Here is a 113,872-nt window from a genome sequence, read left to right as displayed (position 1 = left end):
AGGCGCATAGAACAATGGCTAATTTCTTCATAATTCCTCCTTAAGAATTGTAACTAAATCTATAGGTATTTATGTAAAAGCATCTAAAATGCTACTAACTAAATGAGACACCAGGATAAAACCCGTAATCTCTAAATCATAAAACTCAGGAAATGATGCGACTTAAAGCATTACAAATGTATCGTGCTATCGAATTGAATATATATTATCATTTTTTTCTTCTTATGACAAAAGAGGGTTTAATAATTATGATTTTCAAACAACTAAAAGATTGCACATTGAACTGTATATTATATAATCGAATCAAGTAATGAATAAGGAGGAATAGTATGAAAAAGATATTGGCAGTTATCTCTTTATGCATTTTATTATGCGCTCCCACGCCGGTTATGGCGGCGAAACCGACGACGCAGACGTTTGTCGTGAATAATCGTGTAGTAGATTGTGTGGCTTATAATATCGACGGCTACAATTATTTTAAACTTCGCGATGTAGTCAAAGGTCTGAGCGATACGGGAGACAAGATCAACGTCCGCTATGATCGCGAGGGGCGGGTGGTCGAAGTTGTGCCGGGCGAGGCTTATGTTTCCTCTCCCAAAGAGGAAGGAAAAACTGCGGCGATCGAAGTTCCCGATTCCCAAGTAGTAATGGGTCATGCCAAGGTAAAAATTAATGGAGCGGTTCGAGAAGTGGAAAGCTGTAATATTTCAGGCTATAACTTTTTGAAGATCCGAAGTTTAGGTGAGGTGCTTTCTAAAGAGGTGGGCTATGACAGTGCAAAACGCGCGGTCCATATCGGAATATATGATGGTTCCAAGGTGAAGATTCCGTCGAAACCCGCGGCATCTCAATCAAAACCGGCGCCGGCAGTAGCGCCTGTACAGGGCAATGTTTCCGTATCGAAACAGACGGTAGCAGGCGTTCGCCTTAATATCGTCACGGTGCCCAATGATCCGAATTTAAAATTCAGCGTCGAAAAGGGACATAATCGACTGGTGGGCGCAGAGCCTTTCAGTTCCATCATTAAGCGGACGTCGCCATTGGTGGCGGTGAACGGAAACTTTTTCGATGCCTATCGCACCCTCGTGCCCTACGGCAATATTATGAGCAAAGGCCGGGTGATTCAGGGGATCGGAAACGACGGCGCGTTTGTGCGCACATCTTCCGGGAAGAATATTATCGGTCAGCCTACGGTGATCCACTCCTTCGATACGGGCCACGGTAAATTCAGCGCCTGGTATACTAATGCCGGTCTCAACGATAATACGGCCATCGCCGTATTTAATCCCTATTACGGAAATAGTGTTAAGCTCCCCCAAGGGACACATTTTGTCGTAACAAACGGTAAGGTCAGTTCAACGGGAGGCGGAGGAAATGTGGGAATTCCTCAAAACGGATATATCATTTTCTTCGCGGCCAATGCCGTTAATAAGGCGGGCATTCCTCGAATGATCAAAGTAGGAGACGCTATTCAAGATAAGATTGTTTTAGATAAAGAACCTCGTCTCGCCGGGGAAACTGTAGATGCTCTCGTAGCGGCCGGACCCATGCTCGTAAAAGACGGAAAAAATATTGCGGCTACTGCAGCGTCAAATTATGAAGGAAAGATTCGCAATCAAAATGCGGGCCGCTCCGCTATCGGTGTAAAGGCCGACGGCACGGTGGTCATCGTAACAGGGAAGGCCACGGTAGTGAACATGGCAAATGCCATGATTCAACTGGGTTGCGTAGAAGCGACGAATTTAGACGGCGGTGCATCTTCCGCTCTCTATGCCAATGGCAGAGTGATTACTTCGCCGGGTCGCAATCTTAATACGGTGCTCACTATTAAAAAATAATATCGGAATGAATGAAAGCAGAGAGTTTAACGCTCTCTGCTTTTTGCTGTTTACATAAGTGATTATTCTCCTATTACGTCAAATAAAATTTCTCCGTCTCGCACCATAAAGAGAAGCTCTGCCGGATGGGCGACTGAGGTGATGACGAGGGCGACGGGAGGGGTAAAGTGTTTCGCAAGGCTTTTCGACAGGTCCAATATACTGCTCCGAGCGCCACGCCACCCCTTCATTACTTCCTCCTGTCGGTAGCCCAGTTCAAGGACGCCGGCAGCCATGGCTAGTCCGTCTTTAAGCTCCATAAGCACGATCGCGTGTTCTTCGTCGACGGTGATGTCGGCAATAGGCGTTAAGCTCTTTTTTATGACGGGATAGGCGTAGCGGGCGGGGTAGAGGGAAGGAGTTTTTTCATTTTCCTTTGCGACAACGTGAGAGCGGAAAAGATTCTTTATATCGGTGGGAGCAACGGGATCATTTTTCGGGTGACTGGTCTCCTCCAGTAAACTTAATAATAAAATATCTTTAAAATCCATAGAGCACCTCTTTTAAAAAATTGTATCAGAAGGCGGAAGTAGATCCAAAGGGGTTTGGCGGTTATATTAAATCCCGCACCGATTGTTTTAAGCTTTTACATAGTCTTGTGTATAATAATGTAGAGGAGGATCTATGAACCAGAATACTATGTTAATTATCGACGGGAGCAGTTTGTTTTTCCGCGCATTTTACGCGCTCCCTCTATTAAAAACGAAACGGGGGCTTTATACCAATGCGGTGTACGGCTTTGTTTCCATGATGGAAAATGCCATCGAGCAAATCGATCCGGATTATTTGCTCGTGTGTTTCGATCAAAAGGGCAGAACCTTCCGACATAAACTTTACGACGAATACAAGGGTACCCGTCAAAAGACACCGACGGAACTGGATCAGCAGTGGCCCTATCTGATGGAAATTTTAAAGAGCATGAAGATCAAGACCGTGGATTCCCCGGAATATGAGGCCGACGATTTGGCGGGCACGGTGGCGTCTCTCGGGAAAGAAGCAGGCCACAAGGTCTATTTATTAACGGGAGACAGAGATTATCTTCAGCTTGTGGACGAGAGTGTGTTCGCTCTTATGACGAAAAAGGGGATCACCAATCTCGAGGTTTACGATGTGGATCGCATTAAAAAGGAATACGAGCTCACACCCGATCAACTTATCGACTTAAAGGGGCTTATGGGCGACAGCAGCGATAATATTCCCGGCGTACCGGGCATCGGCGAGAAGACGGGCATTAAGCTTTTAAAAGATTTCCATTCCTTGGAAGGTGTTTACGACCATATCGATGAAATAAGTGGAAAGAAGCGAAAAGAAAATCTTATCGAATTCCAACAACAGGCATTTCTCAGTAAAAAACTCGGGGAAATTATTACGGATATGCCCCTGGACTTCGAACTGGAAGATTTAAAGCGCAATCCTTATGACTTAGACAGTCTTCGGGAACTTTACACGCGCTACGAGTTTTTCACGCTTTTGAAACGCCTTCCCGGCGAAGAGGGTGAAGTGGAAGAAACCGGCGTCGAAAGCTTAAATGTCGTTACTATGAAAGAGTCTTTAGATGCGATCAAAGGGAAGGACAAGGTGATGATCCACATCGTTACCGACGAAAAACCCTATCGCGACGGCAAGATTCTCTATCTTCTACTTTCGGATCTGGAAAAAGGATATATTGTAAAAGAGCCGACGGATGACGATTTTAAAGCGATGAAAGAGCTCCTGGAAGATGATAAGGTGAACATTTGCGGAATCGATTTAAAAGATCTTTTCCTCTTCGCCTTCCGGGACGATATGGAGATTACGGGGGTGGATTTCGACAGTGCCATTGCCGAATATCTCTTGGATCCTGCAAAATCTAATTATGAGCCATCCCATTTAATCGGCCTGTATGAAAACTATACGGTCGTGCCGCCGGAGGAATTTTTAGGAAAGGGCAAAAAGAAAAAATCGCCTCTGGAGATGGAGGAGGAGATGGTAAAATACCTCTCCGAAATCCACACCTATCTTCCCAAAGTTATGGTGGAACAAAAGAAAAAGCTCGAGGATCTGCAGATGTGGAATCTTTTCTCCACGATCGAAATGCCCTTGGTGGAAACTTTGGCCTCTATGGAGTTTGAAGGCATGACCTGCGATATATCCGTTCTCGAAGATATTGGGGAGAATTTAACCGAAGAAATCGACGGTTTGGAGAAAAAGATTTACGAACTGGCAGGAAGAGAGTTTAATATTAATTCCCCGAAGCAACTTTCGGAGGTTCTATTCGAAGATTTAGAGCTTACGCCCATTAAAAAGACGAAGACCGGCTACAGCACCAATCAGGAAGTTTTGGAAAAGCTGAGCAGTGAGCACGAGATCATCGATTTAATTTTAGATTACCGTCAGCTCAGTAAGATTCAATCCACTTATGTAGAGGGATTAAAAGCCGAAATTACGGAAGACGGCAAGATTCATTCCACTTTCCGGCAAACTGTAACGGCTACGGGGCGGATTTCTTCGACAGAGCCGAATCTGCAAAATATCCCCATTAAAACGGAAGTAGGTCGTTCCATTCGAAAAGCCTTTGTGGCGAAAAATGACCATCTCTTGATCGACGCCGACTATTCCCAAATCGAGCTTAGGATTTTAGCCCACGTCTCGAAAGACGAAGTGATGCAGGCGGCATTTAATGAGGGCGCCGATATCCATACCACCACCGCCTCTCAGGTATTTCACGTGGACAAGGATGAAGTCACGAAACTCATGCGTTCCCGGGCCAAGGCGGTAAACTTCGGCATCGTGTACGGCATCAGCGACTACGGTCTTTCTCAGGATTTAAATATTTCGAGAAAAGAAGCCAAAGAATATATCGATAATTACCTTCATAAATTCAGCGGCGTGCACCGGTTTATGGAAGAAATCGTGGAGACGGGAAAAGAACAAGGCTATGTGGAAACTCTATTCCATCGCAGACGCTATATTCCCGAGCTTGCCGCGAAGAATTTCAGCGTGCGTTCTTTTGGCGAGCGTATCGCACTCAATATGCCGATCCAAGGGACGGCGGCGGATATGATAAAAAAAGCCATGGTGTCGGTTTACGCTAAATTAAAAGAAAAGAATTTGAAGTCCAGACTATTACTTCAAGTTCACGACGAACTCATCGTGGAAGCGACGGCGGACGAAGCGGAATATGTAAAACAACTTTTAGTGGAAACTATGGAAGCGGCTTTGCCACTTTCCATACCGGTAAAAGTAGATGTAGAGACAGGAGAAAATTGGTATGAGTCTAAATAAAATTGCAATTACGGGAACCATCGGTTCGGGAAAAAGCGCCCTTTCCGCCTATTTGCTGGGCTGGGACTATATGGTAATCGACGCCGACGAAGTGGGACGCTTTTTAGTGGAACCGGGAAGCGATCTCTTAAAAGAAATCGACGCCGCCTTTCCGGAAGGAATCCTCGCTTCAGACGGAAGCTTAAATCGTGAAAAATTGGGAGAAATTATTTTCAACGACGAGGAAAAACGCAAAAAGCTGAACAGCATCATGCATCCGGCCATTTCTAAATATATTTTAAAGATAATCGAGGACCGTAAGGGAACTATATTTTTCGAAGTGCCCCTGCTCTTTGAAAATAGGAAGGCTTTGGAAGAGGAAGGCCTCACCTTCGACGAAGTGTGGCTCGTCGATGCCGACGACGCTGTACGCATTGAGCGTATAATGGCAAGGGATCAAATCAGCGAAGAATACGCAAAGCAAAAGATTGCAAGCCAAATGCCTGCGGAAGAAAAGCGGGCCCTCGCCGATAAAATTTTCGAAAACTCAGGCGATTTAATGTCCCTTTACAGCCAAGTGGACGAGGCCCTCGAGGAGATGCGCGGTGAAGAAATCTAAATTTCTCGTCCTCCTACTGGCGACTCTACTCCTTACATCTTGCGGAATCCTGCCCGGTTCCGGCAAAGTGATCGAGGAAAAAGGAGGACCGAAGGAAGCGGACGGGGGAACGCTCACCGTGCCTCTTACGAACTTCGATACCTTAAATCCGCTGCTTACGAACAATAATTCATACTATCAATTAAGTAATTTACTTTACGATCGCCTCTTTACCTACGAAGGTAGCGGACGAATGGTACCCTCTTTGGTGGAACACGTGGAAACATCCGACGGCGGAAAGCGCGTCAGCCTGACCATTAAAAAGGATATTTATTGGGAAGACGGCACGCCCCTTACTACCACGGACATTGCCAAGACTTTCGAGGCGGTAAAAGCCTGTCCGGACGGCACAATATATAAAGATGCCATGCGGCGAATTATGGGCACATCCAATATTGAGGGCGCCGCTCGCGCCATCGTCTTTGATGACCGAAACATCGATTTTGAATTCGACAGAAGTTACGGAAATTATATGGAAATCCTTTCTTTTCCCATATTACCCGCTCATATTTACGGGGAAGAGGGAATGCTTGAAAAAGATGATTTTCTGGTCGTGGCATCCGGTCCTTTTACCCTTAAGAAATGGGACAAAAATAAGCGACTTTATCTTGAAAAGAATCAAAACTATTACGGGAGTCTGCCCTATATTGATGAAATCGTCGGGATTATCTTTTCGGACGATAAAGCCATTCAACAGGCCTACGATGCCGGGCAGGTGGATCTTTGCGCCATCGACGACTACACCTGGGATCGTTACCGGAGCGATAAAAAGAGTACGGTGGAATCCTTCGAAACGCAAAACCTCGAGGTGCTGGCTATGAACACGGCGGACCCCCTTTTGCAAGATGTGGATCTTCGCCGCGCCATCGATTTCAGCGTCAACAAAGAGCGCATCATTGACAGCTTGTATCTTTCACAGGGAACCATGGCCACTTTTTTCGTCAATCCGAAACTTTCAAGCGGTCTGTTTACGCGAGAGGAATCCTATTTGAGTGTCGATACCGCCGTAAGCATTTTGGAAAAGGCGGGATATCGCGATGTAGACGGCGACGGATATAGGGAAAACAAAGAGGGCGGCCCCATGGAGCTTCGAATTCTCGCCAATCCTCTAAACCACCGAATGCAAACCGAGGCTCAAATGATTGCCGAAGATTTAAAGAAAGTGGGCTTAAAGGTCCGTTTACAAAGCCCGGGTGCGGAAAACAATATGGAAGAGGGAGAAGAAGAGGAGCAGAAGACGCAAGCCACCGATTTCGCCTCTATGCTTAGAAGCGGAAGCTATCAAATGGCCGTCTTAGGCATGGATTTTTCCGCCGTAGCCGATCTGAACGCCGTATTAGGGTCTTCCGGCAGTATGAACATCAGCCGTTATGGCAATGAAGAAATGAATGAGCTCTTAAAAAAACTCGGGAGAGAACAAGATCCCGAAAAGCGGAAAGTCATTATCGATAAGATTTATAAAACCTTTCGCAAAGATGCGCCCTATGTGCCCATCGTCTTTAAACAGAATGTTCTCGTAAGCGGATCCAATGTAAAAGGGATGATGCGACCCAATGCTTATTTCATTTACAACGGAATCAACGATATATCCGTTTTAAAGACGGCGAATGATAAAAATACAGAGAAAAAATAAGAGAGGAATCTGTAGAGATTCCTCTTTTACATTTTATGAAAATCATGTATAATAAAACTCATCTCAAAAAGCGAAGAGGTTTAAAAAATAGAATTAAAAAACATTTTACAAACCTTTCGATTTATGTTAATATTAATAATTGTTGAGCGGAGATGCTGGAATCGGCAGACAGGCATGTTTGAGGGGCATGTGTGAGTCATCACGTGAGGGTTCAAGTCCCTTTCTCCGCACCAAATTAACCCGCACCGAAAGGTGCGGGTTTTTGCTATATAAAAACTTTCATACTCTACTTCATATGGACAAGCTATAATACTATTATGGAAGAGAGGTGGAGAATGTGTTAAAATCTGCGATTTACGGTCTTGCCGTAGGAGATGCTCTGGGCGTTCCCTACGAATTTAAAGAACGCGGAAGTTTTACATGTGAGACCATGACAGGTTACGGTACATGGAATAAAGCGCCGGGAACATGGTCCGACGATACGAGTATGACCCTTGCGACACTAGATTCTCTAAAAGAAAAAGACCGTGTGGACTGCGAAGATATAAGAGAAAAGTTTTGCAACTGGCTTTACGAGGACGCGTACACGGCAGAAGATGAAACGTTTGATGTAGGTACGACGACCCGTATGGCCCTTCAGAGTGGAGAGGGCTTAAAAGATTATTTTTCAAACGGGAACGGATCCTTGATGCGAATTTTACCCTTGGCTTTTTTTGATGTGACCGATGAAGAGATCATGAAAGTATCTGCCATAACCCATGGACATGAACTTTCCATGAATGCTTGTGTAGAATATGTTCACTTGGCGCGACATTTGATCGAAGGAAAAGAAATCAAGAAAGAAGAGATTCGAAAAAAGCCCATGGAAGAAATCGAATCCTCGGGTTTCGTAGGTCATACTCTGGAGGCATCGATCTGGTGTTTGCTTAATACAAGCTCTTATAGCGAGGCCGTCTTAACGGCAGTAAACCTCGGCGGCGATACAGATACCACCGCTGCCGTTACAGGAGGTTTGGCGGGAATTCTATACAGTTACGATGCCATACCGAAAGAGTGGATCGCTACATTAAAAAACAAAGATTGTATCGATTTGATTTTGAACAAATAAAAGAAGCGCGGAAAAAATTCCGCGTTTTTTTAAATCCCCTTCACTCATCATATTTACATGAAAAATTCTCTGTGCTATAATTATTGGGTACTGATTTGCGGGAATGCTGGAATTGGCAGACAGGCAAGATTCAGGATCTTGTGTGATTCGTCACGTGGGGGTTCAAGTCCCTTTTCCCGCACCAAAATGAGCCGCGCCGAAAGGTGCGGTTTTTTTGTATCTGAATTTACGTGAAAGGGTATAGCTCCAATAGGTGATAGTATGAATCGTGTTATAAAACGTATGGCAGATTTGGCCGATAAACACAGTTTGGAAATGATTCCCTGCGCTCCTTCGGCTGTAAGTTTGGCGGCGGCGAGAATTCGAGGCATCCCCGTCGTCCTCTACGGCTTTGATGAAAGTCGACATGGAGGCGCTCTTGGAATCTTTGAAGGGAAAGCCCTTCTTAAAGGCTTTCAAATTGCCCGGAAAGCGGAAGTTCCCCTTATAGGCCTCGTGGCGTCAGCGGGAGCTGATCTATTAGACGGAAAAGGATCATTGTTGGCAGCCGCAAAAGTCTTTAGGGCGTGTAAGGATCTGACCGTTCCTCATTTGTACCTATCTTACGGAACGTGCATCGGGGCAAGTGCCTATCTATCCTCTTTAGCGGACCTTACTCTGGCGGTGAAGGACGCGTCTTATTTTTGCTTGACGGGGCCTAGAATTGTAGAAGCGTCTATTTTTGAAAAAGCGAGTTTAAAAGAATTAGGGGACAGTGTACATTTTGCCACCTTAGGCGGATGCCATATTTTGGCGAATTCGGAAAGTGAAATGGGGGAAGCGGCAAAAGAACTTTTGACTTATCTCAAGAGAGACCGACGATTCTCTGAAGCTCCTATAAAAAATCCGCCGGATAAAAGACCCTTCTCCATGGCGGAGATTATCGATAGCTTTATCGACGGGAATTCCTCCATCGAGCTCTGGAAATTGTGGGCGCCTAATGTTATAACGTCTTTTGCTTATGTGGCCGGGCATCGAGTAGCCATTGTCGCCAATAATCCGGAGTTTGCCGGAGGCGTCATTGATTTCGAAAGCGCTAAGAAAATGGCGTCGTTCTATACTTTGTGTGAAAGATTTCATATTCCCGTCGTGAGCCTCGTGGATACGCCGGGATTTTTGCCGGGTACTGAATCGGAGCGGGAGGGTGTTCTCCTTTCCGGAGGCGAATTGTTAAGAGCATACATGAACCATTGCGTCCCGAAAATAACGGTGGCCGTGGGGAAGGTACTTGGCGGATCCTATATGGCAATGGGTTCTCCCGCTATGGGAGGCAAGGCTTATGCTGCCTTTCCCGAGTCTCTGATCGGCGTGATGGCGCCTTCTTTAGAATCTGAAATCTTAAAGGTAAGGAGAACGAATATTGGAGATGCGTCCATTTCTTCTTTTGCAGCAAAGGAAAGGGGCATCGTCGACGACATTATTTATCCTTCGGATCTACGGAGCTATGTAAGGAGGAAGTTAGTATGAACGCTTCATTGCCGGGCCGTATTGAAGAAATAAAATTCAGAGACGGCGAGTGGGTCGAAGAAGGACGTGCAGTTTTAATTATTGAAAGCATGAAAATGAATATTCCGCTCTATGCAAAAAGTAATGGAAAGATCTTCTATTTCGTGGAGGAAGACGAGTTTGTATTAAGAGGGAAAAAGTTATTTATAATTGAAGATTGATTTGTTTAGATAATAGCGGTAACACGGTTACTTCCCCAAAGGCTCGGGAATAGCCGTGTTATTTTATTATGTATAAACAGAACAAATTTTTAAAACCCTAACCATTTCTTTCTTACATTTTTTCTAAATACTAGATTTTTAATACTGCTTTTGATAAGATAAATAAAGATGAAAGCTGAAAAGCCAAGGAGAGGGGAACCAGCAGGTTCCTTTCTTCTCGTTGCAGGCAAAACGCTTGCACGGCGATTCGTTTTTTAAAAATGCAAGGGGTGAAAGAATGGCAAAGACGAATCTCACTTTTTCTGTCGGCGGTGTTCATTTTGATGAACATAAAGAGCTGTCAGAAGGAGTCGCTATTGAAGTAATGCCTTCACCGAAAGTGGTTCGTATTCCTATGAGCCAACACATCGGTGCTCCGTGTCAACCTACTGTATCGGTAGGGGATCACGTATTGAGAGGGCAAATCGTCGGAAATTCCGGCGCGTTTATTTCTGCGGCCGTACATAGCAGTGTATCGGGTGAAGTCGTATCCATTGAAAAGGGATATGCTGCAAACGGCATGTATACGGATATGGTCGTTATCGAAAATGATGGAAAAGATGAATTGGATCCTTCCATTAAACCGATCGAAAATTACGAAGACTTAACGATCGATGAGCTCGTGGCCTTAGTTAAGGACGCAGGCATTGTCGGTATGGGGGGTGCCGGCTTCCCGCTGCACGCGAAGCTGAAAAGTGATGACCCGGCACTGGATGTGGTGATTTTAAACGGTGCGGAATGTGAACCGTTCTTAACATGTGACCACCGTCTAATGCTCGAACAGGCCGACGAATTATTTGATTCTCTCAAATTATTCCAAGATCTTTATAAGACTGACGAGGCTTATTTGGCTATCGAAGAAAACAAACCCGATGCCATCGAAAAAGCCAACGAAATGGTCGCTACTAAGTATCCGACCCTGAAAGTCGCTACGATGCAGACGAAATATCCTCAAGGGGATTCCAAGCGTCAATCGGAAGCTGTTTGCGGACGTATCGTTCCTCAAAACGGCGTTACCAACGACGTAGGAGTCTTTTTGACCAATGTTCAAACGTCGAAAGCTTTTTACGATTTAATTCGTAAGGGCATGCCCTCTATCGAGCGAATTTTAACGGTTTCCGGATCCGGCATTGAAAAGCCGAAGAACTTACTCGTTCGCGTAGGTACACCGGTTCAAGACATTCTCGATTACTGCGGAGTCAAAGACAATGTAGTTGAATTTATTTGCGGCGGACCGATGACGGGTAAATCCATCTTCGATTTTAACTCGCCCATTACAAAGACTTCTTCCGGTATTTTAGCTTTTACCGATGCAGAAATCGACGATGCAAAAGAAGGCCCCTGTATTCAATGCGGTCGCTGTGTAGATCATTGTCCGGCAAATATTAATCCGACGCGGATCAATGCTTCGATTCTTCGCAATCGAATCGATCTCTGTCAAGAGTATCACGCCGACCAATGTATGGAATGCGGTATCTGTTCCTTCGTTTGCCCGGCAAAACGTTACTTAAGCGAATCTACGAAACTCGCTAAACGCGAAGTTCGCGCCAATGCTCGTAAATAGTAGGAGGTCAAGATGGATAACAAGGTTACAACCAAATCTCCTAGTTTACAAGGAGATGGACGCTTCGTACAATTAGCGCCTCATATTCGTTCTAATGAATCTGTAACGAAGATTATGCGCGATGTCATCATCGCTTTGGCACCGGCGGTTATTGCCAGTGTGTATTTCTTCGGAATGAATGCACTTATTATTTATTTAATCAGTGTGGTCTGCTGTGTAGGCAGTGAATTTATCTACCAAAAACTGGCCGGAAAAGAAAGCCAAATCGGCGACTTGTCGTCGGTAGTAACCGGTCTATTGCTCGCCATGAACATGCCGGCCGGCGTACCCTGGTACGTGCCTGCGCTTTCGGCGGTCTTTGCGATCATCATCGTTAAAGAAGCTTTCGGCGGTATCGGCGGCAACTTCGTAAACCCGGCCCTTGCAGGCCGTGCCATGGCCATGCTTTCCTGGCCCCAAATTATGGCGACCTACACCGTTCCGGGCGTCGACGCCGCTTCGGCCGCTACGCCCCTAACGATTATCAAATCCGGTGAAAATCTGGCGTCATTACCGCCGCTACAAGATATGTTCTTAGGAAATATCGGTGGCGTTATCGGAGAAACTTCGGCGCTGTTATTATTAATCGGTGCTTGCTACTTATTGATTCGTAAAGTTATCGACTGGAAGATCCCCGTCATCTACATTCTTACGACGGTCGTCTTCTTACTCGTCTTCGGCATCAACATGGATCTTATTCCCTATGAAGTCTTAGGCGGCGGTTTAATGCTAGGTGCCTTATTTATGGCGACAGACTACAGTTCCACGCCTCAAGGTGCAAAGGGCAAGATTATTTTCGCTATCGGATGCGGATTAATTACAGCCCTCATCCGTACCAAAGGTAATATGGCGGAAGGTGTTTCTTACTCCATTCTTCTTATGAACGTAGCCAGCCCGTTGATCGAACGTTTCACCAAAACGGAAGCATATGGGGAGGCAAAGTAAATGGCAAATTATTTTAAAACCGGCTTCATCCTCTTAGTCATTTCAGCAGTGGCTGCAGGAGCACTTGCTGTTGTCAACGGTATGACTGTTGATGTTATCGCTCAAGCTGAATTTGAGAAATCTGTTGAAGCTTATCAAGAAATCTATGGCGACAAGGCTGACACCTTTGAACCTATTGACGAAGCTAAAAAGGCAGCTCTCGTTGAAAAATACGGGGACATTCAAGATGTTTTTGTTGCTAAAAAAGGTGATGAAATCGTCGGTTACGGCGTGAACCACAAAGCGAGCGGTTATGGCGGCGAAATGACCAATGCCATCGGCTTGTTAAACGACGGAACCATCGCCGGTTTCAGAAACATTCAAAACGGTGAAACCCCCGGTATCGGTACTCAAATTACAGAACCCACTTATTTCAAAGGGTTTGAAGGTAAGACCTTTAAAAACGGCGAAGTTAAGGGCAATAAAGAGCCTTCCGCAGAAGATGAGATTCCCTTAATTACAGGTGCGACCGTATCTTCTACCGCCGTCCTTAAAGGTGTCAATTCCATTCTTCCCGCCTATGAAGAAATCAGTGCAGAGTAGGAGGTAAGTCATGGGTTTAGGAAAAGTTTTTTCAGACAGTATTTTTAAAAACAATCCGATTTTAGTGCAAATGATCGGCTTGTGTTCCGTTCTTGCAGTTAGTACATCGGTTACATCGGCTATCGCCATGGGTGTCGCCGTTACCTTCGTATTGATCGGCTCCAACGCAGTCGTCAGTTTATTAAGAAACGTTATTCCGAACAATGTTCGTATTCCGGCGTTTATCGTCGTTATCGCAACATTCGTTACATTAGTGCAAATGGTATTACACGCCTATAATCCCGCAATCTACAATGCCTTAGGCATCTTTCTTCCTTTGATTGTAGTTAACTGCGCCATCTTAGGGGAAGCGGAAGGTTTCGCTTATCAAAATAAGCTGATCCCGTCTATTGTCGACGGTCTCGGCACCGGTATCGGTTATACTCTCGCCTTGTTGGCCATGGCCGTTATCAGAGAATTATTCGGTCACGGCACTTTGCTCGACAAGCAAATCTTCCCCGAAGCCTATCCCGGTATCGGCATCTTAACATCGCCCGCCGGTGCGTTCATCCTTTTAGGCTTATTGATTGCAGCTTATCGTGCGATTATGGCTAAAAGAGCGTAGGGGGTAGAGCATGTCAACGATTATTACAATTCTTTTATCGACAATATTAGTTAACAACTACATCTTCGCGAAGTTCTTAGGGATCTGCCCCTTTTTAGGTGTTTCCTCTAAAACTGAAACTGCTACTGGCATGGGCGTCGCCGTTACGTTCGTCGTCGTCATCGCTTCGGCCGTTACCTGGTTACTTCAACGCTTCGTATTAGATGTTTTCGGACTTGGTTACTTACAAACGATCGTGTTTATTTTGGTTATCGCATCCCTCGTTCAGTTTGTAGAGATGTTTATTAAAAAATCATCTCCTTCCCTCTATTCCGCAATGGGCGTTTTCTTGCCTTTGATTACGACAAACTGTATGGTACTCGGTGTTACCGTTTTAAACATTCAAAGTGAATTCAACCTCTTTGAAACGATTATCAGCGGTTTAGGTGCTTCCATCGGTTTTACTTTAGCGCTGCTATTACTCAGTGCCTTACGTGAACGTATGGAAATTATGCCCATTCCGAAGCCGCTACAAGGTGTTCCCATCGCGCTCATCAGTGCCGGATTAATGGCCATTGCGTTTATGGGATTCCAAGGATTAGTTTAGGAGGCGTTTGTCGTGGATGTACAAAACGTAATGTATGCTGTTATTATCCTCGGAGTCATGGGTTTGCTGCTCGGTACTCTTTTGGCCTTTGCCAGTAAAGTCTTCCATGTTGAAATGGATCCGAGAGTTGTTCAAGTACTCGATGCCCTTCCCGGCGCCAACTGCGGTGCCTGCGGTTTTCCGGGTTGTGAAGGGATGGCCAATGCCATCGTCGCAGGAGACGCTCCGGTAAACGGATGTGCCATCGGAGGTCAAGAAACGGCCGAAGCAGTAGGCGAAATCATGGGCCAATCGGCTGAGGGTATGGAAAAAGAAGTGGCCGTGGTTCGTTGCCAAGGTGACTGCGATCATTCGAAAGACAAATACGAATACAATGGTCTCGTAGACTGTCGCTTAATCGGCGATTACGCTCACGGTTCCAAAGGTTGCTCCTCCGGTTGTCTCGGCGGCGGAACCTGTGTCAGCGTCTGTGAATTCGACGCGATCCACGTTCGCAACGGTATCGCCTTTGTGGACAAGGAAAAATGCGTGGCTTGTAAGAAATGTATCGAAATCTGTCCGAAACATATTATCGGCTTAATGCCCTACAAGCAAAAGACGGAAGTTAAGTGCTCTACACACGATGCGGGTAAAGTTGTTCGTACCAACTGCAGCATCGGTTGTATCGCCTGCGGTCTCTGTGAACGCAACTGCCCGAAAGATGCAATTCATGTAAACGACAATCTTGCAAAGATCGATTACGAAAAATGCATCAACTGCGGTATCTGTGCTTCCAAGTGCCCCACCGGAGCAATTTACACGGAATATCCGGAGCGCGTTGAAAAAATGAAAGAAAAAGATCGCCAAAAGAAAGCGGAAGCGGCTCAAGCTAAAAAGGCCGAAGCAGCTGAAGCCAAAGGCGAAAAAGAAAAGATCGTCGCTGCCGATAGTGATGAATTGAAATAGTATTTTAAATAAAAAGGAACGGTGTTTGACACCGTTCCTTTTTCATGGGATCAATTTATCTATGATATAATATATGGTTGAAAAAGGGGGAGCTATGAATCGTACAGATGTGTTGATCGGCCTTATCGTCGTCCTTGTGGCGGTGGGTTTGGCCGCGGGACAGTTGATTCCGAAAAAAGAATCGAATAATACCTACATCAGTGTGCAAATCGACGGAAAAGAGACGCAACGGATCCCCATGACGCCTGAAAATTATGGGAAAGATTTCGTTTTTCATGCCCATGGAGGGACTAATGTATTGCGATTGAGTGAAGAAGGCGGCACTATGACGGAGTCCGATTGTCCGGACGGTATATGTTTGCGCATGGCGCCTATAAAGACGCCTGGAGAAATGATCGTATGCCTTCCGCACCGCATTATTGCCGAGGTAAAGAGCGACGACACGCCGAAGATGGATGTATTGTTAAAGTAAGAGGTTATTATGTCGATTAAAAAACAAATTTTTTTAGGGCTGCTCTTGGCTATTGCCGTGGCGGTCGGTTATCTGGAGACCATGATACCACTGCCTGTGGCTATGCCCGGAGCGCGGCTCGGGCTGTCAAATACAATTATTTTAACTACTATCGTCGTATTCGGTCCGAAGGAAGGCTTTACAGTCGCTCTATTAAAAAGCTTTATGCTGCTCTTGGTGACGGGAGCCGTAACAGGATTTTTCTACAGTTTCACCGGATCCTTGCTTTCCTGCGTGGCCATGATCTTGGCCTATCGCTATATTAAATCGGCGACACTCATCGGCGTAAGCTTTATCGGTTCATTTTTCCACAATGTGGGACAGGTAGCGACGGCCATCGTTATGGTAAATAATATGGGACTATTGGCCTATTTACCTTTGCTTCTTTTACTCGGTCTCTTTACGGGATATTTTGTCGGACTCACAGCTATTATGGTGAGTCGACACTTAATTCAAATGGGGGTTACATCGTGAAATTAATATTGGCATCTACCTCGCCTCGAAGAAAAGCATTGCTCGAAGATGCGGGAATTGATTTTGAAACGGCTTCACCGACTTTTGATGAATCGACACTTCGCCTGTCTTCTCCCGAAATCTACGTCATGCAACTGAGTTATCAAAAAGCAATGAGCGTTCAGCGCGGGGAAGAGGACGTTATTTTGGCCAGCGACACTGTCGTCGTCCTCGGGGATAAAATATTAGGTAAGCCCGAGAATCGACAAGATGCGGAGCGGATGCTCATCAGCCTGAAGGGAAAAGAGCATCATGTATTGACGGGCTATGCCATTCTCGGCAAGGAGAAGTATGTGGACTACGATGTGGCCACCGTAAGTTTTGAAGATTTCACCGAGGAGCAGTTAAAGACTTATCTCGACAAGAATACTTTCGGAGACAAAGCGGGAGCCTACGGTTTTCAAGAGGTAGATTCCTTCAAGATTACCATCGACGGCGATCCGAATACGGTTATCGGCCTGCCCGTAACGAAGGTTATCGAACATTTAAAGGGGGAGAGCATTGGTAAATGAACAAAAAACACGCAAACCCCTGAAAGCCTGCGATACGTCCATGCTTCCTGAAGAAAAGCTTATGACCTACGGTCCGGAGAAGCTCAGCGACAGCGAACTTCTTGCTCTTTTTTTAAGAACGGGCACCTATGGCGTTACGGCTATCGAGGTGGCGCAAAATATTATCGATACTTTAAGCGACCAAAATCCCGGTCGTAGCGGACTGTCTTCTTTACTTTCCGGAACTTATGAAGACTTTTTGTCCATTAAGGGCATCGGCAAAAGTAAGGCCGCCCGCCTAGTAGGTATGGTAGAACTTGCCAGGCGTATGCGCTTAAAATCATCGGAGAGCGATATGTTCACTTCGCCGAGAGCGGTATATGATTTTATGGCGCCGCAATTTGTCGGCCTTCAACACGAAGAATTTCACGTAATCGGGCTAAATGTAAAAAAACAGCTCCATTATGTAGAGCGCATCTCTAAGGGCACCCTCGATTACACGGTGGTCCATCCCAGAGATGTTTTTCAAGGGGCCATCGCAAAGAAATGCCATTCTATTATTCTCGTACATAATCATCCGGCGGGTAACCCCTCCCCATCTCACGAGGACATTCGTCTAACGAAGCGACTTACTCAGGCGGGAGATATTTTAGGGGTGAAGATCAATGATCATATTATCGTCGGAGACGGCAGTTTTTATAGTTTTTTAGAGAGTGGAGCGTTGTAGGGAATGAACCCATTAAAGACCATACGAAAACAATGGATATATAGAGGTGCGGCGGTTATCGTCCTATTTTTCCTGGGCTTTACCACGCCCGGGCACGACCTTTTAAGAGGCATGGAAACGGGAGTCTTAACGGCGATCAGCCCCATAAGCAATACGGTAAGTGTTGCTTTCGGCCACGTGGCGGAGGGTGCCGACAGCCTCGTTCACGTTACCTCTTTGCGCCGTGAAAATAAAAAAATGGAGAAAGAACTGGCTGCACTAAAAGAAGAGAATAAAAATCTTCAGGATATCGTCAATCGCTCTACATTTCTCTCCAATGCCCAAGCCATACGCAACAATCGGAAGGACAAGCCGGTGGAGGCGCGTATTACGGCGAAATCCTCAGGCATGTATTTCTCACGGTTCAGTATCAACAAAGGTTCTCGTGACGGCGTAAAGGTCGGTGACACGGTAGTATCGGCTATGGGTAAGGGGAACGATGCTTCCATTGAGGGGATTGTAGGCTATGTTACGGAAGTGAGTCCCTTCCAATCGAAGGTTCGAAGCATTATCGATGAAGATTGCGCCATCAGTTTCAGAAGTATTCGCACAGGCGACGGCGGCGTCTTAAAAGGGCAAAAGAAATCTCTTAACGGATACGCTTTTGATCTTTATGCGGATCTCGTGGTCGGCGACACTCTTTTTACAACAGGCATAGGCGATCACTTTGCTCCGGATCTTTACATTGGATCTGTGACGGAGGTCAGTACGGACGACGACAAAATGGTAAAAAATGTAAAGGTGAAAAGTGGAATAAACTTCCATAAACTCTATAATGTATTCGTTTTAACAGGTGCGCGATGAAGATAGCATATTATGTCGTTGCGATTTTATCCCCTGTTCTGTATGTATCTCCATGGTTTCAAAATCTTCCTCTTTGTTTCAGAGCTTACTTGCCGGCAGTCGTCATGCTTTTATTGTATCGGAAGGGTCATCGGCTGTTACCGGTGTATGCTCTATATTCCGCTGTTTTAATGGACAGCTTAGTATCGCCTGCCATTGGAGCGTTTGTTATCTTAAACGGATTTATTTTACTTCTCCTCCATTATTCAGATCGTTTGCTTCCGAAGCCCTCACCTTTTACCTTAGGCTTAATGGCTATGATCTTAGGTTACGGACTGGAGCTTGTTATCCTTATAGCCTACATCACCTTAGGTTGGGGGGTGCATCCTATGGAGAGGAATCTGTTTTTAGCTATTCCTTTTGCGACAGCGCTCTTTACCTGGATTATAGGCCATTTCGCCTTAGACTTAGAAGACGACTACAGTGTGATTAGAAGGGATGACCATGCGTAATTTTTGGGAACGAGCTAAATTATGGGATCGCTATAAAATATTTACGGCGATCATCGCCTTTCTTCTATTGGCGCTGCTTCTGCAACTTTTCCGAATTACAATCTTCGAGGGTCGCGAATATAGAAAATTAGCTGATGAGCGAAGGGTTAAAGATATCCCGGTAACGGCTCAGCGCGGCAAGATTCGAGACCGAAACGGGGTAGTGCTTGCCGGGAATCGACCGGTTTTTGCGGTCCAGATTCGAAAAGATGAAGTGGATCAATTTGATAATGAAAAGCGCAACCGGTCCTATCTTCTCTTAAGTCGCTTTTTGGAAGAGGACGGCGCCGACTACATGAAGACAAACCCCATCGTCCTGAACGGCTTTGTTTTTAAAGACATGAACGATTACAAGGGAGGAGATTCCCCGAAGGCCCGGGTCATCGACGCCCTTTTGAAAGAAGAAAATCTCTCCAAGTTTTTACACGCCAAATGGCAAAAACCCTATAGGAGTCACTACGATTATTCGATTCTGAAGCGTATTGTCAATCGCAAGTTTTTCAAAGACAGTGGCATGGCGTATGTCGGCGGGCGCGTCATCTATGAGGACGAGGAAAAGAGCAGAGTCTTTAAGGAACTGAACTCACTTTCCAAAACGACGACGGCCATGGAGGATTTACAGTCTATCCTTATCGATCAACCCATGTATTTAGATGAAATTTTAAATCATCCCATTGGAAGAAAATTGGCCTATGATGTTGTCGCCGATGAGGTTCCCGAGGTGTCCCTCCGAGCATACGGAAACAGTTATTACGACGGCTATATCGCCGATAAAGCCAAACTTATGGCTATTTCAAGTGATATTACCTGGTCAACCTCCGCCGCAGAAGATTTAGGAAGCGTATTATTAAAGCGAAAGCCCGAGGATTTTCTTCTTAAAGACGAAGACGTTTTAAAAGAAGCAGTTAAATTTGCGAAAAACAAAAAGCTGAATTTGAGAATCGAAGAGATCGACGGAAAATTTGCAGTCGTCGACGAAAAAAACAATCCGGCGATGAAACAACTTATAGACTGTGTTCTTTCCGAAAAGAATAGAGGAGCCTTCTTAAAGGAAGAAGAAGTCGCTCAAAAAGTACAATCTTATTTAATCGAGGAAGGCATCGCCACAGGGATTTCCGTAAGCGGCGAAAAACCAGCCTATACTCAGCTCAACAACGCCATTGACCTGGCCAAGCGGGCGGGCTTAAAGGGAGCATCTTCATCTGAAGAAATCGTGAAGGGTCAAATCGAGCGGCATAAAATCGATCCGAAGCTTAGCCCCTATGAGGTATTCGGTATTGTCAATGTCTATGACTCCATTGCTAGCCAAGGAAGTTATGCTTATATTCCCATTCATTACGCCTACGAAATTCAAGACGATACAGTAGGGAAGATCGAGGAAGTGCTCAGTAATAAGGCGGGGATTCATATTTCCGTAGAGCCTATTCGTTATTATCCCGAGGGGAATTTGGCGAGCCACGTAATGGGATATATAGGGCCCATCGCTCAAGATAAAGAAATAAAGCATTATGTAAAAAAATTAGGTTATGATCGAAACGATCTTATCGGAAAGACGGGGATCGAGCAGGTATACGAGGAACGCTTAAAGGGTAAAGACGGCAGGCGTACGGTTACCGTGGACTCCTCGGGGAATACGACCGATACGGTATCTGAAATCAAGCCGGTGGCCGGGGGCGATGTAAGGCTTTCCATCGATGTTGAACTACAGCGAAAGGCAGAGGAAAGTTTGGCCACTGTACTCAAACAGATTCGCACGGGAGAGCCCTATCAGTCCCCTTGGGGAAATTACAATTATTTAGTGAGCCGCAACAAAGGCACCACCTTTAAAAATGCCCTGAGCGGTGCCGTAGTTGTAACCGACGTCCATACCGGCGAGGTGTTGGCCCTGGCCAATTATCCTTCTTATGACCCGAATATGTTTGCCAAGGGCATAAGCCCCTCTGCTTGGGAAAGTTTAAAGCCGAAGGAAGAGGATAATCAGTTGGCGCCTCGTCCCCTCTATAATATCGCCACTCAATCGGCCATTCAGCCGGGGAGTATTTTTAAAGTGGTAACGGCATCGGCAGCCCTGGAAAAAGGTCTGGACCCGGAGATGGCCATTCAAGACGGAGGTTATGTTGAAGTAGGTAAGCAGATTTTCGGCTGCTGGCTGTGGAATCAAAATAGACAAGTTCACGGGGCTGAAACTTTAGCCTACGCACTCAGAGATTCCTGCAACTATTATTTCTATTCCCTTGGGCTTGGAAAAGATCAGCGCGGAGGGAAAGATATCGGCATTCAACTATCTTCCAAGGATATCGCGCAAATGGCGAAGCGCTTCGGCCTCTCGGAAACGACCGGACTTGAAATTAAAATCCCGAAAGAGACCAAGGGTATCGTACCCGATCCCGAGTCGAAAAATACGACGCTTAAAGCTCTCTTGGCACGCCATTTAAAAGAAAATGAAAAGCTCTATATGCCCACGGTTCATTCTGAAAAGGAACGAAAAGAGATTATCGAAAAGATCGTAGCGACTCTGGATGCTAAAAAACCAATGACGCGGGATGAGGTTTATAACTTCTTAAAAGATCTCAATGTGGAGCCCGATGTTCGCGGAAAAGATCAACGGGTGCCTCTGGCGGATTTATTAAAATACACCTATATCGATCAGGCGAAATGGAGTATGGCCGACACGATGAACATCGTCATCGGACAGGGTTCCAATGCCTATACGCCGGTGGAAGTCTGTCGATACGTTATGGCCCTCGCCAATGGCGGTAAACTTTATCCCTTGACGATTCTCCACGATGAGCCGAAAAAGAATACGAAGGTGGAAGATGTGGGTCTGAAGCCGGAGTATTATAAGGACCTTCGAAAAGGCATGAAACTCGTGGCTCTTTCCGGCGTGAATGAAAGCCTGTTTAAAGATTTTCCCGTGGAAATCGCCATGAAAACAGGTAGTGCCGAGCGCGCCGGAGCCAATCCTTACACGGGGGAAACCTACGATGCCTTTGCGTGGCAAGTAGGCTATGCGCCGGCAGATAATCCGGAAATCGCCGTATCCATCGTCTTGTTCCAAGGGGGCAGCGGGCTGAACTGCGGCCCGATTATGCAACAGATTATGGCCCAGTATTTCGGATACTACAAGGAAGTAAAAGATGAAAGTCTTCCCATGGAAACGGGATTAGATACGGAGTAAGCATGATTGAAACTTTTATGAGCGTCGTCGGAGGCGTCGGCACCAGTACTTTGGCCAGAGGGTTCGCCCGAGAAAAAGGCGGCCTTTTAATCGAGGCCTCTAATCGTATGCGCATGCAGGATTTGCTGCTCGAGGAATCTCCCGACCATATTTACGATTATTGGGATTTCCTAACAGGGGAAGATATTGAAAACGTCCTTATTTCCGGGGAAGCTTACGACTTAATTCAGGGTTCCGTCTTCCACGATCTGGAAGAAGCGGAAGAAGATGCATTAAAAAATGCGCTGGAATCCCTTGACTATGAAAATATCGCCGTGGACCTTTCTCGCTTTCGGGAGGAAGATCTGGTACAGTGGGGAAATTTGAGCGACCACATCTACCTTATAGGCGACGGATCCGCGAGTTCTCTTCGTGCCATGGAAAGGGTGCGGTATGTCTTTCGATTACGAGGACTTCAGCCTGAGATCACCTTTATTTTGAATCGCATAAAAGACGAAAAGATCATCGAGTGGGATGAAGATTTAGGGGAGGCGACCCTTATACGAGAAGGGCAAGATCCCGTACGGACCTTGTTGCAGGGCGACGATAATATGGACGAGAAAAAAAGCTTCTGGTCGTTTTTAAAGCGAAGAGGCTAGAGGATACAGAAAGGAGATCTGATGATTAAAGCGAGTCAACTGGAAAAATGTTTAAAGAAAGTTGAAAAGCCCGCCCGTTACATCGGCGGAGAGTTAAACAGCATTCAAAAAGATGACCCGGCCTTGCGTTTTGCTTTCTGTTTTCCGGATGTTTACGAAGTAGGCATGAGTCACTTGGGGATGCATATCCTTTACTTCGCCATGAACGCTACGGAATACGCCTGTGAGCGTGTCTTTGCGCCGTGGCCCGATATGATGGAAGAAATGAAGAGAGAGGGAATTCCCCTGTACAGTTTGGAGACTAAGACCCCTCTCTCGGAATTCGACATCGTGGGTTTTACTTTGCAGTACGAAATGAGTTACACGAATATTCTGTACATGCTCGATCTCGGCGGCGTCCCCATTCTTTCAAAAGATCGCGATGAGAAAGATCCCATCATCGTAGCGGGAGGGCCCTGCGCTACGACGCCGGAACCCCTAGCCGATTTTATCGACTGCTTTTTAATCGGCGAAGGAGAGGCCCTTAACATAAAAGTGATGGATCTATTAAAGGAAGGGAGAGCAGAGGGACTCACTCGCCGGGAGATCTTGAGAAAGCTCGCCACATTGGAGGGAGTCTATGTGCCCTCTCTTTACGAAGTGGTTTACGATGAGGATGGTCTCATCGCTTCTCATCGTCCCATAGCTGAAGAGGCAAAAGAAATCATTAAGCGAGTGCGCATCCACGATATGGACGATGTGTTTCAGTTGGATCGGCAAATCGTGCCTTTTTTGGAAACCGTACACGACCGGGCGGTGCTCGAATTATTCAGAGGCTGTACTCAAGGTTGTCGCTTCTGCCAGGCGGGGATGATGTACCGGCCCATTCGGGAAAAGAGCGTGGATAATTTACTGGAAAAGGCCTCCGCCATTTTGAAAAATACTGGATACGATGAAATTTCTCTCACGAGCCTTTCTTCCTGTGATTACACTCAGCTTATGCCCCTCGTTGAAAAACTGACGGACCGTTACGAAGAAGAAAATATCGGCATCAGTCTTCCGTCTCTCCGGCTCGACAGCTTTATCGTCGATGTTCTTCGAGAAATTGAGAAGGTTCGAAAGAGCGGGTTGACCTTTGCGCCGGAGGCAGGCAGTCAGCGTATGCGCGATGTGATTAACAAAAATGTAACCGAAGAAGACTTAATGCGCGTGGTTCGATCGGTCTTCGATGAAGGTTGGAGTCGCATTAAGCTTTACTTTATGATCGGCTTGCCGGAGGAAACCATGGAAGATGTCTTAGGCATTGCCGACCTGGCCTATAAAGTAAAGGGTGCATTTTTCAATCGTCCTAAGGAAGACATTAAAGGTAATTTCCGCGTCACCGCATCGGCATCCTGTTTCGTCCCGAAGGCCTTTACGCCCTTTCAATGGGTGGGGCAGGATTCCCTCGACAAATTTTTTGAAAAGATTCGCGGTGTAAAAGAAGTGATACGGGACCCGAAAGTGAAATTTCAATACCACGAACCCTATGTTTCCCGTATGGAGGCGATTCTCGCAAGAGGAGATCGCCGTGTAGGTAAGTTGATCTTAAAGGCCTATGAAAAAGGGCAGATTTTCGACGGATGGAGCGAATTTTTCCACTACGATCGATGGGTCGAGGCCATGGAAGAGGCGGGAATCGACGGCGATTTCTACGCAAACCGCGAAAGAAGCCGCGATGAAGTCCTTCCCTGGGATTTTATCGACATCGGCGTGAAAAAAGAGTATCTATGGGAAGAATTCGAAAAATCAAGAGTGGGCGAAACGACGAAAGATTGCCGCAAGGGATGTAATCGCTGCGGCATAGAAAATTGTGAAATGTGGGGTACCTTTAATGGAACTAAGACTGGCATTTAAAAAAATGGGCATGATCAAGTTCATATCCCATCTGGATACCCTTCGCGTCTTTACGCGCGCCATTCAACGGGCGGAGATTCCCGTCCTGTGGTCCGAGGGCTTTAATCCCCATCAAAAACTTTCGATTGCCCAACCCTTAAGTGTGGGGATGGAAAGTGAATTTGAAGTAATGGATCTCGAGGTGGAAGACGACTATCCCTATGAAGAATTGAAAGAAGCCTTGAATCGCGAACTTCCGAAAGGCATCGAGATTATGGAAGTGACCCCGGACTTCGATAAAAAATCGGTATTTGATCGTATTAGAAAGACGGAATATCGATTGTTTTTCCCGGAGGAATTTTATCCCGACCGGAAAGTTCTGGACGATGTCATCGAAGAAGCTATGATACGGGAAGAAATACTCGTAAAGCGTCGTAAAAAGAAAGGGAGAAAACGCATCGTTGTAGACGAGGATATTAAGCCCGGTATCTACTCATTAAATTGGAAAGATGAAGAGGAAGGCTACGGGCTTTACGCCGTTCTCCGTGCCGGAAGCGAGGGAAATCTTAGACCCGACCGCTTGCTCGCGGGCCTGTTTGAAACATCGGGATTGGATGTGGATTTCGTTCAAATTAGAAGACTGCGCAGCTGGGATGGTGACGATCTTGAAGTACAACTCTAATAAGTATCTCTTTATCGACGGCGAAGCGCCGAGTCTTATCGGCCTTATAGATGGCGAGGAGATCGCTGCGGTCCATTTACTTTCAAAAGATTCCCATGTAGGAAATATTTACAGAGGCTATGTAAAGAATGTATTGCCCGCCATGGATTGCGCCTTCGTTGACTTCGGACATAAAGATACGGGCTACTTGCCCATGAAAAATGTCTATCCTAAGGAGTATCGCGATAAAATCAAAGGCGGCGACACGGTGATCGTCGAAGTTAAGAAAATGCCTCTTCGGGAAAAACGGGCGGTATTGAGCCTGGACTATTCCTTAAGAGGGGAATACTTAGTACTCCTTCCGGAAAGCAAAGGCGTGCGCCTGTCGAAGAAAATCGACGACGAATCCATTCGCGCGTCTCTAAGAGAATGGGCCAAGTCTCTTCCGTGGGATAAGGGGATGATTATCCGAACGGAAGCCGCCACTTGCGACAGAAACCATTTGGATCGGGAATTTTTATATCTTTACGATCTCTACGACTCTATCGAAAAGAGTCGACAGTTTTTGCCGCCTACGAAACTTCTCCGAACTCAAGATAACGGCTTGGATATTCTTTCAAAGCATGGAGATCTTCCGGTAGTGATTAACGATAAGCGATTTAAAGAGCGTATAGGGGAAGAACGAGACATTATCGTAGATCCTTCTTTCAGCATTCGCTCCATGGCCAAATGGCGAAGCAAGTTTAATTCTATTTTTTCGAGAACGGTAGCCTTGCCGAGCGGCGGAAATATTGTATTTAATGTGGCGGAAGCGTGCCAGATCATCGACGTCAACAGCGGATCGGTAAAAAAAGAAGGATCCTTCAGCAGAATGCGTCATCAATTGAATCTGGAAGCGGCGGAAATGCTCGTAAAACATATAAAACTTCGAAACTTAAGCGGCATGATCGTCGTGGACTTCCTACATGGTATGAAGGAGGACGAACGTAAAGAGATTACCTCTCTGATCGAAGACGGATTAAAAGACGATGTGGTCATTACGACGGTATTCGGCTTCACCGCCATGGGTTTATTTGAAATCGCCCGTCAGAGAAGGGATCTAAGTTTTCAAGAGCAATATGAACTTGCCGAACGCCGTCATCAAGAGGCAATAAAGGAAAAAATAAAAAGAGATAATAGTTTGTAATTTTATACGAGCTGTGATATTATACTTGAATGTAACCGCACTTAATGGGTTTTAAGTTCATCACCTATTGGGGCGAGTCTTGTAATGAGGAGGTGCTACTATGTATGCTGTAATCGAAACAGGCGGAAAGCAATATACCGTTCAAGAGGGAGACCTCGTAAAGGTAGAAAAGCTCGACGCTAACGAAGGAGATGCTGTCACTTTTGACAAAGTTCTTCTCGTCGCTCGTGATGGCGAGGTCAACGTTGGAAAGCCCTACGTTAACGATGCTAAAGTTGAAGCTAAAGTTTTAAAACAAGCTAAGGCTAAAAAAGTCGTCGTTTACAAATTTAAGGCTAAGAAAAACGAACGTAAGAAAAAAGGCCATCGTCAACCGTACACGCTCGTAGAAATCGGTAAATTGGCGTAATGACAGAGATTACGATCTTTGTTCATAATGAAGCTTATGTAGGCTTTATAGCCAATCAACATGCAGGTGATGGAGATGCCACAGGCGAAATGGTCTGTCATGGCGTTTCGGCTTTAACATTAGCCTGTGCCTTATCCTTGAGTCAGATTTCGAATATTTCGGAAGAGGAAATGTCGGCGGAACAAGCGGAAGCTTTTTTAAGTCTTCGCATTCCCTACGACCTCGTCGATGAAACGACGGAGACTCTGTTCCGATCCATGATTATCGGACTGAAGGCCATCGAACGTGAATACGATCAATATATAAAAATAGAGACTCAGGAGGTTTAGATGATTCTGTTTACACTTGAACTCTTCTCTTCTAAGAAGGGGATGGGTAGTTCTAAAAACGGTCGCGACTCCGAATCTAAACGTCTCGGCGTCAAGAAGGGTGACGGCCAACATGTACTTGCCGGCAATATCCTCGTACGTCAAAGAGGCACCAAGATTCATCCTGGGGTAAACGTAGGTATCGGTAGCGACGACACTCTCTTTGCTAAAGCCGATGGACGCGTTTCCTTTGAAAATCGCGGCAGAAACAAAAAAGTTGTGAATGTAGTTCCATTTGAAGAATTAGCATAATATACATGATTTAAAACCGCAGAGTAATCTGCGGTTTCTTTTTTCTTTAATAATCTTAAATATTAAATAAATGTTAGACAGAGCTTTTCATTGAATCATTGTCTAAAATGGCTCTGTGATATAATATGAAACCAATGGGGGTGGAAAATGTTTGTCGATATTTGCAATATTACGGTAGAAGCGGGTAAAGGCGGCGACGGAGCCGTTGCTTGGCGCCGTGAAAAATACGTACCGGCAGGCGGTCCCGCCGGTGGCGACGGAGGACGAGGCGGAAGCGTCATTCTGGAAGCCGACAGCGGCCTTAGAACATTAATGGATTTTCGCTACAAGCGCGTCTACAAGGCGGAAAACGGCGAAAACGGAAGAAATAAAAAACAGTTCGGCGCCGATGCCGAAGATATCGTGTTGAAGGTACCGGTGGGTACTCTCGTTAGAGACGCCGCAAGCGAAAAGGTCATTGTAGATATGAAACATCCCGGCGAGCGCTTCGTGATCGCACAGGGCGGCGGAGGCGGAAAGGGCAATGCGCGCTACACGACGAGTACCCGTCAGGCGCCGACTTTTGCTCAGTTGGGTTACAAAGGCCAGCGAAGAGAGATTACCCTGGAGCTGAAGCTCCTCGCCGATGTCGGCCTCGTGGGCTTCCCCAATGTAGGAAAATCCACATTGCTTTCGGTTATTTCCAGCGCCCAACCTAAAATCGCAAATTACCAGTTCACGACCCTTACGCCGAATCTAGGTGTCGTCTATTTAGGCCCCGGCGAAAGCTTTATTTGTGCTGATATTCCGGGTCTGATCGAAGGAGCTTCGGAGGGTGTGGGCTTAGGTCACGATTTCCTTCGCCATGTAGAACGTACCAGCGTATTAATCCACGTCCTCGACGGCAGCGGCGATTTTTACCGCGATCCCATCGAAGATTTCGACAAGATCAATCGGGAGTTGAAGGATTATAATGAAGCCTTAGGCGAGAAGCCTCAAGTGGTATTCATCAACAAAATGGATCTTCCCGATGCGAAAGATCGTGAACCGGAAATTCGGAAGGAACTGGAATCCAGAGGTTATACGGTCTTTTCGGGATCCGCCGCTACGACAAAGGATATTAAACCTTTGCTTTACAAGGTTTACGATATACTGCAGACGGTGGAGCCGGATTACGAAAGTTTCGATTACGAATATTATATAGAAGAAAAAGATACGACGCCCGGTATTTCCGTTCGAAAAGAAGACGGACGCTATATCGTAGACGGTCCTTATATCGAACGCCTTTTGGGTTCGACTTTCTTCGACGATCGGGATTCTTTACGCTACTTCCAAGAGAATCTGCGTAAAAACGGCGTCATCGATAAGCTGAAGGAACTCGGCATACAAGAGGGTGAGTCGGTCTTTATCGACGATTACGAATTTGAGTTTTTTGAATAGGAGTCATATGATTACGGGAAAACAACGGGCAGAATTAAAGAAGATGTCGCACGGAATGCGTCCTTTGCTTCAAGTAGGTAAAAACGGTATTACGCCGGCTTTAATTAAACAGGTCGACGCTTTACTCGAAGATCACGAACTGGTTAAGATTACCCTTTTACAGAATACGGCCGTATCCTTAGAGGAAGCGGGACGAGAACTTACTGAGGCTTTAGGGGCGGAATTTGTACAGGCCATTGGATCGAAGCTTACGATTTACAGGCCGTCAAAAGAGAATCCGAAAATCATTTTGGAGTAAATTATGAAAATAGGCATAATGGGGGGATCTTTTAATCCGATCCACATGGGCCATCTAATGATGTGCGAGTATATGCGTTCGGAACTGGGACTTCACAAAGTGCTTTTTATCCCTACGGGTAACGCCCCCCATAAGAGAAACTATTCTGTGGCGGCGGAGGATCGCTTGACCATGGTTGAAATAGCCGTGGCCGATCATCCTTATTTTGAAGTATCTCCCATTGAAGTAATGGAGACGAAGACAACTTATTCCGTAGATACTTTAAGGAAATTAAAGAAGGAATATCCCGAAGGGGAGTTTTACTTTTTCCTGGGCTCAGATATCTTGCAAGATCTTAAAACCTGGAAGCTTTTCGATGAACTGGCCAAGCTTACCAGATTTGCCGTGGCTGTGCGGCCCGGTGCCGAGCTTGAAACAGGGGAATCGGTTCGAGGAGAAATCCACTTATTAAAGGAAAAGTACGGAGCGAAAATCGTATTGATCGATACGCCGCTTTTGGAGATTTCCTCTACAAATTTAAGAAATCGCATTCGACAGGGAAAATCGGTAAAATATTTTCTGCCGGATCATGTCATGACCTATATTCAAAAGAAGGGATTTTATCGATATTGAAAGCAAAAGCAATAGATTGGAATGAAATAGCCGGCCGCGTCGGCGAAAAGCGCTATAAACATATTTGGCGAGTAGTGGATACGGCCCGCGAGCTTGCCGAACGTCACGGCGTCGATATAGAAAAAGCGGAAACCGCCTCTATGTTTCACGATATTTGTAAGTATCGCGACGACGAGCTTTTGTGGGAAGAGGCGAAACGTCTTAATATTCAAAACTTGGAACGGTTTAAAGCTTTTCCTCAGATTCTACACGCCTATGTGGCGGCGGAATCGGCGAAAGTCGATTACGGAATCGATGATGAGGAGATATTGGACGCCATTCGTTACCACACCACGGGCATAGACTCCATGAGTCCTGTGGCGGAAGTGGTTTTTCTGGCCGACTATCTGGAGCCCATGCGAAATTTCGAGGGAGTCGACGATCTCAGACAGGCGGCAGAGGAAAGCTTAGAGCGGGGCATGAGGGAATCAATCGCTCAAAATATCGAGTATTTGGTTCGCTCGAGAAAAGCTATATGTCCCGATTCCATTCGGTGCTATAACGACTATATCGGGAGAAAATAATCATGAAAAGTTTTTTTCGAGGCTTCTTTGTTACGATTTTAATCGTCGCCGTCGGTTTTTTCGCAGTAAACGCCTATTTAAATCTGGGCGACGATTCGGACACAAAGGACGCGATCCGGGACTTAAAAAACAGTAATGAAAAATTTCAAGTGCTCTTAATCGGCGTCGACAGCTTGAATAATCGTCGTTCGGACAATACCCGTAGCGATGTGATGATGTTGCTCGATGTAGACGGGGAAAAGAAACGTGTTTCTTTAGTATCCATTCCGAGAGACAGTAGAGTCGACATTCCGGGACATGGTAAGACGAAGATCAACCACGCCTATGCATACGGAAAGGCGGATCTGGCACTGGAGACGGTGAATAAAACCTTCGGTCTCAATGTTCCTTATTACATCGTCGTAGATTATGAATTTGTTAAAGAGGTAGTAGACATCGTAGGAGGCATCGAAGTGAATGTTCCCATGGACATGGATTATGAAGATCCCACAGCCGATCCGCCTCTTTCCATTCACTTGAAACAAGGACTGCAAACTTTAAATGGTGATGAAGCTATGCAATTTCTCAGATTTAGAAAAGGATATAAGAATGCGGATTTAGATCGTGTAAAGGCTCAGCAGGCATTTATGAGCGCTTTCATCGGCAAACTTAAAAGCTCTAAGGGCATAGTCCACGGGCCGCAGCTTTTAGTGAGCTATGTGGATAATACGACGAGCAATATGCCTCTTTCTAAAGTCTCGAGAATGGGTTTGACTACTCTTTCCGTAGGGAGAGATAATTTTGAATCTTCAACTATCCCGGGGACGCCGACGATGATCGATCATATTTCGTATTATAAAGTAGATCATGACGCAACCGATGCTCTCTTTAAGAAGATGAATATAAAGTAATTAAAATAGGGTATTAACATAAAAAGGAGGCGCATATGCAAAAACAATCGACAGAAAAGATGTTGAAGATTATTACGGAAAGTGCCGATCATCGGGGAGGAGCCGATATTCAAGTACTGGATATTCGCAATAAGACGTCGATAGCCGATTATTTCGTCATCGTAAGCGGTAATTCCACACCTCAACTCAATGCTATCGCCGAAGAAATCGATGATAATATGGCGAAAGAAGGTTATGAAACCTATCACAACGAAGGGAATGGACAATCTCGCTGGATTATTTTAGATTATGCTGACATTATCGTACACATTTTCCATCGAGATATGCGTGAGTTCTATAATTTAGAAAGATTATGGAGCGACGAAGAAGAGGAGGAAGTCTAAGATGAAAGTCGTATCGACAGATAAAGCACCGGCGGCTGTAGGTCCTTATTCTCAAGCTATTGTCGACGGCGGCGTGGTCTATGCATCCGGTCAAATCCCAATGGATCCCGCCACGGGAGAAATGAAAACCGACGTTTCCGAGGCGGCGAGACAAAGTCTCACCAATTTGAAAAATCTTCTGGAAGCAGCAGGCTCCGATCTGGAAAATGTAATCAAGGTGACCATTTTTATTACGGATATGGATAAATTTGGCGAGCTCAACGAAGTTTATGGAGAATTTTTCTCAGATCATCGTCCGGCGCGGAGCTGTGTAGAGGTTTCCGCTTTGCCGAAAGATGCCGTGCTCGAAATAGAAGCCATCGCCCGTGTAAATTAACGGTTTGCCTATGGGGTTTACGGATCGTGAAAAAAAACTGATCTTCCTATTTGTCGTTATTCTCGTCGCGACTGTAAGTTTTATGTATAAGCGTAATTCCGAGCCGCAAAGTGAGCAGATTTTGAGCCTTTACGGGAATGCAGTACAGGAGGAGAACACTCGATCTCTTCCCGCCGAAGAAGATACAATCGGTTCGACGATTTATGTGGATATAGGAGGAGCAGTACATAAGCCCGGGCTCTATACTTTGGATAAAGGCGCCCGAGTAAAAGACGGTATTACGGCGGCAGGGGGCGCCCTTCCCGATGCGGACATGTCCGGCGTGAACCTGGCGAAAAAACTAAATGATGAAGAAAAACTATATATTCCTAAACAAGAAGAATTACCGTCGCCTCAAATGGCGACTGAATCCTCATCATCCGGCGTCGTAAGCATACAAAACGGATCGAAAGAAGAACTCATGACGCTGCCCGGAATAGGGGATAAGACTGCGGAAAAAATTATGGAATATCGAAGCGCCCATCCTTTTACGAAAGTAGACGATTTAAAAGAGGTTCCCGGAATCGGCGACAAGACCTTTGATAGTTTAAAAAATAATATTCAACTTTAAAAACTGACCCTCCAGGTCAGTTTTTTACTAGAATTTGGAGTAAATATGAGTCCCATAGATTTAAAAGAAAAATTAAAGACACTTCCCGATGATCCCGGAGTCTATTTAATGAAGAATCAATTGGATCAAATAATTTACGTGGGAAAGGCGAAAAATCTAAAAAAACGGGTGCGTCAATATTTCGGCTCTTACGGCAAGAGCGGAAAGAAAGTGGCGAGTATGGTGTCCCATATTTATGATTTCGAATATATAATCGTGGGAAATGAACTGGAATCCCTCATACTCGAATCTAATCTCATTAAAGAATATTTGCCGAAGTATAATATTTTGCTCAGGGACGATAAACAGTATCCCTATATTAAAATCACCAATGAACCTTTCCCCAGGGTAATGAAGACCCGTCGTATCATTAAAGACGGTAGCCGCTACTACGGTCCGTTTCCCGATGTTTTGGCGGTAAATGCCACCATTGAGATTTTTCACGAGCACTTTCCCCTTCGCAACTGCAAGCTGGACCTTACAAAGTCCAATCCAGTCGTAAGGCCATGTTTAAACTATCACATCCACCGTTGTGCCGGACCCTGTATCGGCGCCATCAGCGAAGCGGATTACAAACAGTATATGGGCGAAATCGAATCATTTCTTGACGGTAAATCGGCTCCTTTTGTAAAAGAAATCGAAGAAAAAATGAAGTCTTCGTCTAAGAATTTAAACTTCGAACAGGCGGCTGTGTATCGCGATCAGCTGGACGCTTTGAATACTCTCCTTGAGAAACAGAGGATTACGGCGGCGGGAAGCGACGAAGAGTACGATGTCATCGGCATGGCAGGGGACGGGCGGGAAGCGTGTATTCAAATTTTTTTCTTCCGACAAGGTAAGAATATGGGCCGAGAGCATTTCTTTATCGAAAACGCCTATGGTGAGTCGCCGAAAGAAATTATGCAGGCCTTCATCACTCAGTTTTACCACGGCACCGCCTATATTCCGAGCAAGCTTTACATCAATGAAATTCTCGATGAAAAAGAACTGGTAGAAGCTATGCTCGGCGAAAAACGTGGATCGAAAGTGCAGGTGATCGTGCCGAAGATCGGCGAAAAGAAGAAGATTATGACCATGGTACGACGAAATGCCATCGATATGCTTACAAAGCATTCCGAACAAATGCGCAGGCAGATGGAGAAAAAAGAAAGTGCCGTCTCAGCACTCGCCGAAGCCCTTCATATGGAAAAAGCTCCCGAGCGCATCGAAGCTTATGATATATCCAATATTTCCGGCGTGGAATCCGTAGGCTCCATGGTAGTATTTGAAGACGGAGTTCCTAAAAAGACCGATTACCGACGCTTCCGAATAAAAGAAGTGGAAGGACCCGATGACTATGCCTCTTTAAGGGAAGTGTTGTCTCGTCGATTTAAGCGTGGGCTTAAGGAACGGGCAGGCATAGGCGAACGTAAGGGCTTTGCAAGTTTTCCCGATTTAATTCTAATGGACGGAGGAAAGGGGCAGGTAACCCAAGCCCTCATAATATTAGAAGAACTGGGCCTATCCATTCCCGTGGCAGGTCTCGTAAAAGATGATGAACATAAGACCCGGGGAATCTATTTCAATAAGGAAGAAATAAACGTGGCGAAAAACTCGGCAATTTATCGCCTGGTCTATCAAATTCAAGAAGAGGCCCATCGTTTTGCCATCACTTATCACAGAAGCCTGCGCTCAAAATCGGGGTTCCGATCGGAGCTGGACGGCATTGAAGGAATCGGCCCTAAACGTAAAAAAGAATTAATGCGCGCCTTTAAATCCTTAAGTAAAATAAAGGAAGCGGATGTAGAGACTTTAGCTCAAGTGGAGAGTATGAATTATAGAGCGGCTCAGGCGATATACGATCATTTTCATGGAGGCGGCAATGAACAATAAACGGATTACGGTGAAAGAATTAATCGAAGATAACGATTTTGAAGTAATTTACGAGGCTAAAGATGCCGAGAAGACCTATTTGTACACCACGGAATTTAATCGTCCGGGTCTGCAACTCAGCGGCTTTTACACGCAATTCGTGTCGAATCGTATTCAAATTATCGGCGGAGCGGAATGGCATTATTTAAAAGCCTTGGACCCCGAAGTAAGGCGCTCCCGTTTAAAGGCCTTATTCGACCATAAAATCCCCCTCTTAATCGTCACGCGAGACCAGGAAATTTTCCCCGAAATGATCGCCTTTGCCCGGCAGAATAACTGCACAATATTGCGGACAGAAGACGGGACGTCGCGAGCATTAAACAAACTTATTACTTATATGGAAAGGGCATTGGCGCCCACCTTAAGGCGCCACGGTATTTTACTGGATATTTTCGGGGTCGGCGTTTTAATGTTGGGGGAAAGCGGCATAGGTAAGTCGGAGACAGCCTTAGATCTCATCGTCAACGGTCATAAACTCATCGCCGACGATTCCGTCCTCATCAAAAAGCTGGATGAACGCTTAATAGGAACCTCGCCTAAAATAACCCGTCACTTTATGGAAATTCGAGGAATCGGGATTATCGATGTCGAGAGACTCTTCGGCATCGGAAGTATTATGGAAGAAAAGGAAATCGAACTCGTCATCGAGCTTACCCAATGGGACGACTTTGCAGATTATAACCGACTGGGAATCGACGACGAAAAAATTTCCATACTGGATGTATCCTTGCCAAAGATCGAAATCCCTATGCGCACAGGACGAAACACATCGGTGATCGTAGAAATCGCCACGCGGAATTATAAGCAAAAAGAACTGGGCTACAATGCGGCCCTCGCTCTGAATCAGCGGGTATTGAACTCCATAGAAACGAGAAAACGACTATGAAATCGTTTTATTATTATCAACTCATAATATTGAATACTTTCTCCTAGCCCTTGAATTCAATTTGATGACTGATATAATTTAACTATAGGAAATTGTTGTTTATTTAGGAGGTTGAAATGGCAAAAACGATGAAAACAATGGACGGGAATACCGCAGCGGCTCACGTCGCCTACGCATTCTCCGACTTGGCGTGTATCTATCCGATTACGCCCTCATCTCCCATGGCAGAACATATCGACGCATGGGCCAGTAATCACAGAAAGAATATTTTCGGCAACGAAGTATCTGTAAAAGAAATGCAATCCGAAGCCGGTGCAGCAGGTGCTGTTCACGGTGCTCTTCAAGCAGGTGCATTAACCACGACCTACACTGCATCTCAAGGTCTTCTCTTAATGCTTCCCAATATGTACAAAATCGCAGGTGAATTACTTCCCGGCGTATTCCACGTTGCAGCTCGTGCCCTTGCAAGTCATGCACTAAGCATCTTCGGCGACCACCAAGACGTTATGGCAGCACGTGCATCCGGTTTCGCACTTTTAGCATCCGGTTCCGTACAAGAAGCAATGGACTTAGCAGGTGTTGCTCACTTAGCAGCCATTAAAGGCCGCGTACCCTTCGTTCACTTCTTCGACGGCTTCCGTACCTCTCACGAAATTCAAAAGATCGAAGTATTAGACTACGATGATCTTGGAAAATTAGTTGACATGGACGCTGTTAACGAGTTCAGAGCACGTGCTCTCGCTCCCCAAGATCCCGAAGTTCGCGGTACGGCACAAAACCCCGACATTTACTTCCAAGAAGTAGAAGCTTCCAACCGTTTCTACACCGACATCATCGGTACTACGGAAGAATACATGAAGAAAATCTCCGAACTTACCGGTAGAGAATATAACCTCTTCAACTACTACGGTGACGAAAACGCAGAAGACGTCATCATCGCAATGGGTTCTGTAACTGAAACCATCGAAGAAGTTGTCGACTACCTCAACGCAAAAGGTGAAAAGACCGGTGTACTTAAAGTTCACCTCTATCGTCCCTGGTCTGCAAAACACTTCATGGACAGCATGCCCAAGAGTGTTAAGAGAATCGCAGTACTCGACCGTACAAAAGAAAAGGGCGCTAACGCTGAACCCCTACTCTTAGACGTTCGCGATATGTACTACGATGCTGAAAACCGTCCCATGATCGTCGGTGGTCGTTACGGTTTAGGCAGCAAGGACACCACACCTTCTCAAATCAACGCAGTATTCAAAAACATGCGCGCTGATCAACCGAAAGACGGTTTCACCATCGGTATCGTAGACGACGTTACCAATCTTTCTCTTCCCATCGAAGAAGAAATCCACACCGAACCTGAAGGAACCATCGGTTGCAAATTCTGGGGCTTCGGTTCTGACGGTACAGTAGGTGCTAACAAGAGTGCAATCAAGATTATCGGTGACGGTACCGACATGTATGCACAAGGTTACTTCGACTATGACTCGAAGAAATCCGGTGGTGTTACCATGTCTCACTTACGTTTCGGTAACGAAAGAATCACATCCACCTACCTTTTAACCTCTGCTAACTTTATTTCTTGCTCCAAACAATCTTATGTACATCAATATGATTTGCTTCGCGGCATTAAAAAAGGCGGCACATTCCTCTTAAATACCACATGGGATTTAGATGAATTAGAAGAAAATCTTCCCGCTAGCTTGAAGAGAGATATCGCTCAAAACGATATTAAATTCTACACCATCAATGCTACGAAGATTGCCGGCGAAGTTGGCCTCGGCAACCGTACCAACATGGTTATGCAAGCTGCTTTCTTCAAACTCGCAGAAGTTCTTCCCTTAGAAACTGCAGTAGCTAAATTAAAAGAAGCTATCGTAAAAGACTACGGTCACAAGGGCGACGACATCGTCAACATGAACTATGCGGCAGTTGACGCAGGTATGGATGCTACCCACGAAGTAGATTATCCTGCAGAATGGGCTAACCTTACGGAAGAAGCCGACCACTCCATCGAAGGCGCACCCGAGTTCATCAACAAGATTCTCGTTCCCATTAACCGTCAAGAAGGTAATGACCTTCCCGTCAGCACCTTCGTCGGCATGGAAGACGGTACCTTCATGTCCGGTACTTCCAGATACGAAAAACGTGGTATTGCAGTTAACATTCCCCAATGGAAGATCGAAAACTGTATCCAATGTAACCAATGTTCCTTCGTATGCCCTCACGCTGTAATTCGTCCCTTCTTATTAGATGAAGAAGAAGCAGCTAAGAAACCTGAAAGCTTTGAAACCAAAAAAGCTAACGGTAAGGGAATGGACAAATTCGAATATAGAATTCAAATTTCTCCCCTCGACTGTACAGGTTGCGGTAACTGTGCTCAAGTTTGCCCCGCTAAGGAAAAAGCACTTGTTATGGTTCCCTTCGAAGATGAATTCGACAAACAAGAAGACAACTGGAAATTCGCTCAAGAAGAAGTTACTTCCAAACAAGACGAAATTCCCGCTGACAATGTAAGAAACTCTCAATTCCACATGCCGCACCTTGAATTCTCCGGTGCATGTGCAGGTTGTGGTGAAACACCTTACATCAAACTTGTCACGCAATTATTCGGTGATCACATGATGATCGCAAACGCAACCGGTTGTACCTCCATCTGGGGTGGTTCCGCTCCGTCCATGCCTTATTGCACCAACGACTGCAACCAAGGTCCTTCCTGGGCAAACTCCCTATTTGAAGACAACGCTGAATACGGTTACGGTATGAAGATCGCCGTCGATCAACAACGTGAAACCATTCGCAAGAACATGGAAGCGTTCAAAGAACTTGGCGCTGACGAAGAAATCGCCAAAGCATTCGACGCTTGGTTAGAAGACTACAACAGCTACGAAGTAACCAAGGCTGCTACCGCTAAGATTCTTCCCTTACTCGACAAGAAGACCGGCAATGCTGAAGCGGATCAATTACTCGCTAATATCAGCAGCATGAAACGCGTTCTTATTAAACCGAGTCAATGGATCTTCGGTGGCGACGGTTGGGCTTACGACATCGGCTACGGTGGATTAGACCACGTATTAGCCAGTGGCGAAAACATCAATATCATGGTTGTCGACACTGAAGTTTACTCCAACACCGGTGGTCAATCCTCCAAGGCAACCCCAACCGGTGCTGTTGCTAAGTTTGCTGCCAACGGTAAAGAAGTTCGTAAGAAAGACCTCGGTCTCATGATGACAAGCTACGGCTACGTATATGTCGCTCAAATCGCTATCGGTGCTGACAAGAACCAAGCACTTAAAGCAATTAAAGAAGCTGAAGCATACGACGGACCGTCCTTAATCATCGCTTACGCTCCCTGTATCAACCACGGTATCCGCATGGGTATGGGTGTATCCATCGCAGAAGAAAAGAAAGCCGTCGAAACAGGTTACTGGCACCTCTACAGATACAATCCGGAACTTAAAGACGAAGGCAAGAATCCCTTCAGCCTCGACTCTAAAGAACCGACCAAACCCTATAGAGAATTCCTTGAAGGCGAAGTACGTTACACCTCCCTCAAGAAATTGTTCCCCGAACGTGCAGAAGCACTTTACGAAGCAGCTGAACAAAACGCAAAAGAACGTTACGAAAACTACGCTCGTTTGCACAACGATCAAGCTGAATAAGATTAAAACAAAAAGGACCGAGTTTACTCGGTCCTTTTTTGGTTCTATGTCAACCGTTGGGAAGTCTAGTGAAAACTAGACTTCTTTTTGCTTTCAGCATCTGATTCAGTGCCAGGGATCCGTGACGATGTGCCACCTGCCATTCGCTTACAAAACAGCAAAAACAACCAAAAAAACACTATCATAATACTTTTTTGAATTAACTAGCTAAAAACAACAACATAATTGCAGAAAAACCTTGACAAGGAAATATTATATAAATATAATCGTTATAGAAGGTGTTATTATAATAACAATAAGAGAGGGTGACGTAGAAAAGGTGGAGCAAGTTTGGGCGTTTGACGCCACTAAAAACAATAGAAAGAGTATAGAGAAACATTTAAAGGAGGAATTCTATGAAAAAATGGATGGCCAGAAAGATAAGAGCATATTTTGTACGAGAAAATAGAAATAACGGTTGTTGAGTTGTACCATGAACTTCATCAAAAAATGTAAACAGAATATAAGCCCTAATAAACGAATGGTTCTGTTCTACTTGGGCTTTGTCGTGCTCCTCGTATTAATGTATTGGACACTAAGCATTGAAGGTTCTCCTCGTAATGTACCGGTAAGAACGCCTTTTGGTTCAGATACAGTGGCTCTTTCGTGGTTTATGACAGGTATTATATACTGGCTGTCTCTACTCCTTATCTTCTACGGCATTTTATTGGTAGACAAGGACATTGGAATACTCGTTGTTTTGTTTTTGTTGATCGTCCCACATCTTTATCTTATCGCTCTTGAATATGGTCTATCAGGAGGAAATGTGCTAAAAATGCTTAGTAAGTATTTTTACATGTATATTTTAGGAAGGCTCTTTTGGGGATAATCTATTGATAAATGAAATGACAAGGAGATAGTACGTGAAAGACTTTAAGATCATTGGATATAAACGACACATAGATAGACGTTATTTTTACGCTCTTAGACTATTCGCTGTGGGACTGTTTATTTTAGCTTAGTTTTACCCTGAAAGCCATCCACCTAAAATGCTTCAAATGCCCTTAGGCGTGATGAATAAAGGTGATTTTCTCTGGTCCGGTTTTCTGTTAATATCTCTTATTACCATCGTCATAGGTTTGCTCTTCGTTCCTAAAAATATCCTCGTTTGGCTTGTACTAGGTCTTTTGTTGGCACCTCATGTGTTCCTTTTGTTAATCTTTACAGGTCTGGGTGAAGGGACCTTGTTTCAGGGTATTGTATCAGCTGTTAGAGCCTATCTGTTAGAAAACGTTCAACGATTCCCCCTTAACTGGACCCAAGTTCAATAACCTTGCGACATAAGCCAAAGAAACCTCTTTTTAGGGGTTTCTTTTTTTATGGAATAATTTAAAAAGATACGTCCTATATGTATAAGAGAAGCTATAACCCAACTTGTCCAAAAAGGAGGAAGGATATATATGGACAAATTCAAAAAATAACCCTCTATGCACTAACGGCGGCCCTACTTGCGACCTCTTGTCCGTGGCAAGCCTTTGCAGAGAGAAATCAACCCGTCGCACCGCCACCGCCGGTGACCGCACCGGGAGAAGGTGGATCTAGTGCAGGCAGCAAAGATGTTGGAGAAAACAACAATAACAACAACATCGTCCAAAACGGCAAAGACCGTTACAACCTGGACACCATCGGTCTCGACAAAAACGGCAAAAAAAGCCTGGAGAATACACCAAAATCCATCGACCACCAAGAATACACGACGATTCTTTATAACTGGTCCGGACTAAAAATGGGACCCGACGGCAACGTCTACGACCGCAAGACCGGAAAACTCGTTTATGCTCCACCGGAAGTAAAATACGATGTCGTGGTAAGCTACAAAAACAAAGAAACTAACCAAGACACTGTCGATGTCTATTCCATGTTTGGCTTTAAAGGCTTTGAAAACTATCAAGACCAATATCAAGGCAAACAAGTCAATCGTCATGACATGACCAGTTATCATCAACCCAACTACTACGATTACTCCCTAAAAAACTACAATGTTGGCAATGTAATGGATAAACCCGTCATGGGCATAATCCCTGAAGATGCGAAGGTTGAAATTATCGAGTATTCTAAGCCAGTGTTTTTTGATTTTGGGGAATATTAAAGGGTTTCGTAATCTTGATTTTTTATTATTTTAATAGAATAATGTAGTTATTGAAATCGGCGCTGAGAGGGGGATATATGAACTTTTATTTTTGGATATGGGCGATTCCGGCGGTGCTATTTTTTATTGGTTTCGTTTATTTAAAGACTCGACAACCTTCTACGCCACAGAATAAACAAGGGATAGAGAAAACGACCTCGCCAACGGATCGAGATCGAATGATTTCCTCATTAGCCTTAGATGAATCGAGTGAGGAATTGGAAGAGATTATTCAATCGGCTCGAAATGCTTACAAAAGCATATATGATGCCCTACTTGCGGGCAATATCAGCGAAGAAGTCGCATTATTTTTGGCGCAACTTACCATTACGAATCCATATCTATTGAGGGAGAGCCAAATTAAGGCGGTGTTTCGTTTGGAAGTGCTTGTGCAAAAGGGCGACATCCATAATGAAGACGGAACACTATGGAATTTACAATTGTTGCGAAGAATTTTAAATACCCTCGCCGATCACTTTCTAAAGAGATTGGCCCTGGTTTCTATTCATACGGAGGATATACCGAAGGAAGAGATTTCGGCGAAAAGTTTGAACTGATAAAAACACTGCTAAAAGGTGTCGACGTAAAGGAGAAGCTTCTCGATTCAGAACCTGAGGCTATAACATCCCGTTTAGAGGAAGAAGAGGCGTGGAGAGCAGAGGATGAATTATTTGAACTCTGGATTGTGCATACCATTATTCGAGAAGACGAGCAATCAAGACAAGAACGGGAAGGCGGCAGGAGTTTCTTTACCCAAAAAGAGGAACATTCCGATGACTACGAACAAGATCTCCTATATGACGAGGAGTATGACGGCGCTGAAGATGAGGCGGAAGTTTACGACGACTATGATAACTATTGGGATGGTTACGATAGCGGCGAAGTAGATGATATAGATTTGGATGTTTAAGATTTGTAAATTAAAATTGATTATACCTACTTCTATCGCCACTTAGAAATGAAAAACAGTGAATAATAAAAATCAAAAATAAGACGAGAAGATCTAAAAAAGATTTACATCAACTTAACATAAGAGTGACCTTCGTTTAATGGAGACTCGTTACAATGCCAATAGCATGATGAAAGTTTTCTTAGGAGGAAAAAATGAAAAAAATGAAAAACTTTAAATTAGCTCTCGGAGCATCCCTTTTAGCACTCACTCTCGTTGCTTGTGGCGGAGGCGACAAAGCCGACAATAAAGACAACGGAGCTGCTCAAAATAACAATCAAGCGGCTCAACAAGGTGAAGAAGCCAATGATTCCGCAAGCTTGGATAAACTAGGCCAAGTAGCCGTCATTACCCGAGAAGACGGATCCGGTACTCGCGGCGCCTTTACTGAAATCGTAGGTCTTATTGAAAAGAACGGCGATCAGGAAACGGATACGACGACTCAATCCGCAGCCGTTCAAAACTCTACTAACGGTGTCATGACCACAGTAGCAGAAAACCCCTCGGCCATCGGTTATATCTCTCTCGGCTCTTTAAATGATACGGTTCATGCTGTAAAAGTAGAAGGTGTCGAACCCTCGGCAGAGACAATTTTAAGCGGTGAATACAAATTAGCTCGTCCCTTCCTATTAGTCACAAAAGGTGAACCGAAGGAAGGCACTCTCGAAGCAGACTTTATGAAATTTGCTCTCTCTAATCAAGGTCAAGCAATCGCTGAAGAAGCAGGTTATGTAAAAAATGAATCGGCAGAAGATTATGCTGCCTCCGATGTCTCCGGCGAATTGACCGTAGCAGGTTCTACATCGGTTACCCCCCTTATGGAAAAACTCGTCGAAGCTTACAAGGGCTTAAATCCCAATGCGACGATTCAAATTCAATCCAACGGCTCCTCCGCAGGTATTACTGCAGCAGCGGAAGGTACTGCTCAAATCGGTATGTCCTCGAGAGAATTAAAGGATCAAGAAAAAGCCAATGTACAAGGTACGGTTCTTGCACAAGACGGTATCGCAGTCGTAGTCAACAAGGAAAACTCCTTGGAAGACATCAGCTTAGAACAAATTAAGTCGATCTTCAAAGGTGAAATTCAAGACTGGAAAGAATTGGCGAAATAGTTAAATCTCAAGACCCCGTAAAGGGGTCTTTTTTCTTTACATAGATCTTACATAAGGGAGACCAAATATTAAACTCCTCTTGTTAAAGTAATCTTATTCAAAGGAGGTAGACAATGCGATCTAAACCATATGAGAAGATTTGGGAATTGATTTTTCTCATCAGTTCTCTATTATCAGTACTCTCGATTGTCGTGATATGTTATTTTATCTTTAAAAACGGGGTTCCGTTTATAGCGAAGACCGGTCTCGGTCACTTTATTCTCGGTAAAGAATGGAGGCCGACGTCGACGCCGTCAAGCTTCGGCATTTTGCCCATGATCCTAGGTTCTGTAATGGTTACCTTCGGCTCGATCATTATCGGTGTGCCTATCGGCGTGATGACGGCTATTTTTATGGCGTTTTACTGTCCGGAAAAGCTATATAAGATTTTAAAGCCGGCGGTTAATTTAATGGCAGGCATTCCCTCGATCATCTACGGTTTCTTCGGTTTGATGGTATTCGTTCCCATTGTAAGAGGCTGGTGGGGCGGAACGGGGATGACGGTGTTTACCGCATCGGTCTTACTAGGGATTATGATCCTGCCTACGATCATCGGTCTGTCGGAAGCATCCCTTCGCTCGGTGCCAAAATCCTATTATCAAGGCTCCATTGCATTGGGAGCCACTCAGGAGCGCAGCTTACTCCGCGTCGTCGTACCGGCGGCGAAGTCCGGGATTTTGTCCGCTACCATATTGGGCATCGGCCGTTCTATCGGCGAGACCATGGCGGTCATTATGATAGCAGGTAATCAGCCCATGATCCCGACGGATATTAAACACGGGGTCCGAACCATGACGGCTAATATCGTCCTGGAAATGGCCTACGCAACGGGAGAACATAGAGAAGCCCTTATCGCCACCGGCGTCGTACTCTTTGTGTTTATTCTTTTAATCAACACTGTATTTAATCTCGTAAAAAGGAGGATGGCAGCATGAAAGCACGTTCTATGGCGGCAAAAGCCGTTATTATGGTTAGTGCCTTTATTACTTTTGCCATACTCGCCATTTTAGTCGGTTATATTGTAATAAAAGGTGCACCTCATCTGAGCGCAGAAATGTTTGAAAAAACCTATACGACAGAAAATATTTCTATGTTTCCCGCCATTGTAACTACTCTCATCGTAGTGGTACTTTCTCTTGTTGTGGCGACACCTATCGGTATCTTTACCGGTTTTTACTTGGTGGAGTATGCAAAGAAGGGTAGCAAAGTTGTGGAAATCATTCGAATTGCCACGGAAACTCTATCGGGCATTCCCTCGATTATTTACGGCTTGTTCGGTATGTTGTTTTTCTCCATCGCTTTAAAGCTCGGTTATTCGATCTTATCAGGTGTCTTTACTTTATCAATTATGATTCTTCCCCTTATTATTCGCTCTACGGAAGAATCGCTTCTCGCCGTCGATGACAGTTTAAGAAGCGGCTCCCTGGCCCTCGGTGCCGGTAAACTTCGCACCATTGTGCGAGTCGTATTGCCTGTGGCTATGCCCGGTATTTTATCCGGAATTATACTCGCCATCGGCCGTTGTGTCGGCGAAACGGCAGCCCTCATGTTTACTCTGGGAACGACGACGGATATGCCTAAGAGCTTACTTTCAAGTGGTAGAACCCTGTCCCTTCATATGTATGTCTTATCTTCGGAAGGGCTCTTTGTGGACCAAGCTTTTGCCACTGGTTTTATTCTCATTATTATAACTTTATTGATCAATAGCCTAAGCTCCTTCATTGGAAACAGGCTGTACGGAGGGAATTAAATGAACAATACTAAAATGTCGGTCAAGGATGTAATTTTATGGTACGGTGATTTTCAAGCACTGAAAAACATCAATCTTGATTTAAAAGAAAATGAAATTACGGCCTTTATCGGTCCGTCAGGATGCGGTAAATCCACTATGCTCAAGTGTTTAAATCGCATGAATGATCTTGTGGAAGATTGTCACATCGAAGGGGAGATGCTCTTGGACGGAAAAAATATTTATGCTCCGGGCTATGATGTGAACTTGCTTCGCAGACGGGTGGGCATGGTATTTCAAAGCCCGAACCCTTTTCCCATGAGTATTTTCGATAATATCGCATACGGTCCCAGAACCCACGGTACGAAAGACAAAAAGAAACTCGAGGAAATCGTGGAACGCTCTCTGAGAGGTGCCGCTATTTGGGAAGATGTAAAAGATAAGCTTCATCAAAAGGCTACCGAGCTTTCCGGAGGTCAGCAACAGCGTATTTGTATCGCCCGTGCCCTCGCCGTCGAGCCCGAGGTGCTTTTAATGGACGAACCCACTTCGGCACTGGATCCCATTTCAACTTTAAAGATTGAAGAATTGGTACAGGATCTGAAAAAGGATTATACTATTATTATGGTAACCCATAATATGCAACAGGCAGCACGTGTCTCCGATAAGACGGCCTTTTTCTTGACAGGCGAGGTAATTGAAATGGATGATACCGAAAAGATGTTTGCCAATCCCCGGGATTCCAGAACTGAAGACTATATTACCGGCCGATTCGGTTAAATGGGAGGATACTATGAGAAAGCAATACGATATGGAGTTAAATAAGCTCAATACCCAACTGGTGGACATGGCGGCATATGTTGAACAAGCTGTATCTGATGCGTTGAAAGCGTTGGAAAACCGCGATGAACAACTTGCCCATCAAGTCTCGAAAAACGACAGGGAAGTGGACCGCATGGAGCGGGAAATAGAAGATATATGCCTCATGCTTTTATTACGTCAACAACCTGTAGCGGGAGACCTGCGTTTTATTTCCGCAGCCCTTAAGATCATTACCGATCTCGAAAGAATCGGAGATCAAGCTCAGGATATTTGCGAAATTTCACTCACCATGGATCCCAAACCTATTGCATCGCCTTTGACCACCATTAGGGAAATGTTTAAAGAATCCTCCGCCATGATCAAAATGGCAGTGGACGCTTTCATAACTAAAGACGAAGAACTGGCCAACGAATGTATTCGCCACGACGATGTAGTAGACGCTTTGTTTGTAGATTGCAGAACACGGATCATTAAAGAATTACAATCGGGCCATAATGATCCCGAGGAACTGATCGACTTATTGCAAATCGCCAAGTATTTGGAACGTGTCGCCGACCATGCGGAAAACATAGGGGAATGGGTCATTTTCTCCTTGACCGGTCACCACAAAGATTATCTCGGCGTCGAAACTTTTGGAGTGTAATATGATTTTTTGCGTTGAAGACGAAGGTAACATCCGCGATTTGATCGTCTATGCCTTAAAGAGCAAGTATGATGATGTGCGAGGCTTTGAATCCGGGGAAGAGCTTTTTGCAGCTCTGAAAGAAGAACGGCCTGATCTGCTCCTGTTGGACATTATGCTTCCGGGAGAGGACGGCCTTCAAATTTTAGACCGCATTCGCTCCGATGAATCGACGGCGGATATACCCGTCATTATGCTTACGGCGAAGACGTCGGAGCTGGATAAGATCGTGGGCCTCGACAAGGGAGCCGACGATTACATTACCAAGCCTTTCAGCGTTTTGGAACTTTTAGCGCGTGTAAAGGCTGTTTTGCGGCGAACGAAACCGAAGGAAAAAGAGACATCCTCTCTTTCCATCGACGGCGTGACCATTAACGAAGAAGAGCATATTGTGACGGTAGACGGGGAAGAAATCGCCCTAACCTATAAGGAATTTGAACTGCTTCTCTACCTCTTTCAAAACAAAAACATCGTACTCAATCGGGAGAAAATCATGTCCAAAGTATGGGGCTATGATTTCGAAGGAGGCTCCAGGACGGTCGACGTTCATATCGCCTCCATCCGTCAAAAATTAAAGGACAAAGCCTATCTCATCGAGACGGTGCGCAATATCGGCTATAAAGTAGGATCCAAGTAATGAATAAAACAGTACGCCTGCTAAGCGTTCTAATCGCTTTTATCATCGCCCTTGTCTTTCAACTGGCGGCATCTGTGGAGAGCAATCGCAGAGAGTGGGCGCTGAAAGAAGAGGCTGTCGACACCCTTCAAAATATTCTTCGAGAAGAAGACGAGGACCGGCGCGTCGCTATATTAAAAAATAGCGGTGGGCAGGAATCTTTGCTTTATATAGATGAGGGAGAAAAAATACTGTTCAGCAATCTTTCCCCCGAAATAGAAAACTCCCTTTTAACACTTGCATCTAAGAATGATCAAAAGGAGAGATGGCAATTAAAATCCGATACATCCCTGGAGAAGAAGTATATTGAAAGGACGGAGTTTTCCGACGGAAGCTATTTACTCATGGGCATGACTCAAGATTCTTTACTCATGACTAATCTGCACTTTCTGCCCTACACCCTTCTTCTGACTATGGTTGCCGCTACGTCTCTGTACCACCTTTGGCAATACGCTACCTATCGGGACAAGAGCCAAATTAAACAGCTCTTTAGGCAGTTTAGGCACTATGTTATAGATCATAACTATCAAATGGACTTACCTCCCCAACTTTTAGATTACGAGGCCATTTTAATCGACGAATCCTCGCGCCTGCGCCATCGTTTGGGAAGTCTGGAATCGCAACTTCAGGGCATGAACGACATGGTGGACAATATGACCGAGGGCGTTATTTTGGTGGGAGCGGATAAAAAAATCATTACGATTAATGATTCGGCGGTAAAACTTTTAAGCGGTTCCATTCATAGCCAATACATTAATAAAGATTTCGACAAACTTTGCGATGAAGGAGATTTCCACGATGCTTTCCATCAGATTTTCAATGAGAGAAAAGGGGAAGTGCGAAAGTTTGAAATGGAAGGCTTTATTATCAAATGCTTTTTCGATCCCGTATTTAACAGTAGTGGCGGACTTTACGGCATGCTGCTGTTGTTAATCGATGAAACTCAACAAAGTTTGGCGGAGCGAAGCAGGCGAGAGTTTACATCCAATGTAACGCACGAACTCAAGACGCCTCTTACCTCTATCAGCGGCTATGCGGAATTGCTTCGATCCGGCATGGTCAAAGAGGAGGATCGAGACCGGTTTCTAGATATTATTGCCAAGGAATCGGAAAATCTCTTTCACTTAATCGATACGATAATTTCTTTTTCGCGATTGGAAGAAAAGAATCGAGCGGAAGAATATCGCACCGTGGAGATGGAAGGGCTCGTTGACGAAATCCTCGCTCACTTTGCGCCGGAAATTAAGAATAAGGAACTTCGCGTAGACTTTAAGCCGGGAAGTGAGAATAAACTATTTACCCATCCCGCCCTTATGAAGGAGCTTATAACGAATCTCGTAGATAATGCCATCGCCTACAATGTGGACGGCGGTTCTATCGACATTGCCATCGACGACAAACATGAACAGGATTTTATTATCACGATTGAAGATACGGGCATCGGCATATCTTACGACGACCAGAAGCGTATCTTCGAGCGCTTTTATATGGCGGACAAATCCAGATCTTATAATGAAAAATCTACCGGACTCGGTCTCGCCATCGTCAAGCACAATGTAGAAAGTTTAAAGGGCACCATCGATTTAAAATCCCAATTAAATCACGGCTCCGTATTTACTCTCCGTTTTCCGAAAAGCGGTACAGTTTCCACACATTAATTTCACGAAGAAATTATAGTATAATGGGGATACTGGGAGGTGCCTATGTATAAGATTTTAGTCGTCGACGACGAGGCGAAGATTCGTGAGGTTATTCGAACCTACGCCGAATTTGAAGGCTATGAAGTCATCGAGGCGGTGGACGGTATGGAAGCCGTTGAAATTTGCCACGATGAGGATTTCGACGTAATCGTAATGGATATCATGATGCCTCGTCTCGACGGATTCAGTGCCTATAAAGAGATTAAAAAAGAAAAAGACATTCCCGTCTTAATGTTAAGTGCCAGGGGAGAGGAATACGATAAGCTCTACGGCTTTGAAATCGGCATCGACGATTATGTCGTCAAGCCCTTTTCTCCCAAGGAGCTGATGGCCCGCCTGTCGGTTATAATTAAGCGCCATCATCATGTACGAGAAAATCACCTGTTGGAGTTCGACGGACTCTCTATCGATTTAGATGGAAGAGAAGTTTATGTCGATAAGAAGCCCGTGGAAATGACCCCGAAGGAATTCGATCTCCTCGTGTTCATCGCCGAAAATGAAAACATTGCTCTGAGTCGCGAAAAGCTGCTCAATAAAGTATGGGGTTATGATTTTTATGGCGACGACCGTACGGTGGACACTCACATTAAAATGCTTCGAAACAGTATCGAACCTTATAGAGATTACATCGTCACCGTACGGGGAGTAGGGTATAAATTTGTCGGAGAAAGCGGTAAATAGTGAAACGGCAAAACATCGTCGATCAAAAGAGCATAAGGGTAAAATTTTGGCTGTACTTTTCCGGTATGGCCATCTTTATATTGATTCTTTTATGGCTCCTTCAAATCGTGTTTATCAACTCTTTTTATGAATCCATGAAAATTCGGGATACGGAAAAAGTGGGACGCTTGGTAACGCGCCAATTCGGGAAAAAAGATTTCGAAGAAACCCTCCTTCGCTATAGCTTCGAAAAGAACTTGAGTCTCCAGGTTTATAACGATCAGGGAGGGCTCGTTTTTCCCCTAAATCCCCTCGATTATATCTATAGACCCATGCTCTCGAAAGAGGATTTCTTTACTTATTTTCTTCCCCTCTTAAAAGATAATAAGACGGAAGAAACTTATGTGGCGGACTATAAATATGAAGATTCCTCTTCCATTCTCTACGTTTCTTACTTAGGAGAACAGGCAGGGGAGCGATTTTTTCTCGCCGTATCCGCCAGCGTGGATCCTGTGGATTCTACCGTGGAAATATTAAAAAACCAGCTGATTATCGTCAGTTTTATTTCGATTTTACTCGCTTTTATCATCTCTTATTATTTGAGTTCCCGCCTCGCCAAGCCCTTATCGGACATGGCCATGACGGCTCGTGCCTTGGGGCAGGGAGATTTTTCCGTGCAATTTAAAGAGCAGGAGTATACGGAGATGAACGATTTAGCGAAGACCTTGAACTACGCTACAGGCGAGCTGACCGACGCTCTGGAAATGCGTAAAGACTTAATCGCCAATGTAAGTCACGATTTTAAGACGCCCCTTACAGTTATAAAATCTTACGGGGAAATGATCCGTGATATTTCGGGAGACAATAAGGAGCTTAGGGAAAAGCATACCCAAACGATCTTAGAAGAAGTGGATTATCTAACGAATTTCGTTAATGATCTCCTTGATCTGTCCCGAGTGGAAAGTGGCCTGGGAACGCTAAGCCTAACCGATGTTAACCTTAAAGATCTTACGAAAGAAGTACTGGCGCGTTTTAAAAATTTAAAGGAGAAAGGGTATATCTTCAGAATTCACGGAGACGGTACCATGGTCTGCGACAGCAACAAGATTCGCCAGGTCATCTATAATTTCATCAGTAACGGGATTAACTATTCTCAAAATAAAAAAGAAATTGACATCTACATTATTTCGGAAGGTAATATGATCACCTACTGCGTAAGAGATTACGGTAAGGGCATTCCAAAAGAAGATCAGGATTCCATTTGGGAGCGCTTTTACCGCGGACGAGATCACCATGAGCGTCAAATGGTCGGAACAGGGCTCGGCCTCTTTATCTGTAAAAATATCCTGGAACTTCACGGCTATCGCTACGGCGTCAAATCGGAAATAGGCGTGGGAAGTACATTCTATTTCCAAGGACCGAGCGGAGAAAATGCAAGTGAAAAAGAAGAGGTATAGGATGAGGAGAAAGCAATTCTTAATATTGGCGCTGATCCAGTTATTTGTGGCCATTTTCGCCGGCGATATTCTTATAAAATATTTCTTTAATCGTGAAATTAAAATGAATGTCTTTTTTGCGCTTGCGGCACTGATCATCGCCTTGTCGAGCAGTTATCACTCTTATAAAAAATATAAAGAAATAAAATAAATAAAAAGCGACCGAGTTTAACTCAGTCGCTTTTTAAATGTATTTTTTAGTCTTCGCTTTCGAGTTCGATCAAAAGCTGACCGCTTTCGATACTGTCGCCCTCTTTCGCAAAAATTTGTGCGATAACGCCGCTGCGAGGGGAGATAACATTGGTCTCCATCTTCATGGCTTCGAGAACCATGAGGGGTTGAGATTCCTTTACCTTGTCGCCGACGGCTACATTGATCTTCGCGACGGTACCCGGGATGGAGGCACCTACTTGATCGGGATTACTTTCATCGGCCATGAGATTGCCTTGGTGTCCTGTAATGGGAAGGGGACGGGTGTGGTCTTCTACATCCACGCTACGTCTGGAACCGTTGATTTCAAAGGTGACGGTGCGCTTACCGTCGTCTTTCAAGCGGCCCACTTCCACGAGAGTGACGATCATTTTTTGACCTTCATTCACAGAGATCTCGGCAGTTTCGCCTTCCTGTAAACCGTGGAAGAACACGTCGCTGCCCATGCGCCATAATTGATCGTATTTGCTAAAGTTTTTAACATATTCTTCAAATACTTTCGGGTAGAGGGAATAGCTCGTAACATCCCGTTCACTGGGTTCATGTTCCATAATGGAGCGGAGATATTTCTTGTCCGCTTCATAATCTTCGGGATCTAAAAGTTTGCCCGGACGGACAGAAATAGGCTTTTCGTCCTTTAGGACGATCTTTTGGAGTTTTTCCGGGAAGCCGCCGTAAGGTTGACCCATCATGCCTTTAAAATAGGTAACGACGGAATCCGGATAGTCCAGATTGGCACCTTTTTCGTAAATATTTTCAGGTGTCAGATCGTTTTGAACCATGAAAATCGACATATCGCCGACCATTTTAGAAGAAGGTGTTACTTTAATGATGTCGCCGACCATTTGGTTGACGTCTTTGTACATTTCCTTAACTTCTTTAAACTTATGGCCCAATCCGAAACTTTCTACTTGAGGTTTTAAGTTGGAGTATTGACCGCCGGGAATTTCATATTTGTAAATTTCGGTAGTACCGCTCTTCAGATCGGATTCGAAGTTTTCGTAAACCGGACGTACCGCTGCCCAGTAGGCAGAGATACGGTCGATGGCGTCGAGATCGATTCCCGTTGAGCGTGAGGTGTTTTCAAGTGCTGCCACGACGGAGTTCAGCGCCGGTTGAGAGGTAAGTCCGCTCATGGAGTTAATGGCCGTATCGGCGATGTCCACTCCGGCTTCCGCTGCCATTAAGACGGTAGCGACGCCGTTACCCGTTGTGTCGTGGGTATGCAGGTGAATGGGGATAGAAACTTCATTTTTAAGGGCTTTTACAAGTTTGTGAGCGGCATAGGGTTTTAATAGACCGCTCATGTCCTTAATGCCGATAATATGGCATCCGGCCTTTTCCAAATCTTTCGCCAAGTTGACATAGTACTTTAAGGAATATTTATCCCGCTTTTCATCGAGAATATCGCCGGTGTAGCACATGGTACCTTCGGCAATTTTTCCGTTGGCGATGGTTTCTTCAATGGCGAGGCGCATGCCTTCGATCCAGTTTAAGGAATCGAAGATACGGAAAATGTCGATGCCGCCTTCAGCCGATTCTTTAATAAATTTCTTTACAACATTGTCGGGATAATTCTTGTAGCCCACGGTATTGTTGCCGCGAACGAGCATTTGCATCAAAAGATTAGGCATAGCTTCGCGAAGAACGTCCAGGCGATGCCAGGGATCTTCGTGTAGGAAACGGTAGGCAACGTCGAATGTAGCGCCGCCCCACATTTCCATACTGAAGATGTCGCGAATATTGTAGTTCATGGATTTTGCTACTTTTAAAAGGTCTACGGTACGCATACGTGTCGCCATTAAGGATTGGTGAGCGTCGCGCATGGTGGTATCTGTAAGGAGCAGGCGATCCTGATCTAAAATCCATTGGGAAAGCTTATCGGCGCCCAACTCGTCGAAGATTTGTTTGGATCCTCTAAAGGATTCTTCCTTATAAGGAGGCACAACGGGAACGTCGAAGGCTTTTTTACGGGAGGTATTGTCGTTGACGACGATGTTTCCAATATGTTCCATCACCCTGAGTTCACGGTCGGTAGACGTATTAATGTCGAAAAGCTCTTGGTGTTCGGCGATAAAGCCCGTGTCGCAAATACCTTTTTTGAACTCTTCCGTATTGAGTACATTTAAGAGGAAGCCGATATTGGTTTTAACGCCGCCGACTTTAATTTCACGTAAAGAGCGAATGGCTTTATTTACCGTATCATCCCATGTACGACCTTGGGTAATAACCTTGACGAGAAGGGAGTCATAATAGGGACTGATGACCGCGCCTTGGAAGCCGTTACCGCCGTCAAGACGTACGCCGAAACCGGAGGAGGAGCGGTAAAGTGTAATCTGACCGGTATCCGGCGCGAAGTTATTCAAGGGGTCCTCGGTGGTAACGCGACATTGAATGGAAAATCCGCGGGGAACGATGGCCTCTTGAGAGGGAATATTAATCGGTTCGTCGGATAGAGCATAACCTTGGGCAATTTGGATTTGAGCTTGAATAATGTCGATGCCCGTTACCATTTCTGTGACCGTATGCTCTACTTGTATACGGGGATTGACCTCGATAAAGTAGTGGTTGCCGGAGCTGTCCACTAAAAACTCTACGGTACCTGCGGAGCGATAGCCGAGATTTTTCGTAATTTTAAGGGCGTCGTTGCAAATGGCCTCGCGAATTTTTTCGTCCACTGCAAATGCGGGAGTAAATTCGATGACCTTTTGGTGGCGACGTTGAATGGAGCAGTCTCTTTCGTGGAGGTGTACCACATTGCCGTATAAGTCGCCGAGGACTTGTACTTCGATGTGCTTCGGACGATCCAAGTATTTTTCGATAAACATAGAATCGTTGCCGAAAGCTTTTTTAGCCTCGCTCTTAGCGGAGTGGAACTGATCCAGGAGTTCTTCTTCGCTATAGACGACGCGCATACCGCGACCGCCGCCGCCGGCAGCCGCTTTGATCATAACGGGGTAGCCCGCTTGCTTGGCAAATTCCAGAGCTTCCGTATCGGAATGGATGGGCTCTTCCACGCCGGGAATGGTCTTAACGCCGGCTTCTCTGGCGATAATTTTAGAAGAAATTTTATCGCCGAGCTTGCGCATGGTTTCCGGGCGAGGACCGATAAATACGATGCCCGCCTCTTCGCATTTTTGCGCGAAATCGGGATTTTCCGCTAAAAACCCGTAACCGGGGTGAATAGCGTCTACCCCTTTATTTTTGGCGAGGTGAATAATCTCGTCGATATCCAAATAAGCGTCGACGGGGTTTTTGCCCTTGCCGATTTGATAGGATTCGTCCGCCTTGGTGCGGAATAGGGACAGACTGTCTTCTTCGGAATATATGGCTACAGAACGAATTCCGAGTTCGCGACAGGCTCTAAAAATACGAATCGCGATTTCGCCGCGGTTGGCGACGAGAATCCGTTTAAACTTTCTCTTTTCCATAATTACCTCCTTGTACCTAATAGGACTATTATAGCCCTTTAAAGCGTGAAGATGCAACTTCACCTTATCATTTGAACAGAGATATTGTTCTTAGGATCCGCCCATGGTAAACTTACTACAGAAAGGATATTCCATGGAATTTTTTATAGCATTTCTACTAGATATAGTGTTTGGTGATCCCGAAAGATTTCCGCACCCCGTGGTCATGATGGGCAAGTGGATACAGAGGGTCTACGCTTTTGTCTTAAAGCAACCTCGAGAAGCGCAAAGGATTCTCGGAATCTTCATGGCTCTTTTTAACAGTCTGGCTATTTTCCTGATCACCTCTTTAGTTGTAAAATTTCTGCCGCCCTTTTTATCCTCTTTGGCCGCAATCTATATTTTTTACACCTCTCTTGCGGCGAAAACTCTCGCCAAGGAGGGGAAGGGCGTTATGGCCGCATTAAATTCCTCGTTGAGCGAAGGTCGGACACGACTTTCCCGCATCGTCGGCCGCGAAACTACTTTTTTGTCGGAGAAAGAAATTATTCAAGCTACTGTGGAAACCGTGTCGGAAAATACATCGGATGGGATCGTGGCGCCATTATTCTATGGTCTTTTATTCGGTCCTGCAGGAGCCTTTACCTACAAAATGATCAACACCATGGATTCCATGGTGGGGTATCGAAACGAGCGCTACGAGGAAGCGGGTTTCGGCGCGGCGAAACTGGACGACCTCGTCAATCTGATCCCCGCAAGGATTACGGCTCTTTTATTTTGTATCTTATCAGGCAGTATAAGGAGTATGAAAAGAGGGTTTCAGAGCGTGAAAGAATTTCACTCTGCTCATCTAAGTCCCAATGCAGGATGGCCGGAAGCTGCCGTGGCAGGTATTCTCGGAATCGAACTGGGAGGCGGCCACTTTTACTTCGGAGAATATGTCGAAAAGCCTACGATCGGCTATTCGATAAAAGAACCTGAACGAAATGATATTCGACGTGCTGTAAATCTTATGTGGCGCGTAACCGTTCTGTTTGTGTGTATATGTATTGTTATAAAGGCTATATAAAGGAGAAAAGATGAAAGCATTGATTATCGCCACCTTCGGCACCACCCATCGCGACGCTATCGAGCGGGATTTAAAACCCGTATGTGATCACTTAAAGAGTTTGGTTCCCGATTGGGAGACGGTGTTGGCCTTTACCTCGCGCATGGTCATTCGCCGAATCGAATCACGTGACGGCGAAAAGTTTATGAATGAAATTGAAGCATTGGATTATTTGCTTTCCAAGGGCTACAAGAAAGAAGATATTTATATCCAGCCTCTCCATTTAATTCCCGGTATCGAATACGAGAAGCTTTCCGTACTGAAAAAGGACGGGGTTCGAGTAGGTGAACCTCTGTTTGCCAATGACGGGGATATTCGTTATTTTGTCGAAGAAGCTTCTAAAGTATTTGAAGGCCCGACGATTCTCGTAGGCCACGGAAGCCGCCACGAAGCCGACGATATGTATCGTGCGTTGGACGAAGAGCTGAAGGGGAGAGGATTATCCATGGCCGTGGCCACTCTGGAAGGAGAGCTTACGGAAGAGCCCGTGTTCGATCTTTTCGAGCGGAAAGGTTGGAGGGAGTTAAATTTATGCCCATTACTTCTCTTGGCCGGAGATCACGCGAAAAATGATATTGCAGGGGAAGAAGACTCCTATCGCGCAGATTTGGAGGAGAGAGGCTTTAAAGTTCATGCATCATTAGACGGACTTGGAACTTATCCCTTTATTCGAAATATGTATGGGGAAAAACTGGAAAAGCTTATAGGAGATAATGGTCATGCGTAAGCTTGTGGGCATAGGCGTCGGACCGGGAGCGGAGGATTTAATCACGCTGCGAGCCCTCCGTTACTTGGAGCGTGCCGATCATATTTTTGCCCCCAACAATCGGGGGAAGACGCGGGCCTATGATATTGTGAAAGACTTTGTCGACGAAGAGAAAGTGGTGTTTCTCGATTTTCCCATGGGAGAAGATTTAAGAGGAGTGTATGAAGATACCGCTCGCCTAATCGACGAAACCACAAAAGAGGGAGAAGTTTCCGTCCTCATCACTTTAGGAGACGGAACGATTTACACTACGCTTCTCGAGGTATTTCACCGTGACTCATTGAATGATATTCGCATGGAGCTGGTACCCGGGATTCCCGCTTTTCTAGCGGGAATTAACGGCATCGTGGAAGCTCTCGTGAAAAAGGGCGATTCCTTTTTGCTCATGGACAGTTTAAAAGATGAAGAAGGACTGACGGCCGATACGGTGGCCATTTTAAAAACCACGAGAAGTGGGGATACTTTCCATCGTTTAAAAGCGGCGGGCTACTATTCTTTATATCTGGAAAATATTGAAACGGATCATTGGGTCATGACCGATAATCCTGAAAAATGCAAGGATCGAAAAGCCTATATGAGTTTAATTTTAGCAAGGAGGGAACCGTGGAACATGGCGGCGATATTGAATCGTATAGGGGATCGTATAGAGGTTCTATAATCGATTTCAGCTCCAATATTAATCCCCTCGGTATCCACGAAAAAGTTAAGAAATCTATGGTGCGAGCCTTGGACCTGTCGGACCGTTATCCCGATCGCCATTATCGCGCATTAAAAAAATCCCTTGCGGAGTTTATGGGCTGTCAGGAAGAGTCCGTCGTCGTGGGAAACGGCGCCATGGAAATAATCGATCATTGTATTCGAATGTTTCCGGGAATTTATATTGCAGAGCCTTGTTTTAACGAATATGGCGGTATCGCCGAAAATGAGAGGAAAGCTGTCCGTCGATTTGTCATGGAGCCGCCTTTTTCTTTGAATGTGGACGCATTTATTCAAAATATGCCGAAAGGCGTGCTTACGATCTTGACCAATCCTAATAATCCCACGGGATACGTGCTACGAAATGACGAAATAGAAAAAATTTATGAGGCCGTAGAGGCCCGAGACGGCTATTTATTAATGGATGAGACTTTTATAGAATTTGTAGATCTACATGATATGGATCCGTCTCTCGGTTTTCATCTGCCCCGAATGATCAAGGTGCGGGCAGCTACTAAAAGCGCCGCTTTGGCCGGGGTGCGTCTTGGATTTGCAAGCATGCCTCGAGACTTAAAAGAATCATTCGAAAAACATCAACTTCCCTGGACGGTGAACTGCATCGCGTCGGAAGCCGGGCAGGTGTTTAAAGATTTAGGCGATTATTTCGAAGAATCTCGACATTACGTGGCGAAAGAGCGTAGGCGGTTGATGGAGGCCATCGACAGTTCTTCTATCGGCAAGGCATATAGGAGCGAGGCAAATTTTATTTTGATCGAGCTGAAAAACATTTCAAGTAAAGAGGTGTTTGCTTTTTTACTTGAAAGAGGAATTTTGGTGCGAACTTATTCCGATAAATTATTAAAGGGATATATTCGAATCGCCGTTCGACGAGAAGAAGAGAATACGCAATTTATGGACGCATGGAAATCTCTTGAAAGGAGTACTGTTCATGTACATCAAGCAACCGAAAAAAATTGAAATGACCTCAATGGATTTAATCGAGGCTTATCTCGAAGATGTGGATTTTGAATTAGAGGAGCTTCCCATCGTTATGCGCATGATCCATACCACGGGGGACGTGGATTACCGCCACATTATCGATTTTCATCCGGAGTTTATTCAAGCGGCAAAGTTTTCCATATCAAACGGCTTGCCCATTTATACGGATACGAATATGGGCCGTGCAGGTGTGAATAAAAAAGCTCTGGAAGCCAGCGGCTGTGAACTGATGACCTTTATTTCCGATGAAGATGTGGCGAGAAAAGCCAAATCTCGCAAAACGACACGGAGCATCGTCGCTTTGGAAAAAGCGGTAGAGAAGGGATGCAAAGCTTTTATGATCGGCAATGCGCCTACGGCACTTTTCCGCCTGCTTGAGTTAATCGATGAGAAGAGAGTGGAACCCGATTTCGTCATCGCCGTTCCCGTCGGTTTTGTCGGCGCCGAGGAATCTAAAGATGCGATAGGCGACTACGATATTCCCTACATCCGCACCCTGGGAACGAAGGGTGGATCTAATGTGGCGGCATCGGTTTTAAACGCACTTCTTTACGAGGTCGTCGGGCGATGAGATCCACCATCGTCGACGGAAAGCCCATGCGGATGGGCTATACCACCGGTACCTGCGCCGTGGCGGCGGCTAAAGCTGCCATAATTTCTTTAGAAAAAGGGGAAACCGTCGATCTCGTCCGCGTGCAGGTTCCGGCGGGAGATGTTCTCACCATCGAAACGAGGGAAATTTCCCGTACGGAGAATCGAGCCGCTTACTCCGTTATAAAAGACAGCGGTGACGATCCGGATATTACAGACGGTATGGAGCTTCAAGTGATCATAGAAAAGACGACGGATGGAAAGGTTTCCTGGCGGAAAGGGAGAGGTGTCGGAGTCTTTACCGAAGACAGCTTGTTCGGAACGGCCGGAGAACTCGCCATTAATCCCGTGCCGAAAAGGGAACTTACGAACCTCTTAAAAGAGCATTTGGACGAGGGGATCGCCATCGAAATCAATATTCCCCGAGGGGAGGAGTTGGCGGCGAAGACTTTCAATCCTCGACTGGGAATCGTCGGCGGCCTTTCCATTTTAGGAACGAGCGGTCTCGTGCGGCCCATGAGTAAAGATGCTTATGTAGCGACGATTCACATGGAGTTGGAATCACTCAAACATTCCGGAGCGGAGCACATTATTTTGACACCGGGCCACTACGGCGAAAGCTATGCAAAGAAATATTACGAAGGTATTCCCGTGGTACAGGTTTCCAATTATTTCGGCGACGCCCTTTGCCTCGCGAGGGATAAGGGATTTCATGAAATTACCGTCTTAGGACATATCGGCAAAATGGCGAAGCTCGCCATCGGCATTTTTCAAACCCACTCCGCCGTTGCCGACGGACGCATGGAGGCGCTGGCTTACTATCTGGGGAAACTGAATGCACCTCGAGAGTTTATCGACTCTATAGAAAATGAAGTGACGGCGGAGCGCGCCTTTATTCGCTGTGAAGAAGAAGGATACGGTGTCATCTCCCGCGAAATGGAGTGTGGCATTGAAAAGAGGATCATGCGCTACTTAAAGCGAGACGATTTAAAGATTCACGGGAAGATATACACCATGGAGGATTTATCATGATAACCTTAGTAGGAGCCGGGCCCGGAAGTCGCGGATCCATGACATTGGATGCTGTCGAGGCCGTTCGCTCGGCGGACCGGGTGGTGGCCTTTCCCCGATTAAAGGAAAGTCTGGAATTTATTCGCAAGGATATTGTAGAGATACATCGCATAAGCGAAGTGGAAGATGCTGTCGCCGAGGATCATCTCGCAGTCGTCGTGAGCGGCGATCCTTTGTTTTACGGTCTGGCCGCCACGCTGAAGCGTAGAGGGGTTGAAATTTACCGAGTTGTACCCGGAATCAGCAGTATGCAATACGCCGCCTCGAAACTGCAAATCCCGTGGCACTCTATGGCTTTTCATTCTTTTCACGGCAGAGAGGTAGATTTGGACCTTCTATTAGATGAGAAGATCAGTTGTGTATTATTGGATAAACATTACTCTCTCACAGATCTTTCCGAAGGTTTAAAAGAAAAAGGAGCGGAGGGCTTGATTCATGGCGCAAGCTACCTATCTTATGAGAACGAAATATTAGAGACGAAATCTATCGGCGAAAGTTTTGATTTAGAAGGGGATTTGGCTTTGGGGGTGATCGAGCTTGCATTGGATGAATGACGAAGAGTATTTGCGGGGACAAGTTCCCATGACGAAATCGGAAGTGCGCATCCTTACTATGGCGGAATTTGATTTAAGTCCCGGTATGGAATTTCTCGATATCGGATCGGGAACGGGCTCTATTGCCGTCGCCGCCGCCTCCCTCGGTTGCAAGGTAACGGCATCTGAGTGTAATGAGGAAGCCTTGGATTTAATCGCCTTTAATGGGGAACGATTCGATGTGGAATTAAAAATTTTACCGGGAAAGGCTCCGGATTCCCTGGAAGAAAAAATATACGACCGCATTTTTATCGGCGGCAGCAGAGGTAATCTGGAAGAAATACTGGATTATAGCCACCGTCATTTAAATGAAGAGGGTATTTTGGGCGGTAATTTCGTGACGATTCAAAATGTGGAGACTATGCGGCGCTTCTTAAAAGAAAAAGGCTACGAGATGGCGGTGAAACATATCGCCGTGTCTCGTGAAGACAAGATCGGAATTTTACGCGCGGAAAACGGCGTGTTTTTAGTGAAAGGACGAAAGCGATGATTGCATTTATAGGCGCAGGTCCGGGAGATGTGGATCTCATTACCGTGAAGGGACGGAAGCTGATCGAGGAGGCCGATGTTATTATTTACGCGGGAAGCCTCGTGGACCCCGCCCACTTGGACTTTGCAAAAGAAGGCGCTCGTTTCTTCAACAGTGCCACTATGCATTTAGACGAGGTTCTGGAGATCATGCGGATCGCCGACTCCAGGAAGGAAAAGGTAGTGCGCCTTCATACGGGGGATCCGAGTGTCTACGGCGCCATACAGGAGCAAATGGATGCTCTCCGGGAATTGGGAATTTCATACTATGTGGTGCCCGGGGTCAGCTCCTTTTCCGCCGCGGCTGCCTCTATCGAGCGGGAACTCACCCTCCCGGGCGTCAGTCAGACAGTGATTTTGACGCGTAGAGCGGGTCGCACGCCCGTGCCGGAAAAGGAATCTATCCCCTCTCTCGCCGCACACCGCGCCACTATGTGTATTTTCCTTTCTGCAGGACAGATCCCGTCTCTGGTGGAAGATCTCCTGACATCTTACGAACCGACGACGCCCATTGCCGTCGTTTATAAGGCAAGTTGGGAGGATGAAAAAATCGTGCGTTCCACTTTGGAGCACGTAGTCGAGGATGTGAAAGCCGAAGGCATAACGAAACACGCCCAAATCCTAGTCGGGGATTTTTTAAACGGAGATTATGAAAAGAGTAAACTTTACGACAAACACTTTACGACGGACTTTCGAAAGGGCATTCAGTGAAGACGGCGGTATTAGTTTTTTCTCCACAAGGAACGCAGTTGGCCGCCCGTTATTTTTCAGCATTCGATCTTTACGGGAAAAGCTTCGGCAATAATATTTCGAAGGAAAAATTCAAAGGTATTTTTCGCAAGTACGATCGCATCGTCTTTATCGGCGCCATGGGTATCGCCGTCCGTTACCTGGCTCCCGTCCTACGGGACAAGCGAGAAGACCCTGCGGTGGCGGTCATCGACCCCACGGGGCGCTACGTTATTTCAGTGCTGAGCGGCCACCTGGGAGGAGCCAATGATTTCACCGTGGAGCTCGCGAAAAAAATCGGCGCCGTTCCCGTTATTACGACGGCTTCCGATCATTTAGGCTACACATCCATTGATCTCTTCGCCAAGGAAAATCACTATGTTATCGCCGATATGAAGAAGATGAAAGAAGTAGCGGCGGCCATGGTGGCCGGGGAACCGGTTTATTTTTATTCCGAGAAAAAGCCTCGCCCGGATTACCCTCATTTGGTGGAGGCGAAATCTGCGGAAGAGGCGGAGACCAAAAAAGGTGTCGTGGTTTCTTACGACGCTCGAGAGTTGACTCAGGGGCTCCAACTTATTCCGAAGGTGCTCCATCTCGGTATCGGTTCTAAAAAAGGAACAAAGGTCGAAGATTTAACTGCCCTTGTGGAAAAGACTTTCGTCGAAAACGGTTGGGATATGCGGGCGATTTCCACGGCTCACACCATCGATATTAAGCGAAACGAAGAATCCATTAAGAGCTTTTGCGAAAATCTGAAGATCCCCCTCAAAGATTACGATGCGAACACTCTCTCTGAAAAGGAAGATCGTTGCGGCGGCAGCGATTTCGTTAAAAAAACAGTGGGGGTAAAGTCCGTATCTTGTCCTGCTGCCTTAATGGGCGGCGATAATTTGCTCGTAGAGAAGGTATCGTCTTCAGGTTTAACTTTAAGCGTAACGGAGGAAAAAGATTGAAGAAACTATATATTATCGGCATCGGTCCGGGAGGGAGAGAACATTTCACCCGGCGTATGATTGATTGTATTAAAGCATCCGACGCCGTCGTGGGTTACACTCCTTATTTGGAATATATAAGGGAATTCACCGAGGGAAAGGATTGTTATTCTACGGGGATGAAGTCGGAAATTCAGCGCTGCCGAAAGGCCATTGATCTTGCGAAATCCGGCATAACGACCTCCATTATTTCCACCGGGGACGCCGGGCTGTATGGCATGGCGGGACCTATTTTACAGATGGGGGCGAAAGAAGATATTGCCATCGAAGTTGTACCCGGGATCAGCTCGAATTTCGCGGCAGCTTCCCTTGTAGGGGCGCCCATTATGCATGACTCCGCTACTATCAGCCTCTCCGATTTAATGACGCCTTATGATTTAATAATGGATCGGGTACGCTTGGCGGCTCGCGGAGATTTCGTCATCAGCTTTTACAATCCTCGTTCCAAGGGAAGGGCGGATTATCTGGAAAAGGCCTTTGCCATTTTAAAGGAAGAAGGATATTCCGGCGATCGGCCGGTGGCGGTGGTAAAAGACGCCTGTCGGGACGGAGAGGAAATTACCCTTACCACCATCGATACTATAGATTACGAGAAAGTAGGTATGAAGACCATGGTCATCGTGGGCAATAAGACGACCTATGTTGAAGAGGGCTATATGATTACGCCGAGAGGTTACGAGCTATGAAAATATGGATCATCGGCGGCACATCGGAAGGGGTGCGCCTCGCCGAATCTTTGGATCCACGAACCTATATTGTATCGGTGGTGACAGAGGAGAGCTTGGAATTTCTGCCGCAAGAAGCGGAGGTACACATAGGTGCCATGGATAAAAAAGCTATGGCGGATTTTATTTTGCACCATCAGATCTGCGCCGTAATCGACATGAGCCATCCCTTTGCAAAGATCGTATCGAAAGAGGGGAAGGCCGCCGCCGAGAAATGTAATATTCCTTACTACCGTCATCTTCGATCCCTTGGAGAAGGGGGCGATCTCCTTTTTAGGGATTATGCTTCCTGTGCCGAGTTTATATCCAAGCTAACGGGAACTTTTTATTTCACCACAGGATCAAAACACAGTGATTTATTTCAGTCGATTCGGGGGGATAGTCGACATATTTATCGCATCATCCCCTCTGAAAAAAGCATTCATATTTTAAGAGAGGCCGGCGTTGAGATGAAGGATATGGTGGCCATGCTCGGACCCTTCGATTACGACATGAACTATGCACTTTTTAAACACGCCGAAGCCGATTACTTAGTGACGAAAAATAGCGGAGAAGGTTCCGGTTTTTATGAAAAGATTCGGGCGGCGAAAGATTTAAACATGACATCCCTCGTCATTTCTACAGAGAGGGAAGAGGGATACGATTTCGACGAATTGTCCGCCATTACGGAAAGGATTTCCAATGAAATACTCCTATCGCTTTTACACCAATAAGGACTGCGATTATTTCCCCTGTCACGAATACGAAGGGGATTTTAACTGCATGTTTTGCTACTGCCCGCTTTACCTATTAGATAAAGACTGCGGCGGAAATTTTCAATATGTAGAGGGCGTCAAAGACTGCTCAAACTGTTTGATTCCTCACAGACCGAAAGGATACGATTACATCAACGCTCGATTGCGAAAAGAAATCGAAAAGAGGAAGAATAATGGGGCTGAATGAATTTCTGGAGGGCATCGAGCCCGTCGACCGGTCGGCTATGGAGGATGCGGAAAAATATTGGGACACGCGGACCCATCCTATCGGTTCCCTGGGTAAGCTGGAAGAGATGACCATTCGCCTGGCGGGAATTCAAGGCACTCCCATTCCTTCTCTAGCCAATAAAACCACCATCGTCATGTGTAGCGATAATGGCGTAGTGGCGGAAGATATCAGTTCATCTCCCCAGATTTTTACGCAAATGCTCGCCAATGCCATGGCGCGAGGGGAGACGGGGGTTGCTGCTCTTTCTCGCCATGTGGGCGCTGATCTTCGCATCGTGGATATGGGTATGCTCAAAACTTTGGAGCGGGAAGAAAACATCATCGACTGCGTTATTCGAGAGGGAAGCGGCAACATTGCCGTAGAAAATGCCATGACCCGTGAGGAAGCCCTGAAGGCTATTGAAGCAGGAATCGCCGTCGCTGAGGAAGAAATAAAAAACGGTTGCTCGATTTTGGGGACGGGCGAGCTCGGAATCGGCAATACGACCACCTCTTCCGCGCTTCTCGCTGCCATAACATCGGCGTCTTTAGAGGACTGCGTGGGATACGGCGCAGGTATCAGCGAAAAACAATATGAGAAAAAGCTCCATGTGGTAAGAAAAGCGATGGAAAGACTTTCTCCCAAAAGGGATATTATCGACACATTGGCCGCCCTCGGGGGATTTGATATTGCTGGAATCGTCGGCGTGTTTATCGCCGGCGCATATTACGGAATTCCCGTCGTCGTAGACGGCCTTATATCCGGTGCGGCGGCTCTCGTCGCCATAGAACTTAATGAGAGCGTAAGGGACTACGTTTTTACCTCTCACAGAAGCTCTGAAAAAGCATCGGATGTATTGTACCGTGCACTTAAGATGGAGCCGAGTTTGGATCTCGCCATGCGTCTCGGGGAGGGGAGTGGTTGTCCGCTATTTTTCGAGCTTTTGGAAACGGCCATTGGATGCATGACCGGCATGGGATCCATAGAAGACAATGCCATCGATCCCAATAGATTGGTAATTTTAAGGGGGAAAAAATGAAGCTTATTACGGGAGGCGCTCGCAGCGGAAAGAGCACCTTTGCCGAATCCTTAATGGAGGACTATAGCGAGGTCTGCTATATTGCCACGGCACGACCCTCCGATGATGAGGAGATGAAGGAGCGCATCGCCAAACATCGGTCGAGGCGACCCGACCATTGGCATACTCTCGAAGGCGATCGAAACCTCGCCTCAAATCTTCCGGCGGCAGATGCGGTCCTTCTCGATTGCGTCACCGTGCTTTTGAGTAATTATCTCTTCGATAGTGGCGAGGAGCTTACCGAAGGATCCATTCAAAAAGTAGAGGACGAGGTTAAGGAAGAACTTATGCTTTTATCCGACTTTTGCGAAAAAGAGAATATAGAGCTCGTCTTTGTCACCAACGAAGTGGGAAGCGGCATCGTGCCCATGCATCCCCTTTCAAGAGCTTTCCGAGATATCCAGGGTAGAGTCAATCAGTTTTTAGCGTCTCGCGCCGAAGAAGTGTATTTGGTCGTATCGGGAATTCCGGTGAGGATCAAATGAACAGTTTTTTTCTTGCTCTCCAATTTTTAACGCGACTCCCCATTCCCTATGAGACGGATTTTAACGAAGTAGAGGCGGGGAGGAGTCTCACTTGGTTTCCTCTGATTTCCGGATTAATGGGCTTGATCGTCGGCTATATTCAGTCTATTATCTTTCCAACTGCCCCGGAAATTTCAGGCTTCGTCGCCTTGATCGCCCTCTACCTTTTAAACGGCGGTCTCCATTTAGACGGGCTCGCCGATACCGCCGACGGTTTTTTATCCTACCGAAATCGGGAAGAGACCCTTAGAATCATGCACGATTCTACCATCGGCACATACGGTGTCGTCGCATTGGTCTTCCTCTTATTAGGGGAATACTCCGTCTTTTCTTCGACGAAAATAGGCGCCGTATATTTAGCGATATTCGTGGCGTCTGCACGTATGGGCGTGTTATTTTCTATCCATTTTTTCCCATCGGCCACATCGTCGAAGCTCGGAGATTTTTTCAAGCGAAGAGGCGAAGCTAAAGTCTATGCTCTTCAATGGATTATTTTATCGGCCTTTATATTCATCTTCAGCAAACCGTGGATGATCATCTTTCCCGTCCTCGCTCTTTTATTCAGCTACGCCTTCAGTCGTCTGTCGGTGAAAAAAATAGGGGGCGTTTCCGGAGATGTCTACGGCGCTATTATGGAGCTGTCCACTCTTTTGCTTCTTTTAATTTACGGAGGGTGGACTGCATGACTATTTACATGATGCGTCACGGGCAGACCCGGGCCAATATGGAAAAATACTACGCTACAGAAGATGAGCCCATTCTTCCCGTCGAGGATGAGAAGATTCGGGAGATTGCAAATGCTGTGGAGGAACTTGGCTTTAGATTTATCGTAGCGAGTCCCTATTTACGCGTCCGGCAAACGGCGAAGCTTATTGGCGATGTTTTAAAGATGCCTATAGCCGTAGATGAGAAAATTCATGAAATCGATCTGGGCGTACTGGAAGGCAAAACGTTTAAAGAGGCCTACGATCTCTACGGCGACGCCTTGCAACCATGGATTGACGATCCCTACACGAACGGCCCACCCAATGGGGAGAGTCTTGAGGAAGCCTATCAGCGTGCAGAAAGCTTTCTCTCAACGGCTCGGGAAGATACCCTTTATGTGAGCCACGACGGCTTCATTCGCGCCGTACTTTGTGCAAGGGACGGTCACATAGATAATTTTTTCCGATACAAAATCGAAAACCTGGAAATTGTAAGATTAAAGTAGATTTTCAAATGGTTTCAATTTTGTTACAAATTCAAAGAGAGTCTTTTTCCCATCCTTCCTTTCTGCTATAGTTTCTATGACTTAGAGAAAGGAAGTTTTAAATTGAAACATATAATGAAAAAATTAATGGCAAGTATTCTAACGGTACTTATTATATTTACCTGTACAGAATCTTTTGCAGCGGGCTACGATAATCCCCAACTCGTTTCCGTTCAACTTAAGAAAAATGGAAGCGGGGTTTACGATCGTTTTGAAATGTCCTGGCAAAACCCCCAATGGGTTCAAAAAAAGCTCAATGGAGGAGAGTCCGTAAGTTTTGAAATCGACGGGAAAGTAAATTACAAACCTTGGTCTTCCACAAAAGGCCATGTCTTTTCCGGCACCTTATCGAAAGAGCAGGGGAAAAATGTGCGCATGGAAATTCCTTCCAATGCATTGCCCCATCTTTCCTCGGTAGACATTAAGAGCAATTTGTATAGTTTCCGCGTTCGCTATAAAGTTGGAAAAGAAGTGAGTAATTACAGTGCTCCCGTTGCTGTAGGGTTCCGACCGGGTTTTTCCAATGCCAGCGAATGGTCCATGGAAGAGCTTACCTCTGCGGGTAGAAACGGATTTATTCCGAGCTCTATCAAAGCCGATATGAAAAAGGATATTACCCGTGAGGAATTTACGGAAATTATCGTTCGTGTTTATGAAAAAGTAAGCCGCGTTCACTTAGCGGCGGGCAAAAGTCCTTTTAAGGACACAAACAATGAGGCGGTAACCATCGCCAGCCGACTGGGCATCGTAAGCGGTGTGGGAAATGGAAACTTCAACCCTAATGCAAAAATCACACGCCAAGATATGGCGGCGATTCTCAGTCGTTTTCTAAAAACCCTCGACATCGAAGGGGACAGCACTGTTCAAAAACCCTTTAAAGATCACAATCAAATTAAACGCTACGCCGTAGAGCCCGTGTACAGTTTACAGAGCATGAACGTGTTCTCCGGCTACAACGACAATACCTTCAGACCCTTAACCAATGCTTCGAGAGAACAGGGCGTTGTACTGGGAGAGAGAATTTATCACTTTGTAAATTCGGAAAGATAAAATAAATCTGAAGATGAAAAATGCCCTTCGACCATTGCGGATCGAAGGGCATTTTTATATTGATTAAATTATTCAACGGTTACTGATTTTGCCAAGTTTCTCGGCTTATCCACGTCGTTTCCTAATAGTTTACTCACCTTATAGGCGAGGATTTGCTGGGGAAGGACGGCGAGGATGGGAGCGTACAGGTCGTCGATGGCGGGGACGCGTATGGTGGCGTCTGCGGCCTCGTCGAATTGGGGACCTTCGACATCGGTAATGACGATAGTATAGGCACCGCGGGATTTAACTTCCTTAATATTGGATACGCTCTTTTCCGCAAGTTCCTTTTGGGTGATAATCGTCACCACAGGAATGCCTTCTTCGATGAGGGCGATAGAGCCGTGCTTTAACTCGCCGGCTGCCATGGATTGGGCGTGAATATAAGAGATTTCTTTGAGCTTCAACGCACCTTCCTTGGCGCTTAAATAGTCGATGCCTCGCCCTAAATAGAAGACGGCGTCATGTTTGGAAAGCCGCTCGGCAATGGGATCGAGAGAGTCGATATCTTCTAAGATATTCTCGATCTTTTCGGGAACGGACTCGAAGGTTTCGATGGCTTTTGCCACATCTTCTTTCGAGTAATTTTCTAATTTATAGCCGAAGTCCAGTGCCAAGAGGTAAAGGCTTAAGAGCTGAGTAGAGTAAGCTTTTGTGCTGGCTACAGAAATTTCCGGACCTGCGTCGCAGTAAAGAACCTTGTCGCTTTCGCGGTCCACGCTGGATCCCACTACATTGGTAATGGCGAGAACTTTGGCGCCTCGTTGTTTCGCCTCGCGAAGGACGGCGAGCGTATCGCCGGTTTCTCCCGACTGGCTCACGACAATAAGCAGACTCTTTTCGTTTAAGAAATTCATATTGTAGCGGAACTCCGATGCGATATCGGCGGTGATTTCTCTGCCGATAGCATCTTCGATTGCGCGTTTACCGACCTGGGAAGCGTGGAAAGCTGTACCGCAGGCGGAAATATAAATATGATCGAAACTTTCGATTTCTTCCTTCGTAAAGGATTGATCCTTGAGATCGATAAAGCCGTCGGTTACTTTGCGACGCAGGGAATCTTTAATAGCCTTTGGCTGTTCGTAGATTTCTTTGATCATGTAGTGATCGAAACCTTCTTTACCGGCACTTTCCATGCTCCACTCTACTTTTTTAACGGCGCGATCTACGGGTTTTCCGTCGTTAAAGATTTGGTAGTTGGCGCCGTCGATGGTGACCACGTCGTCGTTTTCGAGATAAATCACATCCCGGGTGTAGGCGAGAAGGGCGGGCACATCCGATGCGGCAAAAACACCGTCGTCGCAAAGGCCTAAAATCAAGGGAGACTCGCGACGGGTGACGATCAGTTTTCCGGGATCTTCAGCGGATAAAACAGCCAAGCTGAAGGTGCCCGTAACTTCTTTAATAGCTTCTTCCACGGCAGATTTTAAATCTCCGTCGAACTTCGATGCGATTAAATTGGCGACGACTTCCGTATCAGTTTCGGAATAAAAAGTAAAACCCTTTTTGATCAAGTCATCTTTTAAAGTTTGAAAGTTTTCGATAATGCCGTTGTGTACTACGGCGATTTTTCCGTCGCTACTCACGTGGGGGTGAGCATTAGATTCCGTCGGCACGCCGTGGGTAGCCCAACGAGTGTGGCCGATTCCCACATTACCTTTTAAGGGATCCTTTTCTAATTTTTCGACAAGGGCGTCTAAGCGGCCGGCTGCTTTCGTAACGCGAAGCTCGCCGTCGTCGATGACGGCAATGCCGGCGCTGTCGTACCCGCGATATTCTAATTTTTCCAAGCCCTGAACGATGCGTTCCTCCGCATTTTTCGAGCCGTTAAATGCTACAATTCCACACATAATATCCTCCTTATTTATTGAGGGGGAGCTGCCGTATTGATTTTGTGCAACGGTCGCCCGTTGTTTTGTACAATACTAAGGTTGCAGACCTATGAAGCATCCGCCGATAATTCGATCACTTCATTCCTCGTCCACCTTTTAGGTGCTGGCGCTTGATGATCTTCTCCCCGTCATTTTAAGTTTAATACCAAGTATTATATCATAGTCTGATAAAAGGTTAAACGAAGGGAATCTTGACGCTTTCCCTTGGACTTGTTATCATAAATTTATATGACTTACGAACAAAATCACGTACTCAACATAGGAGGTTGACATGACAGAAGAAAATAAAGTACTCGCATCCGTCGACGGAATGGACATTCACGCATCCGACGTGGATGCTTATTTACAAAGCATGAATCCCCAAATGGCCATGCAATTTCAAGGGGAAGAAGGCAAAAAACAAGTTTTGGATGAATTAATTCGTCAAGAACTTCTTTTAAAAGACGCTCTCGATAAGAAGATGGACGAAGAGGAAGAATTTAAGAAAGTTTTCCAAGATACGAAACGTTCTTTATTGAAGTCCTACAACTTCTCCAAAACCATCGAGGGAGTAGAAGTTTCCGACGACGAAACGAAAGCTTTCTACGAAGAAAATAAACAATTTTTTAAAAAGCCCGAATCCGTTCATGCCGCCCATATTTTAGTGGACGATGAAGATAAGGCGAAAGAAATTGCTCAAAAACTAGATGAAGGTGCCGATTTCGAAGAGCTCGCTAAAGAACACTCCAGCTGCCCCTCCAGCGAACGTGGCGGTGATTTAGGTAGTTTCGGCCGTGGTCAAATGGTTCCCGAATTCGACGAAAAAGTATTTTCTATGGAAGATGGTACTGTTTCCGAGCCGGTGAAGACACAATTCGGTTACCACATTATCAAACGTATCGACAGCGAACCGGAAACTTCTCGCGCATACGATGAGGTAAAGAGCGAAATCAACATGGAAATTACCCGTAGAAAACAACAAGAAAAATACTTGGAAAAAGTAAGCGGTCTTGAAGAAAAATATAATGTCGTGAGAAAATAAAAAGAGTGGCTTCGGCCACTTTTTTTTATTCTCTGCTATGTTGATTGATCTTAGATTTTACCGTGGGAGCGTTTTCGATATAGTATGTTATAATATAGACTATCAGGAGGATATTTTTTATGGAACAAGATTTATTCGCGTTTATCGATCGCGCCACGGAACTTTTAAAGATCAAGATGGATCATATCGTCGCCTTAAATCGCGAGCTGGAGAATTTCTTTGTCGTAGAATATGGCGATATGGACAGTTTCCTGGCGGTGAACTCCCGGATAAAATCTCCGGATTCTTTACGCGAAAAAATTATACGCAATAATTTCTACATGTATTACGATAGCCCGGTAAAGATGATGTTTGCCATTCAGGATATTGTAGGTCTGAGAATCGAATGCCGCTTCACAGACGACGAGGTAGGAATTTATCGCGCAATTTTAGAGAAATTTAATATTCCCGCGGGTGGAGGATATTATCGCTCCCCGGGTCATAAACATATATTTTTAAATTTGGAAACTCCCCAGCCTATGCTACAGAAAAACGGCTTCGGAATTTACAAAATCGACGGTTACATCATAGACGATGGCTTTAAATTAAAATTCGAGCTTCAAATTAAATCCCTCGTCAACGTGTTCTGGGGCGAAATCGATCACAAGGTACTTTATAAAAACTTTAATTATATGCTGACGGAAGATTTTTTTGCCGATATTATGCATTCCATTAAAGATAATCTTTCCATGATCGACCGCCAATTAAAGATTCTATATGAACATGTGAACGATATGGATTCTTCTGCGGCCATCAGCAACCACAATCAGGTAAAGAGCCTGCTTTCAAAAATCATTCACGATATATTTATCGGTTGGGTACGAAAAGATCTGGGTTTTGTCGTCGACCTCAACGATATTTCCGATATTTCAGTGGATTATCTGGTTTACAAGAATTATTATCTTCTGGATTACGACGACGGAGAAAATTTTATTCGCCTGCTGAATCGCGTGAATGCCATGGATCAGGATAATTTCAATGTAGAAGGTTTAGTCGTATTGGACAGGCGTCCGATTTTCACGACGGAGTTTACATCCCGTGTAGGGGGAGCGGTTTACGAGATAATAAACCGGGAATTTAGCTGGAGCCTCTTCTTTAAAATTTTAGCTGCGATTGAACAGAACGATCCGCGAACCGATTTCGAAGAATTTTTCCGATATGCGGAGGCCAGATTGAAAAGGACTATTGCCGAAGAGGTGAAGACGGATGCTTTCAGTGAAGAGGAGTACGAGGCCGTCGAAAATTTCGTATTGGATTGTTTGGCGGGGAATTTTGAAAGGGATCCTTCGTTTGAAAATATAACGGAAGGTTGTTTCAAGCAATCGCGCCATCAATTGACGCAGTTTTTCAGAAATATTAAGACTTATGAAGATTTCCAAGAAAACCGCGAACGTATCGAGCGTATGCTCAGGCATTAGGAGGTAAAATGGCAAATATTGTTTTAGCAGGGGGATGCTTTTGGGGCTTGGAAGAATATTTTCAACGCACCGAGGGTATCCTCGATACAGAGGTAGGATATGCCAACTCCAATATCGACCACCCGAGTTATGAAGAAGTTTGCGAAGGAAAGAGTAAGGCTGCCGAGGCCGTGAGAATAGAATATGACGAAGGGGTTTTACCTACAGAGAAGCTATTGGATATTTTCTATTCCATTATCGATCCCTATAGTTATTTCAGGCAGGGAATGGACATCGGAAGGCAATACAGGACGGGAATTTACTATGAGCCGGGAGGCGACCGGAAGGACTTGTTTTTAAAAGATAAAGAGGATCGACAAAAGGAGTCTACTCGCAAAATTTGGGTAGAAGTGGAGCCTCTGGATAACTTCTGGCCAGCGGAGGAATACCACCAACGCTACCTACAAAAAAATCCGGGCGGCTACTGCCATATTCCTTTGCCCGATAAAGTTGAAAAGTAATGACGAGCATCGTCTTTTCGTGTAAGATAAAGAAGAGGTGATATTGTGATAAAAGGATTAAAGGGGGAATCTCCCGTACTCAAGTTTTTTGCCGACATCACGGACATTCCGAGATGCAGTAAAAATGAAGAAGAAATCAGTAATTATTTAAAGCAGTGGGCCCTTGATCGCAAGCTTGAAGTGATCCAAGATGATGTCAATAACATTATTATCAAAAAGCCTGCAACAGAAGGTTATGAAGATGAACCGACCACGATTTTGCAAGGCCATATGGATATGGTTTGCGGTGCTGTAAAAGGCCATGAACACAATTTCTGCTCCGACCCTATTGAGGCGGTAGTAGAAGGGGATCGCATTATCGCCAAAAACACTACACTCGGTGCAGATGACGGTATTGCCGTCGCCATGATGCTTGCAATCTTAGATGGCGACTACCCCCATCCGGCCCTCGAGTGCTTAATTACGGTGGACGAAGAAACAAATATGACCGGCGCCCACAATGTAGAAGGTAAATATATCGAAGGACGCCGTTTAATTAATATCGACTCCGAAGAAGAGGGCATTATTACTGTCGGTTGTGCCGGCGGGCTCGTCAATAATGTAGTCTTTAAAAAGGAATTTGAAGAAACCGATAAGGCGACCTTCCTTAAGGTCGAACTGGCAGGTCTTCGCGGCGGACACTCGGGCAGCGATATTCACGAAGCTCGAGGCAATGCGATTTTGCTATTGGCTCGAATCTTAAAGATGGCTTATGAAGACCATGATTTCGATATTGCGGACTTCCACGGCGGCACCCGTCCCAATGTCATTCCTCAAGACGCGGAAGCCGTTATCGCTCTTGAAAGCGCCGAAGTCGACGGCGTCGTCAAGGCCTTAAATGAAGCGGCCGATATAATTAAAAGCGAATACATCGCCACCGATCCCAAGGCACACTTAACGATTACAGAAGTGCCTTCACAAAAGGTGTTGGCGCGAAAGGTGTCCGACGGTATTATAAACTACCTCGTAACCACGCCGAACGGTGTCAATACCTTTAGTAAAAAGATCGAAGGCTTAGTAGAATCTTCTACTAATATCGGCGCGGCTATCAGCTCTGAAGACAGCTTTGCTTTTTCTTCTCAAATCCGAAGCGATGTAGAGACGAAGATTTTGGAAATCGCCATGAAAAACCGCACAGCAGCGGAAGTAAACGGCGGCGTATTTGAAAAACTCTCCGCTTACAAACCTTGGGAATACGCCGAAGAATCTCCATTAAGAGAAAAGGCGGTAAAACTTTGGAAAGATCTCACAGGAGAAGAGCCGACGGTGGAAATGATTCACGCCGGCTTGGAATGCGGAATCCTACAAGACAGTATCGGTAAAATGGATATGATCTCCATTGGACCGGACATGGAAGGCGTTCACGCACCGGGAGAAAACTTATCGATTCAATCGACGGAAAAAGTATTCGCCTACTTGCTAAAACTATTAGAACAGAAAGGATAATTATGAGCCACGATCACAATCACGACCACGAACATGAGCACGAAGAAGTAGAAGTCATCACCCTGACACTGGAAGATGACAGCGAGTTGGAATGTGCCGTTATCGGCATCTTCCCCTTTGAAGAAAAAGAATATATCGCGCTTATGCCATTGGACGGCGACGATATCGACGAAGACGCATCCGTTCTTCTATACGAATATAATGAGATCGGCGACGATGATTTGGAACTTGTCTTCATTGAAGACGAAGATTATTTCAACAAAGTAGCCGACGAATTCGAAGCTCTGTACGCCGACGAAGGCGAAGAGTAAGGAGTATATTATTACGACATTACCTTATCTAAGTTATAGTGCCTATTCGCAAAAAGTCTACGGCATGAAGGTTTATAAAATTCCCATCCACTTAAAAGGGACCTGCCCCAATCGGGACGGCACCAAAGGAAGGGGAGGATGTATCTTTTGTGGTGAAGAAGGCGGCAGCTTCGACTGGGTTCGGGGAAGCATAAGGGAACAATATCGTAACAATAAAGAGTTTATCGCCAAGCGCTACAAGGCCGAAGGCTTTATAGCTTATTTTCAAAATTTCACGGGAACCTATCTTCCCATCGAAGATTTTCGAAGAAGTCTCGAAGAAATAGCCCTGGAAAACCCCTTGGGCGTATCTATTTCTACGCGACCCGATTGTTTGGGAGAGGAATACCTGGACTGTACGGAAGACTTATTCGGCGCGGAAAACGTGACTTTTGAACTCGGTCTTCAATCTCCAAATAACGAAACGCTCGACCTTTTAAATCGCGGTCATAGCGTAGAAGACTATATTGAGGGCGCTCGCCGCCTGAAAGAAAGGGGCTTTCGTCTGTCGACCCATATGATCCTGGATCTTCCTTGGGACGAGGAAGGCGATATGATCAAGGGAGCTAAGCTTTTAAACGAGGTCGGTTCGGACGAGGTTAAGATTCATAATCTTTACGTTCCCAAGGGGACAAAACTCGCCGAATGGTATGGGTATGGACAATTTCAGCCCATCGAAATGGAAGCCTTCATTAACAGGGTTATTTTATTTCTCGAGCATCTCGATCCCGACATGGTGATCGGCAGATTGCTCGGAAGGGCCCCCGAGGAGAATGTTCTGTTCGCCAATTGGGGCCGTAGTTGGTTTTATATTCGCGACGAAATTGTTCGCCGCATGGAACGGGAAGGCAAGTGTCAAGGACGCTTGTTTGAGTAAAGAAAGGAAGATAATTATGATTCGTTACATCTTAGGAGCAAAAGGCGCAGGTAAAACAAAATGGCTTATCGATCATGCAAATGCAGATCACGAAGGCGGCAACGGAAACATTGCCTTTGTAGAAGTAGACGACGATCATATCTTCAGTCTCGACTATAATGTACGTCTTATCAATGCGACCAATTACGGTCTTACATCTCTCGATCATTTCTACGGCTTTATTTGCGGAATGCTCGCCATGGACTATGATTTAGAGAAAATTTATGTAGACGGCATTTACAAAGTTATCGATCTTTCCTTAGAGGATTTGGAAGATCTTACGAAACGTTTAGAAGCGCTTAATGTTGAAAACTGCAGAGTTTACATCAATGTAGATTATGTAGAAAGCGAAATTCCGGAAAGCTTAAAAGAATTTTGTGAAGAAGTTTCCTTAGAAGCTTAAGTAATTAGACAGGGGATCGTATGAAGTCAAATAAAAATATCGTCCGCGTGATTGCCATTATTTTATGTATTGCTATGCTTTTACCGGTACTGATCAATGCCTTTTTCTGATGACAGTGTCGTTATGGAACCGATTTGCGACAAATGGTTTCAGCATTTTATTGAACGACGCCTTGCGTTGATTCGCGCGTACGAACGGGGCGATTTAAATAAAAAAGAGTTTTTACAATCCAATTTAAAAGACATCGACAATAGTAATGTTCGCCCTTTTTTCCTTGTAGACCGCTTGGAAAAAGGGATCTTTAACTACCAGTACTACAATGCTTTGGCGAAACATTATCGCATGGAGGCGCGAAAGGTAAAAAATCGTCGTCGTTCCAGGAGAGATTATACGCATTATTTGTCTCTTGCGGAGAAGTATTACGGTAAGAAGGATGAAACGATTTTAGATATTTTAAAATTCATGAATTTTAATGATCTTTACGGCTATTTCATTCATTGTCGCAACAAAAACTTGGAAAATGAACTCTTTGAAATCGTGTTCGTCGACTACCCGGAGTTTATTTTGCACTCAAAATCGAAACTGATTTACGAAACCCTCTGCGATCACGACGTATTTCACGAAGAGAAAAAACGTTCAATAATCGACAGCTATATAAACGATAGTTACTAAAGGAAAGTGAGGAGTACTTTGGACTATAAAAATTTACAGGTGAGCGATCCTGAAATATATGAACTTATTCAAGAGGAGACGGAGCGTCAGCAATCCCATATCGAGCTGATCGCATCTGAAAACTTTGTATCGAAGTCCGTTATGGAAGCGATGGGATCTCCACTCACTAATAAATACGCCGAGGGACTCCCCGGGAAGCGTTACTACGGCGGTTGTGAAGTGGTGGATAAGGTGGAGCAGTTGGCCATTGACCGCCTGAAAGCACTTTATGGAGCGGATCATGCGAATGTCCAACCCCATAGTGGGGCCAATGCCAATATGGCGGTATACTTGGGCTTGTTAAAACCGGGAGATCGCATTCTCGGTATGAACCTGAGCCAAGGCGGACACCTATCCCACGGAAGCCCTGTGAATATTTCGGGTAAATATTTCGACGTCGTAGATTACGGAGTAGATAAAGAAACTCAGCGCATCGATTACGACGCTTTCGAGCGTGCTGTAAAGGAATATAAACCTAAGCTCGTCATCGGCGGTGCATCGGCTTACCCCAGAAAGATCGACTTCAAGCGCATGGCAGACATCGTAAAGAAAAGCGGAGCCTATTTTATGGTGGACATGGCTCACATTGCCGGGCTCGTCGCCACAGGTTATCACGAAAACCCGGTAGAATATGCCGATGTGGTAACGACCACCACTCATAAAACCCTTCGCGGACCGCGAGGAGGAGCTATTCTTTGTAAAGAAGAGCTGGCCAAGACCATCGACAAGGCCGTGTTCCCCGGACTCCAAGGAGGACCTTTGGAACACGTTATTGCAGCCAAGGCAGTTTCTTTCTACGAAGCGGCTCAGCCGGAGTTTAAGACCTACTGCGGACAAATCGTCGCCAATGCGAAGGCCATGGAAAAGGTCTTTTTAGAGGAAGGCATCGATTTGGTTTCCGGCGGTACCGACAACCACCTGCTCCTTATCGACGTGCGTTCTTTGAACATGACGGGTAAAGATGCTGAGGCGTTGTTAAATGAAAGCGGCCTGGCCGTCAACAAAAATACCATTCCTTTCGACCCCGAAAGCCCTATGGTAACGAGCGGCATCCGAATCGGCACCCCCGCCATTACTACCGTCGGAGCAAAAGAAGAAGACGCGGCCTTCGTCGCCAAGATTATGGCCGATGTAATGAAAAAGGACATCGACTCTAAAGAGGCAAAAGATCGCGTGAAAACCTTCTGCGAAAAATTCCCGCTATACAAATAATGTAAAGGACTCCTCGGAGTCCTTTTTTATTGGCGTCCTCGACGAGGCTTCGTTGAAAGCTTATTTTAACGATGTTATAATGGTGTGTAATGGATAAAACTATAATCGTCACGAGACGATGGAATATCATTCGGAGGTGAGCGGCAATGGAAAGACCGATTGTTTGTATTTTAGGCCGCCCAAATGTGGGAAAGAGCACGCTCTTCAATGTGCTAACAGATTCAAAAATTTCAATTACAGAAGATACACCGGGGGTTACGCGCGATCGAATTTATGCCAAGGCTACCTGGCTGAATCACGAGTTTACTTTAATCGATACGGGTGGTTTAGATCCTTCCTCCGATGAAATTTTCATGCCTGAAATTATTGCTCAAGCGGAAGTTGCCGTAGAAAACGCGGAAGTCATTCTCTTTTTAGTTGACGGCAAAGACGGCCTGACGGAAGTCGATAGGGAAGTAGCCGACTACATTCGCCGGTTCGGAAAAAAAGTCCTTCTCGTCATCAATAAAATGGATTCAAAACTTGCTCGAGATCACCTATATGACTTCTACGAGCTGGGTCTCGGCGAACCGTTCGTCATCAGTGCGGAGCAGTCCAGGGGAATCGGGGACCTACTCGATGCGACGGTGGCGTCTTTCCCCGAAGTGGACGAAGATGATCATCACGACGAGATTAAGGTAGCCTTTATCGGAAAACCCAATGCGGGAAAATCTTCTCTCGTGAATCGCATTTTAGGAGAAGAGCGCTCCATCGTAACGAATATTCCCGGAACGACCAGAGACTCGATTCACTCGTTCTTCGAGTATGAAGATACGGACTACGTTTTGATCGATACGGCGGGACTTCGAAAACGCAAAAAAATCAATGAAAAAGTAGAGCGCTATTCGGTAGTGCGAACTCTAAGGAGTATTGAACTCGCCGATGTTTGTGTACTTCTCGTGGATGCCACGGAAGGCATTAGCGAGCAGGATTCTAAGATCGCCGGCTACGCCCATGACAACAAAAAGGCCATGATTATCGCCGTAAATAAATGGGATGCCGTGGAAAAAGACACCTATACTATGAAGCACTTTGAAGCGGAGGTTCGCAGAGAGCTTCCCTTCTTAAACTACGCCCCCATGATTTTTATTTCAGCTTTAAAAGGTACGCGTGTAAAGAAGTTGTTGGATCTTATTCACGTGGTAAACAACAACTATTCTCTTCGTATTCAAACCGGCGTCTTAAACGATATTATGAACCGTGCGGTTTTAATGAATCAGCCGCCCAGTGACAAAGGCAAGCGAGGGAAATTATATTACGCCACACAGGTTTCCGCTCGTCCGCCGAAGTTTTTGCTATCGGTGAACGATAAGGAATTGTTCCACTTTACCTATTTGCGCTTTTTAGAAAATCAAATCCGCGCGGCTTACCGTTTTGACGGTGTGCCCATTATTATGGAATTGAAGAACCGATGAAGACGGTACTAGTTTTACTTTTATGCTATCTTATAGGTACGATTTCAGGTGCCTATATTGTGGGCATGCTCTTTCGTCATAAAGATATTCGGATGGAAGGTAGCGGAAATGCCGGAACGACCAATGCCATTCGGGTTATGGGTAAAAAGCTGGGCTATTTGACTTTTGCTATCGATGTTTTAAAAGGGGTGGCGGTGATGCTTTTGGTGGCACCCATGCTGGACGAATCTGTCCGCCTCTTTGCGACTCTTTTTGTCGTATTGGGACACGATTACCCCTTCTACTTAGGTTTTCGCGGTGGAAAAGGCATTGCCACGACCTTCGGTGCATGGGGTGCCATTGCACCTTTATATGTAGTTGTCGCGGCTATTGGCGGCTATATTGTCGGAAAATTGAGTCGTTATGTGAGCTTGGGCTCCTTAACATTTCTTTCAATCGTATCTGTTTTAATGATTTTTACATGGAAAAGTAGCCCTCTAAATGTGCTCGCCATCGTGCTCGTTTGGGGCCTCGGTTTTTTTCGTCACCGGAGCAATTTAAAGCGTTTAAGGGAAGGAACCGAGAACAAAGTGGGAGGTTGATTGTTTGAAGATCGGAGTTATAGGATCGGGCAGTTGGGGAAGTGCCGTCGGAAATTTATTGGCGACCATTGGCCACGAGGTCCATATGTATACGAGAAGCGACGAACAATATCATCGCATGAAAGAATTCGGAGACAATCCCCATTACTTAAAGGATTTTTACTTCGCCTCTTCCGTGCAATTTCACTGTGATTTCGAAGAGGCCGCTCAAGATGTGGAAGTCCTCATTCTCGCCGTGCCGACTGCGGCGGTTCGTGAGTCTATGGAGAAAATTAAAGAATGCGAATCGCGAGCTGTCGTCGTGAATCTGGCGAAGGGTTTAGAGCAGGGAAGCCATTTACGAGTTTCAGAAATCGCAAAGGAAATTATTCCCGAGAATCCCTTTGTCGTCTTATCCGGTCCCTCCCATGCGGAAGAAGTGGCGAAACTTTTGCCGACGACTGTTCTCGTTTGCTCTGAAGATGAGGAAATCGCCCTAAAAATTCAAGATCTCTTTACACATGATGCTTTTCGCGTCTATGTTCAGGACGATATGGCCGGTGTGGAAATCGGCGGCGCATTAAAAAACATTATAGCCCTCGGCGCCGGATTATCCGACGGTTTGGGCTATGGCGACAATGCCAAAGCGGCCCTTATGACCCGTGGTCTTACGGAAATACAACGCCTCGGTATCGCCCTCGGCGCCAAGCCCGTCACCTTTCAAGGTCTTTCGGGAGTTGGGGATCTAATCGTAACCTGCACCAGTACCCATAGTCGTAACTGGCAGTTCGGCAATCGCATCGGCAGGGGAATGGATGTGGAGGAAGCGATCGAAGACATAGGTCAAGTCGTAGAAGGTTATAAGACGACGAAGGCAGCCTATGAGCTTGCAAACGATCTGGGAATTGAAATGCCCATTACGGAGAAACTCTATAATGTGCTCTATGGAGGTTTGGAACCTCGACGCGCCGTTTTGGATCTTATGCAGCGACCCAATAAACACGAAAACGAGAAGATCTTTTTATTATGAAGCGACCGCCTAATTACAAAATGAAGCTTCGGCGAAAGCGTCGTGCAAAAATGCGTAGACGACGGTTTTTATTTTATCTCTTAGTATTGTCACTTCTGGCTGCCATCTTTTTTGTTCTCTATAATAAATATGTCGTAGCGCCGAAAATCGCTGAACCTCAGGTAGTGGAATATCGCGATGTAGTAAAAGGCGAGGGCTATCTTTTGCTCGACGAAGAGATCGTCTTTACGAAGGCCAACGGCATCGCCATTTATAATGTGCAAGAGGGGAAGAAAGTTCCTAAAAATGTAGAGGTGGCGGATATTAATGTAATGAACGATAATTCCAAAGTAAAGGATCAGTTGATCCGTATTCAGGCTGCCATCGACTTTAAAAACGACAGTTCCAATAATGAGGTAAAAGACGAGGAACAGCGGGAAGATGAGACGGTCATTCGTAATATTCAACGTTTTATAAGAGATAAAGATAACGAAAAGTTGGTATCTTCCATCAACACACTGGATTTAAGCACGAAGCATACCGTCAATGTATCGGAGCTGAACGAGTTGCTGAAGCTTTCCATATCCGATCTGGAGGAAGAGAAAGAGAAGCTGACGGAAAAAATAGCCTCCACCAGCAGTGACTATAAATCGCCTATTTCGGGGATTGTAAGCTATACTTTCGATGATATTAAAAAGGAACTGTCGATTCATTTGCCGGATGAAACTTTTACCGCAGACTATTTAAAAAATGTGAATGTGGGGACTATTACGAGAGGAAAAAGCAAGGTCAGCGAAAAGAAAGCTTTTTTCCGCTGTATCGGCGATACCTTTTATAAAGTGGCCCTTCCCATAGACGACCCTCGATTAATGAATGCTTATATCGGAAAAACGGTTCCCATACGAATCGGTAAAGTCATGACAGAAGCTTATGTCAAGGGAATTAACGAAGATGAAAGTGGAACCGTGGCGATTTTAGAACTGAGAGATCACCTGCAACAGGTTTATGTTCCTCGCAAGCAAAAAACGGTAATTATTAAAAACACCCTTCCTGCTATTAAAGTGCCGAAAGAAGCTATTGTAAAAAATAAAAAAGGCCAAGAGGGCGTTTACGTAAATGCAGTGCGTCATTTCGTGAAGTTTGTACCCGTAGATGTTTTGGCGGTTCGAGGAGATTACGCTATATTAAATTTAGGTGACAGTAAGCAAACCATCGCCGCTTCCGGCGGGGATCGGGTAAAAACCCTGAGACGTTACGATGAAGTTATAATCGAGCCTAATAAAGTAGATCGTGAGAAGATAGTGTATCAGTAAGGAGTTGGTGAGTTTGTCCGCTATGGAAGAAAATCTGAAGCGCGTACGAGATGAAATAGAAAAATGTCGTGAGCACAGTCTGACAGGTGAAGAGGTAAAACTTATCGCCGTTACAAAAACTCATGGCGTCGATGTCATGAAAGAAGCCATCGATCTCGGCGTTACCGATGTGGGCGAAAATAAAGTTCAGGAACTTACAGAGAAGATGGATCTTATCGGAGATAAGGTTCGTTATCATATGATTGGAAACTTGCAATCAAATAAGGTAAAATATATCTATCAAGATGTCGCTTTAATCCATTCGCTTGATCGTTCGTCTTTGGCTAAGGAAATTGAAAAGCGTGCCAAACAGACGGACCATATTGTTCCCTGTCTTTTGCAGGTCAATATTGGCGATGAAGCTTCTAAGGGCGGTCTAGCCTACGATGGCGTATTGCCTTTTTTAGAATCCATTCTCGACTATAAACATATTAAAGTCGACGGTTTAATGGCCATCGCACCGAATACAGAGGATGAGGCGTATTTAAGAAAGCTGTTTCGAAAAATGTTTGCCCTCAAAGAAGACATAGATAACCGTCACTATGAGGGCGTCCATATGACCCATCTTTCCATGGGCATGAGTAATGATTTTGGCATAGCCATTGAAGAAGGCGCCAATATGGTACGTGTGGGCAGTCGCATTTTTGGGAAACGACATTATTAAGGAGGAAGACATGGCAGATTTTGGGAACAAATTAAAAAAAGCATTTGGTTTCGGTGACGATTACGATTACGATGATGAGTACGAATATACAGAAGATGAGGCTTTTCAAACGACAGAAGTAGAGCCCGTTACGACGACGCGTGCACAAAAGGCCGCTCCAAGCGTTCGTCATAAAGATAATGGCAGCGTGCTCAGTATTCAGACGAAGGCTTCCATGGTCATTACCATTCACGAGCCCTTGAGCTACGACGAATCTCCGAAGATTGTAGACGATCTGAAGGAGCACAAAGCCGTCGTTTTAAATTTTGAGCAATTGGATCTCGATGTGAAACGAGAAATTTTCGATTTCGTCAACGGTGCGCTTTATGCTATCGAAGGCAAGATCCAAAAAGTAAATAAAGATATCTTTATTCTTGCACCGGCCAATATCGCTATCGACGGGTTGAAAGAAGAGCTTCAAAACTCGGGTATTTTCCCCTGGTAATATGCTCGATAAGAACTTAATATTACAACATATTCAAGAACCTGAAAAAATCACTATGCTGCGTCATATCCTAGATTTACCGGAGATCGCTTCGAGAAATTATAGGGCGACGGATAGTGATTTTTTAGACCCTTACGAACAACGCCTCGTGGAATCTGTATGCCATCACTTTCCCGATGTGGAGGCGAACTTCTTTCCCGAAGGAGAGAGGGAGCGTAAGATCGTCGTGTTTTCACCGCCTTATTTCGACAGCGAAGAAGCGATAGTGGCTTTTAAGCTTAAAATAAACGATGAGGTTAATCACCGTGACGTGTTGGGCTCCATTTTATCCTTGGGTATTGAGCGGAATAAAATCGGAGATATCGTCATCGAAGACGATGTCTACATGTTTGTAAAAAGAGAAATCGCCAACTTCATCGCCGTGTCTCTGACGAAAGTAAAGCGCCAGCCCGTAAAGATTGAGCCGGTTTCTTTAGAGGATGTGCCCTTTCCCGAAGAACCCTGGATTAAGAATACGGCAGTGGTACAATCTATGCGGCTCGATTCCGTAATTCGCGCCGTAACCCATTTATCCCGCGACGATGTACGGGGGAGGATCGCCAAGGGGCTCGTCAAGGTAAATTTTAAGGAGATAAAAAAAGCTCACGAAGAAATTCAACCGGGAGATCTTCTTTCTGTACGAGGCTTCGGGCGCATTGCAATTTTCGACGATATGGCGACGACGAAAAAAGGAAAAGTCAGATTTACCTATGGAATATTAGAACAATAGGAGAGCTAATGGTAAGTATTTTATTAATCGCATTAATCGCATTGGATCAATTGAGTAAATTATGGGTCCTCGCCAATTTGAAGGAATCCGGGCCCATGGAGATTATCCCCGATTTTTTTCAGCTTCTCTATGTGGAAAATAGAGGAGCCGCTTTCGGAATCTTGCAGGACGGCCGGCCTCTTTTTATCGTGATTACCTTAGCCGTTATCGGCGCTTTGATCTATGCTCTCTATGGCAAGAAACATGATCTGGATCGCGTGATGCAATCTGCCCTCGTTTTAATTTTAGCAGGCGCTGTTGGAAACTTTATCGATCGCCTGCGCCTTCATTATGTGGTAGATTTTCTATCCTTTAATTTTTTCGGCCACCCCTTTGCCGTCTTTAATTTAGCCGACGCCATGATCGTCGTGGGCACCGTCCTTCTGATCGTTCAGCTATTTTTGAAAGAAGAACAGAAATCATGAAGGATCAAATTTTTGTAGCCGACGTAGAAGACATGAGACTGGATCTGTACATGTCGGATCGACTGCAGATGAACCGATCTCAAGTAAAAAATGCCGTCGTTTCCGGTCGCATCCTCGTCAATGGAAAAAAAGTGAAGGCAGGATACAGCTTGAAAATAGGCGACGAGATTCACTACGAAGCGGAAGAGGAATACATTATCGAGCCGAAGGATCTGGGAGTGGAGATCCTCTATGAAGACGAACACCTCGCCTGTGTCAACAAGCCATACGGCCTCGTGGTACACCCCGGTGCCGGAGAAGAGGACGAGACCCTTGTCCATCACATTCTATGGCGATTTGATCGCGTAGCGGAAGGAAGTGACCCCTTGCGTCCCGGTATCGTTCATCGATTGGACAAAGATACGTCAGGGGTTATGGTGATCGCCAAAAGTGAAGAAGCTTATACTGGGCTCATCGAGCTTTTCAAATCTCGGGATGTAGATAAACGCTACGACGCCATTTGTCACGGTGTTATTCGATCAGGGGGAGCGATCGATTCTCCCATCGGGCGAGATCCTCGCCGCCGCACGCAAATGGCTGTAAACGTGCATCCATCTAAGCCTGCCCACACTATTTACGAACCGGTGCTCGGTTTTCGCGACGCTACTTTATTGAAGGTGCGGATTCTAACGGGAAGAACCCATCAAATTCGCGTGCACCTGCAATCTATCCATCATCCTATCGTCGGCGATCCTATTTACGGCGTAAGAAAAGATCGGAACGGAAAGCTGCTCCTTCACAGTGCTTCTTTAACTTTTCCGCATCCGGTTACCGGCGAGACGATCCATGCAGAAGCTCCTATGCCGGAGCGTTTACTTTCTTTTGTACGAAAGGAGAAAGGAGATTTATGCATAAAATACTAGACGAACTCGCCATCAAGCGGGTCATTGCCCGTATCGCCAATGAAATCATTGAGCGCAATAAGGGTTTGGACGATGTGGTATTGATCGGCATCGTAACTCGCGGGGAGTTTTTGGCCCACCGACTCTGTGAAAAACTGGAAGAAATCGAAGGTATTCGCGTACCCGTATATAATCTCAATCCGGAATTCTTTAGAGACGATCGCCGTCATCACGAATTTATGCTCATGGATTTTATGGGAAATATCGACGACAAGCGCGTTGTATTAGTCGATGACGTGCTATATACCGGCCGCACGGTGCGCGCCGCCATGGACGCTCTAATGGTAAAGGATCGCCCTCGATCGGTGCAGCTTGTAGGCCTTGTGGACAGAGGCCACAGGGAACTTCCCATCCGCGGCGATTTTATCGGGAAGAATGTACCCACATCTCAGTCGGAAAAAATCGTCGTTCGCTTAAAAGAACACGACGGAGAAGATGGAGTCTATGTAGCAGAAAAAGGAGAATAAAAAACTCACGCATGTAAATAGAGTGACCCCATAAAGTTGGACTTAATCGAGTAAGCATTTCGCTTGCTCGATTTTGTTTTACATAACATTTGTTCTAAGCGGTTTTCATTCGTTCACGGTATTGCTTCGGACTTAAGCCCCCTAACTTTTCTTTGATTCGATCGTTGTTGTAGTAGCGAATAAAGCACTCGATGGCTCGGACGAGTTCTCTCCGGCTTCGGTAGACGTGGTCTGCATAGATTTCTCTTTTCAGGACGCTGAAGAAGTTTTCCATGGGTGCGTTGTGCCTTTTCTCGACATGCTTTGAAAGATGTGGTGTTCTTCCAACAGGGTTTGATAGGCAGTCATTTGATAGCCCCACCCGCGATCGGAGTGGAAGGTGCGTCGGTAGGGGCAGGTGTCGGTGCGTTTGATGGCTTCTTCTAGGCCTTTAAGCATGGTGACGCCGTTGGGTTGATCGGAGAGGACGTAGCTGATGATTTCCAGATTGTACAGGTCCATGTACGGATCGAGGTAGAGTTTCTTTGTTTGAAGTTTCCCCGTTTGATCTTCTTCGTAGTATTTGAATTCTGTGGTGTCGGTGGTAATTTTTTGGTAAGGGATGGAGGTATTGAAGCGTCGATTGATTCGATTTTTCTTGATTTTGCCGACGACGCCTTTGTACGAACTGTATTTTTTGTATTTTCTGCCATAGACGCGGACTTGAAGCCCCATAGCTTGAACCAGCCGTTGAACTTTCTTTTTGTTGATCGCCCATCCCCGGTTCTTCAGCTCCAGATGGATCCTTCGGTAGCCGTAGTCCTTGTGTTCGCGCCGAATGGCCAGGATCTCGTCTTTTAAGGCTTGATCTTTATCTTCCTCGTTCCACTTTTTCTGCCAGTACATAAAGGTGGATTTTGAAAAGTTGATGGCGGCAAGAATCTTAGTTAGTTGGAATTGTTCTCGGAGTTTGGCGACGATCCTCGCCTTTTGTTCATTGCTTCTTCCCTTTCCAAACTCCTTAACTGTTCCCAGAACATCTTTTGAATGGTGAGCTTTTCATTCTCCGCTTCTAATTCTTTGATGCGGTTTTCTAATGCTTCCCGTGTGGATGCATCAAGAGGTTCGCTCTCGTTTAAGGGTTTTCTGGTCTGTTTGCGATCTTTATTCTTCGTCATAGGTCTCCCTCGCTTATGTGGTCGCAGACCCTCAATCCCCTTTTCTCGGTATTTCCTGCGCCAGTTAACGATCATGGATGGATTCGTTAAACCGAGTTCGAGGGCCAATTGTCGGTAACTGCATTCGCTCGTTTCGTAGCGTGTGATGGCTTCTAACTTAAACTCTACACTGTACTCACGATTATTTCTAGAGCGCATTAAACCTTCATCGCCAAAATGTTTGTAATTATTCACCCATAGTTTGAGAGCGGATTTCTCAATATTGTATTTCATAGCTAATGCTTGATAACTTGTCTTCCCGGACAAGTATTCTTCGACAATTTTCTTCTTCAATTCATAACTGTATTTTGCCATTAAAAGACCCCCAAAGGTTGGATTTCTTGGTCCAACTTTTGGGGGTCAGTGCAAAATGGTGCGTGAGTTTTTTTATTATAGTAAATCGATTCGCGACTCTCTCGGCGTACGGTCGGAAGTAAATACTTTGTCGATGGCTTCAATAATACGTCTGCGAACGGTTTTTGACTTCGTTATGATCATTTCGTCGCTTACGCCGGTGCAGTAGTTGACGACGTGATTAATATTGGCGTAGTGAAGTCCCAACTCTCTTGCGAGAACCACTTCGGGCACATTGGTCATGCCCACTACATCGCCGCCGATGGAAGCGTAAAATCTTATTTCCGCTTTCGACTCAAAGCGAGGTCCTTCTGTGGACACATAGACGCCTCGAGGTAATGATTCGCCGAAGGTCCGTTCGAACTCCTCGTTCAATATCGGGTCGTAGGGTATGTCCATGGCTATGTGCTTCGCCTCGTTGTGATCTCCGTCGTAAAATGTATTAGTGCGGGTCTTCGTGAAATCTAAAAAATCCTCTGAAAGCACTACAGCATCCGGGCCGAATTCTTTTTTTAAACTTCCCACGGCGCTGATGCCGTAAACTTCCGTAACGCCTAATTCTTTAAGTGCCCAAATATTAGCGCGATAGGGCACCTGATGAGGGGGAATTGTATGATCGGCTCCATGACGGGAGACGAAAACATAGGGTTTGTCTTTCGGGAAAAAGATTTTGGTATCACCATAAGGCGTGTGCATTATTTTTTCTTCGGCATCTTTAAAAGGCGCTTCAAAGCCTGTTCCGCCGATAATTCCATAGTTCATATTAACCTCGTTTCTCTCGTTTCTAATCTTCTATTATGGTACTATTATACATGGAAAGAGAGGGAAACATGGAATTTGATCGAGATCTTGCCTATATGTTGCAGGCAAAACACGTGGCATATTACGAAGACGGAATAGTATCGATTTTAGATCGACGAATTTATCCGGTTAAAATAGAATACGTTCGCTGTAAAACTTACATAGAGGTACGGGATGCCGTTCGTGCCATGGTGACCCAATCGGCGGGACCTTATACGGCGGCGGCCATGGGCATGGCACTGGCTGCCTATGAATCCCGAGATTTAAAGGGTGAATCGCGCTACCGTTTTTTGGAGGAGGCGGCGGAATGCATTGCCAATGCCCGTCCTACTACGGCAGGACGAATGGCGCAAGTTACAGCAGGTTCGCTGGAAGTGGCCAAAGAAAATATAGACGATAAAAACTTGGATCTCATCTTAAGAGATCACGCCTTAAAATCTATGGAACGTCGTTACCATGCCATCGATCGCGTGGCGGAACATTTTATGCACGCCATTCCAAATGAGGGCACGATTATGACCCAGTGCTTCGGGGAAACCATTATCGGCATGTTAGCTCGCCATATTAAGAAGAGCGATACAAAGATTCGCTTCGTCTGCCCGGAGACCCGGCCTTTCTTACAGGGAGCTCGCTTTACGGCCTCGGTATTTAAAGATATGGGCATGGACGTCACGGTCATTACCGATAATATGGTGGCGGCCTATATGAAAAATGAGGGGGTAAGCCTCTTTACGTCGGCAGCGGATTCCATATGTATGGACGGCAGCATCGTCAACAAAGTGGGAACCTATCAAATGGCGATTTTATGCAAGTATTTCGACATTCCCTATTACGCTACCGGTATTCCCGACATGGATATCGAAAATGCAGGGGATATTACCATCGAAATGCGAGATACCGAAGAAAGCTTGTCCGCTCACGGTATCAAACATACCTTAGAGGGCGTAAAGGGATACTATCCCGCCTTCGACGTAACGCCGCCGGAGCTCGTTACGGGCATCGTCACCGATCTAGGCATTTTCGAATCTAATGATCTGAAACGATATAAAGAGTTAAAAGGAGAGGGCGATTTTTATTTCGCCGTGTAAAATGAATAGAGACTTAAAACGGCAAATCGATTTTATTTATACGCTTGAAAAAATGAAGACCGTATACCGTAAGACCCACCTTGTCTACGGCGACCGTTATGAGAACGATGCGGAACATAGTTTTCACATCGCCGCCATGGCGCTGATTTTAAAAGATCACGCTCCATCTCACGTAGATATTTCCAGGGTAGTGGCCATGCTTCTGTTTCACGATGTAGTCGAAATCGAAGCGGGAGATACTTTTGCCTATGATAAGAAATTAAACGAATCCAAGAGGGAAAGGGAAGTGGCGGCGGCGAACAAGCTTTACGGCTCACTCCCCGAGGAGCTTGGAGAAGAATTTCGTAATCTTTGGGAAGAATTTGAAGCCCAGGAGACACCGGAATCTCATTTCGCATTGGCCATGGACCGTATAGAGCCTATTCTTTTAAATGCGGTCAATGACGGGGGAACATGGAATGAACACCATATACTTTACGAAGACGTCTTGAAACGCATCGCGCCTATAGAGCGCTATCCGGAATTATACGATGTGATCCTGAAAAAAGTAGACGATTATTTTAATAAAGAGGTTGACCATGACAAAGATACTATTGGTTGAAGATGAAGTTTCCATCCGCAAATTTATAAAAATAAACTTAGAGAGAGAAGGTTTTGAAGTATTCGAAGCGGGAAGTGGGGAAGAAGGTCTCCAAGTCGCCGAAGATAAGCGACCGGATATTGTACTTCTCGATATTATGCTACCGGGAATCGACGGCTTCGAAGTATGTGATCGCTTACGTTCGTCATTTCCGGGCCTCGGCATCATAATGCTTACGGCGAAGGCGGAAGATTATGATAAGATTATGGGCCTTCAAAGCGGTACCGATGATTACCTTACAAAGCCATTCAACCCTACGGAACTTACGCTCAGAATCAAATCATTGGAGCGCCGCCTCGTCAAGGATGGTATGAAGAAAAAAGGTAATCGCTATTTAGAAAGCGGGAAGTTTAAGATCGACGTTTACGGTCATAAATTTTTTAAAGGCGAGGAAGAAATCGAATTGACTCCTACGGAACATGAGATCGTAAAGCTCTTTATGAATAATGTGAATCGCGCCCTCAGTCGCGATGAAATATTAAACGCCGTTTGGGGCGAAGAATTTCTGGGGGACAGTAAAATTGTGGATGTGAATATTCGACGTTTACGTTCAAAAATTGAAGAGGATCCTGCCCACCCTACCTATATCGAAACCGTCTGGGGCGTAGGCTACCGTTGGAAAACAAGCCGATAATCTTATGAAACACTCCATTCGCACTGTCATTACTCGAAATTTTGTCGCTCTCATTCTTCTAACCGTCAGCTTGCTCGATGTTTTTTTGATTCTGGGATTTCGTCAATATACTTATAACGGAGTTCGATATTATTTGGAGCAACAATTGGACAGTTCCTACTATACCTACGAGCGCTATTTTAAGAATGTCGATCTGGAAATGCTTCTGGAGAGCGACTATAATATGGTCTTTAATCAATCGGGAGGGCAGGTTCAGCTAATCGGCGCAGACGGCCAACTTCTTTACGACTCCATCGGAGCTATTAACGACCCGGTTAAAGATTATACAGACGTACAATCGGCTTTAGAAGGAGAGAGCGGATCTCGAGTTGGGAAAGTAACTTATTCCGACACGCCTGTTCTTTCCGTATCCAGGCCCTTATTTTCCGAGGACCACGGTCTTTTAGGTGTCTTACGTTATACATCGTCTTTGGCGCCGGCACATCGCGCGGTATTGACTTTGACGCGCTATCTGCTCCTGCTAACGTTTTTGGTTATCGCTATTTCCGTTATCGTGAGCCGTTTTTTAGCCAAGGGCATTACCCGACCTATTGAAGAAATTCAATCGACCGCTATTCAGTTGGCGGACGGACAATATAAAAGGCGAATCAAAATGGAGAGAGACGACGAACTCGGTCAACTAGCTCAATCTCTCAATACTCTTGCGGCGGAAATTGTGAGAAAAGAGCAGGTTAAGAACGACTTTATCTCCTCCATCAGCCACGAACTTCGTACGCCACTCACTTCTATTCGGGGATGGGCCGCTATTTTAAAAGATACGGATCCGGAAGAAAAAGATGTTATGGCGGAAGGGTTTAATATTATCGAAGGCGAAACCGAACGTCTTTCAAAAATGGTGGAAGAGCTTTTGGATTTCTCCCGCTATATATCGGGTCGCATTACTCTAAAAAAAGATCAGTTCGATATAACCTCTACCTGTATCGGCATCTTAAAACAGATGGAGCCCAGGGCACAGAAGCAGGAGGTTCACCTTATTAACGAGGTAAACGAGGAAGTGGTACTCATAACGGCGGATGAAGATCGCCTTCGTCAAGTGCTTATTAATCTTATTGATAATGCCATCAAGTTCACCGATCCCGGAGGTTGGGTTTTACTGGAAGCTCGGAAAAACTATCCAAACTATGAGATCATCGTTTCCGATAATGGGGTAGGCATGGACGAAAACGAACTTCGCCTCGCCAAGGAAAAATTCTACAAAGGCAAACACTCCAATTCCCACTCCGGACTCGGCCTTTCCATCGCCGAAGAAATTATTAAGTTACACAACGGTGAAATACAAATCGTATCGGAAAAGTATGTGGGTACATCGATTAGGGTTTTTGTTCCCCTGGAAAATGAGGCTGTCCAATGAAAAGAATAAACTATTTGTTCATCATACTATGTACTTTCGTTTTAACTTCCTGCAGTGCCATGGGAGGGGAATACCAGTTGATTGAACGGCCGGAAATTAATCGCTCGCCTCTACAGGGACGCTGGATCGTAACCGGCGTACAGACCCGTGGAGACGGCGCTCAAGACTTGCAGTCCATTGTAGGATCCGACGCGATCTTCGCTCCTCACGCCGTCATTTTTGCATCGCAAAAAATAAACGATCCGGAATACGCAGTAAAAAAAGGTAAAACTGACTATTTGATGAAAGTAGGGTATAATAAAACGAAAGAAGATGTCGATATTTCGAGTGATACACTTTTTGTCATTACGATTTATGAAAAAGAACGTCCTCTCTTTACTGTGTATCGCGAAAAGGAGGACGTAGCCTATATCGATGTGTATGGCAACTTATTGCAAATGGTGAAGACTAAGGGAAGTCTCGACGACCAACAGCTTCAAGATTTACTGAAAAATTCAAACTCCGAAGCCCTATATTATTCCGGCGCAACGGAGAAGTAGGAGGCAGTATGTTATCTAAAATTTCGGACAGTCTGAACGGCAATTTCACTTATATTATCATTTTAATTTTGGCCGTTATTATTTCTATAATCGTGACTTTTATCATTAATATGGCGGGGAAGCGCATGCGATTCTTGCGCTATGTACCGGGACTCGCCCTCGTATTTATCGGCATGTTTTCCTTAATGATGGTATTAAATCGTCTCTTCGACAGAGAAAGTTTAATGAATATATACGTGGCACTGGTTTGTGTGACGTCGGGAATATGTTCGCTGCTCTTTGCACTTTGCATCGGCATCTATAATAAAGACCGTTATCCCGAAATATATAATCCCGACGAGCGACGTCGTCGAGATGTGTAAAAAATAAATAATCGAATGTACAGACCCCCAAAATTTGGACTGATGAATCCGTTTTTTGGGGGTCTCTTATTGTTGGCGCTGTTAATTGGGTGAGAAAAAAGATATTAAATCAATTAAGAGCACGGTATTTATTTAAAAACATATGAAGATAGTGGATTAAAAGTAATTAGATGAAAAAAAGAATGGCTTAACCATGCATGTTGCAGTGATTAAGCCATTTTTAAAAATTTACACATTGAACTTGAAATTGACGACATCCCCGTCGACCATTACATAATCTTTTCCTTCGCTTCGGATCCAGCCTTTTTCCCGTGCGTGGGGAATGGAGCCTGCCTCCACGAGTTTATCGTATGCGATGGTGTCGGCTTTAATAAAGCCTCTTTCAATATCCGTATGGATTTTGCCGGCGGCTTCGGGAGCTTTCGCACCTTTTCGAATGGTCCAGGCACGAGTTTCCACTTCTCCTGTCGTGAGGAAACTGATCAGGCCGAGCAGGCTGTAAGAAGCTTTAACCAGGCGGTCGAGACCCGAATCTTCGAGACCCATGGCCTCCAGGTATTCCGCCTTATCATCGTCGTCCAATGCGGCGATTTCTTCTTCGATGGCGGCGGAAATCACGATGGTTTCATCGTCGTCTTTTGCGGCGAACTCACATACGCGATCAACATTTTCATTGCCGGTTAAAATATCATCTTCCGAAACATTGGCGGCATAAATAACGGGCTTCATAGTAAGAAGACTGAAAGAAGACAGCATCTTAAGTTCTTCTTCGCTGTAATCTAAAGAGCGGGCAGGTTTTTCCGCCTCGAGGGTAGCGATCATTTTCTCGATCAGTTCTTTTTCCGGCTGTAGGCTCTTGTCGCCCTTTAATTGTTTATTGACCCGTTCGAGACGTTTTTCGAGAATTTCCAAGTCCGAGAAAATAAGCTCCAGATTAATGGTTTCGATATCGCGAATGGGATCTACGCTCCCTTCGACGTGAATAATATTTTCGTCGTCGAAACAGCGTACTACGTGGACGAGAGCATCCACTTCCCGAATATGGGATAAGAACTGATTGCCCAGTCCTTCTCCTTTGCTGGCACCTTTGACGAGGCCCGCAATATCGGCAAATTCGATGGTAGCGTAAATGATTTTTTTCGATTGGCTGATGACGCTTAACTTATCCAAGCGGCGATCCTTTACCTCTACCATGCCCACATTAGGCTTGATGGTAGCGAAGGGGTAGTTGGCGGCTTCTGCGCCTGCTTGGGTAATGGCGTTAAATAAAGTTGACTTTCCGACATTGGGAAGTCCTATAATTCCTAATTTCATTGTCGTCTCCTCTTTTCATTTTCGATTCCATTATAACATAGAAATTCTCGTGTTTTTAGCGGATCGTTTCCATTTTAACTCCCCATCATGTATAATATGAAAGAAAAGAGAGGTGAAACATGAGTGCTATAGTAGTTAGTGAACTCACAAAAAAGTTTCGTCGTCAATTAGTTTTTAATAATTTCAACCTGGAAGTATTCGATGGCGAAATATTTTCAGTAATGGGCCTTCCGGGCTCGGGAAAGACGACATTGGCACGCATTCTATTTAATTTTTATAAGCCGAACAAGGGCATCGTAAACGTGTTCGACATGAGCGCCCAAAAAGAAGCAAAATCGGTTAAGGAATTTACGAGTTATATTCCGGAAGACGTTTGGATTTACGACAATCTGAAACCGAACGCTTTATTTAAACATACCTTGGCATTCCACGGGCTTAAAAATACGGACGATATTCAATCCCTAATGGAATACTTTGAGTTGGATAATAAACATAAATTTTTTGATTTGACAGACTCCGAACGCAAGCGCGTCGCCATCGTGAATGCTTTGATTACCAAGCCGAAATTACTCATTATCGATAATCCTACAAAAGATTTGAACCACGCCATGGTGGATAAACTGTTTACTCACTTGAAACGTCTGCAACGTTCCGAAGGTTTGTCTGTATTACTATTAACTGACGACCTTTCCGTAGGTCAACGTTTCGGTGACCGGGGAGCTTATCTATCCGGAGGCCGTCTCGTAGGCCTCGAGTATTTAAAAGACAAGAAAAACAATGATAAAGTTCTTCGTATTTTCGACGAATTAGTTTCGGTTCCCGCTTTTGAATCCATCGGTTGCGAATTACTGAAGGACGAATCCGGCGACATTCAATTTTTCTATGACGGTTATCTGCCTACACTCACGACGGTGTTACACCAAGAAAAAATTAAAAACTTCACCTTGGAAGATGCTCTTTTAGAAAACAAGATCAATTCTTTCGAGTATGGGGATACACCTCGAAAAACGGCGAATGAATCTGCTAAAAAACCTGAAGTAGCGGATGAAGCCATGGATAACGACGATACGATCGTAGCTTATGATGAAAAATTATTTGATGATGATGCTGAAGTGGTCGGCGAATTAAAAGAGGATCCCTTTGACGAGGCTGTCGAATCTCATGAAGAAGTTTCTGAAGATACTTCAGAAGAAGCGAGCAGCGATGTTTCTCTGGTCGAAGAAGATAGAGATGATGAAACTATCGTAATCGATCATACAAAAATCGAAGCGGCGGACAGTTACGAAACAGAGGACTCGTCCGATCCTTACAATAGCGATGAATTAATTCACGACAGTCGGAAAACTGCGCCCATTGAGGCTGTAGATGACGATGCCTTGGCAGCAGAAAAATTAAAATCCGACGCCGGGAAGGAGGAAGACTAATGGTTTTTGGTCTTGAAATGAAAAGCAATCGAGGGAAGATGATCGGTTGGTGTATCGTCGTCTCCATATTAACTGTTTTGTTAATGGCTTTTTTCCCTCTTTTACAAGACGGCAATTTACTATCGCTCGCCAATAGTTTTCGGGACGGTTTCACGCCGAACATGCAGACTATATTGGGCTTTACAGACAATCTGTCTTTCGACAAGTTTACCGAATATATTCCCTTCGTATTCCAATACCTAGGTGTCCTTTTCGGAATTTTTGCCATTCAACTGGGCGCGAGAGCATTATCTAAAGAGCAAAGTGCGGGAACCATAGAATACCTTTATGCCAATCCCGTAACCCGTACGGAAATTTTCAGCGGCAAATTTAGTGCGAATATGCTACTTTACGGTCTCACTTTACTGATCGTATTGTTAATCGGCTCGGTTGCGGCATATATATTCGGAATTCGCGACATTCGCAGCTTAGTCCTCGTCATGTTACAAGTATTTATTTGTATCTTGTTATTGGGCTTCGAATTTTTGTCTATCGGATTCTTTTACTCGTCGATTTCTTCACGCTCGTCCCATGCGGAAGGTGGATCCTTACTTTTGTTTATCGCCATCTTCTTAATCTGGGCCGCTCTAACGGCAATCGGCGGAAATTTAGCGTCCGCTGCCGGACTTTTCCCGTTTATAGCACTTAATCCGCTCCATATGGCCGTCGGATCGAGTTTTCAATGGCTCGGCATTATAGCTAATATTGTTATAGGCGTTCTATTTTGGGTAATAGGATGTATGATCTATAAAAGTAAAGAACTTAAATTTTAAATGACTGAGCGACTCCACGAGTCGCTCTTTTATTCGAGGAGATATATGATTCAATTAATTGCACTGGATTTCGACGGTACCATTGCTGCGAGAAAGCAGCCCGTGGACGATACCATGGTGAAGTATATTAATAAGTGGAAAGAACAGAATATCGAGACGGTTATTGTAAGCGGAAGACCTTATCGCTCACTTAAACGAGAACTGGAGCCTATTCAAGAAGATGTCTATATTGTTTCGAATAACGGGAATTTAATACGGACAAAAAATTCGGAAAAGACATTTTATAAAAATACATTTCCGAAGGAAAAGATTCGCCCCATTGCCGAGGCCATGATCGCCAGGGGAATCCACCCTATCTTTCATGTAGACAGTTATTTTAAAGGTTATGATCTCGTAACTCTTTTTGAAACGACAGAAAGGGAAGCTTCTTATATTTCTTTTTACGAAAATCTTTATAAGCGTATGACCCTGGAAGAGGTGGAAAAAGAGGATGTACTCGTTATTGCAGGCTATACAACTGCCGATGTGTTTAACGATCTTGAAAAAGATGAAGCCTTAAAATCCAGCGGTATGACCGCCCATCTTTTAAAAAGCCGAGACAAGGTTCTCTCTTTAATTGAAATTATAGGCAATACTAATAAATGGAACGGTCTCGAAAAGTTAGCGGAGCTCAAGGGAATCGACACGGAGAAGATCGTAGCTTTTGGCGACGATATGAACGACGAATCCATGATCGAGCACGCCGGCATCGGCGTCGCCATGGCTTCCGCTCCCGATGAGGTTAAGAAAAAAAGCGATATCGTTTGTCAGGAGTCGCCTGAAGAATACGGCGCCTTTAAACTAGCTGATAAGATCATAAATAAGGAGGTTGTAATTGAAAATTAACTGGTATCCCGGGCATATGAAGAAGACGATCGAATCCATTCAATCGGTAAAGAGCCAATGTGATCTGGCCATCGTCTTATTGGATGCCCGAATCCCTATGAGTAGTTACAATCCTTTACTGGACGATACATTTGCAAACTACCCGGTACTTTATTTATTAAATAAATCCGACCTTGCTGATCCGACGATTACCGAAGAATGGATCGAATACTTTAAGAGCAGGGAAGACACCTCCGCCATTCCTTGGACGGCGACGGGGAAGGCGAATATGCGCACCCTTACAAAAGCCATAGAAGATTTGGCCGAGCCCATTCGTGAAAAGGAACGGGCCAAGGGCATGCAGAAGCGCAAACTTCGCGTCATGGTGACGGGGATCCCCAATGTGGGAAAATCTACTTTCATCAATCAGCTGGCGGGAAAAAAATCCGCCGCCATCGGTAATCGACCGGGGATCACGAAGACCAATCAATGGATTCGCCACCATCCCGAATTCGATTTATTGGACACGCCGGGCGTATTGTGGCCTAAATTAGATCCCCCCATTCGAGGACGCCATCTGGCCTTTACGGGCTCCATAAAGGACGAAATTATGGACAGAGAAACTCTGGCTTTTGAACTATTAAAAGAGGGAATGGAAAAATTCTATGAGATTATTGCCGAGCGCTACGATCTAAAAGAGGAGTATACGGAAGCAATCGAGCTTATGGATGCCATCGGCAAACGCCGTGGCTGTTTAATGCGAGGTGGCGAAATCGACTATACAAAAGTATCCTCCATTATTCTCGATGAATTTCGCAACGGCATTTGGGGTCGCATCAGTTTGGAGCGAGTAGATGACCGACACACACTTTGATCTGGAAATTCTGAAAGATCGATATGATTATATCGCCGGTATCGACGAGGTAGGAAGAGGTTGCCTTTTCGGCGATGTGGTAGCGGCCTGCGTCATTATGCCGCTTGATCACATGATCGAAGGCATAACCGATTCGAAGAAATTGTCTCCGAAGAAACGGTCTCTTTACGAACATGCGATCCTGTCGGAAGCCGTCGCCTACTCTTACGGACGTGAAACCCCCGAGGTAATTGACGAAATCAATATTAAGCAGGCGACTCGCTTGGCTATGAAAACCGCGGCAGAGGGAGTTTTGGATCAAGGTTTTCGAGAGAAGTCCATTCTGTTTTTAATCGACGCCGAGTCAATCGATCTGGAAGTTCCTCAAAAAAGCGTTATTCACGGAGATGACATATCCTATACCATTGCTTGTGCCTCCATTCTCGCCAAGGAATATAGAGACAGGCTATGTCTTCAGTGGGATGAGGATTATCCCGGCTACGGCATCGCCGGCCATAAAGGCTACGGTACGAAAAAGCATCGCGAGGCGATTTTAGAGTTGGGTCCGAGTCCTTTGCATCGCCGATCCTTCTTATCGAAGATTTTGGCACAGAGGGAAGGCTAGGACGTCTGTTTTTCAGGCCTTTCATTTATGGTATAATGAGCCTATTAGGAGGAAACTATGGTAGAAAAATATTTTGTCGATCCCACCGGGAATTCGAATGTAAAAATAGCAGACGACGTCGTAACGCGTATCGCGCAAGAAGCGGCTATTCGCGTCGACGGCGTTTATAATAGTTACACTACAAAGCGTGAAATGGTAGGCGATCTACTGACCGGTCGCAATCCGTCCAAGACGAAAATTACAGGCGACGAACTTTCCAGCGTCGTGGACATTTCAATCGTCGTCGAATATGGTAAAAACATCGTCGAGGTTGCGGAAAATGTTCAAGATGCAGTAAAAGAGAGCCTTGAAAATATGACGGATATCGCAATCGATGCGGTAAATGTCCACATTAGCGGAGTAAGAGCAGAAAACGAAAATCAAGCTATTTAATTTAGGGAAGGAAGCGCCTGTGAGTCGGAAACTGTCAAGAATTGCCATGATGAAAATACTCTTCGCCATGGAGCATAGGAACGAATTTAATGACGAAGTCATGGAGTCGTTTTTTGAGAATCGATGGGAAGAGTCGGAAATAGAAAAAATTTACAATCATGTGTTTTCAGGCAAAACCCTAAAGCGGAGACTTCAAGAAAGCTCCGAATCGTCCCTGGAAGAAGAAGAGATTCTTTATTGCCGGGAACATATCGGAGAGTTGGTCGAGCATTTGGAAACCATCGACGAGTTGATTACCGACAATTTGAAGGATTGGACGCTGGATCGCTTAACGATCGTTGATCTTTCCATTATACGTCTGGCCGTTTACGAAATTCTCTATTGCGACGATATTGCCAATGCCGTTTCGGTAAACGAGGCTGTGGATATTGCTAAAATGTTCAGCACGAAAGACAGTGCTCGCTTTATCAACGGAATTTTAGGTTCTATTTTGCGACAAAGTAATGATCAAACCAATTAGCATTTCGGAACTATTAGACTATACGAAAAAAATAGTCAAAACCGACTACATTTTAAGAAAAGTACGAGTAAGAGGTGAAGTCGCAGAGATTGCCACGGCACAAAGCGGCCACCTTTACTTTACGTTAAAAGACGATCGCTCCCGCTTAGCTTGTGTCATGTTTCGAGACGATTTATCGGAAAGGGCTGCATACCAAGTGGGTATGGAAGTTGAAATCGACGGATATGTTGATATTTACGCACCATCCGGTCGTCTTCAATTGATTGCAAAGACTCTGGAACCTACGGGACAAGGTGCCCTGTATAAACTTTTTCTTGAATTAAAAGACCTTCTCGAAAAAGAAGGTCTATTTGATATGGAGAAGAAACGTCCCCTACCGAAAAATCCGCTGACTATCGGCATGGTCACCAGTACGGCCGGGGCGGCGCAACACGATTTTTTAAGCGTGGCGGCTGCAAGGAATCCGGCGATTTCTGTGATTATATCTCCCAGTCGCGTTCAAGGGGAAGAGGCCGGAAAGGAACTGGCCCGTGCATTTGAAAAGCTCGATGCCCGGGACGATATCGACGTGATTATCATTACCAGGGGCGGCGGATCTATGGAGGATCTTTTCTGTTTTAACGACGAAACTCTTATTCGAGCCATCGATAAAAGGCGCCACCCCGTAGTCTCCGCCGTAGGCCATGAGGTGGACACTACTCTTTCTGATTTCGTGGCGGACGTACGGGCGGCGACGCCTACTCACGGTGCAGAGATTATCGTACCTCATCGCATGGATATTTTGGATGAAGCGGAATCTCAAATTCTGTTTATGGAAAATACTCTCCTTCATCGGCTAAGAGATTGTTCACATGCTCAGAAATCTCTATATTATCGCTTAAAACACACGATTTCTATGGAATCGGTGGCCTATAAATTGGATATGGTCAAGGAATTAAAGCGGCGTATGGTACGTCAGATGGTAAAAACCATGGATGAAGAGCGAAGGGAAAGGGAGTCTCTCTTAAAACGAATTAAAAAGATTCCCTTGGAAAAGCGAATCTATCAGGAAAAAGAGAAAAACGACGCCATTCACCATCGATTGAATAAAGCCCTGATGAAGGGCTTGCAAGGAGAGAAAGAGCGTTTGGAACTTTTGAACCTACGCATTAAATCCGTAGGCGAATCTAAGCGATCGCCGCGGATAGAAAAAAACGGACGGGGAATTACGAGCGTACGAGATCTGAAAGTAGGCGACGAGCTTTCTATCGCATTCATTGACGGAACGGTGGATGTATCTGTAAAGGGGGTGACGAGGTATAAAGATGAATTATAGGGAAAAATCTGAGAAGCTTGAAAAAATGGTCGAACAAATGGAAAATGACGATCTGACATTGGAAGAAATGGTCAGCTTATACGAAAAGAGCACGGCACTTTATAAGGAATTGGAAGAGGATCTTTCGGCTTTGGAGCAGAAGGTGCGTATTTTAACGGAAGAGATGGAAACGGAAGAGATGGAGAAGAAGGAGGAAGAGGATGAATCACTTTGATGAACGATTAAAAGATTATTATAATTCCATTCCTCTGGCTGCGGAAGAACTTAGGGAGTCCATGCTTTATTCTCTCTTTACGGGGGGCAAGCGTATTAGACCGCGAATTTTTTATACGGTTTTGAAAGATCTCGGATACAAAGGGGAAGCGGATTTCTATTTTGCCGCCGCAATGGAATCCATTCATACATACAGCTTGATTCACGACGATCTTCCCGCTATGGATGACGACGATATGCGGCGAGGTCAGCCGACGAACCATAAGAAGTTTAACGAAGCTCTGGCTATTTTAGCCGGCGACGGTTTGCTATCTCAAGCGGGCGAGCTTGCGGCTCAAGGTGCTACATTGGAGCCGATGGGCGGTATATTGGCCATGACCTATCTCTTTAAAGCTGCCGGAACGACGGGAATGGTAGACGGTCAAGCTTTAGATATACGCGAAGGAGCTTCTTCCGGCGATGAAGTAATTTATGCTAAAAAAACCGGAGCGTTATTGGGAGGTTGTTTCGCCATGGCGGGAGCTCTTGCAGGAAAGCAATTGTCGGTTTGCGATAAGCTTTACCGAGTCGGCGAAACCCTCGGAATCAGTTATCAATTTCAAGACGACTACTTAGATTTAGTGGAAGACGGAAAAGACGGCGAGAAGGATTTCTTTACGGAAAAAGCCGAGCGCTATACGTCGGAGTGTTTAAACTTACTAAAAGAAATAGGGGATTTTCCCGAGACGGAAGCTCTTATTCTTAAGATTTTAAAACGGGAACGGTGATGGCATGAAAGAGAGGGCAGACCTCTTATTGGTAAAAAAACAATTGGCGCCTTCTCGAGAGAAGGCAAAGACCATAATCATGGCGGGTGAAGCCTTTATGGGCACTGAGCGAATTGCAAAGCCGGGACAAATGATCGACGAAGATGCCGAGATCACGATCAAAGGCCATAGCTTAAAATACGTTTCCCGCGGCGGCTTTAAGCTTGAAAAAATCCTCGAGGATTATTCCATCGATTTGAAGAATCATATCTGTATGGACATCGGGTCTTCCACGGGAGGCTTTACCGACTGTATGCTTCAACACGGTGCGAAAAAGGTATACGCTGTCGATGTGGGCTACAATCAACTGGCCTATGAACTTCGCGTCGATCCCAAGGTCGTCGTCATGGAGCGGACTAATGTACGCCATTTGGAAAAAGATCAGCTGGCCGATGCCATCGACTTCATTTCTATCGACGTGTCCTTTATATCCTTGGAATTGGTTTTGCCGAAAGCAGTATCCTATTTGGAGAAACCCGGACGTATTTCCGCTTTAATCAAGCCGCAGTTTGAAGCGGGGAAAGATAAAGTGGGAAAGGGCGGAATCGTGAGCGATCCCAAAACACATAAAGAAGTGCTCGAAAAGATCGCAAACCTCGCCACGGAACTGGGCATGACCATCGAATCCATAACTTTCTCGCCTATTCAAGGCGCCACGGGGAACACGGAATTTTTAATGCTTATGACCAATGGTAAAACCGATCGAAAACCCTTAAGTATCGATGAGGTTATAAAAGCGTCGAAGGAGGAATTTCACTAATATGTTTCTACGTCTTCAAATCGACAATTTTGCAATTATTGAACATTCTCGCATCGAGTTTCACCATGGATTCTCCGTTTTAACCGGGGAAACCGGCGCCGGGAAATCTATTATTATGGACGCTATTTCCCTGTTACTCGGTGCTCGCGCACAAAAAAACATGATTCGAAAAAATGCAGAATCTTCATCGATTCAAGGCGTTTTTATGACCAAGAATAAAAAAGCATTGGATTTTCTGGAGGAAAATCGAATTCCCTATGAGGATGTGATTATCGTAGAACGTGTCCTTTTTCGAGATCGCCCGTCTATTTCTGAAATCAATGGAAAGACCGTGACAAACGCACTTTTACGAGAGTTCGGCTCCATTATGGCTCTGTCGGGAATGCAAGGTGAGAACAGCTTTCTGATCGATCCGAAATTCCAGTTGGACCTTATCGACACCTTTTGCGGTAAAGAGCACTTATCGTTTTTAAAGAACTTGAGACAAGATGTGGCGAACTATCGAGCTCTTGAAAACAAGCTCCATAGGGAAAGTGGCGATCCCGGTCAAACGGCACGCGAAATGGACTTGCTCCGTTACCAGATAGATGAGATCGAATCTTTGGCATTGGAACCCGGAGAGGATGAATCCTTGAGGGAGGAATTTCACGCCATTCGCAATCAAAGCTCCACACTGGAATACTTAAAAGAGCTTTCTCAAATGTCTTTTGACGACGGGGGAATTCGAGGCCTTATGGATCGCTTCGCATCGTCTTTGGAGAAAGTGGCTCAAAACGACGGATCTTACGGCGAGTTGTCCGAGGAGTTTGAAGATATTCGCTACCGTTTCCAAGAGATCGCCTACACTCTGAGGGATCGAGCGGAAAATTTTGAAGCGGATCCGGAACGACTTAATGAAGTGGCCGAGCGTTTGGACGCCATTAACGACGCTAAGCGCAAGTACGGAGACAGTCTTGAGAAAATAGAGGAGTTCTTGGAAGCGAGCTGCGATCGCTTGGCCTATTTGGAAGATTACGATCAAAATATAGAAGATTTAAAGAATCAAATCGAAAAAATCAAAGAGGATGCGGATAAAAAAGCCGATTCTATTCGCGAATCAAGAATTTCCATGGCGAAGAAAGTGGAGCTTCGCATCGCCGAGGTCATGAAAGAACTGGATATTCCAGAGGCGAAATTCGAAATACATTTCGGCGAAAAAGCTCTTTCGGAAGATGGTAAAGACAGTGTGATCTATATGGTGTCTACCAATAAAGGAGAAGATCTTAAGCCTCTTTCCGAAGTGGCTTCCGGCGGCGAGATCAGTCGAATCTTTCTGGCTTTCATCAGTATTTATGCCGAGTTCGACGAGCGAGAGATTTTGATTCTGGACGAGGTAGATACGGGTATGAGTGGAAAGACGGCGAAAGTTGTTGCGAAAAAAATGGCTCAGCTTTCGAAAGATCGTCAGCTTATCGTCGTGAGTCACCTTCCCCAAGTTGTAGCGCGCGGGGACAGACAATATCAGATTACAAAAAAAGAAGAAAACGGACGTACGGTTTCAGTCGTGAAGTCCTTAAATAAAGAAGAGCGCGTCGCCTATTTGGCCACCATGATCAGCGGGGCGGATACGGAGACGACGCGAAAGACGGCAAGAGAAATGTTGGAAGAACATGATGAGGAGGTACTATGATTTCTGAGGAGCGTGTGATACGTAGCGAAAAAATTTACGAAGGCAAGGTCGTAACCTTGCGATGCCATACGGTCGAATTGGACGGACAACGCTACGGCAAACGCGAAATAGTGGAACACGCGAGAGGTGCCTGTATTGTCTGTTTCAGAGAAGACGGCAGCATTCCCTTTGTGCGCCAATATCGCATTGCCACGAAAAAAGAACTGCTTGAACTTCCCGCCGGTTTCATAGAACACAACGAAAATCCCATGACGGCCGCTCTTCGAGAACTTTCTGAAGAGACGGGGTTAGTAGCGAACTCCGCTGAATTTTTATTGGAAGCTTATACCTCGCCCGGTTTTACGAACGAAAAGATCTATATCTTTATGTGTGAAAACCCGGTACAGGGAGAACAGGATTTAGATGAGACTGAAGATCTGGAAGTTGAATATATGCAACTGGACGAAGCGTTGCGCATGGTAAAGCTCGGCGAAATTATAGACGCAAAGACGATTATCGGCTTGTATGCCGCGAAAGAAATGAGAGATAAAAATGAATCAAGCAATTAGTTTTATTCAAAGCAAGACGGATATTAAGCCGGAAATCGGCATTATTCTAGGGAGCGGTCTGGGAGATTTTGCGGAAACTATTGAAAATTCCACAAGGATTCCCTATGGTGATATTCCCGGATTTAAGCAGTCCACGGTTCAAGGACATAGCGGTGAATTGATATTGGGAACACTAAAAGGTAAAAAGATCGTCGCCATGAAAGGCCGCATCCACTATTACGAAGGATTTGATATCCAAGATGTGGTCTATCCTGTGAAGATTCTCTGCGGTTTAGGGATTGAAAAACTTATCGTTACCAATGCCGCCGGCGGAGTAAACCTTAACTTTAAGCCCGGCACTTTGATGCTTATTGACGATCATATTAACTTTAACGGGAAAAACCCCCTTATCGGGCCCAATGATCCCGTAGGTGATCGCTTCCCCGATATGTCTTACGCATACGACGGTGAGTTATTGCAAAAGGTAAAGAATATTGCGAACAAATTAGATATAGGATACGAAACGGGCGTCTATATGTACATGACCGGACCCAGTTACGAAACGCCGGCGGAAGTGCGAATGGCGGGTATATTAGGCGCCGATGCCGTCGGCATGAGCACCGTGCCCGAAGTGATCATCGCCCGTCATCGTGGCGTAAGAGTAATGGGGATTTCCTGCATTACCAATATGGCAGCGGGAATTCTAGACCAACCCTTAGATCACGAAGAGGTTATCCGCATTTCGGCGGAAGTATCCGACGACTTTAAAAAACTCGTAACGGGAATCGTCGAAGGGATTTAATTCATGAGTGTATTGGAAGTTATTGAAAAGAAAAAACACGGTCGTTCGCTCTCTGCTGACGAAATAAAAGACACAATAAATGATTATGTAAAAGGTGTTATTAAAGACTATCAAATGAGTGCTCTCTTGATGGCGATATATTTTAAAGGCATGAGCGATGAAGAGATCAACGCTCTAACGGGTGCCATGATCGATTCCGGCGATACGGTGGATCTATCATCTATCAAGGGAACTATTGTGGATAAACATTCCACAGGCGGCGTCGGCGACACCACTACTCTTATTTTAGGACCCATCCTTTCCGCATACGGCTTGCCATTCGGTAAAATGAGCGGTCGAGGACTTGGTCATACGGGAGGAACACTGGATAAGCTGGAAGCTATTCCCGGACTCCACGTGGATCTTTCCGTGGACGAAATTGTAGATGCCACCAACAATGTGGGGATGGCCGTTGCAGGACAGACGGCAAATATTACGCCGGCGGATAAAAAGCTCTACGCTTTACGAGATGCAACTGCGACGGTAGATGCCATTCCCTTAATTGCATCGAGCATTATGAGTAAAAAGCTGGCCATTCATGGCGATTGCTTACTCCTCGATGTAAAAGTAGGTGACGGAGCCTTTATGCGAGACAGGGAGAATGCCCTTAAATTAGCGGAAACTATGGTTTCTATCGGCGAAAACTTCGGAAGAAAAACAGTAGCCATGTTGACCCGCATGGATCAACCCTTAGGAAATGCCGTAGGCAACGGCCTCGAAATCCAGGAAGCCATCGATACCCTGCGAGGAGAAGGTCCGGAAGATTTGACGGAGCTTTGCATCGCCCTTGCCGTGCGATTAATAGCGATGACTTGCGACGGCGATCCGAAGCGAATCGAAAGCGACGTTCGTGCGCTAATCGATGACGGAAAGGCACTCGAGCAATTTAAACGTTTCGTAGAGAACCAGGGTGGGGACGGGCGCGTCGTCGAAGATCCGTCCATTCTACCGAAGGCCGAGCATACACTGGATGTAAAGGCGAAATTTTCCGGTTTCGTTCAAGCTATTCCGGCACACGATGTTGGGATTTTAGCGAGAGATCTCGGTGCGGGCCGTATTACCATGGAAGACAAGTTGGACATGGCGGCGGGCGTTTATCTTCATAAAAAAGTAGGGGATGAGGTAAGTGAGGGCGATGTTTTGGCGACTCTTTACAGTGCAAAACCTGACGCCTTGAAAGAAGGTGGCGAGCGTATGGAAAAGATCGTGAAGATTTCTTCCGAAGCGGTTCATGTAGAGCCCCTTATAATGGATGAGGTCTATCATGGATTATAGTGTCTATCTTTGGTCTATTCCGGCCCTTATCATCGCCATCGTGGGACACGAAATAGGCCACGGCTATGTATCTTATTTATTGGGCGATGACACGGCAAAGCGCGACGGACGTCTGAGTCTTAACCCCCTGGATCATATCGATCCTGTGGGCTTACTCTTTATGATCGTCTTTCGCTTCGGATGGGCTAAGGCTGTTCCCATTAATCCCGGATATTACAAAAATAGAAAACGAGGCACGATTTTAGTATCCCTTGCCGGGGTAACGGTAAACTTTATTTTTGCACTTATTGCGGGAATTTTACTCGTTTGGACGTCGAAGCATAATTTCGTCATAAGCGAATTTTTCTATCAGTTCCTTTGGTACAATACCATGCTCGGCGTGTTCAATCTCGTGCCTCTTCCGCCTCTCGACGGCTCAAAGGTATTGGCCTCTCTGCTGCCTAGTGATTTGGAGTTTAAATTCTACAGATATGAAAAATATTTCTATTGGATCTTGTTTTTCGGTGTGGTCAGCGGATTTATCTCCCGCGTTATCGGTCCTGCCGTTTACGGCTTGGCGAATTTATTTGTAAGGATTGGAGCATTTTTAGTCTAATGGATTTTGAAATTGTCTACGGTTCCTTTTCCGGGCCCATGGAGGTTCTCTTGGAGCTTATTAAGAAAAGAGAAATGGATATTTACGATATTCAAATTCATATTTTAGTGGATGACTTTCTCCACTATATCGACACTATGACCGGGCCCGTAATAGATTCCGTCGTCGATTTCTTGTCCATGGCGAGTTATTTACTCGCTATTAAAAGTCGAATGCTCTTACCTGAACGGCCTGTCGATGAGGAGGAAGAGGAAGAAGATCCCCGTGACGATCTCGTAGAAAGAATAGTGGAGTATCAGCGCATGAAGGCGTTGAGTGAGCTCTTAGAAGAAATGGCAGCCTATGAAGACGGTGCTATCTATAAGAAGCAGGAGGACTTCACTGATTTTTCGGAGCAGGATTTGATTAATGACGGCAGTCTTGAGGATTTAACGAAAGCCTTTCGCGAGGCTATGGTTCAGTTTAAGATCCACGAAGAAGCTAAGCGTTCCTTGGAAAAAATCTCCTCTGCAGAATATAGTTTCCAACAGGCTCGAGAAAAAATTCAGTGGGCCTTTAATCAATGGGAGGAACCGAGCTTTCTCGCCATGGTAGGCGAGGCGGAAAGTCGAATTGAAATCGTCACAATATTCCTAACTATTCTGGAGCTTATAAAAGACCAGAGTATTTTCTGTAAACAAAAGGGAAGGGATATTATTTTGTCGAAAAGGGAAATATCTTATGCATCCTAAAGCACAATTAGAAGCCCTACTTTTTGCGTGGGGAGAACCTTTGAGTGAAAAAGATATACGCCAAGCTTTAGATTTAACGGCCCTCGAGGTACGAAATCTTTTAACGGAATTCAGTGAGGACTTAAAGAAAGAAGACAGAGGTCTCAGATTAGTTGTCGTCGAGGATAGTTACCAACTCTCCACTAAACCCGAACTTTTTGAGGAAATTGCCGCTTATGCGAAGCGAAATCAATCGAAAAATCTTTCCAATGCAGCTCTCGAGACGCTTTCCATCGTGGCCTATAAACAGCCGGTACTGAAGTCAGATATCGAGGATATTCGGGGAGTGCGCTGCGATCAGGTTTTAAAAAGTTTGGAACGAACGGATCTCATTACTGTTCTAGGTAGACGCGATATTCCCGGACGGCCGAAAGTATACGGTACGACAGAATTGTTTCTTAAAAAATTTGGTTTATCGGGTTTAGATGATCTGCCGGTTTTAGAAGAAGAGGAAAATGAAGAGGAGACGGAATGAGACTTCAAAAATACATGGCCCATGCAGGCGTCGCCAGTCGACGAAAATGTGAGGAGATCATAGCGCAGGGCCGCGTGAAGGTTAATGGCGAAATTATCGATACCCAGGGATATATAGTTGAAGAAGGGGATCGAGTAACGGTCGACGGTAAAAGAATACGCCCCGTCAGGCGGAACACTTATATTCTCATGAACAAACCCAGAGGGATCGTATCGTCTGCAAAAGATAATAAAGATCGCCAAACGGTATTAGATCTTCTGGCCCCCAATATTCGTGCCAGACTCTATCCCGTAGGGCGACTGGATATGGATTCTTCAGGGCTTATTTTATTAACCGACGACGGCGAGCTGACAGAGCGCTTGCTACACCCGAAATATGAAATCGAAAAGACATATAAAGTAACGGTTACCGGCCTTGTCACAGAAGAAGATGCACAGGCACTCTCTGCGGGTGTGAATTTAAATGACGGCATGACGGCGCCGGGCGAATTTAAAATACTGGAACATCGAAATAAAAAGACTCGCTTGGAATGTACGATTCGAGAAGGACGCAATCGACAAATTCGTCGTATGTTTGAATCCTTAGGATATGAAGTCATTCAGCTGGAGAGAATCGCCTTCGGTCCTTTAAGTATTAAGGGATTGGGTAAAGGGGATTATCGACCCCTTCGCGAAAAAGAAATCAGGATGCTCAAGTCATGGAAGTAATTCCCGGTAATGCCGTGCGTTGGTCCCATTTCATAGCGGAGGGTCTCTTAAACAAGAATTCCCTTGCGGTAGATCTGACGGCGGGAAACGGACACGACACTCTTTTTTTAGCCGAACGTGCGGGGCAAGTAATTTCCATAGATGTTCAGGAAGTTGCCATCGAATCCACGAAAAAGCGATTAGAAGAACATAGGGCTAATAATGTGGAACTCATCTGCGACAGTCACGAGCGGATTGGGGACTATGTGGAGATCCCGAAAGTCGACGTGTTTTTAATGAACCTGGGCTATTTGCCGAAAGGGGACAAGAAAAAAACGACGGAATGGGAAACGACAAAGAAAACCATAGAAGTCATTATAAAATCTATGAAAAAGCATGGGCTGTTAAGTATATGTGTCTATCCGGGTCACGAAGAAGGGGCCATAGAAAGCGACGGCTTAGTGGAGTTTTGCAAAGAATTAAACCAAAGGGAGTACCGCGTAGCGGAGTTGAAATTCCCTAACCAACAAAAAGAGCCGCCTTATTGGATCGGTATAGAGAGGTTTTAGATGATCATTGTAATCGGAGGAGGGCCTGCCGGCATGATGGCGGCCATTCGAGGAGCTGAAGACGACAAAGTATTACTTATCGAGCAAAATGAAAAACTCGGGAAGAAACTTTTTATTACAGGGAAGGGTCGATGCAATTTATGCAATGACGGAGAAGATGAGCTGTTTTTCGACTCGCTTCATCGTAACGGACGCTTTATGTATTCTTCGTACTATAGTTTAACGAGCTACGGTCTTCAATATTTCTTTGAATCAGGTGGCGTGCCTTTAAAAGTGGAACGAGGGCAACGCGTTTTCCCCGTAAGTGATAAATCGTCGGATGTTATTCGACGCCTTGAAAGAGAACTGCTGGAGCGAAAGGTAGAAATCCGATACAATACCAAGGTTTTAAATGTTAAGAAAACCGGAGGCAAGTTTTGCGTTCAAACCGATAGAGGACCGTTTAACGGAGATAAAGTCATCGTCTCTACGGGAGGTATAACTTACAAAAACACAGGCTCCACAGGAGACGGCTATCGGTGGGCAAAAGAGTTCGGTATGAATGTGATAAAGCCCATGGCGGGGCTCGTCGGATTAAGGGCGGATATTCCCTTTAGAGAGTCCCTTCAAGGATTATCGTTGAAAAATGTGGAGCTCTATGCCCATACGGAAGATGGAGAATATAGTGAATTCGGGGAAATGCTTATAACCCATTACGGAGTGAGCGGTCCCATCGTCTTAAGCCTGTCTTCCAGAATTAATAGAAATAAACACGTCGACCTTTGGATCGATATTAAGCCCGCTCTCAGTAGAGAAAAACTGAGTGAGCGATTGATCCGCGAAGTGAATGAAAACAGTAATAAGGAAATGCACACGATATTAAAAAACCTCGCACCGAAATCACTTGTGGAACCGTTATTATTTCTTTCGACAATAGAACCCTCCATGCCTGCCCATCAACTAACGGTGGAAATGCGGAAGAATTTAGTTGAAAGTTTTAAGCATTTTCCGCTGACCTACCGAGGCCTCTTCGACGAGAATACGGGCATCGTCACAACAGGGGGGGTCGATGTTTCGGAACTGAATCCATCTACAATGGAAAGCCGCATAGTCAGCGGACTTTATTTTTGCGGGGAAGTTATCGACGTAGATGGACCCACGGGAGGATATAATTTACAGATCGCATTTTCGACCGGCCATCTAGCAGGTATGAGCGCATCAAAGGAGGAAGAATGAGTTTAAAAATCGCTATCGACGGACCGTCGGGCGCAGGCAAATCGGCAATAGCAAAGGCCTTGGCCCATCGTCTGAACTACGAATATATCGACACCGGCTCCCTTTACCGTACCATCGCCTATATAGCGACTGAAATTGCACGGACAGATGCAATCGATGAGATTTTGCAAGCCTGCGATGAGGTGTCTATCGGCTATGAAAACGGCATGGTAACCCTCGACGGCTCCCCTTTAGGAGATGCCATTCGAACGGAAGCTATTTCACAGAAGACCTCGGAGCTTTCAAAAGATCCTGCCGTTCGAGAGTATTTGCTTCAACTGCAAAGACGCTTAGCGGATAAAGGCAGCACAGTTATGGAAGGCAGGGATATCGGAACGGTTATTTTGCCCGATGCGGAAATTAAATTCTTTTTAACCGCAAGCGAGGGGGAGCGGGCGAGAAGGCGTTATTTGCAGCGAAAAGAATTGGGCGAAGACGTGGACCTAAAAACCATACGAGAAGACATTCATAGACGTGATCTTCGCGACAGAACACGAGAAATAGCTCCTTTAAAGCAGGCGGAAGATGCGATCGTCATCGACTCTACAAATCTTGAAGAAGACGAGGTTATTGAAAAGATGATGGGTTATGTGGTGCGTGTAAATGCTTTATAATTTTTTAAAATATTTCATCGGTTTTTTTATGCGCATCTTCTATCCTTATGAGGTCGTCAATATGCCGGCCATCGAGGATAAGGCCTATATACTCGTTGCCAATCATAAAAGTAATTTGGATCCTCTGATACTCTCCATCTTATTTCCGCGGAAAATACGCTGGATGGCTAAAAAGGAACTCTTCGAAACTCCGTTCATTAAACATATTATGAAAGGTGTCGACGCTATTTCAGTCGATCGAGACAGCGGAGATGCCAAGAGCACACTGCAAGCCATGCGCGTGATTAAAGGGGGAGAAGTATTGGGGATTTTTCCCGAAGGAACGCGGGTAAAGACCGTGGACTATAAAGCGGCTAAATCCGGAACGGTCCTTCTGGCTGCAAGAACGGGCACGGATATAATTCCGGTTTACATTGAAGGGGATTATAAACTTTTCCGCAGGCGCCGCTATATTTTTAGAGAGACTATTCCATTTGCAAAACAAAAGCTTACAGAAGCCGAGTATGATCAAAAAATGGAATGGATTATGGAAACAATATATGAAGGGAGACAGAGCATTGGAGATCATTCTCAGTGATGTTTACGGGTTTTGCGGCGGCGTCAAGCGCGCCGTGGATTTAGCCTTTACGACGGCGAGGGAAAGTGAAAATGTAAAGATGATCGGCGAACTCGTTCACAACGCAGACGTGAACCGGGAGTTGAAAGATCTCGGCGTTGAAGTGATTGAAGAGGACGATCTTCCAAGTGGAGTGACGGTGATTACGAGAAGTCACGGAACGACGAAAGAGCTGAAAGAAGCTCTCGAAGGAAAGAGCAATCGCGTAATCGATACGA

127 protein-coding genes, 2 tRNA genes and 1 other annotated feature (2 of these 130 cut by a window edge) are annotated in these 113,872 nt (G+C 45.3%); of the genes, 120 read left to right on the top strand and 9 right to left on the bottom strand.

All coding sequences use genetic code 11. From position 1 onward, the window contains the following. A protein-coding gene (locus tag PEPTYR26121_RS02960; RefSeq protein ID WP_180499051.1) for a membrane lipoprotein lipid attachment site-containing protein crosses the window boundary here: on the bottom strand, positions 1-31 show its start. The gene continues 587 nt to the left of window position 1, outside the view; the window shows 31 of its 618 coding nt (coding positions 1-31); its start codon is at positions 29-31; its stop codon lies beyond the left edge, outside the window. Between the two features lie 298 nt (positions 32-329). Between PEPTYR26121_RS02960 and PEPTYR26121_RS02955 the strand changes: the two genes are divergently transcribed. After that, positions 330-1,838: a phosphodiester glycosidase family protein gene (locus PEPTYR26121_RS02955; protein ID WP_180499049.1), complete on the top strand. Its 1,509-nt coding sequence runs from the start codon at positions 330-332 to the stop codon at positions 1,836-1,838. Positions 1,839-1,900: 62 nt separating this feature from the next. Here the strand turns inward: PEPTYR26121_RS02955 and PEPTYR26121_RS02950 are convergent, their stop codons facing one another. Further along, positions 1,901-2,368: a hypothetical protein gene (locus PEPTYR26121_RS02950; RefSeq protein WP_180499047.1), complete on the bottom strand. Its 468-nt coding sequence runs from the start codon at positions 2,366-2,368 to the stop codon at positions 1,901-1,903. A gap of 133 nt (positions 2,369-2,501) precedes the next feature. On the opposite strand from PEPTYR26121_RS02950, the gene polA reads away from it, so the two are divergent. From polA to PEPTYR26121_RS02690, 52 genes are all read left to right on the top strand, one after another. Then, the gene (gene polA / locus PEPTYR26121_RS02945; protein ID WP_180499045.1) at positions 2,502-5,141 is read left to right on the top strand and encodes a DNA polymerase I; all 2,640 of its coding nucleotides are present in this window, start codon (positions 2,502-2,504) and stop codon (positions 5,139-5,141) included. Continuing rightward, the gene (gene coaE / locus PEPTYR26121_RS02940; protein ID WP_180499043.1) at positions 5,128-5,739 is read left to right on the top strand and encodes a dephospho-CoA kinase; all 612 of its coding nucleotides are present in this window, start codon (positions 5,128-5,130) and stop codon (positions 5,737-5,739) included. Before polA ends, coaE begins: the two co-directional genes overlap by 14 nt. Next, positions 5,726-7,411, top strand: coding sequence for an ABC transporter substrate-binding protein (locus PEPTYR26121_RS02935; RefSeq protein ID WP_180499041.1), 1,686 nt, complete (start codon positions 5,726-5,728; stop codon positions 7,409-7,411). Before coaE ends, PEPTYR26121_RS02935 begins: the two co-directional genes overlap by 14 nt. Before the next feature lie 146 nt (positions 7,412-7,557). Next, positions 7,558-7,644, top strand: a tRNA-Leu gene (locus PEPTYR26121_RS02930). A gap of 104 nt (positions 7,645-7,748) precedes the next feature. After that, positions 7,749-8,519 (top strand): ADP-ribosylglycohydrolase family protein, encoded by a 771-nt coding sequence (locus tag PEPTYR26121_RS02925; protein ID WP_246285880.1) that lies wholly within the window; start codon positions 7,749-7,751, stop codon positions 8,517-8,519. 97 nt (positions 8,520-8,616) lie between these two features. Beyond that, positions 8,617-8,703, top strand: a tRNA-Leu gene (locus PEPTYR26121_RS02920). A 77-nt stretch (positions 8,704-8,780) separates the two neighbouring features. Then, positions 8,781-10,025, top strand: coding sequence for a carboxyl transferase domain-containing protein (locus tag PEPTYR26121_RS02915; RefSeq protein ID WP_180499037.1), 1,245 nt, complete (start codon positions 8,781-8,783; stop codon positions 10,023-10,025). After that, complete coding sequence (locus PEPTYR26121_RS02910) at positions 10,022-10,225, top strand: acyl-CoA carboxylase biotin carboxyl carrier protein subunit (RefSeq protein ID WP_180499035.1); 204 nt, start codon at positions 10,022-10,024, stop codon at positions 10,223-10,225. The genes PEPTYR26121_RS02915 and PEPTYR26121_RS02910 overlap by 4 nt, the downstream gene beginning before the upstream one ends. Before the next feature lie 277 nt (positions 10,226-10,502). Continuing rightward, positions 10,503-11,828, top strand: a complete 1,326-nt coding sequence (rsxC, locus tag PEPTYR26121_RS02905; protein WP_180499033.1) for an electron transport complex subunit RsxC — start codon at positions 10,503-10,505, stop codon at positions 11,826-11,828. 12 nt (positions 11,829-11,840) lie between these two features. Next, positions 11,841-12,812 (top strand): RnfABCDGE type electron transport complex subunit D, encoded by a 972-nt coding sequence (locus PEPTYR26121_RS02900; RefSeq protein ID WP_180499031.1) that lies wholly within the window; start codon positions 11,841-11,843, stop codon positions 12,810-12,812. Then, positions 12,813-13,394, top strand: a complete 582-nt coding sequence (locus PEPTYR26121_RS02895; protein WP_180499029.1) for an RnfABCDGE type electron transport complex subunit G — start codon at positions 12,813-12,815, stop codon at positions 13,392-13,394. Between the two features lie 10 nt (positions 13,395-13,404). Then, positions 13,405-13,998 carry an electron transport complex subunit RsxE gene (rsxE, locus tag PEPTYR26121_RS02890; RefSeq protein ID WP_180499027.1) on the top strand — a complete coding sequence of 198 codons (594 nt, stop codon included), beginning with the start codon at positions 13,405-13,407 and terminating at the stop codon, positions 13,996-13,998. A gap of 10 nt (positions 13,999-14,008) precedes the next feature. Beyond that, positions 14,009-14,584, top strand: a complete 576-nt coding sequence (rsxA, locus tag PEPTYR26121_RS02885) for an electron transport complex subunit RsxA (RefSeq protein WP_180499025.1) — start codon at positions 14,009-14,011, stop codon at positions 14,582-14,584. A gap of 12 nt (positions 14,585-14,596) precedes the next feature. After that, positions 14,597-15,529: an RnfABCDGE type electron transport complex subunit B gene (locus tag PEPTYR26121_RS02880; RefSeq protein ID WP_218956310.1), complete on the top strand. Its 933-nt coding sequence runs from the start codon at positions 14,597-14,599 to the stop codon at positions 15,527-15,529. Positions 15,530-15,623: 94 nt separating this feature from the next. Then, on the top strand, positions 15,624-16,001 hold the full coding sequence (locus PEPTYR26121_RS02875) for a NusG domain II-containing protein (protein ID WP_180499023.1): 378 nt from the start codon (positions 15,624-15,626) through the stop codon (positions 15,999-16,001). A 9-nt stretch (positions 16,002-16,010) separates the two neighbouring features. After that, positions 16,011-16,514, top strand: a complete 504-nt coding sequence (locus tag PEPTYR26121_RS02870) for a Gx transporter family protein (protein WP_180499021.1) — start codon at positions 16,011-16,013, stop codon at positions 16,512-16,514. After that, entirely contained in the window at positions 16,511-17,065 is a 555-nt protein-coding gene (locus PEPTYR26121_RS02865) for a Maf family protein (protein WP_180499019.1), read from the top strand. Before PEPTYR26121_RS02870 ends, PEPTYR26121_RS02865 begins: the two co-directional genes overlap by 4 nt. Beyond that, positions 17,055-17,771, top strand: coding sequence for a RadC family protein (gene radC, locus PEPTYR26121_RS02860; RefSeq protein ID WP_180499017.1), 717 nt, complete (start codon positions 17,055-17,057; stop codon positions 17,769-17,771). Before PEPTYR26121_RS02865 ends, radC begins: the two co-directional genes overlap by 11 nt. 3 nt (positions 17,772-17,774) lie before the next feature. Further along, positions 17,775-18,614, top strand: coding sequence for a rod shape-determining protein MreC (mreC, locus tag PEPTYR26121_RS02855; protein WP_180499015.1), 840 nt, complete (start codon positions 17,775-17,777; stop codon positions 18,612-18,614). Next, positions 18,611-19,105, top strand: a complete 495-nt coding sequence (locus PEPTYR26121_RS02850) for a hypothetical protein (protein WP_180499013.1) — start codon at positions 18,611-18,613, stop codon at positions 19,103-19,105. The genes mreC and PEPTYR26121_RS02850 overlap by 4 nt, the downstream gene beginning before the upstream one ends. Beyond that, the gene (locus PEPTYR26121_RS02845; protein ID WP_180499011.1) at positions 19,098-22,322 is read left to right on the top strand and encodes a penicillin-binding transpeptidase domain-containing protein; all 3,225 of its coding nucleotides are present in this window, start codon (positions 19,098-19,100) and stop codon (positions 22,320-22,322) included. Before PEPTYR26121_RS02850 ends, PEPTYR26121_RS02845 begins: the two co-directional genes overlap by 8 nt. A 2-nt stretch (positions 22,323-22,324) precedes the next feature. After that, positions 22,325-22,960, top strand: a complete 636-nt coding sequence (locus PEPTYR26121_RS02840; RefSeq protein WP_180499009.1) for a CpaE/TadZ family protein — start codon at positions 22,325-22,327, stop codon at positions 22,958-22,960. 21 nt (positions 22,961-22,981) lie between these two features. After that, positions 22,982-24,835 (top strand): TIGR03960 family B12-binding radical SAM protein, encoded by a 1,854-nt coding sequence (locus PEPTYR26121_RS02835; protein WP_180499006.1) that lies wholly within the window; start codon positions 22,982-22,984, stop codon positions 24,833-24,835. Further along, positions 24,813-25,496 (top strand): TIGR03936 family radical SAM-associated protein, encoded by a 684-nt coding sequence (locus tag PEPTYR26121_RS02830; protein ID WP_180499004.1) that lies wholly within the window; start codon positions 24,813-24,815, stop codon positions 25,494-25,496. Before PEPTYR26121_RS02835 ends, PEPTYR26121_RS02830 begins: the two co-directional genes overlap by 23 nt. Continuing rightward, entirely contained in the window at positions 25,480-26,661 is a 1,182-nt protein-coding gene (locus PEPTYR26121_RS02825; protein ID WP_180499002.1) for a ribonuclease E/G, read from the top strand. Before PEPTYR26121_RS02830 ends, PEPTYR26121_RS02825 begins: the two co-directional genes overlap by 17 nt. A gap of 23 nt (positions 26,662-26,684) precedes the next feature. After that, positions 26,685-26,751, top strand: a sequence feature (ribosomal protein L21 leader region). Positions 26,752-26,761: 10 nt separating this feature from the next. Then, a complete protein-coding gene (gene rplU / locus PEPTYR26121_RS02820) occupies positions 26,762-27,070 on the top strand; it encodes a 50S ribosomal protein L21 (RefSeq protein ID WP_180499000.1) in 309 nt (102 codons plus the stop codon). Then, complete coding sequence (locus tag PEPTYR26121_RS02815; protein ID WP_180498998.1) at positions 27,070-27,399, top strand: ribosomal-processing cysteine protease Prp; 330 nt, start codon at positions 27,070-27,072, stop codon at positions 27,397-27,399. Before rplU ends, PEPTYR26121_RS02815 begins: the two co-directional genes overlap by 1 nt. After that, on the top strand, positions 27,400-27,690 hold the full coding sequence (rpmA, locus tag PEPTYR26121_RS02810; RefSeq protein WP_068369797.1) for a 50S ribosomal protein L27: 291 nt from the start codon (positions 27,400-27,402) through the stop codon (positions 27,688-27,690). Positions 27,691-27,837: 147 nt separating this feature from the next. Continuing rightward, positions 27,838-29,109 carry a GTPase ObgE gene (gene obgE, locus PEPTYR26121_RS02805; protein WP_180498996.1) on the top strand — a complete coding sequence of 424 codons (1,272 nt, stop codon included), beginning with the start codon at positions 27,838-27,840 and terminating at the stop codon, positions 29,107-29,109. Positions 29,110-29,116: 7 nt separating this feature from the next. After that, the gene (locus tag PEPTYR26121_RS02800) at positions 29,117-29,407 is read left to right on the top strand and encodes a YhbY family RNA-binding protein (protein ID WP_180498994.1); all 291 of its coding nucleotides are present in this window, start codon (positions 29,117-29,119) and stop codon (positions 29,405-29,407) included. 3 nt (positions 29,408-29,410) lie between these two features. After that, positions 29,411-30,019: a nicotinate-nucleotide adenylyltransferase gene (gene nadD, locus PEPTYR26121_RS02795; protein WP_246285879.1), complete on the top strand. Its 609-nt coding sequence runs from the start codon at positions 29,411-29,413 to the stop codon at positions 30,017-30,019. Then, positions 30,016-30,582, top strand: a complete 567-nt coding sequence (gene yqeK / locus PEPTYR26121_RS02790; RefSeq protein ID WP_180498992.1) for a bis(5'-nucleosyl)-tetraphosphatase (symmetrical) YqeK — start codon at positions 30,016-30,018, stop codon at positions 30,580-30,582. Before nadD ends, yqeK begins: the two co-directional genes overlap by 4 nt. A 2-nt stretch (positions 30,583-30,584) precedes the next feature. After that, the gene (locus PEPTYR26121_RS02785; protein ID WP_180498990.1) at positions 30,585-31,472 is read left to right on the top strand and encodes an LCP family protein; all 888 of its coding nucleotides are present in this window, start codon (positions 30,585-30,587) and stop codon (positions 31,470-31,472) included. A gap of 35 nt (positions 31,473-31,507) precedes the next feature. Further along, the gene (rsfS, locus tag PEPTYR26121_RS02780; protein ID WP_180498988.1) at positions 31,508-31,855 is read left to right on the top strand and encodes a ribosome silencing factor; all 348 of its coding nucleotides are present in this window, start codon (positions 31,508-31,510) and stop codon (positions 31,853-31,855) included. 1 nt (position 31,856) lies between these two features. After that, positions 31,857-32,231, top strand: coding sequence for a RidA family protein (locus tag PEPTYR26121_RS02775; RefSeq protein ID WP_180498986.1), 375 nt, complete (start codon positions 31,857-31,859; stop codon positions 32,229-32,231). Between the two features lie 10 nt (positions 32,232-32,241). Continuing rightward, entirely contained in the window at positions 32,242-32,841 is a 600-nt protein-coding gene (locus PEPTYR26121_RS02770; RefSeq protein ID WP_180498984.1) for a ComEA family DNA-binding protein, read from the top strand. 45 nt (positions 32,842-32,886) lie between these two features. Continuing rightward, positions 32,887-34,752 carry an excinuclease ABC subunit UvrC gene (gene uvrC / locus PEPTYR26121_RS02765; RefSeq protein ID WP_180498982.1) on the top strand — a complete coding sequence of 622 codons (1,866 nt, stop codon included), beginning with the start codon at positions 32,887-32,889 and terminating at the stop codon, positions 34,750-34,752. Continuing rightward, positions 34,742-35,677, top strand: a complete 936-nt coding sequence (gene hprK, locus PEPTYR26121_RS02760) for an HPr(Ser) kinase/phosphatase (RefSeq protein WP_180498980.1) — start codon at positions 34,742-34,744, stop codon at positions 35,675-35,677. The genes uvrC and hprK overlap by 11 nt, the downstream gene beginning before the upstream one ends. 116 nt (positions 35,678-35,793) lie before the next feature. After that, the gene (nifJ, locus tag PEPTYR26121_RS02755) at positions 35,794-39,333 is read left to right on the top strand and encodes a pyruvate:ferredoxin (flavodoxin) oxidoreductase (protein WP_180498978.1); all 3,540 of its coding nucleotides are present in this window, start codon (positions 35,794-35,796) and stop codon (positions 39,331-39,333) included. Positions 39,334-40,720: 1,387 nt separating this feature from the next. Next, positions 40,721-41,461, top strand: coding sequence for a hypothetical protein (locus PEPTYR26121_RS02750; RefSeq protein WP_180498976.1), 741 nt, complete (start codon positions 40,721-40,723; stop codon positions 41,459-41,461). Positions 41,462-41,679: 218 nt separating this feature from the next. Continuing rightward, positions 41,680-42,057 carry a hypothetical protein gene (locus tag PEPTYR26121_RS02745; protein ID WP_180498975.1) on the top strand — a complete coding sequence of 126 codons (378 nt, stop codon included), beginning with the start codon at positions 41,680-41,682 and terminating at the stop codon, positions 42,055-42,057. 128 nt (positions 42,058-42,185) lie between these two features. Further along, positions 42,186-42,410 (top strand): hypothetical protein, encoded by a 225-nt coding sequence (locus PEPTYR26121_RS02740; RefSeq protein WP_180498973.1) that lies wholly within the window; start codon positions 42,186-42,188, stop codon positions 42,408-42,410. Positions 42,411-42,604: 194 nt separating this feature from the next. Beyond that, entirely contained in the window at positions 42,605-43,561 is a 957-nt protein-coding gene (locus PEPTYR26121_RS02735) for a substrate-binding domain-containing protein (protein ID WP_180498971.1), read from the top strand. Between the two features lie 113 nt (positions 43,562-43,674). After that, positions 43,675-44,535: a phosphate ABC transporter permease subunit PstC gene (pstC, locus tag PEPTYR26121_RS02730; protein WP_180498969.1), complete on the top strand. Its 861-nt coding sequence runs from the start codon at positions 43,675-43,677 to the stop codon at positions 44,533-44,535. Then, entirely contained in the window at positions 44,532-45,350 is an 819-nt protein-coding gene (pstA, locus tag PEPTYR26121_RS02725; protein WP_218956309.1) for a phosphate ABC transporter permease PstA, read from the top strand. Before pstC ends, pstA begins: the two co-directional genes overlap by 4 nt. Beyond that, entirely contained in the window at positions 45,351-46,109 is a 759-nt protein-coding gene (gene pstB, locus PEPTYR26121_RS02720) for a phosphate ABC transporter ATP-binding protein PstB (RefSeq protein WP_180498967.1), read from the top strand. It abuts the gene before it with no gap. Positions 46,110-46,122: 13 nt separating this feature from the next. Further along, positions 46,123-46,794: a phosphate signaling complex protein PhoU gene (gene phoU / locus PEPTYR26121_RS02715; protein WP_180498965.1), complete on the top strand. Its 672-nt coding sequence runs from the start codon at positions 46,123-46,125 to the stop codon at positions 46,792-46,794. A 1-nt stretch (position 46,795) separates the two neighbouring features. Continuing rightward, positions 46,796-47,470, top strand: coding sequence for a response regulator transcription factor (locus PEPTYR26121_RS02710; protein ID WP_180498963.1), 675 nt, complete (start codon positions 46,796-46,798; stop codon positions 47,468-47,470). After that, entirely contained in the window at positions 47,470-49,167 is a 1,698-nt protein-coding gene (locus PEPTYR26121_RS02705; protein WP_180498962.1) for a PAS domain-containing sensor histidine kinase, read from the top strand. The genes PEPTYR26121_RS02710 and PEPTYR26121_RS02705 overlap by 1 nt, the downstream gene beginning before the upstream one ends. Positions 49,168-49,212: 45 nt before the next feature. Then, a complete protein-coding gene (locus PEPTYR26121_RS02700) occupies positions 49,213-49,890 on the top strand; it encodes a response regulator transcription factor (RefSeq protein WP_180498960.1) in 678 nt (225 codons plus the stop codon). Beyond that, positions 49,890-51,326 carry a sensor histidine kinase gene (locus PEPTYR26121_RS02695; RefSeq protein WP_246285878.1) on the top strand — a complete coding sequence of 479 codons (1,437 nt, stop codon included), beginning with the start codon at positions 49,890-49,892 and terminating at the stop codon, positions 51,324-51,326. Before PEPTYR26121_RS02700 ends, PEPTYR26121_RS02695 begins: the two co-directional genes overlap by 1 nt. Position 51,327: 1 nt before the next feature. After that, entirely contained in the window at positions 51,328-51,516 is a 189-nt protein-coding gene (locus tag PEPTYR26121_RS02690) for a hypothetical protein (protein WP_180498958.1), read from the top strand. 46 nt (positions 51,517-51,562) lie between these two features. Here PEPTYR26121_RS02690 and PEPTYR26121_RS02685 read toward each other — a convergent pair whose 3' ends face one another. Further along, positions 51,563-55,006 (bottom strand): pyruvate carboxylase, encoded by a 3,444-nt coding sequence (locus PEPTYR26121_RS02685; RefSeq protein ID WP_180498956.1) that lies wholly within the window; start codon positions 55,004-55,006, stop codon positions 51,563-51,565. Positions 55,007-55,139: 133 nt separating this feature from the next. On the opposite strand from PEPTYR26121_RS02685, the gene cbiB reads away from it, so the two are divergent. The 18 genes from cbiB to PEPTYR26121_RS02595 all read left to right on the top strand — a co-directional run bounded on the left by cbiB (position 55,140) and on the right by PEPTYR26121_RS02595 (position 68,650). Further along, on the top strand, positions 55,140-56,054 hold the full coding sequence (gene cbiB, locus PEPTYR26121_RS02680; RefSeq protein WP_180498954.1) for an adenosylcobinamide-phosphate synthase CbiB: 915 nt from the start codon (positions 55,140-55,142) through the stop codon (positions 56,052-56,054). Positions 56,055-56,064: 10 nt separating this feature from the next. Continuing rightward, positions 56,065-56,820: a sirohydrochlorin cobaltochelatase gene (locus PEPTYR26121_RS02675; protein WP_180498952.1), complete on the top strand. Its 756-nt coding sequence runs from the start codon at positions 56,065-56,067 to the stop codon at positions 56,818-56,820. Continuing rightward, a complete protein-coding gene (locus PEPTYR26121_RS02670) occupies positions 56,813-57,517 on the top strand; it encodes a precorrin-2 C(20)-methyltransferase (protein ID WP_180498951.1) in 705 nt (234 codons plus the stop codon). Before PEPTYR26121_RS02675 ends, PEPTYR26121_RS02670 begins: the two co-directional genes overlap by 8 nt. Beyond that, the gene (locus tag PEPTYR26121_RS02665; protein ID WP_180498949.1) at positions 57,463-58,533 is read left to right on the top strand and encodes a pyridoxal phosphate-dependent aminotransferase; all 1,071 of its coding nucleotides are present in this window, start codon (positions 57,463-57,465) and stop codon (positions 58,531-58,533) included. Before PEPTYR26121_RS02670 ends, PEPTYR26121_RS02665 begins: the two co-directional genes overlap by 55 nt. Further along, positions 58,505-59,125, top strand: coding sequence for a precorrin-8X methylmutase (locus tag PEPTYR26121_RS02660; RefSeq protein WP_180498947.1), 621 nt, complete (start codon positions 58,505-58,507; stop codon positions 59,123-59,125). The genes PEPTYR26121_RS02665 and PEPTYR26121_RS02660 overlap by 29 nt, the downstream gene beginning before the upstream one ends. Further along, positions 59,122-60,177: a cobalt-precorrin-5B (C(1))-methyltransferase CbiD gene (gene cbiD / locus PEPTYR26121_RS02655; RefSeq protein ID WP_180498945.1), complete on the top strand. Its 1,056-nt coding sequence runs from the start codon at positions 59,122-59,124 to the stop codon at positions 60,175-60,177. The genes PEPTYR26121_RS02660 and cbiD overlap by 4 nt, the downstream gene beginning before the upstream one ends. Beyond that, positions 60,174-60,770 carry a precorrin-6y C5,15-methyltransferase (decarboxylating) subunit CbiE gene (cbiE, locus tag PEPTYR26121_RS02650; protein WP_180498943.1) on the top strand — a complete coding sequence of 199 codons (597 nt, stop codon included), beginning with the start codon at positions 60,174-60,176 and terminating at the stop codon, positions 60,768-60,770. Before cbiD ends, cbiE begins: the two co-directional genes overlap by 4 nt. Beyond that, positions 60,763-61,299, top strand: coding sequence for a precorrin-6Y C5,15-methyltransferase (decarboxylating) subunit CbiT (gene cbiT, locus PEPTYR26121_RS02645; RefSeq protein ID WP_246285885.1), 537 nt, complete (start codon positions 60,763-60,765; stop codon positions 61,297-61,299). Before cbiE ends, cbiT begins: the two co-directional genes overlap by 8 nt. Beyond that, complete coding sequence (cobM, locus tag PEPTYR26121_RS02640; protein WP_180498939.1) at positions 61,296-62,048, top strand: precorrin-4 C(11)-methyltransferase; 753 nt, start codon at positions 61,296-61,298, stop codon at positions 62,046-62,048. The genes cbiT and cobM overlap by 4 nt, the downstream gene beginning before the upstream one ends. After that, on the top strand, positions 62,045-63,022 hold the full coding sequence (locus PEPTYR26121_RS02635; protein WP_180498937.1) for a cobalt-precorrin 5A hydrolase: 978 nt from the start codon (positions 62,045-62,047) through the stop codon (positions 63,020-63,022). Before cobM ends, PEPTYR26121_RS02635 begins: the two co-directional genes overlap by 4 nt. Next, positions 63,019-63,747, top strand: coding sequence for a precorrin-3B C(17)-methyltransferase (gene cobJ, locus PEPTYR26121_RS02630; protein ID WP_180498935.1), 729 nt, complete (start codon positions 63,019-63,021; stop codon positions 63,745-63,747). The genes PEPTYR26121_RS02635 and cobJ overlap by 4 nt, the downstream gene beginning before the upstream one ends. Beyond that, on the top strand, positions 63,744-64,499 hold the full coding sequence (gene cobK / locus PEPTYR26121_RS02625; protein ID WP_180498933.1) for a precorrin-6A reductase: 756 nt from the start codon (positions 63,744-63,746) through the stop codon (positions 64,497-64,499). The genes cobJ and cobK overlap by 4 nt, the downstream gene beginning before the upstream one ends. Next, complete coding sequence (locus PEPTYR26121_RS02620; RefSeq protein ID WP_180498931.1) at positions 64,468-64,728, top strand: cysteine-rich small domain-containing protein; 261 nt, start codon at positions 64,468-64,470, stop codon at positions 64,726-64,728. The genes cobK and PEPTYR26121_RS02620 overlap by 32 nt, the downstream gene beginning before the upstream one ends. After that, positions 64,715-65,788, top strand: a complete 1,074-nt coding sequence (cobT, locus tag PEPTYR26121_RS02615) for a nicotinate-nucleotide--dimethylbenzimidazole phosphoribosyltransferase (protein ID WP_180498929.1) — start codon at positions 64,715-64,717, stop codon at positions 65,786-65,788. The genes PEPTYR26121_RS02620 and cobT overlap by 14 nt, the downstream gene beginning before the upstream one ends. Next, on the top strand, positions 65,785-66,312 hold the full coding sequence (gene cobU / locus PEPTYR26121_RS02610; RefSeq protein WP_180498927.1) for a bifunctional adenosylcobinamide kinase/adenosylcobinamide-phosphate guanylyltransferase: 528 nt from the start codon (positions 65,785-65,787) through the stop codon (positions 66,310-66,312). The genes cobT and cobU overlap by 4 nt, the downstream gene beginning before the upstream one ends. Further along, positions 66,309-67,037 (top strand): adenosylcobinamide-GDP ribazoletransferase, encoded by a 729-nt coding sequence (gene cobS / locus PEPTYR26121_RS02605; RefSeq protein WP_180498925.1) that lies wholly within the window; start codon positions 66,309-66,311, stop codon positions 67,035-67,037. The genes cobU and cobS overlap by 4 nt, the downstream gene beginning before the upstream one ends. Next, the gene (locus PEPTYR26121_RS02600) at positions 67,034-67,561 is read left to right on the top strand and encodes a histidine phosphatase family protein (protein ID WP_180498923.1); all 528 of its coding nucleotides are present in this window, start codon (positions 67,034-67,036) and stop codon (positions 67,559-67,561) included. The genes cobS and PEPTYR26121_RS02600 overlap by 4 nt, the downstream gene beginning before the upstream one ends. Before the next feature lie 102 nt (positions 67,562-67,663). Then, complete coding sequence (locus tag PEPTYR26121_RS02595; protein ID WP_180498921.1) at positions 67,664-68,650, top strand: S-layer homology domain-containing protein; 987 nt, start codon at positions 67,664-67,666, stop codon at positions 68,648-68,650. A gap of 68 nt (positions 68,651-68,718) precedes the next feature. Here the strand turns inward: PEPTYR26121_RS02595 and glmS are convergent, their stop codons facing one another. Further along, positions 68,719-70,539 (bottom strand): glutamine--fructose-6-phosphate transaminase (isomerizing), encoded by a 1,821-nt coding sequence (gene glmS, locus PEPTYR26121_RS02590; RefSeq protein WP_180498919.1) that lies wholly within the window; start codon positions 70,537-70,539, stop codon positions 68,719-68,721. A 313-nt stretch (positions 70,540-70,852) separates the two neighbouring features. Between glmS and PEPTYR26121_RS02585 the strand changes: the two genes are divergently transcribed. From PEPTYR26121_RS02585 to pyrR, 19 genes are all read left to right on the top strand, one after another. Continuing rightward, the gene (locus PEPTYR26121_RS02585) at positions 70,853-71,602 is read left to right on the top strand and encodes a peptidylprolyl isomerase (protein WP_246285877.1); all 750 of its coding nucleotides are present in this window, start codon (positions 70,853-70,855) and stop codon (positions 71,600-71,602) included. A gap of 119 nt (positions 71,603-71,721) precedes the next feature. After that, positions 71,722-73,059 carry a nucleotidyltransferase family protein gene (locus PEPTYR26121_RS02580; RefSeq protein WP_180498917.1) on the top strand — a complete coding sequence of 446 codons (1,338 nt, stop codon included), beginning with the start codon at positions 71,722-71,724 and terminating at the stop codon, positions 73,057-73,059. Positions 73,060-73,067: 8 nt separating this feature from the next. Then, positions 73,068-73,559, top strand: coding sequence for a peptide-methionine (S)-S-oxide reductase MsrA (gene msrA, locus PEPTYR26121_RS02575; RefSeq protein WP_180498915.1), 492 nt, complete (start codon positions 73,068-73,070; stop codon positions 73,557-73,559). Between the two features lie 45 nt (positions 73,560-73,604). Next, positions 73,605-75,044: an aminoacyl-histidine dipeptidase gene (locus PEPTYR26121_RS02570; RefSeq protein WP_180498913.1), complete on the top strand. Its 1,440-nt coding sequence runs from the start codon at positions 73,605-73,607 to the stop codon at positions 75,042-75,044. A gap of 2 nt (positions 75,045-75,046) precedes the next feature. Beyond that, positions 75,047-75,355 carry a DUF1292 domain-containing protein gene (locus PEPTYR26121_RS02565; RefSeq protein ID WP_180498911.1) on the top strand — a complete coding sequence of 103 codons (309 nt, stop codon included), beginning with the start codon at positions 75,047-75,049 and terminating at the stop codon, positions 75,353-75,355. Positions 75,356-75,362: 7 nt separating this feature from the next. Beyond that, a complete protein-coding gene (mnmL, locus tag PEPTYR26121_RS02560; protein ID WP_343045212.1) occupies positions 75,363-76,271 on the top strand; it encodes a tRNA modification radical SAM protein MnmL/YtqA in 909 nt (302 codons plus the stop codon). A gap of 16 nt (positions 76,272-76,287) precedes the next feature. After that, a complete protein-coding gene (locus PEPTYR26121_RS02555) occupies positions 76,288-76,713 on the top strand; it encodes a hypothetical protein (RefSeq protein WP_180498907.1) in 426 nt (141 codons plus the stop codon). Between the two features lie 96 nt (positions 76,714-76,809). Beyond that, positions 76,810-77,385 carry a DUF6648 family protein gene (locus PEPTYR26121_RS02550; protein ID WP_180498905.1) on the top strand — a complete coding sequence of 192 codons (576 nt, stop codon included), beginning with the start codon at positions 76,810-76,812 and terminating at the stop codon, positions 77,383-77,385. A gap of 18 nt (positions 77,386-77,403) precedes the next feature. Then, on the top strand, positions 77,404-78,636 hold the full coding sequence (locus tag PEPTYR26121_RS02545) for a serine hydroxymethyltransferase (RefSeq protein WP_180498904.1): 1,233 nt from the start codon (positions 77,404-77,406) through the stop codon (positions 78,634-78,636). A 146-nt stretch (positions 78,637-78,782) separates the two neighbouring features. Continuing rightward, positions 78,783-80,090: a ribosome biogenesis GTPase Der gene (gene der, locus PEPTYR26121_RS02540; protein WP_180498902.1), complete on the top strand. Its 1,308-nt coding sequence runs from the start codon at positions 78,783-78,785 to the stop codon at positions 80,088-80,090. Beyond that, positions 80,087-80,671, top strand: a complete 585-nt coding sequence (gene plsY / locus PEPTYR26121_RS02535) for a glycerol-3-phosphate 1-O-acyltransferase PlsY (protein WP_180498900.1) — start codon at positions 80,087-80,089, stop codon at positions 80,669-80,671. The genes der and plsY overlap by 4 nt, the downstream gene beginning before the upstream one ends. 4 nt (positions 80,672-80,675) lie before the next feature. After that, on the top strand, positions 80,676-81,680 hold the full coding sequence (locus PEPTYR26121_RS02530; RefSeq protein ID WP_180498898.1) for an NAD(P)H-dependent glycerol-3-phosphate dehydrogenase: 1,005 nt from the start codon (positions 80,676-80,678) through the stop codon (positions 81,678-81,680). After that, the gene (locus PEPTYR26121_RS02525; protein WP_180498896.1) at positions 81,677-82,972 is read left to right on the top strand and encodes a biotin/lipoyl attachment domain-containing protein; all 1,296 of its coding nucleotides are present in this window, start codon (positions 81,677-81,679) and stop codon (positions 82,970-82,972) included. The genes PEPTYR26121_RS02530 and PEPTYR26121_RS02525 overlap by 4 nt, the downstream gene beginning before the upstream one ends. Before the next feature lie 22 nt (positions 82,973-82,994). Beyond that, entirely contained in the window at positions 82,995-83,675 is a 681-nt protein-coding gene (locus PEPTYR26121_RS02520; protein ID WP_180499218.1) for a YggS family pyridoxal phosphate-dependent enzyme, read from the top strand. Between the two features lie 10 nt (positions 83,676-83,685). After that, a complete protein-coding gene (locus PEPTYR26121_RS02515; protein WP_180498894.1) occupies positions 83,686-84,159 on the top strand; it encodes a cell division protein SepF in 474 nt (157 codons plus the stop codon). A gap of 1 nt (position 84,160) precedes the next feature. Further along, positions 84,161-84,928 (top strand): YlmH family RNA-binding protein, encoded by a 768-nt coding sequence (locus PEPTYR26121_RS02510; RefSeq protein ID WP_180498892.1) that lies wholly within the window; start codon positions 84,161-84,163, stop codon positions 84,926-84,928. 8 nt (positions 84,929-84,936) lie between these two features. Next, entirely contained in the window at positions 84,937-85,392 is a 456-nt protein-coding gene (gene lspA / locus PEPTYR26121_RS02505; protein WP_180498890.1) for a signal peptidase II, read from the top strand. After that, a complete protein-coding gene (locus PEPTYR26121_RS02500; protein WP_180498889.1) occupies positions 85,389-86,294 on the top strand; it encodes an RluA family pseudouridine synthase in 906 nt (301 codons plus the stop codon). The genes lspA and PEPTYR26121_RS02500 overlap by 4 nt, the downstream gene beginning before the upstream one ends. After that, positions 86,279-86,800: a bifunctional pyr operon transcriptional regulator/uracil phosphoribosyltransferase PyrR gene (gene pyrR, locus PEPTYR26121_RS02495; RefSeq protein WP_180498887.1), complete on the top strand. Its 522-nt coding sequence runs from the start codon at positions 86,279-86,281 to the stop codon at positions 86,798-86,800. The genes PEPTYR26121_RS02500 and pyrR overlap by 16 nt, the downstream gene beginning before the upstream one ends. A 94-nt stretch (positions 86,801-86,894) precedes the next feature. Here the strand turns inward: pyrR and PEPTYR26121_RS09130 are convergent, their stop codons facing one another. The 4 genes from PEPTYR26121_RS09130 to PEPTYR26121_RS02485 all read right to left on the bottom strand — a co-directional run bounded on the left by PEPTYR26121_RS09130 (position 86,895) and on the right by PEPTYR26121_RS02485 (position 89,112). After that, a complete protein-coding gene (locus PEPTYR26121_RS09130) occupies positions 86,895-87,074 on the bottom strand; it encodes an IS3 family transposase (protein WP_246285876.1) in 180 nt (59 codons plus the stop codon). Then, a complete protein-coding gene (locus PEPTYR26121_RS09125; protein WP_246285884.1) occupies positions 87,050-87,814 on the bottom strand; it encodes an IS3 family transposase in 765 nt (254 codons plus the stop codon). The genes PEPTYR26121_RS09130 and PEPTYR26121_RS09125 overlap by 25 nt, the downstream gene beginning before the upstream one ends. Continuing rightward, positions 87,727-88,311, bottom strand: a complete 585-nt coding sequence (locus tag PEPTYR26121_RS09120; RefSeq protein WP_246285875.1) for a helix-turn-helix domain-containing protein — start codon at positions 88,309-88,311, stop codon at positions 87,727-87,729. Before PEPTYR26121_RS09120 ends, PEPTYR26121_RS09125 begins: the two co-directional genes overlap by 88 nt. 75 nt (positions 88,312-88,386) lie before the next feature. Continuing rightward, positions 88,387-89,112, bottom strand: a complete 726-nt coding sequence (locus PEPTYR26121_RS02485; protein WP_180498885.1) for an MTAP family purine nucleoside phosphorylase — start codon at positions 89,110-89,112, stop codon at positions 88,387-88,389. 68 nt (positions 89,113-89,180) lie between these two features. Here PEPTYR26121_RS02485 and PEPTYR26121_RS02480 point away from each other — a divergent pair, with 68 nt between their 5' ends. The 6 genes from PEPTYR26121_RS02480 to PEPTYR26121_RS02455 all read left to right on the top strand — a co-directional run bounded on the left by PEPTYR26121_RS02480 (position 89,181) and on the right by PEPTYR26121_RS02455 (position 93,825). Beyond that, positions 89,181-90,239, top strand: coding sequence for a s-methyl-5-thioribose-1-phosphate isomerase (locus PEPTYR26121_RS02480; RefSeq protein ID WP_246285874.1), 1,059 nt, complete (start codon positions 89,181-89,183; stop codon positions 90,237-90,239). A gap of 1 nt (position 90,240) precedes the next feature. Then, positions 90,241-90,840, top strand: a complete 600-nt coding sequence (locus PEPTYR26121_RS02475) for an HD domain-containing protein (protein ID WP_180498881.1) — start codon at positions 90,241-90,243, stop codon at positions 90,838-90,840. After that, positions 90,818-91,513: a response regulator transcription factor gene (locus PEPTYR26121_RS02470; RefSeq protein WP_180498880.1), complete on the top strand. Its 696-nt coding sequence runs from the start codon at positions 90,818-90,820 to the stop codon at positions 91,511-91,513. Before PEPTYR26121_RS02475 ends, PEPTYR26121_RS02470 begins: the two co-directional genes overlap by 23 nt. Positions 91,514-91,658: 145 nt before the next feature. Then, positions 91,659-92,924 (top strand): ATP-binding protein, encoded by a 1,266-nt coding sequence (locus PEPTYR26121_RS02465; protein ID WP_180498878.1) that lies wholly within the window; start codon positions 91,659-91,661, stop codon positions 92,922-92,924. After that, positions 92,921-93,463 carry a hypothetical protein gene (locus PEPTYR26121_RS02460; protein ID WP_180498876.1) on the top strand — a complete coding sequence of 181 codons (543 nt, stop codon included), beginning with the start codon at positions 92,921-92,923 and terminating at the stop codon, positions 93,461-93,463. Before PEPTYR26121_RS02465 ends, PEPTYR26121_RS02460 begins: the two co-directional genes overlap by 4 nt. A gap of 8 nt (positions 93,464-93,471) precedes the next feature. Beyond that, a complete protein-coding gene (locus PEPTYR26121_RS02455) occupies positions 93,472-93,825 on the top strand; it encodes a cytochrome C biosynthesis protein (RefSeq protein ID WP_180498874.1) in 354 nt (117 codons plus the stop codon). 228 nt (positions 93,826-94,053) lie between these two features. Here PEPTYR26121_RS02455 and ychF read toward each other — a convergent pair whose 3' ends face one another. Continuing rightward, complete coding sequence (ychF, locus tag PEPTYR26121_RS02450) at positions 94,054-95,139, bottom strand: redox-regulated ATPase YchF (RefSeq protein WP_180498872.1); 1,086 nt, start codon at positions 95,137-95,139, stop codon at positions 94,054-94,056. Positions 95,140-95,258: 119 nt separating this feature from the next. Between ychF and PEPTYR26121_RS02445 the strand changes: the two genes are divergently transcribed. The 24 genes in view from PEPTYR26121_RS02445 to PEPTYR26121_RS02330 are tightly spaced (at most 57 nt apart) and all read left to right on the top strand, a layout consistent with a single transcriptional unit that may run on beyond the window. Next, entirely contained in the window at positions 95,259-96,563 is a 1,305-nt protein-coding gene (locus PEPTYR26121_RS02445; protein WP_180498869.1) for an ABC transporter ATP-binding protein, read from the top strand. Beyond that, entirely contained in the window at positions 96,563-97,375 is an 813-nt protein-coding gene (locus PEPTYR26121_RS02440; RefSeq protein WP_180498867.1) for an ABC transporter permease, read from the top strand. The genes PEPTYR26121_RS02445 and PEPTYR26121_RS02440 overlap by 1 nt, the downstream gene beginning before the upstream one ends. 45 nt (positions 97,376-97,420) lie before the next feature. Further along, positions 97,421-98,260, top strand: coding sequence for an HAD-IIB family hydrolase (locus PEPTYR26121_RS02435; RefSeq protein WP_180498865.1), 840 nt, complete (start codon positions 97,421-97,423; stop codon positions 98,258-98,260). Continuing rightward, positions 98,250-99,113: a ribosome biogenesis GTPase YlqF gene (gene ylqF / locus PEPTYR26121_RS02430; protein ID WP_180498863.1), complete on the top strand. Its 864-nt coding sequence runs from the start codon at positions 98,250-98,252 to the stop codon at positions 99,111-99,113. Before PEPTYR26121_RS02435 ends, ylqF begins: the two co-directional genes overlap by 11 nt. Continuing rightward, positions 99,094-99,717: a ribonuclease HII gene (locus tag PEPTYR26121_RS02425; protein WP_180498861.1), complete on the top strand. Its 624-nt coding sequence runs from the start codon at positions 99,094-99,096 to the stop codon at positions 99,715-99,717. Before ylqF ends, PEPTYR26121_RS02425 begins: the two co-directional genes overlap by 20 nt. A 57-nt stretch (positions 99,718-99,774) precedes the next feature. Further along, positions 99,775-100,149 carry an Asp23/Gls24 family envelope stress response protein gene (locus PEPTYR26121_RS02420; protein WP_180498859.1) on the top strand — a complete coding sequence of 125 codons (375 nt, stop codon included), beginning with the start codon at positions 99,775-99,777 and terminating at the stop codon, positions 100,147-100,149. A 19-nt stretch (positions 100,150-100,168) separates the two neighbouring features. Continuing rightward, the gene (gene nusB, locus PEPTYR26121_RS02415) at positions 100,169-100,669 is read left to right on the top strand and encodes a transcription antitermination factor NusB (protein ID WP_180498857.1); all 501 of its coding nucleotides are present in this window, start codon (positions 100,169-100,171) and stop codon (positions 100,667-100,669) included. Beyond that, positions 100,653-101,984, top strand: coding sequence for an exodeoxyribonuclease VII large subunit (gene xseA / locus PEPTYR26121_RS02410; protein ID WP_180498856.1), 1,332 nt, complete (start codon positions 100,653-100,655; stop codon positions 101,982-101,984). Before nusB ends, xseA begins: the two co-directional genes overlap by 17 nt. Further along, entirely contained in the window at positions 101,974-102,198 is a 225-nt protein-coding gene (gene xseB / locus PEPTYR26121_RS02405) for an exodeoxyribonuclease VII small subunit (RefSeq protein ID WP_180498854.1), read from the top strand. Before xseA ends, xseB begins: the two co-directional genes overlap by 11 nt. Further along, positions 102,185-102,964: a polyprenyl synthetase family protein gene (locus tag PEPTYR26121_RS02400; RefSeq protein WP_180498852.1), complete on the top strand. Its 780-nt coding sequence runs from the start codon at positions 102,185-102,187 to the stop codon at positions 102,962-102,964. Before xseB ends, PEPTYR26121_RS02400 begins: the two co-directional genes overlap by 14 nt. A gap of 4 nt (positions 102,965-102,968) precedes the next feature. After that, positions 102,969-103,763 (top strand): TlyA family RNA methyltransferase, encoded by a 795-nt coding sequence (locus PEPTYR26121_RS02395; RefSeq protein WP_180498850.1) that lies wholly within the window; start codon positions 102,969-102,971, stop codon positions 103,761-103,763. 1 nt (position 103,764) lies between these two features. Next, positions 103,765-105,432: a DNA repair protein RecN gene (gene recN / locus PEPTYR26121_RS02390; protein WP_180498848.1), complete on the top strand. Its 1,668-nt coding sequence runs from the start codon at positions 103,765-103,767 to the stop codon at positions 105,430-105,432. Continuing rightward, positions 105,429-105,980 carry an NUDIX hydrolase gene (locus tag PEPTYR26121_RS02385; protein ID WP_180498846.1) on the top strand — a complete coding sequence of 184 codons (552 nt, stop codon included), beginning with the start codon at positions 105,429-105,431 and terminating at the stop codon, positions 105,978-105,980. The genes recN and PEPTYR26121_RS02385 overlap by 4 nt, the downstream gene beginning before the upstream one ends. Further along, positions 105,964-106,761, top strand: a complete 798-nt coding sequence (locus PEPTYR26121_RS02380; protein ID WP_180498844.1) for a purine-nucleoside phosphorylase — start codon at positions 105,964-105,966, stop codon at positions 106,759-106,761. Before PEPTYR26121_RS02385 ends, PEPTYR26121_RS02380 begins: the two co-directional genes overlap by 17 nt. A 3-nt stretch (positions 106,762-106,764) precedes the next feature. Beyond that, positions 106,765-108,075 (top strand): thymidine phosphorylase, encoded by a 1,311-nt coding sequence (locus PEPTYR26121_RS02375; protein ID WP_180498842.1) that lies wholly within the window; start codon positions 106,765-106,767, stop codon positions 108,073-108,075. Next, on the top strand, positions 108,065-108,670 hold the full coding sequence (locus PEPTYR26121_RS02370; RefSeq protein ID WP_180498840.1) for a site-2 protease family protein: 606 nt from the start codon (positions 108,065-108,067) through the stop codon (positions 108,668-108,670). The genes PEPTYR26121_RS02375 and PEPTYR26121_RS02370 overlap by 11 nt, the downstream gene beginning before the upstream one ends. Beyond that, entirely contained in the window at positions 108,670-109,401 is a 732-nt protein-coding gene (locus PEPTYR26121_RS02365; RefSeq protein ID WP_180498838.1) for a segregation and condensation protein A, read from the top strand. Before PEPTYR26121_RS02370 ends, PEPTYR26121_RS02365 begins: the two co-directional genes overlap by 1 nt. Next, entirely contained in the window at positions 109,391-109,915 is a 525-nt protein-coding gene (scpB, locus tag PEPTYR26121_RS02360) for an SMC-Scp complex subunit ScpB (protein WP_180498836.1), read from the top strand. The genes PEPTYR26121_RS02365 and scpB overlap by 11 nt, the downstream gene beginning before the upstream one ends. After that, positions 109,912-110,622 (top strand): pseudouridine synthase, encoded by a 711-nt coding sequence (locus PEPTYR26121_RS02355; RefSeq protein WP_180498834.1) that lies wholly within the window; start codon positions 109,912-109,914, stop codon positions 110,620-110,622. Before scpB ends, PEPTYR26121_RS02355 begins: the two co-directional genes overlap by 4 nt. Next, positions 110,613-111,170, top strand: a complete 558-nt coding sequence (mnmM, locus tag PEPTYR26121_RS02350; RefSeq protein WP_180498832.1) for a tRNA 5-(aminomethyl)-2-thiouridylate-methyltransferase MnmM — start codon at positions 110,613-110,615, stop codon at positions 111,168-111,170. Before PEPTYR26121_RS02355 ends, mnmM begins: the two co-directional genes overlap by 10 nt. Further along, on the top strand, positions 111,171-112,385 hold the full coding sequence (locus PEPTYR26121_RS02345) for a BaiN/RdsA family NAD(P)/FAD-dependent oxidoreductase (protein ID WP_180498830.1): 1,215 nt from the start codon (positions 111,171-111,173) through the stop codon (positions 112,383-112,385). Next, positions 112,382-113,038 carry a (d)CMP kinase gene (gene cmk / locus PEPTYR26121_RS02340; RefSeq protein WP_180498828.1) on the top strand — a complete coding sequence of 219 codons (657 nt, stop codon included), beginning with the start codon at positions 112,382-112,384 and terminating at the stop codon, positions 113,036-113,038. The genes PEPTYR26121_RS02345 and cmk overlap by 4 nt, the downstream gene beginning before the upstream one ends. Further along, positions 113,028-113,615 (top strand): lysophospholipid acyltransferase family protein, encoded by a 588-nt coding sequence (locus tag PEPTYR26121_RS02335; RefSeq protein WP_180498826.1) that lies wholly within the window; start codon positions 113,028-113,030, stop codon positions 113,613-113,615. The genes cmk and PEPTYR26121_RS02335 overlap by 11 nt, the downstream gene beginning before the upstream one ends. Beyond that, positions 113,578-113,872, top strand: the beginning of a protein-coding gene (locus tag PEPTYR26121_RS02330) for a bifunctional 4-hydroxy-3-methylbut-2-enyl diphosphate reductase/30S ribosomal protein S1 (RefSeq protein WP_246285872.1). Its footprint extends 1,799 nt past the window's final position; the window shows 295 of its 2,094 coding nt (coding positions 1-295); it begins with the start codon at positions 113,578-113,580; the stop codon falls past the right edge of the window. Before PEPTYR26121_RS02335 ends, PEPTYR26121_RS02330 begins: the two co-directional genes overlap by 38 nt.

Origin of the sequence: Aedoeadaptatus nemausensis, assembly GCF_903819165.1 — a bacterium.
GTDB classification, from domain to species: domain Bacteria; phylum Bacillota; class Clostridia; order Tissierellales; family Peptoniphilaceae; genus Aedoeadaptatus; species Aedoeadaptatus nemausensis.
The sequence above is the reverse complement of the archived record's forward strand: the minus strand, read 5'-3'. Positions and strand labels throughout refer to the sequence as shown.

Coding starts and splice junctions, on each gene's coding strand:
- PEPTYR26121_RS02515 (WP_180498894.1), top strand. CDS start 83,686: ATGGCAGATTTTGGGAACAAATTAAAAAAAGCATTTGGTTTCGGTGAC.
- cobT (WP_180498929.1), top strand. CDS start 64,715: ATGGGGCTGAATGAATTTCTGGAGGGCATCGAGCCCGTCGACCGGTCG.
- PEPTYR26121_RS02475 (WP_180498881.1), top strand. CDS start 90,241: ATGAATAGAGACTTAAAACGGCAAATCGATTTTATTTATACGCTTGAA.
- msrA (WP_180498915.1), top strand. CDS start 73,068: ATGGCAAATATTGTTTTAGCAGGGGGATGCTTTTGGGGCTTGGAAGAA.
- cbiT (WP_246285885.1), top strand. CDS start 60,763: ATGAATGACGAAGAGTATTTGCGGGGACAAGTTCCCATGACGAAATCG.
- lspA (WP_180498890.1), top strand. CDS start 84,937: ATGGTAAGTATTTTATTAATCGCATTAATCGCATTGGATCAATTGAGT.
- PEPTYR26121_RS02460 (WP_180498876.1), top strand. CDS start 92,921: ATGAAAAGAATAAACTATTTGTTCATCATACTATGTACTTTCGTTTTA.
- PEPTYR26121_RS02600 (WP_180498923.1), top strand. CDS start 67,034: ATGACTATTTACATGATGCGTCACGGGCAGACCCGGGCCAATATGGAA.
- PEPTYR26121_RS09130 (WP_246285876.1), bottom strand. CDS start 87,074: ATGGAAAACTTCTTCAGCGTCCTGAAAAGAGAAATCTATGCAGACCAC.
- pstA (WP_218956309.1), top strand. CDS start 44,532: ATGAAAGCACGTTCTATGGCGGCAAAAGCCGTTATTATGGTTAGTGCC.
- glmS (WP_180498919.1), bottom strand. CDS start 70,539: ATGTGTGGAATTGTAGCATTTAACGGCTCGAAAAATGCGGAGGAACGC.
- rsfS (WP_180498988.1), top strand. CDS start 31,508: ATGCAAAAACAATCGACAGAAAAGATGTTGAAGATTATTACGGAAAGT.
- phoU (WP_180498965.1), top strand. CDS start 46,123: ATGAGAAAGCAATACGATATGGAGTTAAATAAGCTCAATACCCAACTG.
- PEPTYR26121_RS02710 (WP_180498963.1), top strand. CDS start 46,796: ATGATTTTTTGCGTTGAAGACGAAGGTAACATCCGCGATTTGATCGTC.
- cobM (WP_180498939.1), top strand. CDS start 61,296: ATGATTGCATTTATAGGCGCAGGTCCGGGAGATGTGGATCTCATTACC.
- PEPTYR26121_RS02345 (WP_180498830.1), top strand. CDS start 111,171: ATGATCATTGTAATCGGAGGAGGGCCTGCCGGCATGATGGCGGCCATT.
- PEPTYR26121_RS02420 (WP_180498859.1), top strand. CDS start 99,775: ATGGTAGAAAAATATTTTGTCGATCCCACCGGGAATTCGAATGTAAAA.
- PEPTYR26121_RS02745 (WP_180498975.1), top strand. CDS start 41,680: ATGATTTCCTCATTAGCCTTAGATGAATCGAGTGAGGAATTGGAAGAG.
- PEPTYR26121_RS02375 (WP_180498842.1), top strand. CDS start 106,765: ATGAGTGTATTGGAAGTTATTGAAAAGAAAAAACACGGTCGTTCGCTC.
- xseB (WP_180498854.1), top strand. CDS start 101,974: ATGAATTATAGGGAAAAATCTGAGAAGCTTGAAAAAATGGTCGAACAA.
- PEPTYR26121_RS02815 (WP_180498998.1), top strand. CDS start 27,070: ATGACAGAGATTACGATCTTTGTTCATAATGAAGCTTATGTAGGCTTT.
- PEPTYR26121_RS02785 (WP_180498990.1), top strand. CDS start 30,585: ATGAAAAGTTTTTTTCGAGGCTTCTTTGTTACGATTTTAATCGTCGCC.
- PEPTYR26121_RS02510 (WP_180498892.1), top strand. CDS start 84,161: ATGCTCGATAAGAACTTAATATTACAACATATTCAAGAACCTGAAAAA.
- ychF (WP_180498872.1), bottom strand. CDS start 95,139: ATGAAATTAGGAATTATAGGACTTCCCAATGTCGGAAAGTCAACTTTA.
- PEPTYR26121_RS02735 (WP_180498971.1), top strand. CDS start 42,605: ATGAAAAAAATGAAAAACTTTAAATTAGCTCTCGGAGCATCCCTTTTA.
- PEPTYR26121_RS02370 (WP_180498840.1), top strand. CDS start 108,065: ATGGATTATAGTGTCTATCTTTGGTCTATTCCGGCCCTTATCATCGCC.
- PEPTYR26121_RS02895 (WP_180499029.1), top strand. CDS start 12,813: ATGGCAAATTATTTTAAAACCGGCTTCATCCTCTTAGTCATTTCAGCA.
- PEPTYR26121_RS02915 (WP_180499037.1), top strand. CDS start 8,781: ATGAATCGTGTTATAAAACGTATGGCAGATTTGGCCGATAAACACAGT.
- PEPTYR26121_RS02525 (WP_180498896.1), top strand. CDS start 81,677: ATGAAGCGACCGCCTAATTACAAAATGAAGCTTCGGCGAAAGCGTCGT.
- cmk (WP_180498828.1), top strand. CDS start 112,382: ATGAGTTTAAAAATCGCTATCGACGGACCGTCGGGCGCAGGCAAATCG.
- PEPTYR26121_RS02690 (WP_180498958.1), top strand. CDS start 51,328: ATGAGGAGAAAGCAATTCTTAATATTGGCGCTGATCCAGTTATTTGTG.
- pstC (WP_180498969.1), top strand. CDS start 43,675: ATGCGATCTAAACCATATGAGAAGATTTGGGAATTGATTTTTCTCATC.
- cbiB (WP_180498954.1), top strand. CDS start 55,140: ATGGAATTTTTTATAGCATTTCTACTAGATATAGTGTTTGGTGATCCC.
- PEPTYR26121_RS02870 (WP_180499021.1), top strand. CDS start 16,011: ATGTCGATTAAAAAACAAATTTTTTTAGGGCTGCTCTTGGCTATTGCC.
- PEPTYR26121_RS02770 (WP_180498984.1), top strand. CDS start 32,242: ATGGGGTTTACGGATCGTGAAAAAAAACTGATCTTCCTATTTGTCGTT.
- PEPTYR26121_RS02850 (WP_180499013.1), top strand. CDS start 18,611: ATGAAGATAGCATATTATGTCGTTGCGATTTTATCCCCTGTTCTGTAT.
- rsxE (WP_180499027.1), top strand. CDS start 13,405: ATGGGTTTAGGAAAAGTTTTTTCAGACAGTATTTTTAAAAACAATCCG.
- cbiE (WP_180498943.1), top strand. CDS start 60,174: ATGATAACCTTAGTAGGAGCCGGGCCCGGAAGTCGCGGATCCATGACA.
- rpmA (WP_068369797.1), top strand. CDS start 27,400: ATGATTCTGTTTACACTTGAACTCTTCTCTTCTAAGAAGGGGATGGGT.
- mnmM (WP_180498832.1), top strand. CDS start 110,613: ATGGAAGTAATTCCCGGTAATGCCGTGCGTTGGTCCCATTTCATAGCG.
- polA (WP_180499045.1), top strand. CDS start 2,502: ATGAACCAGAATACTATGTTAATTATCGACGGGAGCAGTTTGTTTTTC.
- PEPTYR26121_RS02620 (WP_180498931.1), top strand. CDS start 64,468: ATGAAATACTCCTATCGCTTTTACACCAATAAGGACTGCGATTATTTC.
- PEPTYR26121_RS02900 (WP_180499031.1), top strand. CDS start 11,841: ATGGATAACAAGGTTACAACCAAATCTCCTAGTTTACAAGGAGATGGA.
- uvrC (WP_180498982.1), top strand. CDS start 32,887: ATGAGTCCCATAGATTTAAAAGAAAAATTAAAGACACTTCCCGATGAT.
- cobK (WP_180498933.1), top strand. CDS start 63,744: ATGAAAATATGGATCATCGGCGGCACATCGGAAGGGGTGCGCCTCGCC.
- PEPTYR26121_RS02455 (WP_180498874.1), top strand. CDS start 93,472: ATGTTATCTAAAATTTCGGACAGTCTGAACGGCAATTTCACTTATATT.
- hprK (WP_180498980.1), top strand. CDS start 34,742: ATGAACAATAAACGGATTACGGTGAAAGAATTAATCGAAGATAACGAT.
- PEPTYR26121_RS02555 (WP_180498907.1), top strand. CDS start 76,288: ATGATTCGTTACATCTTAGGAGCAAAAGGCGCAGGTAAAACAAAATGG.
- PEPTYR26121_RS02335 (WP_180498826.1), top strand. CDS start 113,028: ATGCTTTATAATTTTTTAAAATATTTCATCGGTTTTTTTATGCGCATC.
- PEPTYR26121_RS02385 (WP_180498846.1), top strand. CDS start 105,429: ATGATTTCTGAGGAGCGTGTGATACGTAGCGAAAAAATTTACGAAGGC.
- cobU (WP_180498927.1), top strand. CDS start 65,785: ATGAAGCTTATTACGGGAGGCGCTCGCAGCGGAAAGAGCACCTTTGCC.
- recN (WP_180498848.1), top strand. CDS start 103,765: ATGTTTCTACGTCTTCAAATCGACAATTTTGCAATTATTGAACATTCT.
- PEPTYR26121_RS02485 (WP_180498885.1), bottom strand. CDS start 89,112: ATGAACTATGGAATTATCGGCGGAACAGGCTTTGAAGCGCCTTTTAAA.
- rsxC (WP_180499033.1), top strand. CDS start 10,503: ATGGCAAAGACGAATCTCACTTTTTCTGTCGGCGGTGTTCATTTTGAT.
- PEPTYR26121_RS02355 (WP_180498834.1), top strand. CDS start 109,912: ATGAGACTTCAAAAATACATGGCCCATGCAGGCGTCGCCAGTCGACGA.
- PEPTYR26121_RS02470 (WP_180498880.1), top strand. CDS start 90,818: ATGACAAAGATACTATTGGTTGAAGATGAAGTTTCCATCCGCAAATTT.
- plsY (WP_180498900.1), top strand. CDS start 80,087: ATGAAGACGGTACTAGTTTTACTTTTATGCTATCTTATAGGTACGATT.
- PEPTYR26121_RS02950 (WP_180499047.1), bottom strand. CDS start 2,368: ATGGATTTTAAAGATATTTTATTATTAAGTTTACTGGAGGAGACCAGT.
- PEPTYR26121_RS02750 (WP_180498976.1), top strand. CDS start 40,721: ATGTATAAGAGAAGCTATAACCCAACTTGTCCAAAAAGGAGGAAGGAT.
- PEPTYR26121_RS09120 (WP_246285875.1), bottom strand. CDS start 88,311: ATGGCAAAATACAGTTATGAATTGAAGAAGAAAATTGTCGAAGAATAC.
- PEPTYR26121_RS02585 (WP_246285877.1), top strand. CDS start 70,853: ATGACAGAAGAAAATAAAGTACTCGCATCCGTCGACGGAATGGACATT.
- nifJ (WP_180498978.1), top strand. CDS start 35,794: ATGGCAAAAACGATGAAAACAATGGACGGGAATACCGCAGCGGCTCAC.
- PEPTYR26121_RS02700 (WP_180498960.1), top strand. CDS start 49,213: ATGTATAAGATTTTAGTCGTCGACGACGAGGCGAAGATTCGTGAGGTT.
- rplU (WP_180499000.1), top strand. CDS start 26,762: ATGTATGCTGTAATCGAAACAGGCGGAAAGCAATATACCGTTCAAGAG.
- mreC (WP_180499015.1), top strand. CDS start 17,775: ATGAACCCATTAAAGACCATACGAAAACAATGGATATATAGAGGTGCG.
- PEPTYR26121_RS02445 (WP_180498869.1), top strand. CDS start 95,259: ATGAGTGCTATAGTAGTTAGTGAACTCACAAAAAAGTTTCGTCGTCAA.
- rsxA (WP_180499025.1), top strand. CDS start 14,009: ATGTCAACGATTATTACAATTCTTTTATCGACAATATTAGTTAACAAC.
- PEPTYR26121_RS02845 (WP_180499011.1), top strand. CDS start 19,098: ATGCGTAATTTTTGGGAACGAGCTAAATTATGGGATCGCTATAAAATA.
- PEPTYR26121_RS02875 (WP_180499023.1), top strand. CDS start 15,624: ATGAATCGTACAGATGTGTTGATCGGCCTTATCGTCGTCCTTGTGGCG.
- PEPTYR26121_RS02565 (WP_180498911.1), top strand. CDS start 75,047: ATGAGCCACGATCACAATCACGACCACGAACATGAGCACGAAGAAGTA.
- obgE (WP_180498996.1), top strand. CDS start 27,838: ATGTTTGTCGATATTTGCAATATTACGGTAGAAGCGGGTAAAGGCGGC.
- PEPTYR26121_RS02670 (WP_180498951.1), top strand. CDS start 56,813: ATGCGTAAGCTTGTGGGCATAGGCGTCGGACCGGGAGCGGAGGATTTA.
- PEPTYR26121_RS02520 (WP_180499218.1), top strand. CDS start 82,995: ATGGAAGAAAATCTGAAGCGCGTACGAGATGAAATAGAAAAATGTCGT.
- PEPTYR26121_RS02440 (WP_180498867.1), top strand. CDS start 96,563: ATGGTTTTTGGTCTTGAAATGAAAAGCAATCGAGGGAAGATGATCGGT.
- PEPTYR26121_RS02500 (WP_180498889.1), top strand. CDS start 85,389: ATGAAGGATCAAATTTTTGTAGCCGACGTAGAAGACATGAGACTGGAT.
- PEPTYR26121_RS02580 (WP_180498917.1), top strand. CDS start 71,722: ATGGAACAAGATTTATTCGCGTTTATCGATCGCGCCACGGAACTTTTA.
- cbiD (WP_180498945.1), top strand. CDS start 59,122: ATGAGATCCACCATCGTCGACGGAAAGCCCATGCGGATGGGCTATACC.
- PEPTYR26121_RS02380 (WP_180498844.1), top strand. CDS start 105,964: ATGAATCAAGCAATTAGTTTTATTCAAAGCAAGACGGATATTAAGCCG.
- PEPTYR26121_RS02955 (WP_180499049.1), top strand. CDS start 330: ATGAAAAAGATATTGGCAGTTATCTCTTTATGCATTTTATTATGCGCT.
- PEPTYR26121_RS02480 (WP_246285874.1), top strand. CDS start 89,181: ATGGAATTTGATCGAGATCTTGCCTATATGTTGCAGGCAAAACACGTG.
- PEPTYR26121_RS02705 (WP_180498962.1), top strand. CDS start 47,470: ATGAATAAAACAGTACGCCTGCTAAGCGTTCTAATCGCTTTTATCATC.
- PEPTYR26121_RS02435 (WP_180498865.1), top strand. CDS start 97,421: ATGATTCAATTAATTGCACTGGATTTCGACGGTACCATTGCTGCGAGA.
- PEPTYR26121_RS02800 (WP_180498994.1), top strand. CDS start 29,117: ATGATTACGGGAAAACAACGGGCAGAATTAAAGAAGATGTCGCACGGA.
- coaE (WP_180499043.1), top strand. CDS start 5,128: ATGAGTCTAAATAAAATTGCAATTACGGGAACCATCGGTTCGGGAAAA.
- PEPTYR26121_RS02910 (WP_180499035.1), top strand. CDS start 10,022: ATGAACGCTTCATTGCCGGGCCGTATTGAAGAAATAAAATTCAGAGAC.
- PEPTYR26121_RS02660 (WP_180498947.1), top strand. CDS start 58,505: ATGTACATCAAGCAACCGAAAAAAATTGAAATGACCTCAATGGATTTA.
- PEPTYR26121_RS02395 (WP_180498850.1), top strand. CDS start 102,969: ATGAAAGAGAGGGCAGACCTCTTATTGGTAAAAAAACAATTGGCGCCT.
- xseA (WP_180498856.1), top strand. CDS start 100,653: ATGATCAAACCAATTAGCATTTCGGAACTATTAGACTATACGAAAAAA.
- PEPTYR26121_RS02685 (WP_180498956.1), bottom strand. CDS start 55,006: ATGGAAAAGAGAAAGTTTAAACGGATTCTCGTCGCCAACCGCGGCGAA.
- cobS (WP_180498925.1), top strand. CDS start 66,309: ATGAACAGTTTTTTTCTTGCTCTCCAATTTTTAACGCGACTCCCCATT.
- PEPTYR26121_RS02400 (WP_180498852.1), top strand. CDS start 102,185: ATGAATCACTTTGATGAACGATTAAAAGATTATTATAATTCCATTCCT.
- PEPTYR26121_RS02775 (WP_180498986.1), top strand. CDS start 31,857: ATGAAAGTCGTATCGACAGATAAAGCACCGGCGGCTGTAGGTCCTTAT.
- PEPTYR26121_RS02830 (WP_180499004.1), top strand. CDS start 24,813: ATGGAACTAAGACTGGCATTTAAAAAAATGGGCATGATCAAGTTCATA.
- der (WP_180498902.1), top strand. CDS start 78,783: ATGGAAAGACCGATTGTTTGTATTTTAGGCCGCCCAAATGTGGGAAAG.
- scpB (WP_180498836.1), top strand. CDS start 109,391: ATGCATCCTAAAGCACAATTAGAAGCCCTACTTTTTGCGTGGGGAGAA.
- pstB (WP_180498967.1), top strand. CDS start 45,351: ATGAACAATACTAAAATGTCGGTCAAGGATGTAATTTTATGGTACGGT.
- PEPTYR26121_RS02840 (WP_180499009.1), top strand. CDS start 22,325: ATGATTGAAACTTTTATGAGCGTCGTCGGAGGCGTCGGCACCAGTACT.
- nadD (WP_246285879.1), top strand. CDS start 29,411: ATGAAAATAGGCATAATGGGGGGATCTTTTAATCCGATCCACATGGGC.
- PEPTYR26121_RS02835 (WP_180499006.1), top strand. CDS start 22,982: ATGATTAAAGCGAGTCAACTGGAAAAATGTTTAAAGAAAGTTGAAAAG.
- PEPTYR26121_RS02365 (WP_180498838.1), top strand. CDS start 108,670: ATGGATTTTGAAATTGTCTACGGTTCCTTTTCCGGGCCCATGGAGGTT.
- PEPTYR26121_RS02425 (WP_180498861.1), top strand. CDS start 99,094: ATGACCGACACACACTTTGATCTGGAAATTCTGAAAGATCGATATGAT.
- PEPTYR26121_RS02675 (WP_180498952.1), top strand. CDS start 56,065: ATGAAAGCATTGATTATCGCCACCTTCGGCACCACCCATCGCGACGCT.
- PEPTYR26121_RS02550 (WP_180498905.1), top strand. CDS start 76,810: ATGCCTTTTTCTGATGACAGTGTCGTTATGGAACCGATTTGCGACAAA.
- pyrR (WP_180498887.1), top strand. CDS start 86,279: ATGCATAAAATACTAGACGAACTCGCCATCAAGCGGGTCATTGCCCGT.